The sequence below is a fragment of the Actinomadura madurae genome (assembly GCF_047130825.1).
GTDB classification, from domain to species: Bacteria; Actinomycetota; Actinomycetes; order Streptosporangiales; family Streptosporangiaceae; genus Spirillospora; species Spirillospora madurae.
Genome location: NZ_CP083237.1, coordinates 3913162 through 4026249, shown reverse-complemented (window position 1 = coordinate 4026249; position 113088 = coordinate 3913162). Strand labels below are relative to the sequence as shown.

Annotated in this window: 103 protein-coding genes and 1 pseudogene (1 of these 104 only partly in view); 41 read left to right on the top strand and 63 right to left on the bottom strand. The window is 70.5% G+C overall.

Going from position 1 to position 113088, the window contains the following annotated elements:
- Positions 1–37: 37 nt before the first annotated feature.
- From K8Z49_RS18160 to K8Z49_RS18145, 4 genes are all read right to left on the bottom strand, one after another.
- Entirely contained in the window at positions 38–1090 is a 1053-nt protein-coding gene (locus K8Z49_RS18160) for a glucose 1-dehydrogenase (protein ID WP_075023029.1), read from the bottom strand.
- An 18-nt stretch (positions 1091–1108) separates the two neighbouring features.
- Positions 1109–2911 carry a glycoside hydrolase family 15 protein gene (locus tag K8Z49_RS18155; RefSeq protein WP_412519907.1) on the bottom strand — a complete coding sequence of 601 codons (1803 nt, stop codon included), beginning with the start codon at positions 2909–2911 and terminating at the stop codon, positions 1109–1111.
- A gap of 152 nt (positions 2912–3063) precedes the next feature.
- Positions 3064–4119 (bottom strand): endo-1,4-beta-xylanase, encoded by a 1056-nt coding sequence (locus tag K8Z49_RS18150; protein WP_412519905.1) that lies wholly within the window; start codon positions 4117–4119, stop codon positions 3064–3066.
- The gene (locus K8Z49_RS18145; RefSeq protein WP_412519903.1) at positions 4116–7292 is read right to left on the bottom strand and encodes a glycosyl hydrolase 115 family protein; all 3177 of its coding nucleotides are present in this window, start codon (positions 7290–7292) and stop codon (positions 4116–4118) included. The genes K8Z49_RS18150 and K8Z49_RS18145 overlap by 4 nt, the downstream gene beginning before the upstream one ends.
- A gap of 350 nt (positions 7293–7642) precedes the next feature.
- Between K8Z49_RS18145 and K8Z49_RS18140 the strand changes: the two genes are divergently transcribed.
- The gene (locus K8Z49_RS18140; RefSeq protein WP_244938422.1) at positions 7643–8446 is read left to right on the top strand and encodes an SAM-dependent methyltransferase; all 804 of its coding nucleotides are present in this window, start codon (positions 7643–7645) and stop codon (positions 8444–8446) included.
- Positions 8447–8471: 25 nt separating this feature from the next.
- Positions 8472–9113: a nitroreductase family protein gene (locus K8Z49_RS18135; protein ID WP_250357456.1), complete on the top strand. Its 642-nt coding sequence runs from the start codon at positions 8472–8474 to the stop codon at positions 9111–9113.
- Positions 9114–9124: 11 nt separating this feature from the next.
- On the opposite strand, the gene K8Z49_RS18130 is transcribed toward K8Z49_RS18135, so the two are convergent.
- Positions 9125–9307, bottom strand: a complete 183-nt coding sequence (locus tag K8Z49_RS18130) for a hypothetical protein (RefSeq protein ID WP_021591854.1) — start codon at positions 9305–9307, stop codon at positions 9125–9127.
- Positions 9308–9451: 144 nt separating this feature from the next.
- Here K8Z49_RS18130 and K8Z49_RS18125 point away from each other — a divergent pair, with 144 nt between their 5' ends.
- Genes K8Z49_RS18125 through K8Z49_RS18115 form a run of 3 tightly spaced genes read left to right on the top strand, consistent with a single transcriptional unit; the run spans position 9452 to position 12331 of the window.
- Positions 9452–10945, top strand: coding sequence for a glycoside hydrolase family 53 protein (locus K8Z49_RS18125; RefSeq protein WP_083598110.1), 1494 nt, complete (start codon positions 9452–9454; stop codon positions 10943–10945).
- A gap of 31 nt (positions 10946–10976) precedes the next feature.
- Entirely contained in the window at positions 10977–11477 is a 501-nt protein-coding gene (locus K8Z49_RS18120; protein WP_412519900.1) for an ArsR/SmtB family transcription factor, read from the top strand.
- Between the two features lie 23 nt (positions 11478–11500).
- Positions 11501–12331 carry a M23 family metallopeptidase gene (locus tag K8Z49_RS18115; RefSeq protein ID WP_412519898.1) on the top strand — a complete coding sequence of 277 codons (831 nt, stop codon included), beginning with the start codon at positions 11501–11503 and terminating at the stop codon, positions 12329–12331.
- Between the two features lie 15 nt (positions 12332–12346).
- Here K8Z49_RS18115 and K8Z49_RS18110 read toward each other — a convergent pair whose 3' ends face one another.
- A complete protein-coding gene (locus K8Z49_RS18110) occupies positions 12347–13165 on the bottom strand; it encodes an SAM-dependent methyltransferase (RefSeq protein ID WP_021591858.1) in 819 nt (272 codons plus the stop codon).
- A 140-nt stretch (positions 13166–13305) separates the two neighbouring features.
- Here K8Z49_RS18110 and K8Z49_RS18105 point away from each other — a divergent pair, with 140 nt between their 5' ends.
- The 4 genes from K8Z49_RS18105 (at position 13306) to K8Z49_RS18090 (ending at position 16126) form a co-directional block, all read left to right on the top strand.
- Positions 13306–14187 (top strand): NAD(P)H-binding protein, encoded by an 882-nt coding sequence (locus K8Z49_RS18105; RefSeq protein ID WP_021591859.1) that lies wholly within the window; start codon positions 13306–13308, stop codon positions 14185–14187.
- A gap of 682 nt (positions 14188–14869) precedes the next feature.
- The gene (locus tag K8Z49_RS18100; protein WP_021591860.1) at positions 14870–15307 is read left to right on the top strand and encodes an Hsp20/alpha crystallin family protein; all 438 of its coding nucleotides are present in this window, start codon (positions 14870–14872) and stop codon (positions 15305–15307) included.
- A gap of 106 nt (positions 15308–15413) precedes the next feature.
- Entirely contained in the window at positions 15414–15767 is a 354-nt protein-coding gene (locus K8Z49_RS18095) for a MerR family transcriptional regulator (protein ID WP_021591861.1), read from the top strand.
- A 17-nt stretch (positions 15768–15784) separates the two neighbouring features.
- Positions 15785–16126, top strand: a complete 342-nt coding sequence (locus K8Z49_RS18090) for an STAS domain-containing protein (protein ID WP_083598116.1) — start codon at positions 15785–15787, stop codon at positions 16124–16126.
- A gap of 14 nt (positions 16127–16140) precedes the next feature.
- On the opposite strand, the gene K8Z49_RS18085 is transcribed toward K8Z49_RS18090, so the two are convergent.
- From K8Z49_RS18085 to K8Z49_RS18075, 3 genes are all read right to left on the bottom strand, one after another.
- Entirely contained in the window at positions 16141–16410 is a 270-nt protein-coding gene (locus tag K8Z49_RS18085) for a MerR family transcriptional regulator (RefSeq protein ID WP_081842208.1), read from the bottom strand.
- 666 nt (positions 16411–17076) lie between these two features.
- Entirely contained in the window at positions 17077–17928 is an 852-nt protein-coding gene (locus K8Z49_RS18080) for an alpha/beta fold hydrolase (RefSeq protein WP_412519894.1), read from the bottom strand.
- 135 nt (positions 17929–18063) lie between these two features.
- Entirely contained in the window at positions 18064–18189 is a 126-nt protein-coding gene (locus K8Z49_RS18075; protein WP_268746371.1) for a hypothetical protein, read from the bottom strand.
- A 126-nt stretch (positions 18190–18315) separates the two neighbouring features.
- Between K8Z49_RS18075 and K8Z49_RS18070 the strand changes: the two genes are divergently transcribed.
- Entirely contained in the window at positions 18316–19764 is a 1449-nt protein-coding gene (locus K8Z49_RS18070; protein WP_412519892.1) for a hypothetical protein, read from the top strand.
- A 68-nt stretch (positions 19765–19832) separates the two neighbouring features.
- Complete coding sequence (locus K8Z49_RS18065) at positions 19833–20072, top strand: EF-hand domain-containing protein (RefSeq protein WP_021591866.1); 240 nt, start codon at positions 19833–19835, stop codon at positions 20070–20072.
- Positions 20073–20084: 12 nt separating this feature from the next.
- Here the strand turns inward: K8Z49_RS18065 and K8Z49_RS18060 are convergent, their stop codons facing one another.
- From K8Z49_RS18060 to K8Z49_RS17985, 16 genes are all read right to left on the bottom strand, one after another.
- Entirely contained in the window at positions 20085–22064 is a 1980-nt protein-coding gene (locus K8Z49_RS18060) for an FtsX-like permease family protein (RefSeq protein WP_412519890.1), read from the bottom strand.
- Positions 22064–22774: an ABC transporter ATP-binding protein gene (locus K8Z49_RS18055; RefSeq protein WP_412519888.1), complete on the bottom strand. Its 711-nt coding sequence runs from the start codon at positions 22772–22774 to the stop codon at positions 22064–22066. Before K8Z49_RS18055 ends, K8Z49_RS18060 begins: the two co-directional genes overlap by 1 nt.
- Positions 22775–22835: 61 nt before the next feature.
- Entirely contained in the window at positions 22836–23486 is a 651-nt protein-coding gene (locus K8Z49_RS18050; protein ID WP_024934076.1) for a TetR/AcrR family transcriptional regulator, read from the bottom strand.
- A gap of 63 nt (positions 23487–23549) precedes the next feature.
- On the bottom strand, positions 23550–24377 hold the full coding sequence (locus K8Z49_RS18045; RefSeq protein WP_412519886.1) for an ABC transporter permease: 828 nt from the start codon (positions 24375–24377) through the stop codon (positions 23550–23552).
- A complete protein-coding gene (locus K8Z49_RS18040) occupies positions 24374–25354 on the bottom strand; it encodes an ABC transporter substrate-binding protein (protein WP_021591871.1) in 981 nt (326 codons plus the stop codon). Before K8Z49_RS18040 ends, K8Z49_RS18045 begins: the two co-directional genes overlap by 4 nt.
- A 43-nt stretch (positions 25355–25397) precedes the next feature.
- The gene (locus tag K8Z49_RS18035) at positions 25398–26177 is read right to left on the bottom strand and encodes an ABC transporter ATP-binding protein (RefSeq protein ID WP_235206261.1); all 780 of its coding nucleotides are present in this window, start codon (positions 26175–26177) and stop codon (positions 25398–25400) included.
- A 32-nt stretch (positions 26178–26209) separates the two neighbouring features.
- The gene (locus K8Z49_RS18030; RefSeq protein ID WP_412519883.1) at positions 26210–27010 is read right to left on the bottom strand and encodes an ABC transporter permease; all 801 of its coding nucleotides are present in this window, start codon (positions 27008–27010) and stop codon (positions 26210–26212) included.
- Positions 27011–27260: 250 nt separating this feature from the next.
- Positions 27261–28493: a PucR family transcriptional regulator gene (locus K8Z49_RS18025; protein WP_412521095.1), complete on the bottom strand. Its 1233-nt coding sequence runs from the start codon at positions 28491–28493 to the stop codon at positions 27261–27263.
- 23 nt (positions 28494–28516) lie between these two features.
- Positions 28517–29356, bottom strand: a complete 840-nt coding sequence (locus K8Z49_RS18020; RefSeq protein WP_021591875.1) for a carboxymuconolactone decarboxylase family protein — start codon at positions 29354–29356, stop codon at positions 28517–28519.
- Entirely contained in the window at positions 29353–30456 is a 1104-nt protein-coding gene (locus K8Z49_RS18015) for an LLM class flavin-dependent oxidoreductase (RefSeq protein ID WP_021591876.1), read from the bottom strand. Before K8Z49_RS18015 ends, K8Z49_RS18020 begins: the two co-directional genes overlap by 4 nt.
- Positions 30457–30615: 159 nt before the next feature.
- The gene (locus tag K8Z49_RS18010) at positions 30616–32100 is read right to left on the bottom strand and encodes an amidohydrolase family protein (RefSeq protein WP_412519880.1); all 1485 of its coding nucleotides are present in this window, start codon (positions 32098–32100) and stop codon (positions 30616–30618) included.
- Entirely contained in the window at positions 32025–33461 is a 1437-nt protein-coding gene (locus K8Z49_RS18005; protein ID WP_412519879.1) for an amidohydrolase family protein, read from the bottom strand. Before K8Z49_RS18005 ends, K8Z49_RS18010 begins: the two co-directional genes overlap by 76 nt.
- Positions 33458–34213, bottom strand: a complete 756-nt coding sequence (locus K8Z49_RS18000) for an alpha/beta fold hydrolase (RefSeq protein ID WP_075023043.1) — start codon at positions 34211–34213, stop codon at positions 33458–33460. The genes K8Z49_RS18005 and K8Z49_RS18000 overlap by 4 nt, the downstream gene beginning before the upstream one ends.
- Positions 34214–34278: 65 nt before the next feature.
- Positions 34279–36273 carry an acetoacetate--CoA ligase gene (locus tag K8Z49_RS17995; protein ID WP_412519877.1) on the bottom strand — a complete coding sequence of 665 codons (1995 nt, stop codon included), beginning with the start codon at positions 36271–36273 and terminating at the stop codon, positions 34279–34281.
- The gene (locus tag K8Z49_RS17990; protein ID WP_081842207.1) at positions 36270–36710 is read right to left on the bottom strand and encodes a cupin domain-containing protein; all 441 of its coding nucleotides are present in this window, start codon (positions 36708–36710) and stop codon (positions 36270–36272) included. The genes K8Z49_RS17995 and K8Z49_RS17990 overlap by 4 nt, the downstream gene beginning before the upstream one ends.
- Positions 36697–37284 (bottom strand): flavin reductase family protein, encoded by a 588-nt coding sequence (locus K8Z49_RS17985; RefSeq protein ID WP_021591882.1) that lies wholly within the window; start codon positions 37282–37284, stop codon positions 36697–36699. The genes K8Z49_RS17990 and K8Z49_RS17985 overlap by 14 nt, the downstream gene beginning before the upstream one ends.
- A gap of 161 nt (positions 37285–37445) precedes the next feature.
- Between K8Z49_RS17985 and K8Z49_RS17980 the strand changes: the two genes are divergently transcribed.
- From K8Z49_RS17980 to K8Z49_RS17970, 3 genes are all read left to right on the top strand, one after another.
- The gene (locus K8Z49_RS17980) at positions 37446–38099 is read left to right on the top strand and encodes a PadR family transcriptional regulator (protein ID WP_412519872.1); all 654 of its coding nucleotides are present in this window, start codon (positions 37446–37448) and stop codon (positions 38097–38099) included.
- Between the two features lie 158 nt (positions 38100–38257).
- Positions 38258–40360: an MMPL family transporter gene (locus tag K8Z49_RS17975; protein ID WP_412519869.1), complete on the top strand. Its 2103-nt coding sequence runs from the start codon at positions 38258–38260 to the stop codon at positions 40358–40360.
- A gap of 181 nt (positions 40361–40541) precedes the next feature.
- On the top strand, positions 40542–44000 hold the full coding sequence (locus K8Z49_RS17970; RefSeq protein ID WP_412519867.1) for a hypothetical protein: 3459 nt from the start codon (positions 40542–40544) through the stop codon (positions 43998–44000).
- A gap of 7 nt (positions 44001–44007) precedes the next feature.
- On the opposite strand, the gene K8Z49_RS17965 is transcribed toward K8Z49_RS17970, so the two are convergent.
- Together K8Z49_RS17965 and K8Z49_RS17960 are read right to left on the bottom strand one after the other, a co-directional pair.
- Positions 44008–45573: an OmpA family protein gene (locus K8Z49_RS17965; protein ID WP_412519865.1), complete on the bottom strand. Its 1566-nt coding sequence runs from the start codon at positions 45571–45573 to the stop codon at positions 44008–44010.
- Positions 45574–45709: 136 nt separating this feature from the next.
- Entirely contained in the window at positions 45710–47080 is a 1371-nt protein-coding gene (locus tag K8Z49_RS17960) for an erythromycin esterase family protein (protein ID WP_412519863.1), read from the bottom strand.
- 233 nt (positions 47081–47313) lie between these two features.
- Between K8Z49_RS17960 and K8Z49_RS17955 the strand changes: the two are divergent.
- Positions 47314–47571 (top strand): annotated as a pseudogene (locus K8Z49_RS17955) (hypothetical protein); the annotation flags it as partial.
- Positions 47572–47598: 27 nt separating this feature from the next.
- Here K8Z49_RS17955 and K8Z49_RS17950 read toward each other — a convergent pair.
- The 4 genes from K8Z49_RS17950 to K8Z49_RS17935 form a co-directional block, all read right to left on the bottom strand.
- Positions 47599–48564, bottom strand: coding sequence for an alpha/beta fold hydrolase (locus tag K8Z49_RS17950; protein ID WP_412519861.1), 966 nt, complete (start codon positions 48562–48564; stop codon positions 47599–47601).
- A 105-nt stretch (positions 48565–48669) separates the two neighbouring features.
- Positions 48670–50031 carry an ATP-binding protein gene (locus K8Z49_RS17945; RefSeq protein WP_412519859.1) on the bottom strand — a complete coding sequence of 454 codons (1362 nt, stop codon included), beginning with the start codon at positions 50029–50031 and terminating at the stop codon, positions 48670–48672.
- Positions 50007–50471, bottom strand: a complete 465-nt coding sequence (locus tag K8Z49_RS17940) for a hypothetical protein (RefSeq protein ID WP_412519857.1) — start codon at positions 50469–50471, stop codon at positions 50007–50009. The genes K8Z49_RS17945 and K8Z49_RS17940 overlap by 25 nt, the downstream gene beginning before the upstream one ends.
- Positions 50472–50881: 410 nt before the next feature.
- Positions 50882–51517 carry a DUF305 domain-containing protein gene (locus K8Z49_RS17935; protein ID WP_075023052.1) on the bottom strand — a complete coding sequence of 212 codons (636 nt, stop codon included), beginning with the start codon at positions 51515–51517 and terminating at the stop codon, positions 50882–50884.
- A 240-nt stretch (positions 51518–51757) separates the two neighbouring features.
- Between K8Z49_RS17935 and K8Z49_RS17930 the strand changes: the two genes are divergently transcribed.
- Complete coding sequence (locus K8Z49_RS17930) at positions 51758–53116, top strand: LVIVD repeat-containing protein (RefSeq protein WP_021591896.1); 1359 nt, start codon at positions 51758–51760, stop codon at positions 53114–53116.
- Positions 53117–53300: 184 nt separating this feature from the next.
- Here K8Z49_RS17930 and K8Z49_RS17925 read toward each other — a convergent pair whose 3' ends face one another.
- Positions 53301–54710 carry an amidohydrolase family protein gene (locus K8Z49_RS17925; RefSeq protein ID WP_412519855.1) on the bottom strand — a complete coding sequence of 470 codons (1410 nt, stop codon included), beginning with the start codon at positions 54708–54710 and terminating at the stop codon, positions 53301–53303.
- Positions 54707–55945: a CoA transferase gene (locus tag K8Z49_RS17920; protein ID WP_412519853.1), complete on the bottom strand. Its 1239-nt coding sequence runs from the start codon at positions 55943–55945 to the stop codon at positions 54707–54709. Before K8Z49_RS17920 ends, K8Z49_RS17925 begins: the two co-directional genes overlap by 4 nt.
- 99 nt (positions 55946–56044) lie before the next feature.
- Between K8Z49_RS17920 and K8Z49_RS17915 the strand changes: the two genes are divergently transcribed.
- Complete coding sequence (locus tag K8Z49_RS17915) at positions 56045–57094, top strand: enoyl-CoA hydratase-related protein (protein ID WP_412519851.1); 1050 nt, start codon at positions 56045–56047, stop codon at positions 57092–57094.
- A 20-nt stretch (positions 57095–57114) separates the two neighbouring features.
- Here the strand turns inward: K8Z49_RS17915 and K8Z49_RS17910 are convergent, their stop codons facing one another.
- The gene (locus tag K8Z49_RS17910; protein ID WP_033329904.1) at positions 57115–57996 is read right to left on the bottom strand and encodes a formylglycine-generating enzyme family protein; all 882 of its coding nucleotides are present in this window, start codon (positions 57994–57996) and stop codon (positions 57115–57117) included.
- A gap of 367 nt (positions 57997–58363) precedes the next feature.
- Between K8Z49_RS17910 and K8Z49_RS17905 the strand changes: the two genes are divergently transcribed.
- The 5 genes from K8Z49_RS17905 to K8Z49_RS17885 all read left to right on the top strand — a co-directional run bounded on the left by K8Z49_RS17905 (position 58364) and on the right by K8Z49_RS17885 (position 66248).
- Positions 58364–59758 carry an NtaA/DmoA family FMN-dependent monooxygenase gene (locus K8Z49_RS17905; RefSeq protein WP_075023056.1) on the top strand — a complete coding sequence of 465 codons (1395 nt, stop codon included), beginning with the start codon at positions 58364–58366 and terminating at the stop codon, positions 59756–59758.
- Positions 59755–61215 carry an aldehyde dehydrogenase family protein gene (locus K8Z49_RS17900; protein ID WP_021594005.1) on the top strand — a complete coding sequence of 487 codons (1461 nt, stop codon included), beginning with the start codon at positions 59755–59757 and terminating at the stop codon, positions 61213–61215. Before K8Z49_RS17905 ends, K8Z49_RS17900 begins: the two co-directional genes overlap by 4 nt.
- Positions 61216–61290: 75 nt before the next feature.
- Complete coding sequence (locus tag K8Z49_RS17895; protein ID WP_075023057.1) at positions 61291–63513, top strand: arylsulfatase; 2223 nt, start codon at positions 61291–61293, stop codon at positions 63511–63513.
- A 75-nt stretch (positions 63514–63588) separates the two neighbouring features.
- Complete coding sequence (locus K8Z49_RS17890; protein ID WP_412519848.1) at positions 63589–65205, top strand: thiamine pyrophosphate-binding protein; 1617 nt, start codon at positions 63589–63591, stop codon at positions 65203–65205.
- A 23-nt stretch (positions 65206–65228) separates the two neighbouring features.
- Positions 65229–66248 (top strand): NADP-dependent oxidoreductase, encoded by a 1020-nt coding sequence (locus tag K8Z49_RS17885; protein WP_024934068.1) that lies wholly within the window; start codon positions 65229–65231, stop codon positions 66246–66248.
- Between the two features lie 10 nt (positions 66249–66258).
- On the opposite strand, the gene K8Z49_RS17880 is transcribed toward K8Z49_RS17885, so the two are convergent.
- From K8Z49_RS17880 to K8Z49_RS17845, 8 genes are all read right to left on the bottom strand, one after another.
- The gene (locus K8Z49_RS17880) at positions 66259–66990 is read right to left on the bottom strand and encodes a FadR/GntR family transcriptional regulator (RefSeq protein WP_412519846.1); all 732 of its coding nucleotides are present in this window, start codon (positions 66988–66990) and stop codon (positions 66259–66261) included.
- 93 nt (positions 66991–67083) lie between these two features.
- Positions 67084–67479, bottom strand: coding sequence for a nuclear transport factor 2 family protein (locus tag K8Z49_RS17875; protein ID WP_021594000.1), 396 nt, complete (start codon positions 67477–67479; stop codon positions 67084–67086).
- A 111-nt stretch (positions 67480–67590) separates the two neighbouring features.
- Positions 67591–68499 (bottom strand): acyl-CoA thioesterase, encoded by a 909-nt coding sequence (locus tag K8Z49_RS17870; RefSeq protein ID WP_412519844.1) that lies wholly within the window; start codon positions 68497–68499, stop codon positions 67591–67593.
- Between the two features lie 14 nt (positions 68500–68513).
- Complete coding sequence (locus K8Z49_RS17865) at positions 68514–68945, bottom strand: Zn-ribbon domain-containing OB-fold protein (RefSeq protein ID WP_021593998.1); 432 nt, start codon at positions 68943–68945, stop codon at positions 68514–68516.
- The gene (locus K8Z49_RS17860) at positions 68942–70129 is read right to left on the bottom strand and encodes a thiolase C-terminal domain-containing protein (protein WP_075023059.1); all 1188 of its coding nucleotides are present in this window, start codon (positions 70127–70129) and stop codon (positions 68942–68944) included. Before K8Z49_RS17860 ends, K8Z49_RS17865 begins: the two co-directional genes overlap by 4 nt.
- Before the next feature lie 128 nt (positions 70130–70257).
- A complete protein-coding gene (locus K8Z49_RS17855) occupies positions 70258–71136 on the bottom strand; it encodes a DUF2889 domain-containing protein (RefSeq protein ID WP_412519841.1) in 879 nt (292 codons plus the stop codon).
- A 289-nt stretch (positions 71137–71425) separates the two neighbouring features.
- A complete protein-coding gene (locus K8Z49_RS17850) occupies positions 71426–72964 on the bottom strand; it encodes an AMP-binding protein (RefSeq protein WP_412519839.1) in 1539 nt (512 codons plus the stop codon).
- A gap of 274 nt (positions 72965–73238) precedes the next feature.
- Positions 73239–74039, bottom strand: a complete 801-nt coding sequence (locus K8Z49_RS17845; protein WP_412519837.1) for a FadR/GntR family transcriptional regulator — start codon at positions 74037–74039, stop codon at positions 73239–73241.
- 239 nt (positions 74040–74278) lie between these two features.
- On the opposite strand from K8Z49_RS17845, the gene K8Z49_RS17840 reads away from it, so the two are divergent.
- Together K8Z49_RS17840 and K8Z49_RS17835 are read left to right on the top strand one after the other, a co-directional pair.
- Complete coding sequence (locus K8Z49_RS17840) at positions 74279–75082, top strand: SDR family NAD(P)-dependent oxidoreductase (RefSeq protein ID WP_021593992.1); 804 nt, start codon at positions 74279–74281, stop codon at positions 75080–75082.
- Between the two features lie 341 nt (positions 75083–75423).
- Positions 75424–76155, top strand: a complete 732-nt coding sequence (locus K8Z49_RS17835) for an SDR family NAD(P)-dependent oxidoreductase (RefSeq protein ID WP_033329963.1) — start codon at positions 75424–75426, stop codon at positions 76153–76155.
- A 24-nt stretch (positions 76156–76179) separates the two neighbouring features.
- On the opposite strand, the gene K8Z49_RS17830 is transcribed toward K8Z49_RS17835, so the two are convergent.
- Positions 76180–77748: a class I adenylate-forming enzyme family protein gene (locus K8Z49_RS17830; protein WP_412519834.1), complete on the bottom strand. Its 1569-nt coding sequence runs from the start codon at positions 77746–77748 to the stop codon at positions 76180–76182.
- A gap of 282 nt (positions 77749–78030) precedes the next feature.
- On the opposite strand from K8Z49_RS17830, the gene K8Z49_RS17825 reads away from it, so the two are divergent.
- From K8Z49_RS17825 to K8Z49_RS17810, 4 genes are read left to right on the top strand one after another with little or no spacing between them, the layout of a single operon-like run.
- A complete protein-coding gene (locus tag K8Z49_RS17825; protein ID WP_075023064.1) occupies positions 78031–78504 on the top strand; it encodes a 2,4'-dihydroxyacetophenone dioxygenase family protein in 474 nt (157 codons plus the stop codon).
- The gene (locus K8Z49_RS17820; RefSeq protein WP_412519831.1) at positions 78504–79529 is read left to right on the top strand and encodes a zinc-dependent alcohol dehydrogenase; all 1026 of its coding nucleotides are present in this window, start codon (positions 78504–78506) and stop codon (positions 79527–79529) included. The genes K8Z49_RS17825 and K8Z49_RS17820 overlap by 1 nt, the downstream gene beginning before the upstream one ends.
- A complete protein-coding gene (locus K8Z49_RS17815; RefSeq protein WP_083598134.1) occupies positions 79520–79957 on the top strand; it encodes an FAS1-like dehydratase domain-containing protein in 438 nt (145 codons plus the stop codon). The genes K8Z49_RS17820 and K8Z49_RS17815 overlap by 10 nt, the downstream gene beginning before the upstream one ends.
- Positions 79954–80367: a MaoC/PaaZ C-terminal domain-containing protein gene (locus tag K8Z49_RS17810; protein ID WP_024934062.1), complete on the top strand. Its 414-nt coding sequence runs from the start codon at positions 79954–79956 to the stop codon at positions 80365–80367. Before K8Z49_RS17815 ends, K8Z49_RS17810 begins: the two co-directional genes overlap by 4 nt.
- A 30-nt stretch (positions 80368–80397) precedes the next feature.
- Here K8Z49_RS17810 and K8Z49_RS17805 read toward each other — a convergent pair whose 3' ends face one another.
- The 6 genes from K8Z49_RS17805 to K8Z49_RS17780 are packed head-to-tail and all read right to left on the bottom strand — an operon-like array spanning position 80398 to position 86149.
- A complete protein-coding gene (locus tag K8Z49_RS17805) occupies positions 80398–81429 on the bottom strand; it encodes an acyl-CoA dehydrogenase family protein (protein WP_412519829.1) in 1032 nt (343 codons plus the stop codon).
- Positions 81426–82568: an acyl-CoA dehydrogenase family protein gene (locus K8Z49_RS17800; RefSeq protein ID WP_021593984.1), complete on the bottom strand. Its 1143-nt coding sequence runs from the start codon at positions 82566–82568 to the stop codon at positions 81426–81428. The genes K8Z49_RS17805 and K8Z49_RS17800 overlap by 4 nt, the downstream gene beginning before the upstream one ends.
- 5 nt (positions 82569–82573) lie before the next feature.
- Positions 82574–83374, bottom strand: coding sequence for a crotonase/enoyl-CoA hydratase family protein (locus K8Z49_RS17795; RefSeq protein ID WP_021593983.1), 801 nt, complete (start codon positions 83372–83374; stop codon positions 82574–82576).
- Positions 83371–84501: a thiolase family protein gene (locus K8Z49_RS17790; RefSeq protein WP_412519826.1), complete on the bottom strand. Its 1131-nt coding sequence runs from the start codon at positions 84499–84501 to the stop codon at positions 83371–83373. Before K8Z49_RS17790 ends, K8Z49_RS17795 begins: the two co-directional genes overlap by 4 nt.
- Entirely contained in the window at positions 84501–85355 is an 855-nt protein-coding gene (locus K8Z49_RS17785) for an enoyl-CoA hydratase-related protein (RefSeq protein WP_412519824.1), read from the bottom strand. Before K8Z49_RS17785 ends, K8Z49_RS17790 begins: the two co-directional genes overlap by 1 nt.
- Positions 85352–86149: an enoyl-CoA hydratase/isomerase family protein gene (locus tag K8Z49_RS17780; protein WP_412519822.1), complete on the bottom strand. Its 798-nt coding sequence runs from the start codon at positions 86147–86149 to the stop codon at positions 85352–85354. Before K8Z49_RS17780 ends, K8Z49_RS17785 begins: the two co-directional genes overlap by 4 nt.
- Before the next feature lie 459 nt (positions 86150–86608).
- Between K8Z49_RS17780 and K8Z49_RS17775 the strand changes: the two genes are divergently transcribed.
- The 7 genes from K8Z49_RS17775 to K8Z49_RS17745 are packed head-to-tail and all read left to right on the top strand — an operon-like array spanning position 86609 to position 93225.
- Positions 86609–87742: an acyl-CoA dehydrogenase family protein gene (locus tag K8Z49_RS17775; protein WP_412519821.1), complete on the top strand. Its 1134-nt coding sequence runs from the start codon at positions 86609–86611 to the stop codon at positions 87740–87742.
- Positions 87739–88707, top strand: a complete 969-nt coding sequence (locus K8Z49_RS17770; protein ID WP_412519819.1) for an acyl-CoA dehydrogenase family protein — start codon at positions 87739–87741, stop codon at positions 88705–88707. The genes K8Z49_RS17775 and K8Z49_RS17770 overlap by 4 nt, the downstream gene beginning before the upstream one ends.
- Positions 88704–89474, top strand: a complete 771-nt coding sequence (locus K8Z49_RS17765; RefSeq protein WP_412519817.1) for an enoyl-CoA hydratase-related protein — start codon at positions 88704–88706, stop codon at positions 89472–89474. The genes K8Z49_RS17770 and K8Z49_RS17765 overlap by 4 nt, the downstream gene beginning before the upstream one ends.
- Complete coding sequence (locus tag K8Z49_RS17760) at positions 89471–90592, top strand: acyl-CoA dehydrogenase family protein (protein WP_412519815.1); 1122 nt, start codon at positions 89471–89473, stop codon at positions 90590–90592. The genes K8Z49_RS17765 and K8Z49_RS17760 overlap by 4 nt, the downstream gene beginning before the upstream one ends.
- A 1-nt stretch (position 90593) precedes the next feature.
- Entirely contained in the window at positions 90594–91628 is a 1035-nt protein-coding gene (locus K8Z49_RS17755; protein WP_412519813.1) for an acyl-CoA dehydrogenase family protein, read from the top strand.
- A 14-nt stretch (positions 91629–91642) separates the two neighbouring features.
- Positions 91643–92548, top strand: coding sequence for a 3-hydroxyacyl-CoA dehydrogenase family protein (locus tag K8Z49_RS17750; RefSeq protein ID WP_412519811.1), 906 nt, complete (start codon positions 91643–91645; stop codon positions 92546–92548).
- Positions 92545–93225 carry an NAD(P)H-binding protein gene (locus K8Z49_RS17745; RefSeq protein ID WP_412519809.1) on the top strand — a complete coding sequence of 227 codons (681 nt, stop codon included), beginning with the start codon at positions 92545–92547 and terminating at the stop codon, positions 93223–93225. The genes K8Z49_RS17750 and K8Z49_RS17745 overlap by 4 nt, the downstream gene beginning before the upstream one ends.
- Before the next feature lie 87 nt (positions 93226–93312).
- On the opposite strand, the gene K8Z49_RS17740 is transcribed toward K8Z49_RS17745, so the two are convergent.
- The 4 genes from K8Z49_RS17740 to K8Z49_RS17725 form a co-directional block, all read right to left on the bottom strand.
- Positions 93313–94464 carry an alpha-hydroxy acid oxidase gene (locus tag K8Z49_RS17740; protein WP_075023074.1) on the bottom strand — a complete coding sequence of 384 codons (1152 nt, stop codon included), beginning with the start codon at positions 94462–94464 and terminating at the stop codon, positions 93313–93315.
- 80 nt (positions 94465–94544) lie between these two features.
- A complete protein-coding gene (locus tag K8Z49_RS17735) occupies positions 94545–95342 on the bottom strand; it encodes an enoyl-CoA hydratase/isomerase family protein (RefSeq protein ID WP_021591973.1) in 798 nt (265 codons plus the stop codon).
- A 187-nt stretch (positions 95343–95529) separates the two neighbouring features.
- On the bottom strand, positions 95530–97065 hold the full coding sequence (locus K8Z49_RS17730) for a class I adenylate-forming enzyme family protein (protein WP_177287820.1): 1536 nt from the start codon (positions 97063–97065) through the stop codon (positions 95530–95532).
- A gap of 126 nt (positions 97066–97191) precedes the next feature.
- Complete coding sequence (locus K8Z49_RS17725) at positions 97192–97491, bottom strand: hypothetical protein (protein ID WP_024934056.1); 300 nt, start codon at positions 97489–97491, stop codon at positions 97192–97194.
- 191 nt (positions 97492–97682) lie between these two features.
- Here K8Z49_RS17725 and K8Z49_RS17720 point away from each other — a divergent pair, with 191 nt between their 5' ends.
- Positions 97683–98552 (top strand): alpha/beta fold hydrolase, encoded by an 870-nt coding sequence (locus K8Z49_RS17720; RefSeq protein WP_021591970.1) that lies wholly within the window; start codon positions 97683–97685, stop codon positions 98550–98552.
- A gap of 15 nt (positions 98553–98567) precedes the next feature.
- On the opposite strand, the gene K8Z49_RS17715 is transcribed toward K8Z49_RS17720, so the two are convergent.
- The 6 genes from K8Z49_RS17715 to K8Z49_RS17690 form a co-directional block, all read right to left on the bottom strand.
- Complete coding sequence (locus K8Z49_RS17715; protein WP_021591969.1) at positions 98568–99335, bottom strand: enoyl-CoA hydratase/isomerase family protein; 768 nt, start codon at positions 99333–99335, stop codon at positions 98568–98570.
- Between the two features lie 38 nt (positions 99336–99373).
- A complete protein-coding gene (locus tag K8Z49_RS17710) occupies positions 99374–99904 on the bottom strand; it encodes a DoxX family protein (protein ID WP_075023075.1) in 531 nt (176 codons plus the stop codon).
- 96 nt (positions 99905–100000) lie between these two features.
- Positions 100001–100984: an NADPH:quinone oxidoreductase family protein gene (locus K8Z49_RS17705; RefSeq protein ID WP_412519805.1), complete on the bottom strand. Its 984-nt coding sequence runs from the start codon at positions 100982–100984 to the stop codon at positions 100001–100003.
- 10 nt (positions 100985–100994) lie between these two features.
- Positions 100995–101765: an SDR family NAD(P)-dependent oxidoreductase gene (locus K8Z49_RS17700; RefSeq protein WP_412519803.1), complete on the bottom strand. Its 771-nt coding sequence runs from the start codon at positions 101763–101765 to the stop codon at positions 100995–100997.
- Positions 101762–102799: a phosphotransferase family protein gene (locus K8Z49_RS17695; protein WP_412519801.1), complete on the bottom strand. Its 1038-nt coding sequence runs from the start codon at positions 102797–102799 to the stop codon at positions 101762–101764. The genes K8Z49_RS17700 and K8Z49_RS17695 overlap by 4 nt, the downstream gene beginning before the upstream one ends.
- Positions 102796–104085, bottom strand: a complete 1290-nt coding sequence (locus K8Z49_RS17690; protein ID WP_412519799.1) for an acyl-CoA dehydrogenase family protein — start codon at positions 104083–104085, stop codon at positions 102796–102798. The genes K8Z49_RS17695 and K8Z49_RS17690 overlap by 4 nt, the downstream gene beginning before the upstream one ends.
- A 112-nt stretch (positions 104086–104197) precedes the next feature.
- On the opposite strand from K8Z49_RS17690, the gene K8Z49_RS17685 reads away from it, so the two are divergent.
- Together K8Z49_RS17685 and K8Z49_RS17680 are read left to right on the top strand one after the other, a co-directional pair.
- Positions 104198–104845, top strand: a complete 648-nt coding sequence (locus K8Z49_RS17685) for a TetR/AcrR family transcriptional regulator (RefSeq protein WP_021591963.1) — start codon at positions 104198–104200, stop codon at positions 104843–104845.
- Between the two features lie 307 nt (positions 104846–105152).
- Positions 105153–106046, top strand: a complete 894-nt coding sequence (locus K8Z49_RS17680) for an enoyl-CoA hydratase (RefSeq protein ID WP_021591962.1) — start codon at positions 105153–105155, stop codon at positions 106044–106046.
- A 54-nt stretch (positions 106047–106100) separates the two neighbouring features.
- Here the strand turns inward: K8Z49_RS17680 and K8Z49_RS17675 are convergent, their stop codons facing one another.
- Genes K8Z49_RS17675 through K8Z49_RS17665 form a run of 3 tightly spaced genes read right to left on the bottom strand, consistent with a single transcriptional unit; the run spans position 106101 to position 109217 of the window.
- On the bottom strand, positions 106101–106952 hold the full coding sequence (locus K8Z49_RS17675; protein ID WP_412519797.1) for an acyl-CoA thioesterase: 852 nt from the start codon (positions 106950–106952) through the stop codon (positions 106101–106103).
- Between the two features lie 19 nt (positions 106953–106971).
- Positions 106972–108132, bottom strand: coding sequence for an acyl-CoA dehydrogenase family protein (locus tag K8Z49_RS17670; RefSeq protein ID WP_021591960.1), 1161 nt, complete (start codon positions 108130–108132; stop codon positions 106972–106974).
- Positions 108132–109217, bottom strand: a complete 1086-nt coding sequence (locus K8Z49_RS17665) for an acyl-CoA dehydrogenase family protein (RefSeq protein WP_412519794.1) — start codon at positions 109215–109217, stop codon at positions 108132–108134. Before K8Z49_RS17665 ends, K8Z49_RS17670 begins: the two co-directional genes overlap by 1 nt.
- A 172-nt stretch (positions 109218–109389) precedes the next feature.
- Here K8Z49_RS17665 and K8Z49_RS17660 point away from each other — a divergent pair, with 172 nt between their 5' ends.
- On the top strand, positions 109390–110619 hold the full coding sequence (locus K8Z49_RS17660) for an amidohydrolase family protein (RefSeq protein WP_021591958.1): 1230 nt from the start codon (positions 109390–109392) through the stop codon (positions 110617–110619).
- A gap of 158 nt (positions 110620–110777) precedes the next feature.
- Here K8Z49_RS17660 and K8Z49_RS17655 read toward each other — a convergent pair whose 3' ends face one another.
- The gene (locus K8Z49_RS17655; RefSeq protein ID WP_412519792.1) at positions 110778–111545 is read right to left on the bottom strand and encodes an SDR family NAD(P)-dependent oxidoreductase; all 768 of its coding nucleotides are present in this window, start codon (positions 111543–111545) and stop codon (positions 110778–110780) included.
- A gap of 158 nt (positions 111546–111703) precedes the next feature.
- Between K8Z49_RS17655 and K8Z49_RS17650 the strand changes: the two genes are divergently transcribed.
- Positions 111704–112876 carry a thiolase family protein gene (locus tag K8Z49_RS17650; RefSeq protein WP_412519790.1) on the top strand — a complete coding sequence of 391 codons (1173 nt, stop codon included), beginning with the start codon at positions 111704–111706 and terminating at the stop codon, positions 112874–112876.
- 62 nt (positions 112877–112938) lie between these two features.
- On the top strand, positions 112939–113088 hold the 5' portion of the coding sequence (locus tag K8Z49_RS17645) for an acyl-CoA dehydrogenase (protein WP_021591955.1). It continues 1998 nt past the right edge of the window; only the first 150 of its 2148 coding nucleotides appear in the window; it begins with the start codon at positions 112939–112941; its stop codon lies beyond the right edge, outside the window.

Sequence of the window (113088 nt, the reverse complement as noted above, 5' to 3'; positions counted from 1 at the left end):
TGATGCGAATCGCGGCAAATATTCGTCCGCGGTCCGGTCACCCGTCCAGGGTGATGACGACCTTCACGTCGTCCGGGTGCGGGGTGAACGCGTCCTCGTAGCGCTCCAGCGGGACGCGGCGCGAGATCAGCCGGCCGAGCCAGTCCAGGTCCGCCTTCGCCAGGGCCCGCGCGGCGTCGGCGTAGTGCCCGAGGCCGGCGTTGACCGACCCGATGATCGCGTCGTTCCCCAGCACGATGTCGCGGTTGAGGCCGCCCGCGTCCACCCGCAGCGGGCGCCCGGACGGCGACACCCCGGTCAGGCACACGACCCCGAACGCCGCGTTGTGCGCCATCGCGCCGAAGACGAGCGAGGACACCCCCGTCGCCTCGATCACCACGTCGGGCTCCGCCCCGGCGACCGCCCGCTCGATGCCCTCGTGGTGGTAGGTCGCGCCGAGGCCGGCGACGAGGCGCGGCTTCGGCCCGTCCGCCACCCGGTCGAGGACGTGCACGTCCAGCCCCCGCTGGACGCCCAGCAGCGCGGCGAGCAGCCCGATCGGGCCCGCGCCCGTCACCAGGACCCGGCGCGGCTCGAACCAGGCCCGCCCGCCGACCTTCTCGATCTGGTCCCACGCCTTGGCGACGACCGTGGCCGGCTCCATCAGCACGCCGACCTCGGCCAGCCTCGGGTCCAGCGCGACGGCGTAGCCCGCCTCGACCCGCCAGACCCCGCTCGCGTACCCGTCGAGTTCCTTGATGCCGCGCTCGGTGTACCGGCCGTTCCGGCACATGTCGAACTCGCCGTGCGCGCACGCCCCGCACGGTTCCGGGTCGGGACGCCGCACCACGCCCACGACGAGGTCGCCGGGGGAGAAGCCGCTGCCGGACGGGGCGTGCCGCACCCGGCCGAGCGACTCGTGCCCGATGACCAGGCGGTCGCGGCCGGGCGGCGCCCACCCGTAGTCCCCGGCGGCGATCTCCCGGTCGGTGCCGCACACCCCCACGGCGAGCCCGTCCACCAGCAGGTCGCCCTCCCCGGGCTCCGGGTCGGGGACGTCGGTGACGGCCAGCGACCCGCGCTGTCCGGGCTGGACGGTCAAGGCGCGCATGACGCTCTCCTTTCTGCTTCAGGCCGGGTCTGCCTCAGCCGGGCGGTTCGCGGCGCGGGTGCCGCTCAGATGCCGGGCCGTGTTGACGAGCCCGACGTGCGAGTACGCCTGCGGCGTGTTCCCGATCTGCCGCCGCGCGGCGGTGTCGTACTCCTCGCTCAGCAGCCCGAGGTCGCTGCGCAGGCCGAGCAGCCGCTCGAACACCTCGGTGGCCTGCTTCGTCCGGCCGATGCCGTGCAGGGCGTCCGCCAGCCAGAACGTGCAGGCCAGGAACGAGCCCTCCTCGCCGGGGAGGCCGTCCACGCCGCCGTCGGCGCCCGTGTCGTAGCGCAGCATGAACCCGTCCCGGCACAGGTCCCGCTGCACCGCGTCCACGGTGCCGACCACGCGCGGGTCGTTCCACGGCAGGAACTCCACCTGCGGGATGAGCAGGAGCGCCGCGTCGAGCCCGCGGGAGCCGTAGAACTGGGTGAACGTGCCGCGTTCCGCGTCGTAACCGTTCTCGCACACGTCCGCGTGGATCCGCTCCCGCAGCGCCTTCCACCTGTCCGCGGGGCCCTCCAGACCGTGCTTCTCGACGCCTTGGACGGCGCGGTCCACGCCCGCCCACGCGAGCACCTTGGAGTGGACGAAGTGGCGCCGGTCCCCGCGCACCTCCCACAGGCTGTTGTCGGGGTCGCTCCAGTGGCCTTCGAGGAAGTCCATCAGGGCGAGTTGCATGTCCCAGGCGCTCTGCTCCGCCTCGATGCGGGCCTCACGCGCCAGGTGCAGTCCGTCCAGGACCTCGCCCCACGTGTCCAGCTGGAACTGGTCGGACGCCGCGTTGCCGATCCGGACGGGGGACGAGCCCTCGTACCCGGCGAGCCAGTCGACGGTGAACTCGGTGAGCCGCCGGGTGCCGTCGATCCCGTACATGATCTGGAGGTCGGCGGGGTCCCCGGCGACGGCGCGCAGCAGCCACTCGCGCCACGCCCTGGCCTCCGTGGCGAACCCGGTGCCGAGCAGGGCCTGGAGGGTGAACGTCGCGTCCCGCAGCCAGCAGAACCGGTAGTCCCAGTTGCGCGGGCCGCCGAGCTGCTCCGGCAGGGACGTGGTCGCCGCGGCGACGATGCCGCCGGTCGGGGCGTACGTCAGCGCCTTCAGCGTGATCAGCGACCGGCGGACCGCGTCGTCCCACCGCCCGTCGTAGTCGTAGTGGCGCATCCAGTCCGACCAGAACGCCTCGGTGTCGGACAGCGCGCGCTCGGCCTCGACCGCCTTCGGGCGCGGCAGGTGCGACGGCTTGTACGTCAGGACGAACGGGACCCGGTCCCCGGCCGCGACGGTGAAGTCGGCGCACGTCGTCAGGTCGCGTCCCACGAGTTCGACGGGCGTCTTCAGCCACGTCGCGTCCGGTCCCGCGATCGCGTTGATCTCCCCCTCGCGGTGCCGCACCCAGGGCACGATCCGGCCGTAGTCGAACCGCAGCCGCAGCGCCATGTGCATCGGGACGCGGCCGCTGACGCCCTCCACGATCCGGACGACGTCGGCGGCCTCGCCGCGCGGGGGCATGAAGTCGATGAGCCGGACGGTCCCCTCCGGGGTGTCCCACTCGGTCTCCAGGATCAGCGTGTCGTCCCGGTAGCGGCGCCGCGTGCAGAGCCCGCCCGCCGCGGGCGCGACCCGCCAGAACCCGGCGTCCTCGTCGCCGAGCAGGGCGGCGAAGCAGGCCGGGGAGTCGAACCGGGGCAGGCACAGCCAGTCGACGGACCCGTCCCTGCCGACCAGCGCGGCGGTCTGTGTGTCACCGAGCAGCCCATAGTCCTCGATCCGCAGCGCCATGACGCGTACTCCCGCCCTCTGTTCGCCGGCTTCCTCCGAGCTACCCGTGATAGTGGATGTATTCCTCGACCGCCGCCGTTTCCGGAGAAGGAGTCCGGAAACGGCTCCGGCACGGCGGCATGGGAGCTGCCGCCGTGCCGGACATTCAGAGGTCAGGACGGTCTGCCGGGGTGCTTTCCTCTCAGGGCCGCGACGACCGCGCGGTAGGCGGGCTTCTTGGCGTAGTTCTCGTCGAAGAGGAGCGCGGCGCCCTCACCCGGGAACACGTCGGGGATCCAGGAGTACTTGTCGGTCACGCCCCACACGGTGAGGACCTTGCAGCGCGGCACGGCCACGCACGCGGAGACGACCTTCCGGTAGTCGTCCGCCTGGGTGGCGAGCTTCGCGCTGTCGGGCGGCGTCTGCATGCGGATGTCCAGCTCGGTGACGTGCACGTCCACGCCGAGCTTCGCGAACCGCCGCATGTTCTCCCGTATGTCGGACGGGACGTTCCCGAGCGTCAGGTGCGCCTGGAGCCCGACGCAGTCGATCGGGACGCCGCGGCGCTTGAAGTCCCGGACCATCGCGTAGACGGCATCGCTCTTCGCGTTCCGCCCGTCGATGTTGTAGTCGTTGTAGCAGAGCTTGGCCTTGCGGTCGGCAGCGCGCGCGGCCCGGAACGCCTTCTCGATGTAGCCGTCGCCGATGACGCGCTGGAAGACCGTGTCGCGCCTCGCCCCGGTCCCGTCCTCGAATGCCTCGTTCACGACGTCCCAGTAGTGGAGCTTCCCGGAGAAGTGCCCGGCGACGTTCCAGATGTGGTTCCGCATGACGCCCAGCAGCTCGCGCCGCGAGGAGATGTCGCTCACCCAGGTCGGCAGTTGGCTGTGCCAGACGAGGGTGTGCCCGCGGATCTTCATGCCGCGCGACTGGGCATGCCCGACGAGCTGGTCGGCCGGGGCGTAGTTGAACGAGCCCCTGGTCGGCTCGGTCGTCTCCCACTTCATCTCGTTCTCGGGCGTGAGCTGATTGAACTCACGGTCGAGCGTGGAGACGTAGGCCCGCTCGTCCATATGGACCTGCGTAATGGCGGCGCCGAAGACCCGTCCGGTGGCCGCGGCGGCCTTGCCCAGCGTGCCGTGGGCGGCGGGCGCGGGGGACGCCACGGCCGCCTGCGGCGCGAGGAGCAGCGCACCCGCCCCGAGCATCGCGGTGAATGCCTTCCTCATGGTTTCGTTCCTCCTTGCAGGGTGGGGGTTGAGCGAAACCCGGCCCGCCGGCTTTCCGGGGGCCCGAGATAAGAGGCCCTGAGTCCTCCGGTGTCGACCACGATCTTCTGCAGGACGACGGTCGGGTCGACCATCCAGAACTTCAGGGTGTGCGTCCCCGATCCGGTGATGGTGTGGGTGGTGGCGGTGCGGTTCACGTTGTCGGAGGTGTTCCGCTCCCACTGCTTGTTCATGGTGGTGTCGTTGGCGCCCGTCGCCGTGGTGGCATTCACGACCTGTGGCTGTTCGCCGTCGATCGAGACGGCGTATGTCAGCCCCTCGGTCGAAAGGACGCTGTTCCGCGGCGAGAGGTAGGCCCAGACCTTCACCGGGCCCGTGGTGGTCAGCGTCATGTCGTATTCGAGACGCGGCCCCTCACCGGGCTCCTGGATCGGCGCGGTGACCGGGGACGGCGCCATTCCCGCGTCGGTGCGCCCGATTCCCGGAAGGCGGTTCCAGCGCGCTTGGGCGGTGCCGGTCGCGCGGCTGTAATGGCCGGCGTCCATGGAGACATAGCCGCCGGCCTCAACGAAACCGCGTGCCTTGAACGACGCCGGTTTCTTCACGACGGCCTGCACGGTGACCGTGCGGCCGTTCGGCCCGGAAATCTCGATGGGAACGCGGCTGGTGCCCTTCGGGGCGCGGGACCAGTCGACGCGCACGGTCGTCCGGATCTGCTTGCCGACGCGGCCATGGGCGCGGTCGACCTTCACCCACGGTTCGGCCGGGGTGATCCGGTAGGCGAAGGGGTCGGAACCGCGGTTGAAGACCTCGATGTACTGTGCGGGCGCGCTCTGGTAAGGGCTGAATTCCGGGAGGACGGCCTCGGACTTCGACCCCGGCCACCATTCGTCGGAGCCGTCGATCGCCACGCCCATGTCGGCGCCGTCCGGGACGGTGATGCGCTTGAGCTTGGGGAAGATCTCGTCCGGCAGGGCCTCGTTGTTCAGCTCCGGTTGCTGCCAGGGTGCGTTGGGGCCGTACCGTTCGACGTCGCCGTAGCCGATGTGCGGCTGGGTCTGGAAACCGTCCCATTTCCCGCCGGCGAGCCGGGTGTTGTAGTAGGTCGACATGGCCTGGTCGTCGGCGAACCGCGCCTCGGCGAGATCGGCGTAGTCGTTGGTCGCCGCGCGTCCCTGCTCGGCGTAGAGGATGTTGGTGAATTCGGCGTCACGCAGCTCGTACAGGTTCGCCGTCGCCTTCACCTGGTAGTAGACGAGCTGGTAGAAGGCGTCCTGGTACGCCTTCGGCAGCCGCTTGCGGACCCGCTCGGCTCTGGCGGCCAGCTCCCGCCACCGCGCGGTCACGCCGTCCATCTCCCGGTACTGGTTCAAGTAGAAGGGCGTCTGCTGGTCGTCGTAGACGACCGCGCTGGAATCGGTGGGCAGGTCCTTTTCGGGGTCGACGGTGATGCGGCGGTTGAGTAGTTCCGGCTTGCGGAGGGCCTGGAGGTTCCCGTAACCGTCGAGGATCTCGGCGATCTCAGCCGCGTGTTCCGGGCCGAAGTTCTGAGCCGCGTACCGTTCCTGCCATTCCTGGAGCCTGTGCAGCGGCCAGCGGCCGGGATCCCACGCGTAGTCGAGGAAGAACTGGAGCGGCAGCTCGTTGTTCTTCATGTCGCCGACGTTCGCCACCCACAGGTTGCGGATGCCGTACTGGTAGGACTGGTTCAGCTGCTCCCACGTGTTGCCGAGCTGCGCCGTGTCGACCCACTTGTAATTGCGGCCGCCGCCCACGTAGTCGAAGTGGTAGTAGAGCCCGTATCCGCCGGCCCGGTCCGGCAGGCTCCGGTCGGGCATCTTGCGCATGTTCCCCCAGTTGTCGTCGGTGAAGACGACCGTCACGTCGTCGGGAACGCGCAGGCCCCGGTCCCAGTACCGCTGCACCTCCTTGTAGAGCGTCCATACCTGCGGGGTGGCGGACGGGTCCTTCCCGGTGACGTTCTGGAGAATGCTCCGTTCGCTGGAGATGATGTCCTGCATCAGTTCGATGCCGTCGCCGTCCGGCAGGCTGGTGTCGCCGTTGCCGCGCATGCCGAGCGTGACGACGCCTTCGAAGTCCTCGTCGACCATCCGCTCGATGCCGTCCGTCCAGTACTTCTTGATGGCGTCCGAGTTCCGGCGGAAGCTCCATTCGCCCGTCCCGCCGTACGGGTCGTGGCCGGGCTTGGTGATGTTTCCGTCCTCGTCGCGCTCCGCGGGAACGGCGTGCCGGTTCCATTCCTCGATGCCTCGCATCATCGGCGCCTCATGGGACGTCCCCATGACGACGCCGTACTTCTTCGCGGTGGCGTGGTTCAGCGGGTCGTCCTCGGCGAACGCGCGCCCCCACACCGCCGGCCACAGGTAGTTGGCCTTCAGCCGCAGCATCGTCTCGAAGACCTTGGCGTAGAACGCGCTGTTGAATCCGCCGGGATGCCCGGGGGCCTTTCCAGGGCCGAACTGCTTCGGCGCCCACCGGCCGAGCGCCGGGTTCTCGTCGTTGATGAAGAAGCCTCGGTACTTCACCGCGGGAGTGCCCTGCGTGTGCCGGCCCGGCTTCACGTAGAGCGCGCTCCGGTGCCTGGAGGGGACGTCGTCCCACCAGTACCAGGGGGAGACCCCGATGTTCTTCGAGACGTCGTAGGCGCCGTAGATCGTGCCGCGCTGGTCGCTCCCGGCGATCACGAATGCGCGGCGGACGCCCGGCAGCGGCTTGTCCACGACCTGTTCGAGGGTCGTCTCCCACTTCCCGGCGATGCCCCGCACGTCCAGCTTCCCGGACGCGACGAGTGCGTCGACGAGAGGGCTCTTGCCGATCGTGCCGATGATGACGACGTCCCGCCCGGACGGCGCGGTGTCCCGCGCGACCGCCGGTTCCACGCCGGTCACGCGCTCGATGTCGGCCTGGAGGTCCCCGGCGACGCGGACGACGCCGGGGTGGTCGGACCCGCTGACCATGAGCGGGGCGGCCCTCCCGTCCTCGACGAGCGGGAAGTGCCCGCGCCCGTCCCGGAACGAGATGTAGGAGTCGGGGCCGGGCCTCCCAGGGGCGCCATGGCCTTCGGGGGCCGCGGCGGCGGGCGTCGCCGTGAACGCGACGGCGACGGGGACCAGGGCCAGGAGAACCTTCCACGTCCGCGGGGATCTGCCCATCGGCTGTCTCCTCAGTGGGGGAGCGGGCTTCGAAATGTTTCGCTAGCTTTTCGATGGCCGACAGGAAAATATCCCCGGAGGTCCCTTTCGTCAACCACTTGCGTGAGCTTTCGAAGGCCAGGCCGCCGGACGTGGCCACAGCCGCCCTGCTCAGCTTCCGAAATGTTTCGAACCCCGGGACGGCGCCCTCGGCCCCCGCATCCGAGGGGCGTCCCGGGGGACCGGAACATGACTTTCGGTCTCTCCGGGCCATTCCGCCCCCGGCCCCGGGGGCGCCTAAATAAGATCTTTCCAGTGGCCGCAGGACCTTCGCGGTGATGGTCTGCGTGCCGAAAAGAGAGGCCTGACAGGTGACGGACGAGGAAAATCCCCCCGCCGACCTCAATGTGCAGGTGGCGCATCCCGCCCGGATGTACGACTACTACCTGGGCGGGAAGGACAATTACGAGGCCGACCGGAAGGCCGCCGAGGCGTCCCTTGAGGCCGCGCCCGAGCTGCGCGCCATCGCCCGGGAGAACCGCGCGTTCCTGCGCCGCGCCGTCCGCCATCTGGTGGAGTCCGGCGTCCGGCAGTTCCTGGACATCGGCGCCGGGCTGCCCACCCAGCGCAACGTGCACGAGGTTGCCCAGGAGATCGCCCCCGAGACCCGCGTCGTCTATGTCGACAACGACCCGATCGTCCTGGTGCACGCGCGGGCGCTGCTCTCGACGCACCCGCTGGGCAGGACGGCGGTCGTGCAGGCCGACGTCCGCGAGCCCGAGCGCATCCTCGCCGACGACCGGGTCCGCTCGCTGATCGACTTCGAGCGGCCGCTGGCGGTGATGCTGGTGTCGGTGCTCCAGTTCGTCCCCGAGAGGGAGCCGCAGGACCTCGTCGCGCCGCTGCGCGACGCGATGCCGCGCGGCGGGTACCTCGCGGTGTCCCACCCCACCCAGGACTTCCGCGCCAGCCAGGTCGACCAGGTCGCCAGCACCTACACCCGCGCCAAGGCCCCCGCCGTGGCGCGCCGCAAGGCCGAGATCGAGCGCGTCTTCGACGGCTTCGAGCTGCTGGAGCCCGGCATCGTCCAGACCCCGCTGTGGCGGCCGGACGGCCCGGTCACCCCCGACCTCGACCTGATCTGGATGTACGGGGCCGTCGGCCGGAAACTCTGACCCTCCTCCCTCCCTGGAAGGTGACATGGACGTCATCGAGGCCATGAAGACCACGGGCACCTGCCGCCACTTCCGCGCCGACCCGGTGCCGGACGAGGTGCTGATGCAGGCCTTCGAGGCCGCCAGGTTCGCCCCGCAGGGCGGCAACCGGCAGCCCGTCCGCTGGGTCGTCGTGCGCGACAAGGACCGCAAGCGGCGGCTCGCCGAGTGGTACCTGACGCCGTGGAAGGCGTACCTGGCCGGCATCGGGGCCGGGGAGGTCAGCGTCGGCGCGCTGCCGAAGGCCGTCACCGACGCCGACCACTTCGCCGAGCACCTGGACGAGGTGCCGGCCATCGTCGTGCTGTGCGCCGAGCTGGACGGGCTGCACCCCACCGACACCGAACTCGGCCGCCTCAGCGTGGTCGGCGGCGGCTCCATCTACCCCACCGCGCAGAACTTCTGCCTCGCGCTGCGCGCCCAGGGCGTCGCCAGCGCCCTGACCACCCTGCTCGTCCACTACGAGCCGCAGGTCAAGGAACTGCTCGGCATCCCGGACGGCGTGATCACCGCCGCGCACATCGCGGTCGGCTATCCCGACCGCGGATTCCCGACCCGGCTCACCCGCACCCCCGTCGAGGAGATCGTCTTCGACGAGACGTACGGCACCCCGCTCGCCCCCGGCTGACCGTCACGCGGTCAGTTCGCCAGCGCGCCGAGGACGGTGTGCACCGCGGAGGCCACCCCGAGGACCGCGGCGGCGAAGAGGAATACGGTGACCATGAGGAGAAGCTTCGCCAGCAGTTTCACGACGGCTCGGAGAAGGTAGGCGGCCACGGCGAAGAATGCCAGGAGCTGGATCGCTGTTTCAGGCCATGACATCGGGCCCACCCCCCTTGCAAGGCCGCTTCCGTCCGGCTTGAAGGTAACCGGGGAATTCGCCGGGATCTGCGTCCCATGCCGCAGGTGACGTGGGGATTCCCGGCCGGGTGTTGACAGGATCGCGGGGGCGATCATCGTGGAGGCGTGAAGCGCTTTCTGGTGATCGGTGCGCTGGCGGCGGCCGGGCTCGCCGTTCCGGCGACGGCGGGGCAGGCCGACGTGCGGCGCGCGCCCGAGGTGAACCTGGCCCTGGCGGGATCGGCCGCGGCCGCCGGTGGGGGAGACGCCGGGGCCGCGGTGGACGGGAACGCGGCGACGTCCTGGTGCCCCGCCGGGCCGTCCGGGACGGTCACCGTCGACCTGGTCAGGTCCCGCCGGTTGAGCGGGTTCGGTGTCACGCTGCTCGGCTCCGTCCGGGCGGACGTGGCGATCGCGACCGCGACGGCTCCCGGGCGCTTCCACACGGTGCGGCGCGCGTCCGTCGCGGCCGGATCGCCGGTCTGGTTCGCCGCGCGCACCCGTGCCAGGTGGGTGCGGCTGTCGCTCGCCGGAAAGGGCGGCGGGACGCCCTGCCTGGGCGAGCTGCGGGCCATGGGCCGCGGCCCGTCCATGATCATCGGGCACGACCTCTCGTTCGCCGTCCAGGAGAAGGCGGCCGGCGCCCGCTACACGGACCGCGGCCGGACGGCCCCGCCGGAGAGGATCCTCGCCTCCCATGGGGCGAACTACGTGCGGCTCCGCCTGTGGGTGAACCCGCCGGCGGGTTACAGCGACCTGGAGTCCGTCCTCACCATGGCGCGCCGCGCCAAGGCCGCCGGCATGAAGCTGCTGCTCGACCCCCACTACAGCGACTTCTGGGCGGACCCGCAGAAGCAACCCATCCCGGAGGTGTGGGCCGGGCAGGACCTCCCGGCCCTGGCCGCGACCGTGCGCGCCTACACCCGTGACGTGCTGGACCGGCTCCGGGCCCAGGGCACGCCGGCGGACATGCTGCAACTCGGCAACGAGATCCGCAACGGGATGCTCTGGCCGGCCGGGCAGATCGACTGGTCCGCGGGCACCGGCTGGGACGGCCTCGGAACCCTCCTGCGCGCGGCGGCCGCCGGAGCGCGCGACGCCGCCGGCCCGACGCCGACGCTCGTCGTCCATTTCGACCAGGGCGGCGACAACGCCTGGAGCAGGTCGTTCTTCGACCACATCGTCGCGCAGCGCGTGCCGTTCGACGTCATCGGGCTCTCGTACTACCCGTTCTGGCACGGCACCCTGTCCGACCTGCGCGCGAACCTCGACGATCTCGCGAGCCGCTACCGCCGGGACGTCGCGGTCGTCGAGACCCAGTACGGCTGGACGCTCGCCAACGGCGACGACCTCGGCAACTTCCTCTGGCAGGAGTCGCAGCTCGTCCCCGGATACCCGGCCAGCCCGGACGGTCAGCGGGCCTTCCTGTCCGATCTGCTGTCCGCCGTCGCGGCCGTCCCGGGCGGACGCGGCGCGGGCGTCTTCTACTGGCAACCGGAGTGGATCCCCGGTGTCGGCTGGGCGCCCGGCGAAGGCACCCCCAACGACAACCTGACCCTCTTCGACTTCCAGGGCCGCGCCCTCCCGTCCCAGAACTTCGCCGACCCGGCCTCGTTTTGAAAGAACTACGTAGTTACGTAATATTGGGGTCGTGAGTGAGGAGAAGCTTGCGGACAGGGTCGCGCGGCTGGAGGAGCGCGTGGCCGCACTGGACCGTGCACGTCCCGCGGCCGAGCCTCGGGACGGCGACGACACGTTCTGGGCCCTCGACGCCCTGAAGGACCGCGCCGCCGACCCCGGCGCCGTCCTGTTCACCGGATCGGTGACGCTTCCTGGAGGCGAGCACTACGAGTGGCAGCAGGGCCACCCGGTGGACGACCTGCTGTCGGACGACTGGTCCCAGACCGCGGACACGCTGTCGGCGCTCGCGCATCCCGTCCGGCTGCTCCTGCTGCGCGAGATCCTGCACGGCGCCCGCACCACCGCCGAGCTGGCCGCCCACGAGCGCCTCGGCACCACCGGCCAGCTCTACCACCACCTGCGCCAGCTGGTCGCGGTCGGCTGGCTGCGGACCACGGCGCGCGGGCGCTACAGCGTCCCGGGCGAGCGGGTGGTGCCGCTACTCACGGTCCTCGCGGCCGCGCGCCGCTGACCCGACCCGCCGGGAGGAAAGAGATGTACCGGACGATCGCCCGCTTCAGGATGCTGTTCATCCTGCTCGGACTGGCCCTGTGCCTGACGACGCCCCTGCACGGCCTCGGCGCCCTCTCGGTGGCCGGGCTCGTGCTCATCGTGGGCGGTATCGCCCTGGCCTTCGTGCCGGGCGGCGCCCCCGGCCGGGAGCCGGTGGTGCTGCAGAGCCCCGTCCGGGGCCGCTGGATCCCGGTCAACAGCCCCGCCGACAAGGTCCCCAGCCACGGGACGCACGAGCTCGGCCAGACCTACGCGATCGACCTCGTCCACGTGCCGAGCGGTGACTGGCGCCCCATCGGCCGGTGGCCGCTCGCCGCGCCCCCGCACACGTTCCCGGCCTTCGGCCAGGACGTCCTCGCCCCCGCCGACGGCGTCGTCGTCCAGGCGGGCGGCCGGCAGCGCGACCACTGGAGCCGCAACTCCTGGCCCGGCGTCCTCTACCTGCTGCTGGAGGGCATGGTGTTCCGCCAGTTGCTGTCCCTGCTGACCTTCTCGGCGGGCCGCTTCATCGTCGGCAACTCCGTGGTCCTCGACCTCGGCGACGGCGTCTACGCGGTCTTCGCGCACCTGCGCCGCGGCTCCATCCGCGTCAGGAAGGGCGACCGCGTGCGCGCCGGCGACGTGCTCGGCGAGGTCGGCAACTCCGGCAACTCCTCCGAGCCCCACCTGCACTTCCACCTGATGGACCGCCCCCGCCCCCTGACCGCGGCGGGCATCCCCTTCGCCTTCCCCTACGACAGCGACGGCAGCACACGCACCGGCGCCCCTGGCGCTCGCCGTGCTTTCACCGCGTCCACCCAGCCCGTCCACTGACCCTGGCGAAGGCACTCAGTTGCGGACGGCCAGGGCGCCGTAGGCGGAGACCTCGGCGGGAGTGGGGGCGGGCGGCTCGTCGGCGCCGCGCCGCCATCGCGACACCAGGACCACGCCGGGCGAGACGAGGTCGAGCCCCTGATCGGTGAAGACGAGCCGCTCGAACTCGGCCGCCGTCCGGGCCTGGGTGCGCACGCCGTCATCGCGATATCCGGCGGATGCGGGCCGCAGCCGCGGGTCGTGCTCGGGCGTCACATGGGTGGCGAGAACGTAGCTGCCCGGGGGCAGGGCCGCCACGAAGGCCCGCACGATGCCGCCGGGGTCCTGCTCGTCCGGAATGAAATGCAGAATGGCGCTCAGGACGAGTGCGATCGGCTCGTCGAAATCCAGGATGTCGCGCACGAGCCGGCTGCCGATGATGGACCCGGGGTCGCGGAGGTCGGCGTCCAGATACCCCACTCTGCCCCGGGGGTCGGAGACCATCAGCGCGCGGGCGTGCACCAGCACGATCGGGTCGTTGTCGACGTAGGCGATCCGCGCCTCGGGCGTGATCGCCTGGACGACCTCGTGCACGTTCGGCGAGGTCGGGATGCCGGTGCCGACGTCCAGGAACTGGCGGATCCCGGCCTCGGCCGCGAGATACCGGACGCCGCGGAGCAGGAAACGGCGGTTCTCCTGCGCGCCGACGCGAATGGCGGGAAAGGACTCCGCGATCCGGTCCGCCGCGACGCGGTCGGCGGCGAAGTTGTCCTTGCCGCCGAGCAGATAGTCGTACACCCGCGCGGACGAGGGATGGGCGGCGTCGACGAGCGGGCTCAACGGTTCCGGGTCCACCGGGCGTTCCGAGTCCGGCGTTCCCTCTTCTCGTGGGGACGGCACCTTTGGGCCTCCACGCTGCTGGCGGTGAAAGAGGCCGGTAGTTTAACGTGACGCTCGCCGGCCCGGCGATGCCAACGACCGATCGAGGAACGCCAATGAGGATCGTCATCGCGAGCGCGTCCGGGCAGCTCGCCCGCGCCACCACGAAATACGTGCTGGAAAAGGCGTCACCCGACGACGTCATCCTGGTCAGCAGGAATGTGGACGCGCTCGCGGATTTAGCCCGGCGGGGGGTGACCGTCCGGTACGGCGACTACGACCGGCCGGAGTCGCTGCCCGCGGCGTTCGAGGGGGCCGACCGGCTCTACCTGATCAGCCTGCACGAGCTCGGCCACCGCGTGACCCAGCACCGCAACGCCGTCGACGCGGCCGTCGCGGCGGGGGTTCGGCACATCGTCTACACGTCCTACATCATGGTCGACCCCGCCTGCCCGTCCACGGTCGTGCCCGACCACCTGCGCACCCACGAGCTGCTGGACGCCTCCGGGCTGGACATCACCTACCTGCGCAACGGCCTGTACGCCGAGACCCCGGTCACGCAGATCCTCCCGCCCGCGGTCGCCCGCGGCGTGCTGGTCGACAACACCGCCCACGCCCGGGGCGCGTTCGTCCACCGCGACGACTGCGCCGCCGTCGCGGCCGAGGTCCTGACCTCTTCCGGCCATGAGGGGCGCACCTACGACGTCACCGGTCCGGAAGCGCTCGGTTTCGCCGACCTCACCGCGCTCGCCGCCAAGGTCACCGGCCGCCCCGTCGCCTACCAGAGCGTGGACGACGAGACCTTCGACGCCCAGCTGCGCGCCGCCGGCGTCCCCGACGACGTCCGCGGCATGATCGTCTCGTTCGGGACGTCCCTGCGCGCCGGCTTCGGCGAACCCGTGACCGACACGGTCCGGCGCCTCACCGGCCGTCCCGCCCGCCCGATCGTCGACCTGATGGAGCGGCACCGCGCCCTCCTCGCCGGCGCCTCCGCCTGAGCACGAGCGCACTTCGCCTGAGCAAGCGCACGAAGACCGGTGGGCGCCTACTGGGCGTGCCCACCGGTCCCTGACAGATGCTGAGGGTGTAGCGAGACCTTTGTTCGTTCGGCCTGCTGTGCGCTCTCCCTTCCTGTCGGTACGCGTCTTGACCTTCGCCGAGTGGCTACAGGGCCGGAGGGGAGCGCTGGCGCCGCAGGATGCCGCGCCGCCTCCCGGGGCTGGACGGCGGCGCCGTCCGTAGGCCGCGAGTGCCGGAGAGATATCTCGACGGTCGTCCGGCCGGTGGCGTCCGGGGAGGAGCGGGCGGCCCAGGCCGCGCGGGCGGTGCGCCATAGCTCGCCGCGATCAGCGCGTCGAACTCCCGACGCAGCCACTGGTCGTCGTTGCAGATCAGGTCTGCGAACCCCGCGCCCGGCCGCGTCGTGCCCAGGCCGTCCATGTCGATCACCCCCCGGAAACCTCTGCCAGCGCCACCAGGTCATCGACCGCAATAGTCTTTCTATATCCACTACTACAGGTTTCTGTCAACCGGGGGGCGAGCAAATCTCTGCGCCGCAGATGACTTGACATCCGGCTAGAAGTTACCTACAACTGTGATTGAAGGTTTCCTCTTGTGCGAGGAACAGGGACCTGGCGTCCGGTGGGGGACGCCGGGAAGGGTCTTCGGAGGTGAAGCACGATGCTGCTGACGTCGATCGATCCGTTCGTGCAGGAGTTCGAGCGCCAGTTCGACCGGGCGGTCCGCCAGGCCGGCCTGGGCAGCGGAGCGGGGATGCCGATGGACGGGATCCGCCGCGCCGACGACGTCGTCCTGCGGTTCGACCTCCCCGGGGTGGACCCCGGCTCCGTCGAGGTCACGGTCGATCGCGGCGTCCTGTCGGTGACCGCGCGCCGCGAGGAGGAGTTCGGCGAGGACGAGCGGGTCTTCGTCCGCGAGCGTCCGATGGGCTCCTTCACCCGCAGGGTGTACCTGTCGGAGCACCTGGACGCCGAGGCGGTCGAGGCCGCGTACAACAACGGCGTCCTGGCCGTCCGGATCCCGGTGCTGGAGCGGGCCAGGCCCCGCAAGGTCGCCGTCCAGCAGTCCGGCGACGGGCCGCAGGCGATCAAGAGCTGACCGGCGGCGCGGCAGATGGATCAGTGCCTCGGGCCGGCGGGCCGCCACGGCGCCCGCCGCCCCGAGGCCGCTCTGTGCGGAAGGACGGCATGGGAAAGGAGCGGCGATGAGACTTCCGGCCGATGACGAGCACGCGGCGCTGTTCACCGTCGGGCAGGTCGCGGACATGCTGCACGTGCGGCAGGCGTTCCTGCGCCGCATCGACGAGCACCAGGTCGTCTCGCCGCAGCGCTCGGCCGGCGGGCAGCGCCGCTACAGCCGCCACGAGATCGGCCGCGTCCAGGAGGTCGCGGCGATGATGGACGAGGGCATGACGCTCCCGGCCATCCGCCGCATCATCGAGCTGCGGGCCGCGCTGGCGGAGATCACCGCCGAGCGCGACGAGCTGGCCGCGCGGCTGGCCGCCCTCGGCGAGCGGCGCGGCGACCGGGCGCCCGGCGGCGATCCGGGCGCCGCCTGATGTGACGGGGCGGTGACGTGGGATCGTCGGCGCGGCACCCGCTGGGCATCACCACCAGCCGGCGGGGCGACACGACCGTGATGATGCTGGCGGGCGAGCTGGACATGGCCGGCGATGCCCGGCTCCGCGCCCGCGTCGCCGCGGCGCTGGCCGACCGTCCCCGGACCCTGGTGCTGGAGCTGTCCGGGCTGGAGTTCATCGACTGCACCGGCCTGTCGATCATGATCTGGGCCCGGAACCGGCTGGACCGCGACGGCGCGACCCTGCGGATCCGCAACGCGCGGCCGATGGTCGCGCGGGTCCTCGATTTCGGTGGCCTGACCCGCAACATGGCCGGGCCGCCCGCCGCGGGCGGCTGAGACCGCGCGGCCCGCTAGGAGGACCCGGGCGGACGCTCCTCGCGAAGCCGCGCGTTGATGCGCTGGGCCTCGGCGAGCTGGTCCTCCAGGATGATGATGCGGCAGGCCGCCTCAAGGGCGGTGCCCTCGTCGACCAGGTCCCGGGCGCGCTGGGCCAGCCGGAGCTGGTACCGCGAGTAGCGCCGGTGCCCGCCGGACGAGCGCTGCGGGACGATCAGCCTGGCGGCGTCCAGGCTGCGGAGGAACGCCGGGGTCACGCCCAGCATCTCCGCGGCACGCCCCATGCTGTAGGCGGGGTAGTCCTCGTCGTCGAACTTGTCGTCGAGCCGGTCGCCGGAGTCGTCCTGCGCGGTGATCCGGTCGCCGTTCTGGGCTGATGAGTCGCCGGCCCGAGCCGACTGGGGTGCTTTCACGAAACCTTCCGTACTGCCGTTCGGTAGTGCCGCCTCCGGCCCGCCGGAGCCTCCGGCCGGAAAGCACAACAGGGGCCCCGGCGCCAACCGCGGCGCCGGGGCCCAGAGGTGCAACACCACCTAACCGGCCCTCCGGCCGGTGTTCCGTGCCGTCCGCCCGGAAAGGCGGAGGCGCGGGGATCGCGGATGCGTGACCGCCGCCCGCTGTTCGATCGTCGGGGCCGCGGTACCCGCACGGCGTGACTGGAGCCGTTGACGGGCGATCCTGATGGCGCCGGTGCCTCCCTTCCTCATCACTACCTGTACTGCGTGTTCCTTGCGTTCCTGCACTTCCGGCGGTCCGTTGACCGCCGAACCGCGGACCGGCTGCCGGAACCCCTTCCGTTGCGTTGGCCCCGGCACGCCCGGCCCGCGTCATCCATCTGCTCGGGCGGCTCGTCCGCCGCCCCATCTCGTGGACTCTTCTCGCTTCGATGCAAGGAACGCTACCCGACTCCGCCGCGAATATCTACCTCACTCACTACAGAGTTTCGTAGATCACAGGTTTTCGTTATCTCCGCCGAGGGAGCGGGCGATCCGCGCCAGCACGCCGGCGACCAGGTCGGGACGGCTCCATTGCGGGCAGTGGCCGGTCGGCAGGGTGACGACCTCGTGCGGGCGCCCGGCCGCGGCGTCGCAGAGCAGCTCCGGCAGCCGGTCGTCCGCCGCCCGGACCCGGGTGAACGGCAGGCTCCGCCACGCCGCGCCCCGCACCGGCTGCGTGTTCACCAGCGGGTTCTCCGGACGCAGCAGCGCGACCGCCTCCGCCGCCCGCTCGGCGGGGCAGTCGTGGAAGAGCGCCTCCAGCGCGCTCTCCCGCGTGAGGACGACGCGGCCGTCCGCGAGCGCCTCGGCCTCCTCGCCGCCCGGACCGCCGTCGCCGTGCCGCTTGGCCAGCCCGGCTAGGCTGTCGCCGCCGTCGGGGATCGCGGCGGCCAGATAGACCAGGTGCCGGACGGCGCGGTGCGGACCGGCGGCGGCCTCGCTGATCACCATTCCCGCGTACGAATGGCCGCACAGCACGACCTCGTCCAGACCGTCCAGGAAGTCCCGGACGGCGCGGGCGTCGTCGCGCAGGTCGGCGTCCGGGCCGCGCATGCTCGGCAGGTCGACCGACAGCGCCCGCACGCCCTGCTTCTCCAACTCCCCGATGGTCTCCGTCCAGATCCACGGGCCGAGGAAGCCGCCGTGGACCAGCACCACGATGGGCGCGGAACGGGGGAGGGGCTCGGTGCCCCGCTCCCGGCGTCGCGGGAGTTTCCTGGTCTGGCCGAGGTCGACCGGCTCCTCTCGCCCGCCGCCGTGCGGCCTGCGCGCCGCGCCTCCGACCTGGCCACCGCGTTCGGACATCGCCATCACCTCGGTCCGCCGGACGCCGCCGAAGCAGGACATACCCGGCCAACCGCCCCGCCACCCGCGGCACCGGCACGCCGATCCGGGTGACCACCGCCGTCCACGCCGGTGCAACGCCGACCCGCGGCGCCTCTACGCCTCGGCCATGAGCAACGGCGGGTTCTTTACCAGCAAGATTGCCTGCGGGAACAGACGGTTCGCGGCGTTCGCTCCGGTCGCCGGGCAACCGGGCGACCAGGTCGCGGCCAGCACCGTCATCTGGGCATTCGTCTCCCGGTTCCGGCTGGTCGAGCGCGCGTGGACACGCCCTTCGCCATCACCGGCCCTGAGCAGCCGATGATCTAGCCTGACCTGGGAAGACGGGGACGGCTGCCGGGGGGGCGCATGTCGGCCAGGGGCGCGCTCGCCTGCGTCGCGCTGGGGTACGCGGTGCTCCAGGCGGCGACGGGCGGGCTGCGGGTTCCGCTGGATCTGGACGAGGCCGTGTACGCGAGCCAGTTCTCCGGGGACACCCCGCGGATCCCGTTCGCGGCGCACCGGTCGCTCGGCGAAGGGCTGCTCGCCGCACCGGTCACCCCCTGGACCTCGGACCCGGCGCTGATCCGCGTGTACTTCGCCGTGCTCTCGGCCGTCCTGCTCTACCTCGCCTTCCGGCCCTGGCTGCGGGTCCTGGACGGGGCGGCCGTCCCCGTCGCGGCGGCCCTGTTCGCCGTGCCGTGGGTGTCCCTGCGGTTCGGCGCCACCGTCCTGCCGAACATGCCGGTCGCGCTGGGGGCGGTCGCCGCGGCGGGCGCCCTCACCGCGGGAAGCCGCCGCGCCTGGGCGGCGCTGCTGCTGATCGTCACCGGGATCGGGCTCCTGCGCCCGACGGACGCCGTGTGGATCGCGGCGCCCCTGCTCGCGGCGGCGCTCGTGGTGCCCGGATGGCGGTGGCGGGCGGCGGGCATCGCGGGCGGGCTGGCCGGGGGATGGGGCGCCTGGCTGGTGGAGTCGTTCGTCCGGTTCGACGGCCCGGCCGCGCGGCTGCGGGCGATCCAGTGGGTGAGCGGCGAGGGCGGGCTGCACTTCGTCCTGCCGCGCTACCTGGCGACCTTGGACGGACGGGAGTCATGCCCTCCCGCCACGGTGGACTGCGGCCCGATCGGCGTCGCCACCGCCCTCTGGTGCGCCGGAGGCCTGGCCCTGGCCGTCGCCGGGCTGTGGACGGCCCGCGGAGCGGCCCGCCGCGCCCTCCTCGTCGCCACCGCGACCGCCACCGCCGTCGGAGGCGCCTACCTGGTGCTGTCGGAACTCGCCGTCCCCCGCTACCTGCTCCCGGCGCTCGCCCTGCTGTCCCTGCCGGCCGGCGCGGGCCTCACCGCGATCGTGCGCGCCGCGCGACGGCACGGCGCGAACCTGGTCCTCGCCGGCGCCGTCATCGCGGCGGCGCTCGTCCACGCCGGCCTGCAGATCGCGGAGGCGAGCCGCGTCTCACGCCGGGCCGACGTGGCCCTGTCCTGGCCCGTGGAGGCCTCCGGCGCCCTGGCCGCCCGCGGCGTGGACGGTCACTGCGCCGTCCTCGGACGGTTCGCGCCCCAGATCGCCTACCTGCGCCGATGCCGGGCGGCGGACATGCGGGACGGCCTGGGCGCCCGCGACGCGTCCGCGCGACTCACCCCCGCGAACATCGAGAGGCTGCGAACCCGGGGACTCCGAATAGCCCTGGTCACCGCAAGCCGCCCCACCGTCCCCGGCCCATGGCACGCCGTCCCCGTCCCCGGCACGGGACCCCGCCTTTACCTCTCAGGACCACCCGCACGCCCGACCCCGACCCACCCCCGTGCCCGCCCGTAACGCGGTGGCCATCGCGGTCACGGGAGTGGCTACGATCAAGGGCCACGATCGCTCAGGGGAAGGGAATCATGTCCGATCAGTACGAGGCGGTGTTCGCCCGGTACGACACCGACGGGGATGGGCAGCTCACCGAGGACGAGGTCACCGCGGCGATCGCCAGCCTGTTCCCGGCGGCCGAGGTGGACGACCTGTCGGGGATCGTCGGGGCTCTGTTCGCCGAGTACGACACCGATGACGACGGCAAGCTGTCGGTGACCGAGTTCGTGCCCCTGGCCGAAAACCTTCCAGAACTGGGCTCCCAGCCCTAACGCCGGGGAGACCTACTCTCGCTCCGAGAGGTCGGTGCTGGTCCGGTCGAGGACGGGGCGAGTCGTCCGGTCTGCGAGCAGGAGCGCGAGCCCGCCGAGCGCCAATAGGGCGAGGAAGATGCCCGAGCTGTAGGGGTTGACCAGGCTCGTCACGCCCAGGGTCGAGCCGCCGAGAAGTCCCGCGGCGGCGGCGATGCCGCCGAGGATGACGGTCGGCAGCGTCATCTCGCGGCGCCGGGCGGCGTGGAGCACCGCTCGCGGTGTTCCGGCGAGGGTGAGGGCTATCAGGCTTTCCCGCTGGTCGTAGATGCGTGCGATCGCCCCGATCACCATCGACGTGAGAGCGACCAGCGCGGCGACGGGAAGGACCAGGAGACTCACGACCACGCCGTCTCGGAGGAGCCACACGACCGGGGTGTCGTCGGACAGTCGCAGTTCCGGACCCCGCAGACCGCCATCGGCGAGCGTGGTGCGGACGCGGTTCCTGTTCGCGTCGCCGGAGGTGGCCACGGTGAGCGTGCCCCAGTCGCGCTCGGCCAGCCAGGACGGGGGCGCGGTCGCGGAGACTTCGGCAGGGACGCCGGCGGCCCGCAGGGCGTCCGCTGCCCCGGAAACGGCGTGGTCGAGATCGCGGGCGGGGAGCACGAACTCCAACCGATCGGCGCGCGCGGCGTAGTCGCCTTCGTTGCCGAGGCCGACGGGGAGGCAGACCGCGACGAACCCGGCGATGAAGGACGCCATGGCCATGCCGCCGACCGCGCGCCACGCGCCGCGCGGATCGTCGGCCAGACGGCGGCCGGCGATGAAGGTGGGGACACCCCTGGAGGTCCTGGCGAGCAGCCGGCCGAGGCCGCTGACGATCCATGGCCCGGTGGAGAGCAGGCCCCAGCCGAGGATCAGCAGGACGGTGAAGGCCACGGTCACGAAGGGGTTGCTGCTGCGCGTCCAGAAAAGTGCGACGGCGGCGCCGATGAAGAGCACGCTCCACCACCGCATGCGGGCGTCGCCGCGCTGGGCACCGCGATAGGTGCTCAGGGGATCGCGGACGGCGGACACAAGCCCGGACAGTGCTCCCAGCGTCAGCACAAGGACCACCGCCACCGCGGTCAGGAACGTGAGAGCGAGGCCGGGTTGGACATCGGCGCGGAACCAGCCTCCGCCCTTGATGGGGACCTGGGCGGCCAGGGGCAGCAGGAGCCGATGCGCCACGACCCCGGCGAGCGCGCCGATGCCGGCGAAGCAGATCAGCTCGGTGATGGCGAGCCGGACCACCTGGGACGTGCCGGCGCCGAGCAGCCGAAGGACGGCGATGCGGCGCCGTCGGCGTCCGGCCATCAGCCGGGAGGCCAGACCGCCGAGGCTCGCGAGCGGCAGGACGATCAGCACGGCGACCAGCAGGGCGATGTCGCGGTAGGTGGTCTGGTAGAGGTCCGCCTCCGTGGACCAGTGGTCGATCTTGGTCGGCGACAGGGACGCGGCGGCGTTCCACTGATGCTCGGGCCGCTCATCCGTCATCGACGGGTCGTCCGGGCTCCGGCCGACCACCGCGACCAGCTCGTCGGGGCTCTCCAGCAGGCCGGGACCCAGCACGGCCGAGACCGGGCCGCCGAAGCGGTCGCTGAGCTGGTCGTCGGGGAGATCGGTCATCAGCTCGGCGAGGGCAGGCGAGGCCCACAGCTCGCCCGGCCTCGGGAACCTGCCCATCCCCGGAACATCCGGCGGGTCCTCGACCAGGCCGGCGAGCTCGACCACCGCGATCGGGCGCTCGCCCGCGTAGTCGATGACGCCGGCCTGGATCACCGTGGGCCGACCGGCCGCCGCCTCCGGCGTCCGCCACGCGGTCCGCTCCGCCCGCTCGTCGAGGCCCTGTTGCAGCCCGAGCAGCAACAGCAGCACGAGGGTGATGACGGCACCGGCGGCGAACGGGAGCCCGGCTTCGAGACGAGCCGAGCGGCCGCTGCCGCGCAGCAACCGCAGCCACAGGCCGCGCATCAGCCGACGCCCTCGGTCGCGTGCCGGGTGCGCCCGTCGATGACGTGGACGGTCCGGTCGCACCGCCGCGCGATCCGCTCGTCGTGCGTGACCACGACGAGCGATGCCCGCCGATCGCGGACCGTCGAGACCAGCAGCGACATCACCTCATCACCGGTTTTGGTGTCCAGCGCGCCGGTCGGCTCGTCCGCGAACACCACGGCCGGCTCAAGAGCCAGAGCGCGAGCGATCCCGACCCGCTGGGCCTGCCCGCCCGAGAGCTGACCCGGCCGCCGGTCCTGGAGCCCCTCCAGCCCGAGCACCGGAAACAGCGCGGTCGCTCTGGCCATCGCGGCGCGCCGCTCGACGCCGACCAGCATCAGCGGCAGGGCCACGTTCTCCACCGCGGCCAGTTCCGGCAGCAGACCCGGAAACTGGAAGACGAACCCGAACTCGGTACGCCGCAACCTGGCGCGCCGCGTATCCGACAGCCCGCTCACGGAGGTGCCCGCGAAGACGACCTCGCCATGGTCGGGAGTCACGACACCGGACAGGCAGTAAAGGAGCGTGGACTTGCCCGAGCCGCTGGGGCCCATCACGGCGACCGACTCACCGTGGGCGACCTCAAGCGAGGCCTCGTGCAGCACGGTGTTGGACCCGTAGCTCTTGACCACCCTGTCCGCGGTCAGAACCGGCTCGGCGGCAGCGGTGCCGTGGGCGGCGTCAGTCACCGGCTCATCCTTTCATCCGTTTGGGTGACAGTAGCATCCAAGTGGATGAAAGGTGGCCGGCTCACTCGGGCGGAGCGGCCGCGAGCCGTCGCGCGATCTGACGGAGCACCTCGGCGTATCGGCGCGCGAACTCGGGGTCGGACGGGTCCAGGCCCGTGGAACGCCGGACGACCTGCGGGATCGCGACGGGTGCCAGTGCCGCGCCCATCAAGGCGACCAGCACCATGGCCGGCTCCAGGTCACCGGCCAGTTCCCCCTCGCGCTGCCGGCGCCGCAGGTCCGTGACCGCCGGATCTTCGGGAGACCTGGCGGAGCCCTGATCGGGTCGGCTGCTTCCGGTCAGGCCGTCCCACAGGAGCAACCGGCTGTGCCTCGGATCGGCGAGGACCGCGTGGAGGTGCGAAGCGACGAGCTCGTCAAGGGAGCCTTCCGGTGGGACGAGCTCAGCCTCGTCGGCCAGCCATTGCTCCTCTACAGCCCGGTACAGACCCTCCTTGCCGCCGAAGTAGTAGGTGATGAGCTGCTTGTTCAGCCCGGCTCGCTTCGCGATGTCACCGACCCTGGCCCCCGCGTAGCCCTTCGCGGAGAACTCGTCGAGTGCCGCCGCCAGCAACTGGGCGCGGGAACGCTCAGCGTCGCGGTGACGCTCACCCGGCGCGGGGCTTCGCCGCGACTTTGCGCGCCCACCCTCGGTGCGCGGTGTCGACGCCATGGCAGTCCATGCTCCCTCATTCGTCCAGAAGGACGACTATGCCACTGCCGCGGAAGCCGGGTGTCAGGAGCCGCGCCGGTCGGGTCGCCAGCGGGTGAGCCGCCGCTCGGCGAGGGTGAAGACTCCGGTGACCACGACGCCCAGCAGCCCGGCCATGGCGACGCATGTCCACACTCCCGCGTGGTCGCTGGACGTCTGCGCGCGGTAGAGCTCAAGGCCGAGACCGTCGGCTCCGGCGAGGAGCTCCGCGCCGATCGACACCAGCAGGGCCATGACGGCCGCGATGCGGATCCCGGTGCCGATGTACGGCAGCGTGCTCGGCAGCACGATCCAGCGCATCGCCTGCGTCCGCGACATCCGCAGGGTGCGGCCGACCTCCTTCGCCTGCGGCTCCACGTCGTGGACGCCGGCCATGGTCTGCAGGAGGACCGGCCACACGCACACCCAGACGATGAGCAGGATCTTCATGGAGAACCCGGTGCCCAGGGTAAGGACCGCCAAGGGGATCAGCGCGACCGGTGGTACCGACCGGCAGAAGTCGAAGAATCCCCGGGCGCTCCTATGGACGAAGTCGCTGCTTCCGAGCAGGCCGCCCAGCAGCACCCCCGCGGCGACCGACAGGAGCAGGCCCGCGGCCCAGGATTGCAGGGTCACACCGACGGAGCGCATGAGGTCCTCGTCGGCGGGGGAGGACCACAGCCGCGATCCGATCTCCATGGGACCGGGCACGGTCCCGTGACCGCCCAGATCGAACGCCGACGCGAGACTGAGCGCGGCGAGCAGGACCGCCACCAGCGCCGCACGTCCCGCCCAGATCACGGCGCGAGCGCCGCCTCGCGGGGACCGGAGCCGTGCGCTTTCCGGCGGGGCCGTGGTCGTCGTGGAGGTCATTTCGCATCCGGCTCGACGACCCACTCGGCGACCGGGCGGGGCTTCGCCGCCAGACCGGCTCCGTTCAGGAGGCGCGCGAGCTCCGCGAAGCGGTCCGGAGCGAGCTCGCCCTTCTCGGCGAAGACCCCGACCCCCTGGATCTTCGACGCGAGAGCCTTGTCGATCGCCGCGTACTTGACCAGGGCGGCCCTGATCAGCTCGGTGTCCTTGTTCGCGGCAACGGCCGCCTTGTTCATCGCCCGGACGAACGCCGCGAGCTCGTCCGGGTTGTCCTTGGCCCACTGGGTCCTGGAGAAGTAGGTCAGCTCCGGATTTCCGACCGCCACGTTGCCCAGCGAGAACAGCGGACGCTGGCCCAGGTCGCGGGCCTGGCTCAGGACCGGCTCCAAGGCCTGCCCGGCGTCCACCTCGCCGCTCGCGATGGCGTTCGGGATGTTCTGCAGCGGGAGTTTGACGAACGTGATGTCATCCGGCTCGCCTCCGTCCTGCTTGACGGCGAGCCGGGTCATCGACTCCTGCGCGCCGCCCAGCGTGAGCAGCGCGACCTTCTTGCCCGAGAGGTCCTTCGCCGACCGGATGGCCGGATCCTTGACGACGAGGGCATTGGACGATCTCTCGGCGTTCTCCGTGTAGACCGATCCGACGCCGGCGACGACGCTGAACTTGGCGCCCTTCATGATGGCCGGCAGGATGTCGGCTCCCGCGGCGGCACCGATGTCCATCCGGTTGCTCGACACCAGGGGGACCATCGCCGTCGTGCCGCCGCTCACGCTCTTGAACTCGACCTTCAGCCCCTCGTCCTCGAAGTAGTGCGCGTCCTTCGCCACCCACGGCAGGGCGAACACGGCGAAGGGCGACACCGCGACGGTGACCGTGGTGTCCTTCCCCGATCCTTCCCCCGATCCGCAGGCGGTCAGGGCCACCGCCGAGGCGAGGACGCATGCCGACCGCCGGGCTCGACGCGACAGCTTGTTCATGGCTTCTCCTTGGAATCGCCCCGAGTCACTTGCCTGTGTTCGGTCATTCGTGATGAGTCGACCTGATGGTGCGGAGAACGGTGCTGCGGAGTTCCGCGAACTCCGGCATCGCCCGTGTCGTGATCTGGTCGCGGGTGCCGAGGTCGATGGCGATGTCATCGGTGATGGACGCCGGCTCCCCGCGAAGCACCAGCACCCGGTCGCCCAGGTACACCGACTCGTCGATGTCGTGGGTGACGAGCAGGACCGAGACCCCGGTCTCCCGGCTGATGCGGAGCGTGAGGTCTTCGAGGTCGAACCTGGTCTGGGCGTCGACGGACGCGAACGGCTCGTCCATGAGCAGGATCCGCGGTTCGTCCACCAGGGCGCGGGCGATCGCGACGCGCTGCTGCATCCCCCCGGACAGCTGCCATGGGTAATGGTCGCCGAACCCGGCCAGCCCGACCTCCGCAAGCCGCTGCTCGGCCACGGCCCGGCGCGCCGACCGGCGCTTGCCCGCCACGCGGAGCGGCAGGGCGACGTTCTCGACGACGCGCATCCACGGCATGAGGGAGCGGCTGTAGTCCTGGAAGACGACGGACATCCCGACGGGCGGCCCGGTGATGACGGCCCCGGACATCCGGATGGCTCCGGCCGTCGGCTTCTCCAGTCCACCGAGGCAGCGCAGCAGCGTCGTCTTCCCGACGCCGGACGGGCCCACCAGGCAGGCGACCTCGTTCGCGTTGACCTCGAAGCCGATGTCGGCGAAGATCCGCCGTTCGCCCTGGGCGGTCGCGAAGGACTTCGCGAGCCCTTCCACGGCCAGCACGCTGTCGGCCGACACTGCGGCTTCCCCTCCGACCTGCACCGTCGTCATCACGAACCTCGATTCCGCATGTTGTAGTGCCACTTCAGCGCGACGCGTCGTTCGAACCGCCGGACGGCGAACGCGACGGCGTAGCCGACGATGCCCGCGGCGATCGCGCCCGCGTACAGGCCCGCGATCTCGAACCGGGTCTGGGCGTCGGCCAGATAACGTCCCACCCCCTGGGTGGACGAGTAGAGCTCGATGGCGACCATCGCCGTGATGGCGACGGACATCGCGGTGTCGACGCCGGCCATGATGCGCGGCGCCGCCGCGGGCAGCCTGACCAGCATCGTCTCCCGCCGGACCGACATCCGCAGCGCCCGGGCGGTGTCGCGGTAGCCCTGGTCGACGGACCTGACGCCGTCCATGGTCGACAGGAGGATCGGCCAGACGGCCGCCCAGGCGATGAGCAGGACCTCGCTGACCGACCCGATGCCGAGGACCGCGATGAAGAGCGGGACGAGCGCGATCACCGGCGTGGCCCGGAACATGTCCATGACCGGACCGCAGATGCCCGCCGTGATCCGCGACAGGCCGCAGGCGTACCCGACGACGAGGCCGACGACCAGGGCCAGGGCGATGCCGAGCACGAGAGCGCGCAGGCTCGGCAGCATGGTGTCGGTGACCCGCGACGAGAGGAAGTCCGAGACGAGGGCGTCGAGGCTGTCGGTGAGCGGCGGATAGTAGAGCGACGAGCTGCCGCGCGACGTGATGAACCACAGCCCCACGACGGCCACCGGCAGCCACAGTGCCGTCGCGCCGCGCAGGCACCGAGTCACGATCCTGCGGCGGCGTGATAGCATGATCATCTGTGGAGGTGTGCCCTGGGTGTCCGGCGGGTCCGTGCCCGGAACCGGCTTTTCGGCTTGAGCGTGTGTGCTCACCTGCGGTTACTCCATCGTGTGTCGCATCAACGCCGATCTCATCCAAGCACGAACGAATTGGCCCGCATCTGTCGGATCCGTACACTTTCGCTCGCAAAAGTGACGCATTCCTCGAAGCTGAGCAGCGCGTTCACGTGAAACGGCACACGTCGGGCGCGACTACCGCGTCACACCTTCAGGTCCGGACGAGGCGGCGGAGTCTCAGCGCCGCCTGGAGCTCCACCCGGCGGGACGCGAGGGGGCGGCCGAGCAGCGCCTCGGCCCTCTGCAGCCGGTTGCGCACCGTGTGCTCATGCAGGCCGAGGTGTTCGGCGGTCGCGACATGCGTGCCGAAGGTGAACGACGCCAGCATCGTCTCGCACAGCGTCCGGGCGCTGGCGGTGCCCGCGGCGAGGGGGCCCAGCTCCTCGCGCACGAACCTGGCGACCTCGACGATGTTCGAGGTCAGCATCGCCTCCAGCCGGACGTCCTCGTATCTGAGGACCGGGGGCGCGTCCGTCCAGAGCTGGCGGACGGCGGCCACGCGCGTGACGTCGTCATATCCGGACCGGAACCCCTCCACGCCCACCGCGGGAGTTCCCACGGACGCGGTCGTCCCCGCCGCGATGAGCGCTTCGACGACACGATCTCCGTGCTCCGGACGCCACGGGTGGGGACGCGACAGCCACACCACGACGTCGGACGGCGTCAACCGGACTTCGAGCGAGTCGGCCGCCCCGGACGCGATCCGCAGCCGCTTGGTGATCTCCTGGGTCGAGATGTCCGACACTTCCGTCAGCTGGATGGTGAGGTGCTCGGCGGAGAGGTCGTACCTCAGCGCCGGATAGAGATCCCGGGGCGGAGCCGGCAGGTCGCCGGCGAGGATCTGCCGGACGGTGTCGACACGGAACTGGAAGCCCGAGCGCCGGAGCATGTACTCGCGCTCGGTGTAGCCCGCGTCGACGCTCGTGACGACATGGTCGTACCAGGCCAGGAACATCGCGGTGCTCCAGCGGAGGCCGGCGGCGGACTCGCTGCTCGGCACCGGCTCCTCGTCCGCCGCCTCGGCGAGATGCTCCGCCCACATCGCCCACGTGACCCGCGCTCCCGTCCGGTAGGAGTGCTGCAACGCGGAGTGGGAGATGCCGAGCTGGGCCTGCATGCTGGCGAACTCGATCGGCGATTCGAGCTTCATGTCGTCGAGCGTGATCTCGCCGATGAGGAACCGCCGGAACTGGCCGAGGTTCGCGGTGATGCTCTTCTCGAGCATGGCGACGAAGGACGCGTCCTCCCGCCGGTCGGGGAACGCGGCCTCCACGTCGGCGTCGACGATCGCCTGGATGACCGGGCCGATGTCCCACGCGCGCGCCGCCCGCCCCACCCATTCCGGACGAAGGTCAGGATCGAAGGACTGGGACAGCACGGCCATGAGCACCAAGCCTCCTCACGCGTTCAGCCCTCACCGCCGAGGTCCACGTGCTCGATCGCCTCCAGGAACTCGTCCATCGTGGCCGCGCCCGTCATGGGAAGTGCGCAGGCCACGGCCTCGACCAGCTCACGAGTCCCGACACCATAACCGATCAGACGTTCCACCTGGACCGCCACGAGCGTGCGGCTCCCGCGCGCGGCCAGCGCCGGCACCAGGATGAGGCCGCGGGGAACCGGGCCCAGCACCGGCTCCCGCCATTCCGGGGAGCCGAGGCAATGATCGAGGAACTCCCGGTAGCGCAGCACCAGCTCGGGGTCGATGCCGGCCAGCCGCGGCCAGAGCGTCGCCTGCGGTGATGCCGGCGCGGGTACCGGCCACCGGTTCATCTCGGGGAACGGCGTCGATCGTTTCGGCCGGCCGCCTTCCGGCATCGCGCCGAACGGATAGGAGTCGGAGTTCGCCTGCTCGATCGCGTGCGCGACCCCGAGAACGGTGGAGTGGCCCACGGCGGGCGCGATGGCCTCGGCGGCCTCGATGATCACCTCATCGGCGACTCCCAGCCGGTACAGGCGGCGGACATGGTTCGGAGCGAACCGGTCGTCCCGCATCGCGCACAGGTGCGTGAGCGCGATCAGTTCCCGCATCTGTTCCGAGAGCACCTGGTCGTGGGTCGTCTGACCCGCATAGCCGTGGACGTAGCCGGCGCACCGATGGATGCGCCGCAGTGTCTCAGGTGCCACCTCGGCGATGATGCCGACCTCGGAGAAGGAGTCGCCGCGTTCCCGCAGCACCTGTTCCAGGGCGTCCTCTTCCAGGGCGCCCTCCCGGCCGGTGGCACCGCTCGCCTCGCTGGAGCCGGTCATGAGGTCTCACCGATGGCCGCGTTCACTTTGGGCATGACCTCTTCCGCCATCAACTGCATCGACCTCCGCCCCAGGTCGGGATCGACCCAGTCCATACCCGCGTACACGATCTCACCCATGGGGCCCGCCTCGTCACGCAGTGCCACGATCTGCTCGGCCACGTCTTCCGGGGTGCCGCATATGACGAGGCTGTCGAGAATCCCCTCCAGCGTGACGGCGCTGTCCGGCTGGTTCTGGTCGCTCTTGAAGAGGTTCAGGCGGCCGCCCAGCGCCATCTTCTTGAGCATCTGAGAGTAATAGAACCTGTACGGGCTGCCGGCGGAGTCCCGTCCGTAGGCGCGGGCGGTCGCGGCGTCGTCCGCGACGAAGATCGTGCGGGCCACCCGCCAGTCCGACGGCTTCGGCTCGGCGCCGGCGGCCTGCTTGCCCGTGACGTAGTTGTCCCAGTGGCTCCGCAGCCATTGGGAAAGTAGGAAGTTCGCCGAAAGCGGATGGAAGTCGCGCCGGCCCATCGCGATCACGCCCTTGGAGAAGGGCGCGACGACCGTGCCGACGATCTCGGGCCGCGGATCCTGCAGTGGGCCGCGGACCGCGCCCAGGCCCAGCTCAGGATTCATGGTCCGCTCGGTGGTCACGTACCACCGATCCCCGGGCTCTCCGATGTTGTACGGCGGCGTTCCGGACCAGATGCGCAGGATCGCGTCAATGGACTTCGCGAACATCGCGTTCCGGTCCTCATCGAGGATGCCGAGAATCTCCGCGTCCGAGGGCAGCGCTCCCGGGCTCACCCCCAGAATGAAACGTCCGTCGCTCAGGTGGTCGAACATGGCCGCGTTGGCGGCCACCAGGCTGGGATGCACGTGGGAGAGATTCGTCGTGCCGGTCCCAAGGAGGATCCGCTTCGTGGATTGGATGAGCGTCGCCATGAACAGCATGCTGTTCGTGACGTTCTCATAGAGATCGGTGAGATGCTCGCCCATGAAGGCGTCGTGGAAACCGAGTTCATCGGCGAGCATGATCGCCTGTCGGTCCTCTTCGAGGGTCGCGGTCCAGCCGCGGCCGGCCGGGTGCATAGGCATCGCGAAGTATCCGAGTCGCATCGGCTGAGGTCTCTCTCGTGAGTCGGTTCTGATGTTCAGTGAACCGACCGACACGAGCCGGAACAGTGGCGCGTTCCGCCATGTTCTGGCCCAGACTTCGACATTTCCGTAATGAGGACCCCCGAGGCGTCCCGCGGCGGCCCGGGAGCCGGCCAGGCGTCAGAACTTCCAGTCGCCGCCTCGTCGAGCCTCGGCTCGGGGGTGAGCCGAGGTGGCGAGAGCCGCTGCCAGCGTCTCGAGTCGGGCCAGGTGGCTGTGCACGTTGGAGCCGGTCAACGCATACTCTCGCTTGCGGATCTTTCCTGCGATCAATACGTCGCGAACATTCCCGGGGTGAGCGAAGAGGACGACCGCCGCGGTCGCGTCGTTCACCGCCGCCATGTTGATCGCGGTGCGGTCGATCAGGACGACGTCAGCTTGCTTTCCCGGGGTCAGACTCCCGATCCGGTCTCCCAAGCCGATGGCCTTCGCCCCGCCGATGGTCGCGGCTCTTAGCACGTCAGCGACTCCCAGTGGTGGAACGCCTGCTGTGGCTCGTTCGCGGTACGCCTGCGACGCCACCGCGCCGCGAGTGGCGCTTGTCGCTGCTCGCATCAGCGAGAACGGATTCGGTGCCGAGTACGTGGCGACATCGGTGGACAGTCCGATGGTCGTCCCGAAGCCGAGCGCGCGGCTGAAGGCCGGTAGTCCGTAGCCGCAGAGCATCTCGGCCTCCGCTGCGACACTCAGGCCGGCCCCGTGTTCTGCGAGCAGGGCGAGTTCATCGTCTGGAATCTCGTTGCAGTGGACGAAGCACATGTCGGGTCCGAGGAGGCCGCGTGCTGCTAATTGAGAGATGGTTCTGTGCTGCTCTCCCGACCACCGTCTGGGGGCCGCGTTACCGAGTGCTGCTCCGATACCGTCGTAGATCAGTGGAACATCGAGTTCCCTGGCCAGAGCGACATCCTTTTCCAGGACGCCATCGCTGAGGCAGTGTCTCGGGCGGGCCCCCATCGCAAGCGACAGGAGTGTTCCCGGGCCGAAATGGTCCGAGGACTTCAGTCTGCGGATCTCCGGTGGATGTGTCGACGCGGAACCGCTGTACCAGTTGCCGCCGTCGCCGTTCGGTGGTGTGTGGGCGAGGACGGCCCGGAGAAGTGAGGCCTGGTGTCCCTCGACCACCGCGTCAGTGTGCTCTGGCGTCCTGCCGATGTGGGCCAGGTCCGTCACGGTGGTGAAGCCGGACGCGATCGCCTCAAGGTCGCTGACGAGAACGGCGGTACGGACGGCTTCCGGAGTCACGTCGGCCGCGAGAACGGACTTCGTGAATCGACGATATTCGTCTACCCAGAGGTCAGCCGTCGTGCCGCGGCAGACGGAGAGCCAGGAGTGGCGGTGGGTGTCGACGAATCCGGGAACCGCGATCGTCCCGTGGCCGTCGATGACGGGGCCGGGATGAGGGCTGCACGGATCCCGGGCTCCCACGGATTCGATGGTCCCGTCGTCGCCGACGACGATCTCGCAGTCGTGGATCTCGCCGAGCGCCGGGTCCATGGTCAACGCGTGGGTGCCGCGAATTCTGAGGGCCATCAGTCGCTTGACGGGGTGTTCTGCGCCGCGGCGGGACCGTCGGTCGAGGCGAAGCCGGTGACGGGCGGCGTCCACGAGCCGTCGAGAGCCACCTTCTGACCGGTGCTCGCCTCGATCCGCTTGCAGATGGCGTCGCGGGAGGCGACCAGGTCGTCCACCATCCGCTCCGCGTCGACTCCCACCAGCCGGCCGTTCGACTTCACGACCTGCCCGCCGACCAGGACGTCCCGCACGAGGCCGGGATGCCCGCTACCGACCACGGCGCCGACGGGGTGGTTCAGCGGCGCGACGGCCAGGTCGCGGACGTCCAAGATCACGAGATCGGCGTGGTGGCCGGGACGGATCGATCCGGCGGGGTGCTTCAGGACGCAGGCCTCGGCGCCGCGCGCGGTGGCGAACTCGAAGACGTCGGCCGAGTCGAGTGGAAGCGACCGGCGATCGGCGGTGTTCGGATCGCGGGCTCCGGTCACGCCGCGCTCGGCCAGGAGCGTGGCGCTCATCGCGCGGAACATGTCCCCGCCGATCGCGGCGCAGTCGTCGATCGAGAGGCTCGGCCGGACCCCGGCCGCGAGGAACCTGCCGGTGGCGGGCCACCCGAACCCCATCTGGATCTCCGCGCCGGCGCTCACGGAGGCCGAGGCGCCCACGTCGGCGATCATGGCGATCTCGTCATCGGTGAGCGTGTTGCCGTGAACGACCGTCGTCGTGCCGTCGAGCAGACCCGCCTCGTGCATCTGCCCGATGGGACGGTTCGTGCCCCATGCGGCCGAGCCGGCGTGCACCGTCACAGGGATCCCGAGGGACCGGGCCGTTCGCACGTCGGTCGTGGTCGTCTCCATCGAGCTGTACTGGGGGCCTCGGAGTCCGAGGGCCATGGTCAGCAGGTCGTCGTCGAGGTCGTGGACGGCGGCCGCCATGCGCGTGACCTCCTCGGTGATGGGAACGTCACTCGAAAGTCCCCATCCGCCCGCGTAGGCGAAGACCGAACGCGCCTTGGAATCCTGGAGCGCCCGGAGCACCGCATCCGCGTGCGCAGGTGACGAGATGCCGTGTGCCCAGTCCACCATGGTGGTGACGCCGCTCGCCAACGCCTCCAGGCGGCCTGCCAACACCGCGATGTACATGTCATCGGGGGTCATGTGGTGCTTGACGATGCCGTGAAGCGCATGGGCGTACTGGCCCAGGGTCCAATCGGAGGCGATCGAGCGGAACGCGGCCTGCCAGTTGTGCCGATGCGTGTCGACGAAGCCGGGGATGACCAACGTCCCCGTCGCGTCCAGGACCTCGCATCCGTCCGCCTGTATACCTGCGGCCACCTCGACGATGAGGCCGTCCTCGATCATGATGTCCAGGTGATCGGCCCGGTAGGGCGGCACCTGTCCCTGCCCGGGGCCGATGAGAACGTGCCCGCCGCTGAGGAGCATCCGGGCGGTCATGGAGCCACCTGACAGGCGCGCGCCGAGAGTGCCTGTATCTCGGCGGTGAACGCGTCGGGACGGTCGATCGTCATGAAGTGCCCGCAATCCGGCACGGTGACCACCCTGGAACCGGCGGGCAGCTCCGTGGCCTCCGCGACCGGTCGCCCGGAGAGGACCGGGCCGGCGTCGCCGAAGGCGATCAGGGTCGGTCGTCGTTGAGCGGCGAGGGCCGATTGGACGTCGTAGCCGCGAATGGCCCACATCACGCCGAGCATGGCACGGGTGCCGGCCTTGAGCCGGTCGGTGGTCCAGCGCGCCGCCATCGCTTCGTCCGCCGGCCGCTGGAGACGCTCGTTCAGGTCGTCGACGGTCTGCTGCGGAACCGTGAACAGCGCCTCCGGCCCCGGCCACACCGAGTCCCACCACGACGGACCCGCGAGCTGCGCCTCCACGATCCCGATCGCGAGGACGCGGTCCGGGTACCGCGCGCCCACGTCGGCCGCGATGAGGCCTCCGACCGAGACTCCGGCCACGACCGCGGCATCGATGCCCAGCGCGTCCAGCACCTCGATCAGCACGTCCGCGAACCCCGCGATCGACGTGCGCGGGTGGACCGGATCCGAATCGCCGTGTCCGGGCATGTCCCAGGCCACGACGTCGTGATCCGCGCTGAGGTCGTCGAAGACGTCCTCGAACTCGTGCATCGAATGACCGTTGCTGTGCAGCAGGACCACCGAAGGACCGGCTCCCGCACGTCGCACGCGGACCATCCCGGCGGATGTCGCCACCGATCGGACCTGGCCGGCCGGCCGAGGGACGAACAAGGACTGTTCGCTCACTTCACAGACCGCCTCGTGAGTCGCCGCTTCGCCATCTCCGCGAACTCGCGCAGGGCGGTGGCGTCGTCGATGCTGCCGATGTTCACGGCGTCCTCCATCGCGACTCCCTGGAACATGCGTTTGAGCGGAACCTCGATCTTCTTTCCCGTGCGCGTATGCGGCAGCGCGCGCACGACGATGATGTCGTCGGGAACGTGCCGCCGGCTGACCTTCTCGGCGACGGCCGCGGACACCTCTGCCCGCAGGCCGTCATCGAGCTGCCGTCCTTCCTCCAGGACGACGAACAGCGGCATCCAGTAGTCGCCGTCGCCCTCCTCAACGCCGAGCACGAGGGATTCCCGGATCGCGGCGATGTGACCGATCGCCGCGTATATTTCGGCGGTGCCCGTCCTTACGCCGCCGCGGTTGAGCGTGGCGTCGGACCTTCCCGACACGATCGCCGCCCTCTCGGACGTCAAGAGAACCCGATCCCCGTGTCTCCAGACATTGGGAAACTGGTCGAAGTATGCGGCGCGGTACCTCTGCCCGTCCGGGTCGTTCCAGAAGTAGAGAGGCATTGATGGCATCGGCTCGGTGATGACGAGTTCGCCTTCCGCGCCGATGAGCGGGCGTCCTTGAGCGTCCCAGCAGTCGATCGCCGCACCCAGCATCGGCCCGGACAGCGCGCCGGCGTAGACGGGCAGGAGCGGTGCGCCGCCGATGAACCCGGTGGCCACATCGGTGCCACCGGTGGTCGAGCTGAGGTACACGTCGCTCGAAACGGATCGATAGACCCACCGTGCCGCGTCGGCGGGCAACGGCGACCCGGTCGACCCCACTGAACGGAGGCGCGAAAGGTCGAACTTCGAGCCGGGGCGTAGATCTTTCTGGGTGCAGGCCGTCAAGTACCCCGCACCGGTGCCCAGGTAGGTCAACGACAGCTTCTCCGCAAGCGCCCACTGCGCGTCGAGTTCTGGGTGGTGGGGGCTTCCGTCGTAGAGAACGGCGGTCGCGCCGGAAAGGAGGGAGGACGCCACGACGTTCCATACCATCCATGCGGTGGAGGTGTACCAGAAGAACCGGTCGCCTTTCCCGAGATCCATGTGCAGGGCCGCGGTCTTCAGTTGCTCCAGCGCGACGCCGCCGTGCCCGTGGACGATGCCTTTCGGTATGCCGGTCGTCCCGGAGGAGAAAAGAACCCACAGCGGATGATCGAACGGTAGAGGCCGAGGGCTCAGCGGCTCCTTGGCGACAGCCTCCCACCACCTGACGGCATCGTCCGGGACGGAGCCTGGACGATGAGCATCGACCCAGATCAACTGCGTGCGCGCGGGAAGCCCGCCGTGGACGGCCAGTGCCTCATCGGTGCGGTCGTGGACCCGGCCTCCGTACACATATCCGTCCGCGGCGATCAGCACTGCCGGTTCGAGCTGGCCCAGGCGATCCAGCACGCTCTCCGGTCCGAAGTCGGGAGCGCATACCGCCCAGACGGCCCCGATGGAAGCGCTGGCGAGCAGGCCGACCAGGGCCGGCAGGGTGTTGGGCAGGTAGGCCGCCACCCGGTCCCCGGGCCGCACCCCGAGGTCCACGAGAGTCCGTGCCAGCGCGCCGGCCTGGCGCCTGAGTTCCCCGGCCGTGACCTCGACAGGCTCACCGCCCTCGACCAGTGTCACGACGGCGATGTCGCGGTCCTCGAAGCCGCGTAGCGCGAGCTCGGCGAAGTTCAGCTCGGCATCGGGAAACCAGCGGGCACCGGGCATCTGACCGGAGACAAGGGCGGCGCCCGGGGCGAGGCTTGTCGTCACATCGAAGTAGAGAGCGAGATCAGCCCAGAACCGCCCGATGTCCGCGACTGAGGCGTTCCACAGCTCTTGATAGGTCTCCAACGGACGGCCCAGTCGCTCGGACCACCACGCGGCGAAGTCCACCATGCGGCTCTTGGCCACTCGCTCTTGCGGCGGCGTCCACAGAACGCGGGGCTCGGCGCTCGTCCCGATCGAGGTCGTGCTCATGACAGCGGCGGTTCGGTGTAGAACTTGCCGACGGGACGGCCGTTCCCGTCGTAGAGCCCGTCGTTGTAGATGCCGAGCACCCCGAATCGCTCGGTGTCGCTGGCGTTGACGAACTGGTGAATCACGCCGCGAGGGACATAGAGGTAATCGCCAGCGGACACCTCCTGCTCCAGCCGTTCGTAATCCTCATTCCACGTGACGAGCCGTAGGCGGCCTTCGAGCACGTAACCAGCGGCGTCCGAGTGGAGGTGGTAGTGGGCGCGGGTACGCGCTCCCGGCGGGAGATAAGCAGCGTGCACGTTCAGCCGTGCGGAACCGGTGTGCGGTCCGATGCCGAACTCGTGAGGCATCGTCGCCTCGTAGTCTGTCTCCCTGGCCACGTCGGCCGATCGAACGACCACCACACCGGCGGCATCTGGGTTCTCAGTCATCTGCATCTCGCTCGTCGCGGCTTGCTTGGGTGAACTCTCCGAACGTGCGGTTGAAGTTGAGGAGCGGCCGTCCCGATGTGCGGGCGGAGTGCACCACCCGGCCGATCAGGATGATGTGGTCGCCGCCCGGTAGCGACTGGTGACGCTCGCACTCGATGTGCGCGAGCGCGCCATGGATCAGGGGCACACCCGAAGCGGCGCCGACGAAATGGTCCTCGTCGGTGAACTTCAGCGCCCCGGCCGTCGCGTACCGCAGAGCGACGTCGGCCTGGCCCTCGGCAAGGATCGAGATGCCGAAGGTGGCGCAGTCGTTGAAGAACGGAAAGCTGAGTGCCGAACGCGCGACGCAGACGAGCACGAGCGCTGGTTCGAGGGACAGGGCCGAGAACGAACTGGCCGTGATGCCGATGGGCTCGCCGCCGACGCGACGCGTGGTCGTGATGGTCACGCCGCTCGCGAAGCGTGCGAGGACGTCGCGCAGCCCGTGGTGATCTGCCGGCGGGGCCGCCGGCGTCACCGGTGCACGGGTCGCCTGGCGGGTGTCCCCGGGTGGGATCGCGGATCCGAGTTCGGTGCCCAAGCCAACCTCCTTACGTCGCTCCACTCATCCTGCGACGGCGCTCACCTCGACTCGATGTCGTCGACCGTGAGGTCTGCCGGCGGAACTGCCGCAGTCCGTGAAGGGCGTTGTGGCGCCTAACTCCGATGCGTATACTCGCATCGGAGTATTGGTGGTGGGTCATGGTCAAGCGTCGCAAGGTGTCCAACCTGCTCGGGCTGGCCGTCCTGTCGACCCTCATGACCAGGCCCATGTACCCCTACGAGGTCGCGTCGTTGCTGCGCGCCCGGGGCAAGGACGACGACATGGCGATCAAGTGGGGATCGCTGTACCGGGTCGTCCAGAACCTGGAGAAGTACGGCTTCGTGGAGGCCGTCCACAGCGAGCGGCAGGGCGCCCGCCCCGAACGGACCGTCTACCGCATCACCGAGGCGGGACGGGCGGAGCTGGTGGACTGGGTCCGCGAGCTGGTCGGCGAGACCCAGCGGGAGGAGAGCAGGTTCAAGGCCGGGCTGTCCGTGCTCTCGGTGCTGTCGCCCGACGAGGCCGTCGGCCTGCTGCGGGCGCGCGCCGGCACGCTGGAGGAGCGGATCGCCACGACCGAGGCGGAGCTGGCGGAGCAGGCGGGGCAGATTCCCCGGCTGTTCCTCATCGAGACCGAGTACGAGCTGGCCGTGCGCACGGCCGAACTGCGGTGGGCGCGCGGGCTGGCGGACGAGATCGCCGAGGGCTCGTTCCCGGGCCTGGAGATCTGGCGGGAGTTCCACCGGACCGGTGACGTGCCGTCCGACCTGGCCGAGCTGGCGGAGAGGGGGGCCGGCCCCGAAACGACGTAGCCCCGAAAGATCCCCGGCGCGGTGCGGCAACACCGCGCCGGGGAGTACCTCGAACCGAACCGTGAAACGGATTCCGGCTGCAAGGTGGCGTCTTCCAGGATAGTCCGCGGTCCCTCCGGTTCGGTTCGCGACCTGTGCGATCCGAATTGCGAGGAGACATGCGTAATCGCAGAGAGAACCCGGCGAAGGGAGGCGGCCGGCGTTACCGCCGGTGGCCGGTGCCCGTACTGCTCATCGCCGGATGGCTGGTGTTCCTGGGCGCGGGCGGAAGCTACGCGGGCATGCTGGGTGACGTCGTCAAGAACGACAACGCCTCGTTCCTGCCCGCGGGCGCGGAGGCGACCCAGGTCGCGCAGATCGAGCCGGACTTCTTCGGCGAGGAGCAGACGCCGGCCGTGGTGGTGTACGTCCGCGACTCCGGCATCACCGCCGGCGACCGGGCGGCGGTGGCCGGGGACCAGCGCGCCCTGGCGTCCGTGGAGGGCGTCGCCGGCCGGATATCCGGGCCGATCCCGTCGGCCGACGGGCGCGCGCTGCAGATCGTGGTGCCCCTGTCGACGACGGGGGACGCGTCCCAGCTGCCCGGTGCCGTGCAGGAGATCCGGGAGCGGGCGCGGAGCCATCCCGGCCTCACCGCCCATGTCACCGGGCCGGGCGGCATGGAAGGCGACTTGGCCGGCATCTTCGAGGGCGCCGACGTGCGGCTGCTGGTCATCGCCACCGTCGTCGTGTTCGTCATCCTGGTGCTGGTCTACCGCAGCGTCATCCTCCCGGTCGTGGTGCTGACCTCGGCGCAGCTGGCGCAGACCCTGGCGTCGGTGGTGGTGTACTTCCTCGCCCGCGAGGACCTCATCGACCTCAACGGGCAGAGCCAGGGGGCGCTGCTGCTGATCTGCATCGGCGCGGCGACCGACTACGCGCTGCTGATCGTCGGCCGGTACCGGGAGGAGCTGCGCGACCGGGAGTCCGCGTACGAGGCGATCATGGTGTCGGTGCGCCGCTCGGCTCCGGCGATCATCGCCTCCGGCATCACGGTGATCATCGCGATGATGTGCCTGCTGCTGTCCGAGCTGAGCTCCAACCGCGGATACGGGCCCGTCCTCGCGCTGGGCATCCTCGCCTCGCTGGTCGCGACGTTCACCTTCCTTCCGGCGGTGCTCGCCCTGCTCGGCCGGGTCGCCTTCTGGCCGCTGCGTCCCCGGTACGGCTCCGAACACAGGCTGGAGCGCGGCATCTGGGGCCGGGCGGCGGGCGCCATCTCCCGGCGTCCCCGGACGATCTGGGCGGGCACGGCGGCGGTCCTGGTCGTGCCGGCCCTTTTCCTGCCGGGCTTCAAGGCGTCCGGCTCCCCGATGAGCGAGCAGTTCCTCGGCGACAAGCCGGACTCGGTCGTCGGCCTGGACGTCCTGGCCCGGCACTATCCGGCCGGTTCGGGCGTCCCGGCGCTCATCGTGGGACCGGCCGCGGCTCAGGGCGAGCTGGCCCGGGTGTCGCGGGCGGTGCCCGGGGTGCAGAGCGTCACGGCCCTGTCCGACCGGCCCGGCGGGCCGCCGAAGGTCGTCGACGGCCGGGTGCTGCTGCAGGCGACCCTGGTGGACGCCCCCGACAGCTCCGCGGCGGGGGACACCGTCGAACGCCTGCGGACGGCCGCCCACGCGGTCGACGCCGACGCCCGCGTGGGCGGCAGCACCGCGATCGCCATCGACACCGTCGACGCGGGCTGGGCGGACCTGCGAACGGTCATCCCGCTCGTGCTGGTGACGGTGCTGCTGCTGATCATGGCGCTGCTGCGGGCGCTGGTGGCCCCGCTGCTGCTCATGGCCACGGTCGTGCTGAGCGCCGCCGCCGCCCTCGGGCTCTCGGCGATCTTCTTCAACCGGGTCTTCGACTTCCCCGCCACGGACGCGTCGCTGCCGCTGTTCTGCGTCGTGTTCCTCATCGCCGTGGGGGTGGACTACACCATCTTCCTGATGGCCCGGGTGAGGGAGGAGGCCGTGCGCCTCGGTGACACCCGGCAGGCCCTCGTCCGGGGGCTGACCACGACCGGCGGTGTGATCACCTCGGCGGGCGTGGTCCTCGGCGTGGTGTTCTCGCTGTTCGGGGTGCTGCCGTTCGTCCCGCTGGCGCAGATCGGGTTCATCATCGTCGTCGGCATCCTGATCGACACGTTCGTCGTCCGGGCGCTGCTCGTCCCCGCCGCCTCCTACGACCTGGGCCGGGTCATCTGGTGGCCCTCGCGGCCGGCCCGCAGGCGAACCTGACCTCGCGGCCGGGCCGGGTCGCGACAGCCGGATGCGTTCAAGTGGGTCCTTCCATATGAGGGCGGACGCCGTAAAGTATGGCGTCGGTGACATCTGGTGACCATTGGCCCTGTGTGGACCGTGGCCGCGTGGCAACGGGGGCACGGCCCGCGCGACGCTCCGGTGGAAAGGAATCCCGGCCGTGCCCCGTCCCGAGCGCGCGCTCGACCCGGACGCCGGCCCCCTCCAGCGGTTCGCCCACGAGCTGCGCGAGCTGCGGCGGCAGGCGGGTGAGCCCGGCTACCGGCAACTGGCCGAGGCGACCCGGTTCTCCGCGTCGGCGCTGGCCGCGGCGGCACGGGGGGAGCGGCTCCCCAGCCTCCAGGTCACCCTCGCCTACGTCGAGGCCTGCGACGGCGACCGGGAGCGATGGCGGCGCGCCTGGCACGACGTGCGCCGCGAGCTCGCCGGGGAGACGGAGGAGCACGCGGCCGAGCCGCCGTACCTGGGGCTGTCCCGGTACGAGGCGGAGGACGCCGGGAGGTTCTTCGGCCGCGCGGAGCTGGTGGACGAGATCCTGGCCCGCCTCGACCGGAACCGGTTCGTCGCCGTGTTCGGGCCGTCGGGGAGCGGGAAGTCGTCGCTGCTGCGGGCGGGGGTCGTCCCGCGCCTCGGCCCGGGGGCGGCGGTCGTCACGCCCGGGGCGCCCGAGCCGCTTCCGGAGGCCGAGGCGCTGATCGTCGACCAGTTCGAGGAGGTCTTCACGCTCCACCCGGACGCGTCCGAGCGCCACGCGCTCGTCGACGCCCTGCTCGACCGTCCGGGACGGGTGGTCATCGCGGTGCGGGCCGACTTCTACGGGCACTGCGCCGAGCATCCGGGGCTGACCGCGGCCCTGCGGAACGCGAGCGTGCTGGTCGGCTCGATGCGCGGCGAGGACCTGCGCGAGGCGATCGTCAAACCCGCCGCGAACGCCGGGCTGATGGTCGAGCCCGCGCTGGTGGCGCGGGTGATCCAGGACGCCGGCACCGAGCCGGGCGCACTGCCGCTGATCTCCCATGCCCTCCTGGAGACGTGGAAGCGGCGCAAGGGCAAGAACCTCACGCTCGCGGGCTACGACGCCGCGGGCGGCGTCCACGGCGCGATCGCGGACACCGCCGAGAGCGTCTACCGGACGCTCCCGGAGGCGGAACGGCAGGCCGCCCGGCGATTACTGCTCCGGATGGTCAACGTCACCGAGACGGGACCCGGCCACGGCACGCGGCGGCCCGCCCACCGGTCGGAGGGGGACGGCGCCCTCATCGAGCGGCTGGCCGGGGCGCGGCTGGTCGCCATCGACGGGGACACCGTCGAGATCGCGCACGAGGCGCTGATCCGGACCTGGCCGCGGCTGCGGGACTGGATCTCCGCGGACCAGGAGGGACTGCGCCTGCACCGCAGGCTCGGCGTCGCCGCCGCCGAGTGGGAGGCGATGGGACGCGACGAGGGGGACCTCCACCAGGGCGCGCGGCTGGACGCGACGACCGAGTGGGCGGACGCCCACCCGGACGACCTCACCGTGCGCGAGCGCGCCTTCCTGGACGCGTCCATCGCCGCGGAGCAGGCCAGGAGGGCCGCCGCCGAACACCGCACGCGCACCCTCCAGGGCTTGGTGGCGGCGCTGTCGGTGCTGCTGCTCGTCGCGACGGGAGCCGGGACGGTGGCGGTCACCGAACGGGTCGAGGCCGACGACCAGCGCCGGCGCGCCCGGTCCCGCCAGCTGGCCGCCGAGGCCATGGCGCGGCTGCCCGCGGACGTCCCCGGCGCCGCCGACCGCGCGGTGCGAGCCCACCGGACGGCGCCCACGCTGGACGCCCGCAGCGCCCTGCTGAGCATCGCGGGACGGCAGCCGTACCAGTACCGGTTGGCCGGGCACGCGGGCATGGTCAAGTCGGTGGCGTTCAGCCCGGACGGCCGGGAGCTCGCGACCGGCGGCCAGGACGGCGCCGTGATCACATGGGATCCGGAGCGGCGCGTCCCGCGCGCCCGGTTCGCGTCGTCCGGGGGCGCGGTCCGCATCGTGGAGTACAGCCCGGACGGGCGCCTGCTCGCGACCGCGGACCTCGGCGGCGTGATCACGCTGTGGCGGACGTCGGACCACGCCCCGGTGCGCCGGATGAGGATGGCGGGCGTTCTGGACGGCCTGGCCTTCAGCCCCGACGGCCGCCGGCTCGCCGCGGCGGGCGCGGCCCGCACGGCCGCCGTCTGGGACGTCGCCACCGGCCGCGAGGTCGACGCGATCGACGGCCACGGCGGCCTGACGACGGAGGTGGCCTACGCCCCCGACGGCCGCACGGTGGCGATCGCGGGCGACGACGGCCGCGTCGCGCTCTGGCGTCCGGACGACGACCGGGTCCGGACGGTGAAGGTCGGCGACGCCCTGCTCACCGCCGTCGCCTTCAGCCCGGACGGCCGGTCGCTGGCCGCCGCGGGCGACGACGACGAGGTCCACCTGCTGGACCTGGAGAGCGGTGAGGAGCGAGGCCCGGCACGGCGGATGCAGCATACCGACACGATCTCGGCGCTGGCCTTCACCGACGGCGGGCGGACGCTCGTCTCCAGTGGATACGACCGGACCGTCAAGCTCTGGGAGACCGCCTCCCGAACGAACATCACCACGCTCACCGGGCACAGCGGCGGGATCTACGACATCGCCGTGAGCCCCGACGGGAACCGGATCGCCTCGGCCGCGCTCGACCAGACCACCCTCGTCTGGGACCTGCGGCGCACGCCGTACATCGGCCACACCGACTGGGTCAACGACATCGCCCTCGATCCCGGCGCGAAGGGGTTCGTCTCCGTGGGCCAGGACGGCGGCCTGCGCTGGTGGGACACGGCGTCGCGGCGCCCGGCCGCCACCGTCTCCGCGCATCCTCGCGGTGCCGCCGTGGTGGACCACGGTTCCGGGCTGGTCGTCACGGGCGGCGACGACGCCCTGATCCACATCTGGCGGGACCGCCGGCGCGTCGGCACGCTGCGCGGCCACACCGACAAGATCTACGCCCTCGACCTCGCCCCGGACGGGAGGACGCTCGCCGCGGCGGACCAGAGCGGCGCCCTCATCCTCTGGGACGTGCCCACCCGCCGGCGGACCGCCGTGCTGAAACGGGGCCGGCCGCTGGTGAAGGGCCTCGCGTTCGGCCCGCACGGGCGGATGCTCGCCACCGGCGACGACGACCGCGCGGTGACGCTCTGGGACGTGCAACGCCGGCAGCGGACGGCCGTCCTGCCCGGACACCCCGGCAGGGTGGCGAGCATCGCGATCAGCCCGGACGGGCGGCTCCTCGCCGCGGGCGGGGGCGGCGGCGAGGTCCTGCTGTGGGACCTGCGCCACCGCCGCCGGGCAGGCCGGCTGCGCGGCCACGCGGCCGAGATACGGGCGATCGCGTTCAGCCCGTCCGGCCGCCGGCTCGCCACCGCCGGGCTCGACCGCACGGTGGTCGTCTGGGACGTTTCCCGGCGCTCGAAATGGGCCGTCCTCACGGGCCATTCCGACGTGGTCCTCGGCCTGGACTTCAGCCGGGACGACCGGACCCTGCTGTCCTCCGGCGGAGACCAGACGATCACCACGTGGGACCTCGACCTCCGCCGCGCCGCCGCCACCGTCTCCGCACTCCGCTGAACCGCCCCTATCCGCCGAAGACGGGGATGTTCGGGATCTTGCCGAAGCTCACGGCGTCGAGCGTGACGGTCTTGGTCCCGGCGGGCGGCGCCGTCAGGTAGACGTACGAGCGGTACGGCGTCTTCGGCCGCCAGTACATGGTGGCCGAGCCGACGTACGTCCCTTCCTCCTCGCTTCCCTGGGGAGCGGTGCGCACCGGCAGGTAGGTCTTCCCCGAGCCGTCGGTGACGCTGAACCCGTTCACCCCCTGACCGCCGAAGATCCCTTCGCCGCCGAAGGCGGCCGGCTCGACCCCCTCGGCCTCGCTGGTCGCCTCCACCACCCCGACCAGGAAGGCGCCGTCCCGGTAGAAGGGGTGGACGCGCAGCCGGAACGGCACCGGCTCGCCGATGCTGTTGCGGCCGTCGGCCCGGCGCTCGGCGACGACCCCGCCCGGGGCCGCCCGGAACTCCGCGGGACGTCCCGCGCCCGCCGCGCCGCCCGTCCCTCCGGCGGCTCCGGGGTCCCCGGCCTTGAGGCCGTAGGAGATCTCGACCCGCCGGTTGCGGGCTCGGGCCTGGGGATCGTCGGCGCCGTTCTTCTCCTCCTCGACCAGCGGCTCGTCCGCCCCCTTGCCCGAGACCGCGAACCGCACCTGCCCGAGCTTGGGCGCGATCGCCGCCTGCACCGCCCTCGCGCGGCGCTCCGAGAGGCTCTGGTTGTAGCTCCGGGTGCCCTTGCCGTCGGTGTGGCCCTCGATCGTCACCGGCTTGGAGGGGTCGGCACGCTGGGCCATCTCCTGCGCGATCTTGTCGAGGATGCCCTGGGCCTTGGCGGAGAGCCTGTCCGAGTTGAAAGCGAACAGGACGTCGCTGCGCAGGCCCTCGATCTGCGTCCCGGCACCGGTCGTCGACGTTCCGCTCTCCCCGTCGATCTGGTCGTAGAGGTCCTTGACGACGGGCTCGGTGCCCGGGGCCGGCGGCTCGACGGCGTACACCTTGGTCTGGCCCGGCTCCGGACCGGCGGTCCCGGAGACGGTGGGGCCCGGCGGCGTCGCTCCCGGCGGCGGCGCGGCCGGGCCGTCGGTCACCGTGACGCCGGGCAGCTCCGAGGTGCTGCCCGGCGTCAACACCGAGACCTGCTTGACCGTGGACGGAAGGGCGGGGAACCAGATGTCCGACTCGTACCGGACGCCCCTGGTGAAGAACAGCTCGCGGGGGCTCAGCTCGTAGTGGGCCATCGCCTTGTACAGCTTGCGGCCCACCGGATCGAGCAGCTCATAGCCGCCGAAGCCGAGGTTGCTTCCCCTGCCGCCTTCGTCCAGGTAGTTGACCGCCACCCGCAGCTTCGTGAACTCGCCCCGCCGCTCAAGGCCGAGCACCTCCAAGCGGTACTTGCTGGCCCGGGTGTCGGTGATGGACAGCCCGCCGAAGAGCCCTTCGCGGGCGATGACGGCATCTCTCCGGCCGAGGGTCGCCTCGGACGAGGCGCCTGACCCGCCGCCCCCTTTCTCCTTTTCTCCGTCTCCTCCGGGACAGGCGGTGAGCGCCAACCCGAGCCCCACGGACAGGGTCGCGAGACGCATTGACTTCATGGACGTGGTGCTGATGACGCGCACGGGAGTCCTCGAATGGTGGGGGCCTGCTAGTGACCGCAGGGAAGCTACCTCCGAGGATGTTGTGCACCAAGGGGCCTCTTGCCTGCACAACCCCCGCCCCGCGCCCCGACTTTTAGAGCGGTCGTGCGGGGGTGACCGCCTGGCGGTGGACGACCAGGTCGAACCACTGCCGCACGGTGCCGCCGGTGGCGTAGGAGTCGTAGGGAAGTTCAGGGGTCTCGGTGGCGATACCGCGCGTGGCGATCGGAGACCGCAGCCACTCGCGCACCGGCGCGGGCGCGTCCACGCGCAGGTCCATGAGCAGCTGGTCGAAGCGGGTGGCCTGACCGAACGGGCGCTCGACCCACCCCTCGCGCGGCGGCGGCATCTCGACCGTCCCGCTTTCCCCGGCGATCGTCCCGTGGTCGAAGGTGAACCCGATCGACCGGTAGCCGTCCCCGAACCAACGGCGCAGGTACGACCCGACGCTCGCGAAGGCCATCTCGCCCTGCTCCGGGCTGAACAGGCGCATGCCCGGAGCGACGGCGGTGTGCGGGGTGGCCGCCCAGTACACGACCTTGCCGTGGTGACGGCCGCGCCACCAGCGCAGGTTCTCCGCCGCGCGGGCGTCCCGGAAGGCATAGGACGTCTCACGCGGAATGTAGTAGTTGAGATAGAAGGAACGAATCTGCTTGGCGGCGTGCACCGCCAGCGAGTACGCCCGGTCGCCGGGCCGGTGCGGCAGCCGCTCGACCATGTCGTACAGGTCGCGGGCGTGCTCGACGTACGGCTTCTTGTCCTTCACCTCGTTCATGTACCAGCCGGCGTGGGCCCAGGCGTCCGGCTTCGTCGGCCGGAGCCACTCCATGTGCCTTCGCAGTTCGGGGACGAGCGACGGCGCGGCCTTCGCGACGTGCGCGTCGACGATGTCGTAGGCCGGGAGCCAGGTCGTGTAGTACTCCACGCCCACGAACCTGACCTGGTCGCTCTTCTTGCGTCCCTTGTTGAAGTCGCGCAGCCAGTTGAGCGCGTCCGCCGTGTCGCGGTTGGCCCAGGCGCCGCTCGTCCGCCGCAGGAGCGCGTCGATGTCCCCCTCGCCGGTGCGGACGTACCGGTCGATCTCCAGGCCGAGCGTCCAGTCGTCCTCCCAGGCGATGGACCGGAACCCCATCCGCTCCACCAGGTAGCGCAAGGTGCGGTGCTTGAGGGCGGTCACCTCCCGCAGCCCGTGCTGCGGCTCGCCCAGGCCGACGATCGAGGCGTTCCCCACCGAACGCCGCAGGGGCTCCAGGTCGTCCAGCGGCGCAACCGGATCGACCGTCCCGAGCCGATGCGCGTTCCTCTCGATCCAAGCGGTCACCGCCCGCGTCTCCAGGACGGTGGACGCGGCTGCGGGACGCGCGGCCGTCTCGGCGGACGCCTGCGCGGTGAGGCCGACACCCGAGAACAGAACGACCGTCCCGGCGGCGGATGCGACGAACCGCAACGCTGTGCGCTGTTTCATGGCGGATTCCTTCCAGCTGGCTGTGCTGCGATGCCGCACACGTTGGCCGCAAGGTCCGTCCCACCACATCCGCCCACGGGAGACTCCGCAAATACCCCCAACGCCGTACACACCGCCCGCCGGGCGTCGGCCGGGGTGGACGAGGGTGTTCGTGGCGGCGCTGATCGTGTTTCACAGCCACAGGTGGCCGGGGTCGTGGAGGTGGATGAGGGGGCAGATACGAGGTCCACGCCGCGACCGGCAAGCAGAAGGAGCACGCCTACCTGAAGGAGGTCGGGGCCGCCGCGGTCGTGGAGCGCGAGTCGCTCACCGGCGAGCCGAAACCCCTGGCCAAGCAGCGGTGGGCCGCCGGAATCGACAGCGTCGGCGGGCCCACCCTGGCCAACGTGCTCTCCCAGGTCCGCTACGGCGGGGCGGTCGCGGCCTGCGGCCTGGCCGGCGGCCCGGTGATTCGGCGAACGAGAATTGGCTCCACCCCGCTGGGGGATTGAGTCAGCAGACCGGCCGAACACAAATGATCAGGGCGAGTCTTCCCCAGCGGCCAGCCACTGGCCGACCGCCTTGACGTAGCCGCCTGGCGCTTCCAGCGGCAGGAGATGCCCGACTGTTGCGAAGACGCGCCGTTCCCAGTCGGGTCGGCGTCTGGCCAGATCGTCGATCGTGCTTTGGGGGATGAGGGCGTCCTGGTCACCCCAGAGCAGCAGCACGGGCGCGTTCACGGCGGCGATCGCCCGGTGGATGGGCCGCTGGTCGATGAACAAGGCCGACATCACCGAGGCGAAGGCCGTGACGGCATCCCCGAGCTGCTGCGGTTGCGCGCTGCGCACTTCGGCGCTCAGTAGCGCTGTCATGTCCGGTGACAACCACGACAGGTCGCCGCCGACTGCCTTGCCGCCCGACCGGTTGGCCGAGTCGGTGACCATTTTCAGCTTGAGGTCGAGCAGGCGTCGACCGGTCAGGCGCAGCACGGCCCGCGCGGCCGGTGGCCCGACCGCCAGGCCCAGCCTGCCCAGGGTGCGCCAGAACAGCACCTCGCCGGCGGGCAGCGGACCGGGCAGTGCGGGAGCCGCGAGCACGACCCGTCCGACTCGCTCGGGGGCCGAACCGGCGAACAGCACCGCCACCAGCCCACCCATGGACCAACCATGGACGACCGCGTCCTGGACGCCCAGCCGGGCGGCGAAGGCGCTCATGAAGCGTGCGTTCGGCTCGGCCTTGGCCGCCCGAGGGTGCGGCGAGCCGGTGTGGCCGAACAACGTTCCCGGCAGATCGGGGGCGATGACCGGCCCGAGCGTGCTCAGCGGCGCGATGAGGTCCAGCAACATCGACGCGCTGCCCGCCATCGGATGGATCAGCAGATGGGTGGGCCCCGCCTGGCCGGCATCGGCGCTCAGATAGTGCACGCTGGTTCCGCAGACGTCGATCTCCTGGCTGCCGATCCCGGCCCACCGCGGGGACAGCACCCCCCAGTCGGCGTGACGCATCCTTCCTCCTCCACCTCGTCGCTGAGCACGAGCCGCTGCTCCCGGCTGGTGACTGGTCCCGCCGAACCGGTTCGTCCTGATCGGAATGGGACCGCGGAACTGCGGTCAGGCGGGTTCGGTGGCCTGCCGGGCTCGGGTGTGGGCCCTGCGGTGGGAATCGCTGCCGGTGTCGATGATGGTGGCGTTGAAGGTGAGCCGGTCGACGATGGCGCCGCAGAGGCGGGGGTCGGTGAAGGTGTTGGTCCAGGCGCCGAAACTCTCGTTGGAGGCGATGGCGACGCTGGCCTTCTCCTCGTGTTCGGTGAGGACCTGGAAGAGCAGGTCGGCGCCGCGTTTGTCGAGTTCCATGTAGCCCAGTTCATCGATGCAGAGCAGGTCGAGGGGGCCGTAGCGGGTGATGGTCTTGTTGAGCACCAGCTCGTCGGCGGCCTCGACCAGTTCGTTGACCAACTTGGCGGCCAGCACGTACTTGACCCGGAAGCCGGCCATGGCCGGAGTCAGGGCGCCGACCCGCAACGCGGTCGCGATACCGGCGACCACGTGCTCGTGGGCCATGCTGCGGTGCAGCAGCAACACCTCGATCAGCGCCCGGGTGCCCTCGGCGTCGCCGTGGGCCCGGCGGACCGCGGCCCACCAGGCGTCATGCACCGGGGTGAACTTGCCGGCCTGGCGGGCCTGTTCCAGCGCGGTCGACCCGGGCAACGCGCCGGGCTTGCGCATCAGAATCTCCAGATAGTGGTCCAGGTCCAGCCGACACTGGTGCTTGGCGACCAGCCGCTCGTGCCGGGCGACCTGGGTGCGGCCGTCGAACACCACCAGTTCCGAGGCGTGCAACAGCACCCTGACCTGCCGCCCGATGAGGCGGACCGGCACCGAGTAGTAGTTCATCCGGACGCAGATCTGCGAGCGGCGGTTCACCCGGGGATGAAACACCCGGCCGGTCTCGAACGGCTCGTCCGGCAGCGGCGCCGGCAGCGGCTGCTCAACGGCGAAGTCGGCGGCGACGGTCCGGGCCCGCGACCCGATCCGCCGCTGGTCATCCTCCGCCTCCCACTCGGCGATCATCGCGTTCAGTTCCGCCAACGACTCAACGACGGGAACGGGCACCAGGTGGTTGCGGCGAAACCGGCCGACCTCACCCTCCACCCCGCCCTTCTCGTGCGCCCCGTCCTTGCCGGGACGGCAGTAGAACGCCTCCAGATGGTGGTGCGAGCGAAACGCCACCCAGCGCTGATTTTCCACCCGGGCCCACGACAGTCCGACCACCTTGGTGACCGCGGCCCGCAGATTGTCGTAGCGGACCTTGCCGGTCGGGACGCCGCCCAGCACCCTGAAGGCGTGCACGTGTCCTTCGAAGTAGGCCTCCTGCCCGGCCGAGGCCGTGACGCGATGCACCGCCTTGCCCGAATACGACAGCCGCAAGACGAACAGGAAGCACTTGGTCATCGTCCCGGCCAGATGATCCACACGTCCCCGAAGTCGACCTCGGCCTCGGCACCGGGCCGATGAACCTGGTCGATGGGCACCTCGGGCGGCGAGCCCCGGCCCGCCTCGGCCATGACTGCGGTTTGCGCCAGGCCACGTAGTTGGCGACGGTGGAGTAGGAGACCCCCTCCATCTCCCGCTCGGCGACCAGGCGGTTGAAGATGCGCCGCACCAGTATGCCGCTGCTTGCGCGGGGCATCCAGGTCCGTCCACAGGATCTGGTCGATCACCGGCTTGAACGGATCCAACCGCGAGGACCGCGGCGGCGGCTTCTTGCGCGGAGCCGGAAACGCCGAGGCCAGCGCTTCACGCACCGTCCGCCGATGCACCCGGTACTTCTTGGCCAGCGCCCGCACCGACAAGCCCTCACGCCGCGAATCCCTGCGGATGGCCGCGAACATCTCCAGCTTGTGGTCACGCACCACGCCCACCCCCAGGTGCTCCCGGGCAGCCGCAGCGTCTCACCCCACCACCCCAGGTGGGGCCAAAACCCACTGAACAGGTATCGCCCAGCCACAGGGTGGGGCCAGACCTAACTCACCGGGTGGGGCCAGGAACCGCGCGTAGAACCAGGCCCGGGGCTGCCGGCGACGGTGATGCCCTTCATCCTGCGCAACGTCTCGCTGCTGGGCGTCGGTTCGGTGAACGCCCCGATCGCCTTGCGCCACGAAGCCTGGTCACGCTGAACGACCTTTTCACGGCCGACGAACTGCGCACCGTGGTCAACGACGCCGCCCTCAAGGACGTCCCCGCACTCGCCGCAAAACTCCTCAAAGGCGAAATCCGCGGCCGCATCGTGATCAACGTCTGACCGATAGTGGGTTGATCGCGGTCAGCTCGCCAGCAGGTCGTTCATGCGGTCGATCTCGGCCAGCTGGGTGGACTGGACGTCGCGTGCCATCTGCTGGACGGTGACGTCGGTGCCTTTGTCCAGGACGTCCTTGGCCATGGTGAGCGCGCCCTGGTGATGGGTGATCATCAGCTTGAGGTAGAGCTCGTCGAACGTCCCGCCACGCGCGTCCCGCAGCTGCTTCAACTGCTCCGGCGTGGCCATTCCCGCCATGCCGGTGTGCGCGCCGTGATTGCGGCCGTGCGCCTTCAGGACGGCCTCGGCGTTCTGCTTCAGCCACGACCGCATCGTCTCGATCTCAACCTTCTGCGCCGCGTCGATGCGGGAGGCCAGCGACCGAACCCGCTGGTCAGAGGCCCGGGACGGGGCCAGCGCGGACATCTCCAGCGCCTGCGCGTGGTGGGGGATCATCATCTGCACGAACCCGACCTCGGCCGCGGTGGGCGGCGCGGCCTTGCGCGGACCCGCGACCTGCGTCTTGTTGGGCTCGCCCGGCCGGCCCGGGACCAGCACGGACCTCGACGGGGCCGCCTCGGGTTCGGCGTCGCCGCTGCAAGCCGTCAGGGTGCCGGCGGCCATCGCGACCGCCACGCCCACCACCGCGATCCGGTGCCGCATCGAACCTCCCACGTCCAGCCGGCCACCCGGACCGTACCCGCAGAACGGACCAGAGCAAAAGGGTCCTTTGATCAAAAAATGCCGATATACAAGCTCAAACCTGTACAGACATCTCGAAACCCTCGATACTCCAGAATCGAGCCTGTTCTCGGGGGTCATGGAGACAAAGGAGTCAGGGTGCCGCCAGTTATCAAGCGACGTACCAGACGCAGAAGCCTCTTGGGGACCCTCTCGGGCCTTGTGCTGGTGATCTCGGCCGCGTTCGTCCCGGCGGCCTCGGCCGGCCCGGCCGGGGACGAGATCAGCAAGACGCCCAACATGCATCATCTGGCGAACATCCCCAAGCAGGGGCCGCTCGCCGCACCCGCCGCGTACGGCTCGGACTGGGCCTTCAAGGGCCGGTACGCCTTCGGCGGGAACTACGAGGGCTTCACGGTCTACGACATCAGCCGACCCCAGAAGCCGCGGGTCGTCACGGTCGTGCACTGCCCCGGATCCCAGAACGACGTGTCCATCGCCGGGAACCTGCTGTTCCTGTCGACGGACAGCTCGCGGAGCGACGACTCGTGCCAGTCCGTGGCCAAGCCCGCGACCGACAAGACGGCGTGGGAGGGCATCAAGATCTTCGACATCAGCGACGTGCGCAACCCGCGCTACGTCAAGGCCGTCGAGACCAAGTGCGGCTCCCACACCAACACCCTCGTCCCGGGCAAGCGCACGGCCTACATCTACGTGTCGTCGTACAACCCGAGCGACACCTACCCGGACTGCCGGCCTCCGCACGACCTCATCTCGATCGTGAAGGTCCCGTTGCGGAACCCGACCGCGGCGAGCGTGGCGGCCGAGCCGGTGCTGTTCCCGGACGGCGGCAACCCGGGTGACCCCCCGGACACGCCGTGGCCCGGCCAGACCAGGGCCACCTCGGGCTGCCACGACCTCACCGCCTACCCCGACAAGGACCTGATGGCCGGGGCGTGCATGGGCGACGGCGTGCTGTTCGACATCTCCGACCCGCTCAAGCCGCGCACCATCACCAGCGTGCGCGACGACGAGAACTTCGCGTTCTGGCACTCGGCGACGTTCAACAACCGCGCCAACAAGATCGTCTTCACCGACGAGCTGGGCGGCGGCTCCGCGGCCACCTGCAACCCGACGATCGGTCAGGAGAAGGGCGCCAACGCCATCTACGACATCGTCGGCAAGGGCAAGCACCGCAAGCTGAAGTTCCGCAGCTACTACAAGATCCCGCGGCACAACACCGACAACGAGAACTGCGTGGCCCACAACGGCTCGCTGATCCCGGTGAAGGGCAAGGACATCATGGTGCAGTCCTGGTACCAGGGCGGCATCTCGGTCATGGACTTCACCGACTCCCGGAACCCCAAGGAGATCGCCTGGCTCGACCGCGGTCCGTGGGCGGACAACCTGCAGTACCTGGCCGGCACGTGGTCCACGTACTACTACAACGGCTACATCTACTCCAACGAGATCCAGCGGGGCCTGGACGTCATCGACCTCCGTGACCCGCGCACCGACCGGGCCAAGCGCGTCAGGCTGGACGTGCTCAACGCCCAGTCCCAGCCCAACTACTACGACTGACCTGACCGGACGGGTCCTCGCCCCCGCCGAGCCGTGAGCCCGGCGGGGCCGAGGACCCGCCTGTCGCGCTTCCTCGCCGTACCGGACGGGCCCGGTCGAGCGGGACGGTGATCGCGTATCGAGATGCTCTGGACGCCGCTGAAGGCCCACCACGGGGCGGGCTTCAGGCTCCGCCTTCCAGGGTCTAGAGGACCAGGCGGCCTTCGATCGCCACCGTTCGCACGAGCGCCGCGCTGGGGCGGTGGAGTGCTTCGGTGAGCGGGACGTGCAGCAGAAGCAGGTCGGCGGGGGCACCGGCCTGGACCGTCCTGATCCGTCCGCCCGGTTCTTCGGGTGGGGTGAGGTAGGCGTGCAGGGCGGTGAGCGGGGCGATGCGTTCGGCCGGCCCGACGGTCGTTCCCGATCGGGCGCGGCGGTGGACGGCCGCGGTCATCACCTGCCAGGGGTCCAGTGGCCCGTACGGGGCGTCGCTGGAGAGGCCGACCGGCACCCCGGCCGCTCGTAGCGACGCGTACCGGTAGAGGTCGCGGTGGTCTTCGGCTGCGACGTCGCGCAGGTAGTCGTCACCCCGATCGGCGATGAAGCCGGGCTGGGTGACCACGCGCACGCCGCGCCGGGCGATGTCGTCGATCAGCTCGGCCGGGACGAGGGCGGCATGCTCGACGCGGTCGCCGCCGAAGGCCGGTCCTGCCTGGTCGAGTGCGGCCAGCAGGAGCACCAGCGCCTCGCGGGTGACGCAGTGCGCGGCGATGGGACGGCCCCGGTCGTGCGCGGCGCGGATGCGGTCGCCGAGGTCGTCGAGACCGGGCAGGGCGGAGTCGGCGATCACGATCTTGTAGGGGCCGGCGCTGATGCGGGGGTCGGTGGTGGGGGCGTCCAGGGGGGCGCCCAGGAGGTGGAGGCGCTGGGGGAGCGTCCCGCCGGCCACGGCGCGGTCGAAGGCGGCCAGCGCGGCGGGACCGAGGTCGGGGGTGGCGTCGGTGACCGCTGTGATGCCGAACCCGGCCAGCTCCCTCGCCACGTCGTCGAGCGGCAGCGGAGGTGAGGGCGGCAGGCGGGTGCGCAGCCAGGCGTCGGCCCGCCATAGCCGTCCGGTGGGTGTGCCGTGCGGGTCGCGTTCGATGCCGGGGTGGCCCGCGGTGGCGAGCCCGGTGGCCGTCAGGGCGGCGGTGTTGAGCATCCACAGGGCGCCGCTGCGGTGCTGGACGCGGAGGGGACGGTGCGGTTGGAGCCGGTCCAGGGCCGCGGCGTCCAGGTCACCGGCGACGGTCTCGATGTAGCCGGTGCCGCGGATCCAGCCGTGCTCGTCGGGGGCCGCGTCCCAGAGGGCGGCGGCCAGCCCGGCGTGGTCGCTGACCTCGGGAGGCCCGCAAGGGACGGAGTGGCGGCGGGCCGCGAGTGCGTGCAGGTGCAGGTGATGGTCGCACAGCCCGGGGATCAGGGCGCCGCCTCGGCACTCCACGACGCGCTCGCCGGGACGGCGCGGCAGGCTGTGGCCGATCTCGGCGATCCTGTCTCCGGCGATGCGGACGTCGGCGCGCCGCGGACCGCCGTCGAGCTCGGCGTCCCGCAGCAGCAACCCCGTCTCCTTCACGGGGCAGCGATCCCCAGCTCGCGCAGCACCTCGCGGGTGTGTTCGCCCATCGCTGCGGCGGGTCCGGCGGCTCGGCGGACGGCCGGGAGGGCGACGGGCACCGGCCCGTCCGCGGTGTCGACGGCCCAGCCGTCCCCGTCCCGGGTGGCGGCGGGCGAGGGGATGTCCGGATCATCGGTGCCAAGGGTGGCGGCCACGACGTCGGACATCGCCACGTCCCACAGCATGCCGCCACCGCCGGGCGGGGCCGTGGAGGCGAGCACGGCGGCGGTGAGCCCGGTCAGCGGGTCGGCCAGAGCGTCCCCGCAGAACAGCGGGGCCCCGTCCCGCTCGCGGCAGACCAGGCCGGCGGTGGCCGCGACATCGTCGCCGAAGCCGATCCCGTCGTCGTCGCGTCCGTGGGCGGTGATCGACACCCAGGTGGTGCCGGCGGCCACGGCCGCCCCGGCGTCCAAGCCGAACCGGGCCAGGGCACGCGGGCGGGACGCCTCGATGACGATGTCGGCCGCGTCCACCAGGGCGGACAGCGCGCGCCTTCCGGCGGGGGCGCCCGGGTCGAGGACGACCGAGCGGTGGCCGGCGTGCAGCAACCGGTAGAAGCCGGGATGGCCGTACCGCGCGCCGTCCGGGCGGGCCGGTGTCTCCACCTTCACCACCCGCGCCCCGGCCAGTCCCAGCAGGTGCGCGCACAGCGGCCCGGCCCACAGCGCGCTGAAATCGACCACCAGCGCCCCCTCCAGGGTGCACGGCTCCAGCGGTTCGGGAAGCGGCGCCGGGGAACGCCGCCGCGCCACCGCGCCGGCCGCCACCCCCAGCAGGCGGGCACGTTCGGTCAGGTCGGCTCCGGTGTGCTCGCGGAGCCACGCGCCGAGCGCGGGCCATGGGTCGTCCCCGACCTCGGTGCCGGCCAGCGCGCCCAGCAGCGCCGGATCGTCGGGACGCGCGCAGGAGACCGCCGCCCACCCGTCGGCCGTGGGCAGCAGCCTGCACGCACCGCCCGCCGACACGCCGCCGCGTCGCCGCAGGCCGAGGAGGGCTGCGCGCTCGGACAGCAGCCGGGGCCCGTCCACGCACACCGCACGTCCCGTCCGGCTGGTGTGGTCGGAGAACCGCTCGGCCAGCGCCCGCGCGGTGGCGGCGCCGTTCCCCGGCGGCACGAGCGGCGGCCCGTCCGGGCGTCCGGTCAGCGCCACCACCCCGGAGGCCGCCCACGCCTCCGCCCCCACCGCGTTCACCTGCGGTGATCTCCGGTCACCCGGCACGGATCGATCGGCATGAGCCGAAGATACACTTTCCGGCATTCACTCCCCGGAGTCTGTATTGCGAGGTGAGCGATGGGCGGACCACCGCGCCTGTCCCTGGCCGAGTTCGCCGACGGCGCCGCCGACGGCCCGCTGATGGACGGCCACGGATCCGTGCTCGCCCCGCTCATGGCCGTCGATCTGGGCGGCGCCGCCGACCCCGCGACCCTGCGGGCCGCGACGCGGCGGGCACGCGACGGCGACCGCGTGCTGATCGGCCTGCTGCCCGGCGGCGGGGCGTCCACCGGACTGTCGCGGGCGCTCGACCTCACCCTCGCCCCTCCAGGTGCCGCGACGGGCCGGGAAATCGTCGTCGTCGACGACCCCGAAGCGGCGCTCGGCGAACTGCACCGGGCGGTAACGGGCAATCCGCTGGCGTCACTGGTACTGCGCGATGTGCTGCGCACCACCGAGTCGATGCCCGTCCCCGCCGCTCTGGACGTCGAGTCCTTCGCCTACTCCACCCTGCTCGGCGGCCCGGAGTTCGTGCGCTGGCTCAAGCAGCGCGGCCCGCGTCCCCTGCCGCCCGTGGTGGAGGATCCGGTGCTGGTGGTCCGGGACGACCCGGAGCCCGGAACCCTGCGCATCACCCTCAACCGGCCCGAGCGCCGCAACGCCTACGGACGGCAAGTGCGTGACGCCCTGGTGGACGCCCTTCAGGTCGCGCTCCTCGACAGCGATATCGGGCACGTCGTCCTGGACGCGGAAGGGCCCGCGTTCTGCTCCGGCGGCGATCTCGATGAGTTCGGCACCGCACCCGACCTGGCCACCGCCCATCTCGTCCGGACCCGCGCGGGCGCCGGGCGGCTGGTCCACCGCCTCGCCGGGCGGACGTCGGCGCGGCTGCACGGCGCCTGCGTCGGCGCCGGCATCGAGATCCCCGCGTTCGCCGGGACGGTGACCGCCAGGCCCGGCACCACGTTCCGCCTGCCGGAGGTGTCCATGGGGCTGATCCCGGGGGCGGGCGGAACGGTCAGCATCCCGCGCCGCATCGGCCGCTGGCGCACCCTGCACCTAGCGCTCACCGGAGCGCCGATCGACGTCGACACCGCCCACTCCTGGGGCCTGGTCGACCATAACTAGGGACGAGACAGTTCGGGCTGTCAGACGTCGGCGGCGGTGCGGAAGCCCGTGTTGCCGCTGGAGCTGTCGGGGGTGTTGCCGGTGCGGGCGGCGACGCGGTAGCGGTTGCAGTAGGACTCGTGGCACAGGTACGACCCGCCGCGCATCGAGCGGTGGGTGGGGTTGAACCAGTCGGCGCACCACTCCCAGACGTTGCCGGACACGTTGTACAGGCCGAAACCGTTCGGCGCGAACGCATCGACGGGTGCGGTGCCGGCGTAGCCGTCTTCTTCGGTGTTGTGCACGGGAAAGCGGCCCTGCCAGATGTTGCACCGGTGTTCACCGCCGGGCGTGAGCTCGTCACCCCACGGGTAGCGCGCCTGGTCGAGCCCGCCGCGGGCGCTGTACTCCCATTCGGCTTCGGTGGGCAGGCGGCGCCCGGCCCAGCGGCTGTAGGCGACCGCGTCGTTCCAGGACACGTGCACGACCGGGTGGTCCTGACGCGTCTCGACATCGCTGCCCGGGCCCTCCGGTGCGCGCCAAGACGCGCCCCTGACGGCCAGCCACCATGGTGCCTGCTCCGGCCGCGGCGCACCTCGGCGCAGGGGGGCGGGCACGAACTTCGCGAACACGTAGGTCCAGCCGAACGCCTCGGCCTCCGTGCGGTACCCGGTCGCATCGACGAACTCGGCGAAGCGAGCGTTGGTCACGGCGTAGGCGTCGATGGCGAACGGCTCCACGGTCACCTCGCGCACCGGGCCTTCGCCGTCGTCGGGGAACCCGTCCGCAGCGTCGGTTCCCATCCGGAACGTGCCGCCCGGCAAGGTGATAAGCCCGTTGGTGTTGGTGGCGCCCGTGGTGGGAGCGTCGAGGGCCGCACGGGGCTCACGGGGTGATCGGGACGGTGGGCAGCAGTGGCGCACGGCGGTGGAACCTCCTGGCTGAGCATTGGCTGCGCGGTGACGAGTGCGGTCGTCGTCCGCCGGGGCCAAGGGCCGGCGACCGCGCTAGCTCCTGATTAAGAGGATACCTATTTTTGGCTGCGGAAGCAGCGAGCCTTGCCGGCGGTCGGCTGCGCTCCCGCCTTGCCGCCACTGGACAGCGATCACGCATGCACTCAATGCATGAAACCAGCCGTGAAGTGCATTGGACACCGCGAGCATTCGGCGGTGTCATGGAGTGACCAGGATGAGGACACTCTTATGAGTGACGGTGAGCGGACCTTCGGGACCACCGGCCTGAATCGTGCCCACGCCGCCTTCCAGCTTCCAGCGCATGAGGAGATGACCCATGGAACACCGCGAGGGTCAGTTGAGCTTGGTGTTGTTCTTCAATCCGGTCGGTCGTTTCACGCACAGCTGGCGGCGGCCGGGCAGTGGGGTCGAGGACCTGCTGGGTTTGGAGATGGCGACGTATTCCGCGCGGCGGGCGGAGGAGGCGAAGTTCGATGCGATCTTCATTTCGGACAAGGCCTCGTTCGATGATGACCCGGTGAATCCTGACCTGTGTCCTTATGAGCCTTTGACGACGCTGGGTGCGTTGAGTGCGGTGACCCGGAATGTGGGTCTCATCGCGACCGTGTCGACCACTTTCACCGAGCCGTATAACACCGCGCGGATGATGGCCCAGCTCGACTTTCTGTCGAAGGGGCGGGTCGGGTGGAACGTGGTGACGTCCTACAGCGGCGCGCAGAATTTCAATGCGACGATGCCGGCGAAAGCGGAGCGGTACGCGCGGGCGCAGGAATTCCTTGATGTCACCCGGCTGCTGTGGGATGCGTGGGAGGACGACGCGGTCGTCATGGACCGGGAGCGGGGGGTGTGGGCCGATCACAGCAAGATCCACCACCCGCGGTTCGAGGGCGCCCACTTCACGGTCCAGGACGCGCTGACGATGCCGCGCTCGCCGCAGGGCCATCCCGTCATCGTCCAGGCGGGGCAGTCGCAAGAGGGCATCGCTTTCGCCGCCCGTAATGCCGAGGTGGTCTTCGCCTCGCAGAGCGATATCGAGGGCGCGGTCTCCTTCTACGCCAAGCTCAAGGGCCGTGTCGCCGAGTTCGGGCGTCCGCCCGGCGCGGTCACGGTCCTGCCCGGGCTCATCCCGGTGGTCGGTGAGACCCAGGCGGAGGCCGATGAGATCGCCGAGATGCTCGCCGATCTCATCACCGTCGAGGTCGGCCTGGCCGATCTCAGCTTCCAGCTCATCGGTGCCGACCTGACCGGTCTGGATCTCGACGAACCGATCCCCGTGGAGCGGCTGCCCACTGTCGAGGACGCGGCGCGCAGCACGATGCTCAACGCCAGCCGGTATCGGAACATGTACCAGATCATCACCCAGGACAAGCCGACGCTGCGTCAGCTGATCCGGACCCGGACCAAGTCGGCCAGCCATCAGCTGCTGCGGGGCACCGCGAGCGGTATCGCCGACCAGATGCAGAAATGGTACGACCAGCGGGCATGCGATGGATTCACCATCACACCGCCGTACATGCCCGAAGGGCTGGACCGGATCTGCGACCTGCTGGTGCCCGAACTCCAGGACCGCGGCTGCTTCCGCACCGAATACCAAGGATCGACACTCCGCGACACGCTTGGCCTCGAACGCCCCGCCCCGCTTCGAGAGGTCGAGCCGTCGCCCGCATTGGCCGTCCCGCAAGCCGCGGGCGTACTGGCTCAGCAGTCATGACCGGGATCGACAGGACCCTGTTCACTCGGGACAAGCTCTTCATCGGCGGTGAGTGGGTCGAACCCTCGACAGAGGCGCGCATCGACATCGTCAATCCCTGCACCGAGGAGATCATCGGGTCCGTTCCCGAGGCGGGCATGGCCGACGCCGATCGTGCGATCGCGGCCGCGACCGACGCGTTCGCGGCCAGCCCCTGGCGCGGCCTCACCTATGTGGAGCGGGCGGAATACCTGGAGCGGCTCGCCCAGGAGCTCGAAAAGCGCGCTGAGGATATCGCGACCGTCCACATCAACGATTTTGGTGGTCTCGTCGGTCCGGGCAGAATGCTGGCGGCCCGCGGGGCGGCCATTGTGCGGAGCTACGTGCAGTTCGCTCAGCAGCTTCCCCCGGGTGTCGAGCGCCGCCGGGTCGGGGACGTCGAGGCGCTCGTCGTGCACGAGCCGGTGGGGCCGGTGCTCGGGATCGTCCCGTGGAACACGACCTTCGCGATCACCCTGGTCAAGCTCGCGCCGGCACTGCTCGCCGGCTGCCCGGTCGTCATCAAGATCGCGTTCGAAAGCCCGATGAACAGTTTCCTCATCGCGGACGCGATCGAGGCGGCCGGTATCCCGAAGGGGCTGGTGAGTTTCCTGCCGGCCGACCGCCCACCCCTGGAGGGCATCACCTCCCGGCCGGAGTTCCGGCACATCTCCTTCACCGGCAGTACGGCCGCCGGAATCGGGATCATGAAGGACGCGGCCGAGAACGTCACCGACGTGACCCTCGAACTCGGGGGCAAGTCCCCGGGAATCGTCCTCGACGACCTGGACCCCGCAAAGGACGCGCACGTCGTGTTCGCCGGGACGATGAGTCAGGCCGGGCAGGTCTGCACGACGTACTCCCGGCTTTTCGTGCCCAGGGCGATGGAGCAGGAGTGGCGCACCGCGCTCACCGAGTTCTACTCATCCCTTGTCATCGGCGACCCGAGCGACCGTGCCACCCAGGTCGGACCGCTCGTCTCGGCAGGCCATCGGAGCAAGGTCGAGAATTACATCCGCATCGCGCGCGACGAAGGCGCCACCATCCTCACCGGTGGGGGCCGGCCGGAGTCGATGCCGCACGGCTACTTCGTCGAGCCGACACTCGTCGCCGACGTCCACCCGGACATGCGGATCGTCCGGGAGGAGGTGTTCGGGCCGGTCATCACCCTGCAGGCCTACGACACCATCGATGAGGCGATCGTGATGGCCAACGACACCGAGTACGGCCTCGCCGCGGGCATCTTCACCCGCGATGAGGAACGTGGGCTGTCGATCGCGGGCCGCATCGAGGCGGGCACCATCACCCTCAACATGGGCGGGGCGTGCCTGCTGGTGCCCTTCGGGGGCTACAAGAAGTCCGGCCTCGGGCGGGAGGGCGGCCTGGAGTCCGTCCTGGCACTCCTGGAGATCAAGCAGATTCAGGTCGGTCAGGTCTGAGCCGAAACAACCGGCATAAAAAGAATACTTTCTAGCGCTTGCGTGCAGGATTATTCCTGGTGGGGAGTGAGAGATATGGCGAAAGAGGCAACTGATCACCGGCGTGGCTTTCAGGGCAAGATCGGCCGCTATGTGGCCGACTCGCAACCGTGGTGGCCGACGCCCCAGCTACCGCCGGACGGGAGTCCGGACATCGTGTACCTCGTTCTCGACGATGTGGGATTCTCCGACCTCGGGTGCTATGGATCGGAGATCCCGACACCCAACATCGACGCACTCGCGAGTGGAGGCCTGCGCTACACCAATTTCCACGTGACGCCGTTGTGCTCACCGACGCGCGCGTGCTTGCTGAGCGGCCGCAACCACCACTCGGTGGGGATGGGCAGCCTCACGGCATATGACACGGGATTCCCCGGCTACCGTGGTGGCATCAGCCGGGCCGCCACGCTCGCGCCGGAGTTGCTGCGTGACTACGGGTACAACACGTTCTGCGTCGGCAAATGGCATCTGACACCCGCCGACGAGGCCACCGTGATCGGTCCCTACGACCAGTGGCCACTGGGTCGCGGATTCGACCGATTCTACGGCTTTCAGGATGCCGAGACCGATCAGTTCGCGCCGACGCTGGTAGCCGACAACCACTCGGTCGAACCTCCGCGCGACGAGGGTTACCACCTCACGGCCGACCTCATCGACCGGTCGATCGGGATGATCCGCAGTCAGGTGTCCCTCGCACCGGAGAAGCCGTACTTCCTCTACTTGGCGCTTGGCGCCGCACACGCCCCGCACCAGGCTCCCGACGAGTACCTCCAGCGGTTCCGGGGGCTCTACGACGCAGGTTGGGACGAGATCCGGCGCGCGCGCTTCGAGCGTCAACGTGAGCTGGGCATCGTCGCGGAGGGTACCCAACTGGTCGACCGGAATGACGGGGTCGCGGCGTGGGCGGACCTCAGTCCGGACGAGAAACGCCTGATGGCCCGGTTCCAAGAGGCCTATGCCGCGATGCTGAGTTATACCGACGACCAGATCGGCAGGATCATCGCGGAGCTGAAACGGCTCGGGCGGTTCGAGAACACGCTCTTCCTGTTCATTTCCGACAATGGTGCCAGTCAGGAGGGCGGGCCGGGCGGCGTCGTTGACAACACTCACTTCGTCAACGGCATCACACCGACGCTGGAGGAGTCACTGGCGAGGATCGACGAGATCGGCACCCGCCGCTCCCGCAGCCTGTATCCGTGGGGCTGGGCGCAGGCCAGCAACACTCCGCTGAAGCGCTACAAGCAGAATGCCCACGCCGGCGGGGTCCGTGTTCCGTTCATCGTTTCGTGGCCCGGCCAGATCGCGGAGTCCGGTGGGATCCGCACTCAGTTCCATCATGCGATCGACGTCATGCCGACGACACTGGAAGCCTTGGGCCTGGAAGCTCCGGAGACCTATCGGGGCGTCGAGCAGATGCCCGTGCACGGCCATTCGATGCTGTACAGCTTCGCCGACGCCGCGGCTCCGACGAATCACCGGACGCAGTACTTCGAGATGATCGGGCACCGCGGGATCTGGCAGGACGGCTGGAAGGCGGTCGCTCATCACCCGCAGGGCGCTGACTTCGACCAGGACGAATGGGAGCTCTACCACGTCGACGAGGACCTTTCCGAGGCCGTCGATCTCGCGCGGGAGCACCCGGACAAGCTGAAAGAAATGGTAGAGCTGTGGTGGTCCGAGGCCGAGAAATACGGAGTGCTGCCACTCGACGACCGGTGGACCAAGCTGCTGGCCACCCAGCGGAACCGTAAGCCGGGCGCCTCCGCCGGCAAGACGTCCTTCCGGTTCCACAACGGAATCAGCCACGTGCATCACCGTGGAGCGCCGAGGCTCGTCCGACGGTCCTGGGACATCGACGTGACCATCGATGAATTCTCGCGTGGGCACGAAGGCGTGCTCGTGGCGCACGGCAACGTCGCTTCGGGCTACGTGGTTTACGTGCGCGACGGAAAGCTCGTTCTCGACTACAACTACTTCTCCCGGCACACGGTCGTGTCCACCGCCGAGCCGATCCCCGAGTCGGCCACCAAGCTGACCGTCCAATTCCGCAAGGAGGCCGAAGGAACCGGCGGCACCGTCACCTTGCTCGCGGACGGTGTCCCCCTGGGACAGGGAACGCTGGAGAGCACGATGCCGGTCATGATTTCCTGGACCGGACTCGAGATCGGCGGCGACAGGCTCGCGCCGGTCTCCGACGACTACGCCGCACCGTTCGAATACACCGGAGTGATCCACACGGTCGATTTCGCCCTTCTGTGAGCGGGTGAGCCGCGAGGACCCCTTGAGGCGCAGGTTCCCCCGACGAGGAGAGCGACATCAGATGAGCGACATCAGATGAAGGCATACCAGGCACTGGCCGCCGAGCTGGTCGAGCAAGGTGTCCACACCGCGTTCGGTCTGATGGGTGATGCGAACATGCAGTTCGTCGCCTATTACTCCGGAGCGCTGGGCCGGCGGTTCGTCGGTGCCACTCACGAGGCGGGCGGGGTCGCGGCCGCGGACGGCTACTTCCGCATGACCGGCGAGGTCGCCTTCGCCAGCGTGACGCACGGTCCGGGCATCACCAACACCGTGACCGCGCTGACGGAGGCGGCCCGCAACCGCAGCGAGATCGTGGTGCTGACCGGAGACACCCCGCCGGTGCGCACCTGGACCCAGATGATCGACATCGGGGCGGTGGTGGCGCCGACCGGCGCCGGCTACGAGCGGGTCTATTCCGCCGAGTCGGTCGTGTTCGACCTCCGGCGGGCGCTCCACCGGGCGCGGACCGAGCGCCGTCCGGTGGTCCTCAATCTGCCGTACGCGCTGATGCAGGGCGAGGCCGACGCGCCGCGGAACCGGGTGCCGACCGCGACCCGCGTGGTGGACGGCACGCTCGAGGAGGAGACGCTCGAGGGCGCGCTCGACCTGATCGCCGGGGCGAAGCGCCCTGTCATTCTCGCCGGCCGTGGGGCAGCGGCCTCGGGAGCGCGCGAGGACCTGCTGGCGCTGGCGGAGCTCCTCGGCTGCCCGGTCGCCACGACACTCCTCGGCCGCGACCTGTTCGCCGGGCACCCCCTCAATGTCGGGATCTGCGGCAGCCTGGCGTCCAGCGTCGGCACCGAGATCCTCATGCAGGCCGATTGCCTTCTCGCCTTCGGCGCCGGGCTCAACCGCTACACCACGTTCGTCGGAGAACTGACGCAGGGCAAACGGATCCTCCAGGTCGACACCGACCTGACCAACGTCGGTCTCTACACCCCGGTCGACCATGTGGTCCACGGGGACGCGGCGACCGTGGCCCGGCGTCTCACCGAGGTGCTGACCGAAGCCGAGTTCGAGGGCTCCGGGTGGGGGCGGAAGTTCAGCGAGCGGTTGACGGCGTACCGGCCCATCGACGAGTTCGAGGACAGGTCCGCCGACGGCTGCGTCGACGTGCGCTCGGCCGTGGTCCGGCTCGACAAGGTCCTCCCGGCGGACCGCAACGTCGTCACCGACGTGGGCCGGTTCATCATGGCCGCCTGGCGGTTCATGACCGTCACCGACCCGCTGCGCTTCACCCACACCAGCACCTTCGGCTCGATCGGGCTGGGGCTCGGGACCGCGATCGGCGCGGCCGTTGCGTCGCCGGAGCGGCTGACGGTCGCGATCATGGGCGACGGTGGCTTCATGATGACCGCGGGGGAGCTCAGCACCGCGGTCCGGCACAAGGTCCCGCTCCTGGTGATAGTGCTCAACGACGGTGCGTACGGTGCGGAGTACACCAAGCTCAAGAACCACGGCGACGACCCTGACTTCTCTCTCGTCGAGTGGCCCGACATAGCCGAGGTCGGTTCGGCGATGGGGGCCCAGGTGCTCAAGGTCACCCGGGTCGACGAGCTCGACCAGGTCGGGAAGCTGGCGCAGGACCTCCGCGGGCCCTTGCTCGTCGACGTCCGGCTCGACCCGAGGCTGGACGTCGGGCACTGGTGATCAGGGAAGGGGTTCGTGGTCCGGTGAGCGAAGGTGCGACGAAGCCGTACACGAGGTACGTGCTCGCCCGTCATCCCGTCGGCCTTCCGGTGGCCGAAGACTTCCGCCTGGAGCACGGGCCGGTGCCCGAGCCGGATGAGGGCCAGGTGGTCGTGGAGCACACGCACCTCGGGCTCGCTCCGGCCGCCCGGGTGCGGATGACGCCGGCGCTCCCGGGCGAGGCGGTGAAGCTGCGCATCGGCGAGACCGTCTACGGGGCGGCGTCGGGCAGGGTCGTCGCCTCGAAGAACCCCGCGTTCCCGGTCGGGACCCACGTCGCCTCGGTCGATGGTGGCTGGCAGACGCACGCGGTCTCCGACGGAGCCGATCTCACGGCCATCGACATCGATCTCGCGCCGGCGAGCGTCTGGATGGGGCTGCTGGGTGTCAGCGGGTTCACCGGCTATGTGGGGCTGGAGGAGATCGGGCGTCTCCGGCCGGGGGAGACGCTCGTGGTCTCCGCGGCGGCCGGCGCGGTCGGCTCGTTCGTCGTCCAGATGGCGAGGCTGCGCGGCGCGCGCGTCGTGGGTGTCGCCGGTGGGCCGGAAAAGTGTCGTCTCGTGGAGCGCAGGCTCGGCGCCGACGTGTGTGCCGACCACCGGTCCGCCTCCTTCGCCGAGCAATTGGCGGCCGCTTGTCCCGATGGGGTGGACGTCTACTTCGACAACGTCGGCGGCAGGGTCCGGGACGCCGTGTGGCAGCACATGAACGAGTTCGGACGGGTCGTGGTCTGCGGCCAGGTGTCGCAGTACAGCCTCACCGAGCCCGAGCCGGGACCGGGCTGGTACGAGATCATGCTCAGGCGACTGCTCGTCCAGGGGTTGTTCTGGCGAACCCACCTCGACCGGATGGCGGATTTCCGCCGCGAGGTCGGCGGCTGGGTGAGGAGCGGCGACGTCGTCGCCCTCGAGGATTTCGTGGACGGTCTCGAGTCGTGCCCCGCCGCGTTCAGCGCGATGCTCGCGGGCCGCTATACGGGGAAAGTCGTGGTCAGGCTCTCGTGAGGTTCCTAAGTCAGTGTTGCCGGTCCGCGTATTCGAGCGTCCATTTCGAGATGGCGTCGAGATGCCGGGCCATGACCGAGGTGGCTCGCTCCACGTCGCCGGAGATGAGGGCGTTGTAGATCGCCAGGTGCGCGCGATGGCTCGCGTGAGCGTCCGCCGTGACCACCTCTTCGCTCGCCGGCTGGCGCCTGGCCTCGTTCACGAACTCGGACTGGAGTTCCATGAGGATCTCGGCGAACAATCCGATGGCGGAGTTCCCGCTCAGGTCGGCCAGTTCGAGGTGGAAGCTGCGCAGGAAGCGGGTCGACCCCGACGCCTTGGTGACCTCGACCTCCGCGTCGAGGATCCGGCGCAGCCTGGCGGCGACCTGCGGGTCGCGTGCCTGCTGCGCGACCATTCGGACGCAGCTCAACTCGAGCGCCCGGCGGGCTTCTACGACGGTCTGGACGTCCGCACGGCGATAACGGAGGTACAGGGCCGCGGCACGGCGGACGGCGCGCGCAGGCGGAGCCTCCACGACCAGGCCACCGCCGGGGCCCCGCCTCATCCGCGCGGTCCCGTGGTGCTCCAGCAGCCGCACCGCCTCCCGCAGGACCCCTCGGCTCACGCCGAACTGCTCGATGAGGGAGGCTTCGGAGCCGATGATCTCGCCGATCGGCCAGCCCGCGTCGACGATGCGCTGTTCGATCTGCTCCGCGATCTGCTCGGCGAGCTTGACCCCGTCTCCGTTGTCCCCGGCCATGCGATTCCGTCCTGTCGCAGCACTGAGTCGTGAGCCCCTCTCGATTAGGGGATCCTCTGTGCTAAAGCATTAGTTCATTGTAAGAGGAACGGGTCACCCGGGCCGGTTCACGCGCTCGGTGATTCGCCAGCCGTTCTCGGTGCGACGGAGCTTGTCGCGGTATGTGGAGAACATTTTGATCTGTGGTGTGGCGTTGGTCGACGTGACGAACATGAAGTAGGAGACGGCTTCGGCCTGGTCGTGGTCGATGGTCACCGAGACCGGCATCGTGACGTGCCGGTTGTGCGATCCGGCGCCGGTCAGTCCCGAGTCCCGGCGGCCCTGCGACGCGGCGATGATCGCCTCGAGCCCGGTTTGCGTCGTGCCCCCGGCCGACCAGGTGGCGTCCCGGGTGTAGACGCGGTCGTAATCGGTGAGCTCTCCCTCATCGGCGAGAAAGGCGGCGAGCAGGAGCACCGCGCGGATCTCGGCGTCGTCGTCCGAGGGCATCGTGGGGGCTCCCTGTTGCGTGTGAGTGGCGCGACTGACGGAATTATATCAGTACTCTCTATGTGTCACGGCGGTCGCAAAGGAGGCTGGAGGCGCTCCGGGCCGGCGTACTCAGGACGACGGGCGGATCAGTGCTTCCTGCGTGACCGACGCGACGAGCTCGCCGTCGTGGTCGAAGACGAGGCCGCGGCAGAGGGCGCGACCGTTGCCCGCCCAGGGGCTTTCCTGCTCGTAGAGCAGCCATTCGTCGGCGCGGAAGGCGCGGTGGAACCAGACGGCATGATCCAGGCTGGCGAACACCAGCCCGGGGCCGCCGACGAAACGGGCGTGCGGAGCCAGCGCGACGCTGAGCAGCAGGACATCCGAGGCGAACGCGGTGGCGCCGAGGTGCACGAGCGGATCCGCCGGAAGCTCTTCCGGGGTGCGGAACCAGAAGCGCTGCCGTGGCTCGGAGGATTCGCCGCGGACGGCGGCCACCCGGCGCAGGGGGCCGTCGAAACGAAGGTCGAGCGGCACGGCCTTCGTCAACCCCCGGAACCACGCGAGGTCGTCCTCTCCCGCAGCGGCCATCGTCTCGTGTCCAGGCGGGAGCGTGTCCGGGTCGCGGCCGTGCGCGCGTGGTGTCTGATGCGACCAGCCGTCCTCACGGTCGTGGAACGAGGCGGTGAGGACGAAGATCTCCTTGCCCGCCTGCCGCGCCGTGACTCGCCTGGCCGAGAGGGCGCTGCCGTCCCGGATGCGGTCGACGTGGTAGTCGAGTGGCAGCGTGGCGTCCCCGCCGAGCAGGAAGTGGGCGTGCAAGGAGTGGGGCGGCCGGCGTTCGCCGACGGTGCGGCCCGCCGCGACGAGCGCCTGCCCGAGCAACTGCCCGCCGAAGACGCGTCGTGCGCCCGCACCACGGGCGCCGGCCCGGAACACGTCCGGGCCGGCAGCCTGCAAGGTCAGCAGCGTGGTGACGTCGGGTGCCGCGCCCTCCGGCCGCACCCGGTCCGCCGCGGGCGGAACCGCAGGGTGGTTCATTTCCGCGAGGTTCCTCAGCCCAGCGGGCGAAAGAGCGGGATCTTCCAGCCGTCGGAGATGGGGGAGAAGAACACCTCGACCCGGTCGCCGATGGCCACCTCCCCGGGATCGGCCCCGACGATGTTCGAGACGAGCCGGGCGCCGGGGGCGTCCGGCAGGTCGAGCACGGCGGCGATCATCGTGATGTCGGGGATGCCGGGAAACCCGTGCAGCACCGAGAAGCTGAACACCTCGGCGACGCCGGAGAGCTCCGTCCACTCGACCTCGCGGGACTGGCACTGCGGGCAGAACGGTGTGGGCGGCAGGCGGAAGTGGCCGCACTCACCGCATTTCGGAGCGACGAGCCGGTCCTCTTTCGCGGCCTGCCAGAACGGTTCGGTGTAGCCGTCGGTGGTGATGCTGACCTTGTCGGCGGGGAGGGCGGCGGAGGTCACGGGCGCGCTCATGTGGCCTTCCCGAGGATCAGGCCCGAGACGGGCAGGTGGGCGGGGCCGCCGGTGACGAGCGCGAGCTCGGCGCCGGCGACCTGGTTGATCGCGGTGCCGCGCATCTGCTCGACACCTTCCTTGATGTGGGTCATGCCGATGATGTAGGCCTCCGACAGCTGCCCGCCGTGCGTGTTGACCGGGAGGGAACCGCCCTTGTACCGCAGCGCGCCGGACTCGACGAACGGGCCGCCTTCGCCCTTCTTGCAGAAGCCGTAGTCCTCCAGCTGCATGAGGACCATCGGGGAGAAGTGATCGTAGATCAAGGCCACGTCGATGTCGTCCGGGGTCACGCCCGCGCGGCCGAACAGGTGCCTGGCCACCGGCGCGTGCCCGGAGGAGGCGAAATCCTCCCGCGGCATCCCGTACCAGCCGAAGGCGCGGCCCCAGTCGCGGTGCCCGCCGTGCGCGGCGGCGACGACCGGCACCGGCTTCTGCCTGAGATCCTTGGCGCGCTGCGCCGACGTGGTGATCACCGCGACGGCGCCCTCGGTTTCGAGGCAGAAGTCCAGCAGGCACAATGGGTCCGCGATCATCCGGGCGGCGAAGTAGTCGTCCTTGGTGAGCGGGTCCTTCATGATCGCCTTCGGCCGCGTCGCCGCGTTGAGCCGCTGGGAGATCGCGATCTCGGCGAACGCTTCGCGGCGGGTGCCGTAGTCGTGCATGTGCCGCCGCGTGAGGACCGACATCATGTGCCCGGGACCGGACAGGCCCGACGGCTGCACGAAGGAGCCGAGCGGGTTCGGCGGCTTGATCGCCATGACCTGGCCGAGCCGGGCCTTGGCCTGCTGCAGGGCCATCACCGTCACGACGACGTCGGCATCCCCGGCGACGATCGCCGCGCGGGCCAGTCCGATCGAGCCCGCGGCGCCGCCACCGCCGGCGGTGAGGCTCGCGGTGAACGTCACCTCGGGGATGCCGAGGGTCTCCATGAACTCGGCGGTGTCCATCGCCTGGCCGTAGCCCCCGCCGGCGCCGGAGTAGTAGGCGAATCCGTCGATGTCGGTGACCGGCAGCCCGGCGTCCTCGCACGCGGCGAGGATGGCGCTGCCGGCGAGCTCGGTGATCGTGCGGGGCTGCGACTGACCGCGGCGGTAGTACTCGGTGGCGCCCACGCCGACGATCGCGACGTCCCCGGCCGTCATGATCGGCCGCCGGGGTGGTGGGCGGTGTGCTGTAGCGTCATTCGTCGCCTCCACAGTGTTCTGCCGGATCCGGGTGCTCCCGGACCGGCTGTCCGGTCAGGACGGTCCGGCGCTGCCGCCGGCGACCGTCACGCGATCGCGTCGCGCAGGAAAGGGGCGTCCTCAAGGGCACGCAGGGTGTCGTTGAGGTGGGTGCAGGTCGAGGTTCCCGTGAAGGTGCGCCGGACGTGGCCGCGCAAACCGGCCAGCGGCAATCCCGCGAGACGGCCGGCGCTCGCCACGGCGGCCGGGCACTCGACCCAGGGCAGTGCCCGCGGGGTCGCCTCGCAGGAACGGATCCTGTCGCCGTCGAACTCGACGTCCACCGTGTACTCGTGGATCACGGTCTCCCGCCCGTCCGCACCCATGTAGGAGTCGCGGAACAGAACGTCCACTCCGGACTCCGTCACGTCCATGCGGCGGTGCCTGCGCATCCCGTGTGCGGGCAGCGGCGGCAGCTCGTGCCACGCCCAGGGGTCCGAGGTGGCCAGGGGAAGGGCTTCCGGTCCCGTGACGAGGGGGCCCCGTCCGGTGGCGTCGAAGCTGTTCATGATGGTTCCCCCGTCGGCGAATCCCGCGCACATGTCGCGCCCGAAGTCCGGGCGGCCGATGAGCTCCTGCGGTCCGTCCGGGTCGCTTGACCGCCCCGCCATGTGGGCGTGGCCGGACACCAGCGTCGTGACCGGGACGTCGTCCATGAGCTGGTGCAGCAGGCTTGGCAGGTCCGGATCGGCCGCGAGCACCCGTGCGCGGAATCCCGAACCGACACCCTCGCCGGTCAGGGACCGCAACGACGGGCGGGGTGGGGCGGTGGTCAGCTCCTGCAAGATCCAGCCGCCGGTGAAGTCGACCTGTGCGGTGTACGCCGCGCGGGCGAGCTCCACCGGAGTGCCGTCGGCGCCGGTGCGAAGGTCACGCCCGGAGCCGACGAGCAGGAGCGGTCCCTCGACTCCGTCCGGCCGCAGCATGTCCGTGGTGACCGTACGGCGCACGGAGCGCGGTGCGCGCTCCGGCGTGCCGCTGGTCGGTTCGTGGATGCCGTGGCGTGGGTGAAGCGGGCCAAGGAAAGCCGTTGTCCCCACAGTGCTTCATCTCCCGGGCGTGCCGATGAAAATGTCATTTTCAGTAGATCGCCCGGGTGGTCCGGTTGTCAATGTGCTGATCACAACAGGCGTGCCGGCGTGGCGGCCTGTCGCGGTCGCGTCAGCCTGGGCCGCCGGTGTGGCGCCGTGCCGGCGCAAAGCCGCCGGCTGACCGTCACCGCCGGGCGAAGAACTCACGGGACGGGCGTCCTGCGACGTCCTCGCGGACCCGGCGCCGCAGGAGCTTCCCCGTCGGAAGGCGGGGCAGCTCGCGGGTGAAGGTGATCTCGCGCGGGCATTTGAAACCCGCCAGCTGCTCCCGGCAGTGGGCGAACAGTTCGTCGGCGAGCGCGCGGCCGGCGTGCGCGGTGGGATCCGGCTGCACCACGGCCAGCACACGCTGTCCCATCTCCTCGTCCGGAGCGCCGATCACCGCTGCGTCGAAGACGTTCTTGTTGCGGCACAACGTGTCCTCGATCTCCTGCGGGTAGATGTTCACGCCGCCGGAGAGGATGAGGTCGACCCGGCGGTCGGACAGGTAGAGATAGCCGTTCGCGTCGAGATGGCCGACGTCGCCGAGGGTGCTCCAGCCGCGGTCGTTGAACGCGCCCGCCGTCTTCTCGGGATCGTTGTGGTAGCGGAACCGGGCGGTGCCCTCGAACCAGATGGTGCCGATCTCGCCGGGTGGGAGCTCGTTCCCGTCGTCGTCCAGCACGTGCGCGGTCCCATAGCTCGCCCGCCCCACGGAGCCGGGGTGGGCGAGCCACTCCTCGCTGCCGATGGTGAAGAAACCGTTGCCCTCGCTGCCCGCGTAGAACTCGTGCACGATCGGGCCGAGCCAGTCGATCATGCCGCGCTTGACCTCCGGCGGGCACGGCGCGGCCGCGTGCACGACGACCCGCAGGCTGCCGAGGTCGAACCGCCGCCGGTCGGCCGCGGGCAGCCGGAGCAGCCGCCGCATCATCGTCGGGACGAACTGCACGTGCGTGACGCGGTGGCGCTCGATCAGCTCAAGGGTCTCGAGCGCGTCGAAGCGCTCCATGGCGACCGCGGTGCCACCGGCGCGCTGCGTCGCCATGGACCAGGCGAGCGGCGCGGCGTGGTAGAGCGGCCCGGGGCAGAGGTAGACCATGTCGGCGCCGAAGTCGAACCCCTCGCGCATCAGGCCGTCGAACGTGCCCGGGGTGCCGACCGGAACGCGGACGGCCTCGCGGGCGATTCCTTTGGGATGTCCGGTCGTCCCCGACGAATAGAACATCGAGAACCCTTCCCAGGCTTGGGGAAGGCCCTCCGGTGCACCGGTGACGGGAGGTGGCTCGGCGTCGATCTCCAGCAGCGTCACCGAAGGCACGTCCCGGGCGATGCGCCGGGCGAGGCCGGCGTGGGCCCGCGACGCGACCAGCACGGCCGCGTCGCAGTCCGCGACGATGTACGCGGCCTCTTCAGGCGTCAGGTGCCAGTTGACCGGCGTGTAGTACAGGCCGGTGCGCTGTGCCGCCCACGCGAAAGGGAACAGCTGGGGCTCGTTGCCGAACAGCAGCGCGATGTGGTCGCCGAAGCGGAGGCCCTGCGCGGCCAGGAGCGCGGCGGCCCGGTCCGTCTGCGCGCGCAGCCGCCCGTACGAGAGGGCGCCGCCGCCCCCCATGACGAGCGCGGGTTTGCCGACGGGTGCGGCCGCACCGAGCGTCGCGGCCGCATGGTCGGTGCCGGTCATGTGAAGCTCACCTCGATCCGGACAAACATCTAACTAGTTTACAGATTTAGCCTTATTGAACAACCGTCGAGCCGACCAGGTCCGGAGTGACGAAGTGGGCACGGTCGTCGAATGCGCCGTGCACGACATCGGGCCGGTCGACCTCGTCGATCAGCAGGACAACGTCCTCGTCGGCGCGGATCGCATCGACCAGCGGGCAGGTGAGCAGGTACTGCTCACCGAAGACATCGTCCCGCGCCGAATCCCAGCCGCCCTCCCGGCTCGCCTGGATGAGTCAGGCGCCATCCGTCATCGCGTCGACGATCGTCTTGTCCTGGTGCATCCGGGCCACGCGCTCCTCCAGCAGGAACATCTGATCGCGCCAGAAGGTCGCCGCGTCGTCGGCCCTGCCCGCCGCGACGAGGCGCATGGCCTTCGTCACGGCCTTCCGCGTCGCCAGGTCGTTCTCGGTGGTGGTGCCGGTCATCGCATCCAGCAGCTCGTGCCGGATGACCTCCGTGAGCGTGCTGTGGAGCAGCTGAAGCGTCTTGTTGCCCGCGAGCTCGAACAGCAGCCGGAAGAAGTCGAGCCACGCCTCGGCGCGCCGGCGGAGGGCCTTGGCGAGGGCCACCTGGTCGAAAGCCGCCAGGAGCCGGTCCGCCGCGGCGGACCGGTCCTCACGCTGGGCGATGAGACGCAGGGCGACCGGCTCGATCAGCGCCCGCGCCTGGAACACGTCGCTCAGCAGGACGCCGTCGACCTGCATGAGGAGCCCGAGGTAGCGGGAGGCCACGGTGACGTTCGGCCGCGTCACCCGGGCGCCGCCCCGGGGACCGCGCCGGACGGCGATCAGCTGCTCGGACTCCAGGATCCGGAAGGCTTCGCGCAGTGAAGGCCGCGAGACTCCGAACCGCGCCATCAGCTCGGCCTCGCTGGGCAGGGCGGCGCCCTCGGGTATCTCGCGATGGACGATCTGCGAGCGGATGGTCCGCGCGATCACCTCGGCCGTCTTGGGGACGCGGACGCGATCGACGTCCACGGAACGCGGGCCCTTCGGCGTCTGCGGCAGGTCCTGCGGCTCGACGGCGGGCTCCATACCCGCGGCTCCCCTCGGCTCGGCGCGCTTGAAAGTTAAATGATACACCTCAAAGCCTCCTCTCGGCGCGCGCGGACGGAACCACCCGAGCTCGATGTCAAGGGACCATCGGTATCCCGAAGCTATCCGTTGTATTATCTATATGATAATTTCATTCGTCGGAGCACCCGGCTCGATGTGCCGCGATCGATCCGGCCTTCGCTGTGGGCGATGCATCGCGCGCAAAGGAGTACCAGTCGATGCTGGAAGAGTTCGACGCCGTCTGCCCGGATGGGATGCTGGCCGACCAGGTTCTGATCGTGACCGGTGCGAGCCAGGGGATCGGCGAGGCCGCCGCCTACGGCTTCGCCCGCGCCGGCGCTTCCGTGGTGCTGGCGGCCCGCCGTGGCGAGGTGGTCGAGAAGCACGCCGCAAAGATCAGGAATGCCGGCGGGAAGGCGATCGGCGTTGCTGTCGACGTGACTCGAGAAGCCGATGTCGAAGCCATGGTGGCGCTGGCCGTCAGTGAATTCGGGCGGTTGGACGGTGCATTCAACAACGCCGGCATCGAGCAGACCCCGCCAGGGCCGATGCACGAGGTGACGCTGGATCAGTGGCGCGACATTCACGCCGTCAAGATCGACGGCGTGTTCCTCTGCGTCAAGCACGAGGTGCAGGCGATGTTCGGCAGCGGCGGCGCGATCGTCAACCACGGCTCCGTTGTCAGCGAGCGGCCGCTTCCGCACTATCCGGCGCCCGCGTCGTCGCAGGGTGCCATCCCCGCGTTGACGCGGACCGCGGCGGTCACCTACGCCGAGCAGGACATCCGGGTGAACATGATCGCGACGGGCGCGATCCTGACGCCGGAGCGAGCGGCGCATCGCACGGCGGAGACCGAGATCTACCAGCCCGATGTCGCCAGGAAGATCTGTCCACTCGGCCGGTTCGGCACGCCTCGTGAGATCGCCTCGACCGCGGCATTCCTGCTCTCGCCGTGGTCGTCCTACCTGACCGGGGCCGTGGTTCCCGTCGACGGCGGCAACACGGCCGGCAACGTACGCTGACCGTGGTCCTCATGCGTCTGGTGGGCTGACAAGCCGCGGGCCGGCCACGGCCGGCCCGCCGTCGAGAAGGAAAAGACCAGCCCGAATACGAGCACGGCCGTCTGTGCGTAAGCGGGAAGTCGTGGAACTCGATGGCGACCCCGAGGAACGCGGAGATCACGGTGCGCACGGGCCGTCGGCCGCCGCCAGGTGAGGTGTCGCTGGCAGACAGGTTTTTCGCGACGATTCGCCGGACATCGCGACTGCTTCGCCCGGCCGGGTTCGGGCCAACGGGCGGTCGTCTCGCGCGCTAGACTCAACCTGGAAAATAGTATCCTGTATGTGTCGAGAGGGCCGATGTGGTGACCGAGCTACGTCAGGATGTGCGGACGGTCGTCGTGGTCGGCGGGTCCGGTGGCATAGGCGGCGCGATCGCGCAGGCGTTCGCCGGGGAACCGGACACGACTGTGATCGCCACGGCCGCGACCGAGGCGGAACTCGAGCAGGCCCGGGTCGATCCACGGCTGACGAACGTCGATCTCCGGCATCTCGACGTACGCAGCGACGACGGCGTCGGCGATGTGATGGCCGGCATCGGCAGGCTCGACGTTCTGGTGAACGCCGCCGGCGTCCCAGCCGGACCGAAAGACTTTGAGATCGACGGGTTCGTGCGCACGATCGAGGTGAATCTCGTCGGGACCGCCCGGGCCAGCTATGCCGCGTATCCGTTGCTCAGGGCTGCGCGCGGCTCGGTGATCAACCTTGCTTCGGTGATGAGTTTCCGTGGTAGCGCCACGGGGCCGGCGTACGCCGCGTCGAAGGGCGGCGTCGTCCAGCTGACCAAGAGCCTTGCCGCCGCCTGGGCTCCCGAGGTGCGGGTCAACGCCATCGCACCAGGATTCATCGACACGCCCATGACCGCGAACATCCGTGGCGATGCCGCCCGCAACAACCGGATAATCGAGCGCACCCCCGCCGGGCGGTGGGGCAGGCCGGACGAAATCGCCGATGCGGCGACGTTCCTCGCCTCCGCCGCGGCGAACTTCGTCAACGGGACCGTGCTGGCGGTTGACGGCGGCTATCTCGCACTCTGATCCGGTTCCAGATGAAACCGCCTTTCACCGTGTGAACTGCTGGCGAAGGCGCGCCTTGTCCACCTTGCTGAGACCGCGTCGAGGGAGTTCGGCGACGATCTCGAGCTGCTCGGGCAGCTTCTGCCGCATCACGTCGGCGCGAAGCAGATGGTCCGTCAGGTCCGGCAGGTCCAACGGGGCGGCGTCGTGGCGTGGCACGATCACGGCGCACACGCGTTCGCCGCGTTCGCGATCGGGTAGTCCCACGACGGCCACCTCCGCGACCGCCGGATGGGTCGCGATCAGTTGCTCGAGCTCCTGTGGCGCGATCTTTTCGCCCTTGCGGATGATCAGGTCCTTGATCCGCCCGGTCACCTCGACGTACCCGTCGGAATGCATCCGCGCACGGTCGCCGGTGCGGAACCAGCCGTCGGCGGTGAACGCGGTCGCGTCGTGCTCGCCATTCGCGTAGCCGAGACACGTCTGGGCCCCGCGTACCTGCACTTCGCCGTTCACCCCGGCCGGTGCGACCGCGCCATCGGCCCAGATGCGGACCTCGAGCCCCGGAACCGGCCGCCCTTCGGTGTTCGTCAGCTGCTCGTCGGAGTCCGAGGGCGACGCCACGCACACCATGGGGCATTCGGTCATCCCGTAGCTGTGCATGAGTTTCGCCCCCAGCTCGTCGCGGACCTCGCCGTAGAGGTTCGGCGGGCAAGGAGCGCCGCCGCCCGTGAGCTTGCGCAGCGCAGGCAGCAGGGTCTCCCCCGGCCTCCTGCGCTGTTCGGCGAGCAGTGCCTGGTAGAACGCGGGGCCGCCCCCGAACATCGTGACGGCGTGGGCCCGCAGCGCGTCGATGCTCCCGGGGAGTGCGAAGGCCTCGAACAGCACGATCTTGCGACCGTGCATCAGCACCGACATCAGCTGCAGCGGCCCACCGATGTGCGCGACGGGAAAGGGCATCGCGACCACCTCGTCGGCCTCCTCCCCGGCCCGGCCGCGAATCACCATGGCGCGCGCCGACATCAGCAGCGTCCGGTCGCTGTGCAGGACCCCCTTCGGTGTGCCGCTGGAGCCGGAAGTGAAGAACACCCAGGCCACCTCGGTGCCGTCCCCGCCGGCTACGGGCGGCTCGGCGAGGGCGGACGCGCTTTCGGTGAAGGCGTCATCGATCGTGATGACCTCGGGCGCGGTAGGGACTGCGCGACCCATCGCGACATGGTCGACACCGCGCCACACGCCTGGCACCAGCAGGAAAGTCGCCTGCGAGTCGGCGATGGCGGCGTCCAACTCGCGCTGGCGGTACTGCGCGATGATCGGCGCCTGGATCGCGCCCAGCCGCGACAGCGCGAGACACACCAGGACGGCGTCGAGCCGGGTGGGCAACTGCCACGCCACCCGGCTGCCTCTGCCGACACCGCGCGCGGCGAGCACGGCGGCCATGGCCGCCGTCCGTTCCCGCAGTTGCCCGAACGTCACCGGGCGGCCCTGCTCATCGATCAGGCCGACCTCGTCGGCGGATCGCTCCGCCCTCAGCAGGAGGAGCTCGCTGAGGGTGTCAGCCTGCAGGAGGCCGGCCGCGAAGATGTCCCCTTGATCGGTCGCTTCGATCGTCATCGCACCACCGGTTCACGACGCGTGGCCATAATAGGTACGCTGAATTATCCATCGGCTCGCGACGAAGTATACCCTCGCGTGGCGAACGTCGGCCTTGTCGCACGTCAGGGTCACGACACACCCATCGCCGTCATCCTGTGACCCACCCCTTGCGTCTCAGTATTTGAGAACGCGGTCAGCCCTGGCTGACGACCGGGCGATGTGCCGGGCGCATCTATTGACACCACCAGTGAAACAGATAAGAGTATCCCTTATAGTCACGCCTGGTGGGGAGTCCGTGTCATGCCGATGATGTTGCCGCCGGACCTTGGGGCGACCGAGCACACGTCGCTCGAAGACATTCCGTGGGCCGTCCTCGACCGCCCGTGGGGCGTCGTCCGCATGCAGCTGATCGCGGTTTCGCTGGCCACCAACACGTTCGTCAACATCATCGACTACCAGGCGGGCACCCAGCTGCAGAAACACCACCACACCGGCCCGGTGCACGCGTACACGATGAAGGGGAAGTGGCACTACCTCGAGTACGACTGGTTCGCCGAGGCCAACTCCTATGTGTACGAACCACCGGGCACCAACCACACCTTGCACGTCGACGAGGACATGCGGGCCTTGTTCATCACCCAGGGCGCGTTCATCTACTTCGACGACAACGATGTGATGACCGGGTACTCCGACGCCCAGACCATGCTGGAGGACGTCAAGGCGGCGCTGGCCAAGCAGGGCCTTGAGTTGCCCGCCTCCGTCGTGAAGAACTGATGCTCGCCGGAGTGTGGCGAGGCGGGGGAGTGCTCGCCGCGGAACCTGACTGGCCGGAGCCGGTGATCGGCGAGGACTCCGTCCTGGTCGACGTGGCCTACTGCGGGTTCTGCGGATCTGACGCGCATATCGTCAGCGGCAGGCTGACCGCCGGCGCCCCACCCCGTGTTCTGGGTCACGAGGTCTCCGGGGTGGTCGCCGCGGTCGGGGCGCGGGTCTCGGATCTCGCCGTGGGGGATCGGGTCGCGGCCAACTTGTTCGCCGAGTGCGGATCGTGCGACCACTGCAAGCTCGGCCAGCCGCAGTTCTGCCTTCGCCGCCATGTCGGCGCGGCCGGGTTCGCACGCCGTGCGAGCTACCGGCCCGGGCAACTGTTCCGGCTGCCCGAAACGGTGAGCCTGCGCCACGGTGCCCTGCTCGAGCCCGTGGCGACCGTGCTGCACGCCGTCGAACAGTCGGCCATCCGGGCCGGCGAAGCGGTCCTGGTGCTGGGAGCCGGGCCGCTCGGATTGCTGGCCGTACAGGTCGCGCGGCTGCTGGGAGCCGGGTTCGTGGCGGTCAGCGAACCGGTCCCCGGCAAGCAGGTCACGGCCGCCCGCTTCGCCGACCAGGTGCTGGACGTCAGCGGCGCGACGCTGCGCGAGGCGATGACCTCTGGCGGCGCTGCGCCGTTCGACGTGATCGTCGACTTCTCCGGCTCGGCTGCGGCGATAGGCGATGCCGTGGGCGCGCTGGCCCCGCGTGGCCGCCTCGTCGTCGCAGGCGTGCCCCGCGAGGACGCCACGATCCCGGTCCGGCCGTTCGACCTGTACAACCGGGAACTCACCCTGACCGGCTCCTACACGACGTCCCACACGGCCCGCCGCGCCCTGAACGTGCTGGGCCGCCTGGATCTGGACTCGCTCATCACGACGATCGTGCCGCTGGAGGACGTGGCGGCCGCTTTGCGGCTGCACGGCACCGGGGACGCCTTGAAGATCCTCGTCGCGCCCAACGGCACCGAAGGGCGATCGCCATGGCCGTGATGCCGGTCGAACGGGGAAAGATCCGCGAGTACGCGGTCGCCACGGCCAACGAGCGCGCCGAATACCTGGACGATCCGAAGGCGCCGATCCCGCCGACGTTCCTGGCCACCGTCGTCTTCTGGGAAACCTTGGGCGACGTGTTCGACCTGCCCGAGGCGGTGGCGGCGTGGGCGGACGCCGGCGTCGAACGCGATGTCCGTAATCTGCTTTCCCTGGAACAGGAGTACGTGTTCCACGGCGAGCTGCCCAGGGCGGGCGATGTGCTCACGACGTCGCTGCGCTTCGACGGGGTGGAGGAAAAACACGGGAGAAGCGGCCGGATGCTGCTGGTTCGATTCGCGGTCGAGTTCCGCGGCGACGATGACGTTCTGCGCGCGGAGTGCCGCTACACGTCGGCCTACCTGAACACGCCCGGGAAGGCGTCATGACCGGTACCGATCCGCGGGCCGGCACGCGGTTGCCGCCAAGGGACTTCGGACCCCTCACGATGACCGACATAGTCCGTTATCAGGGCGCGAGCGGTGACCTGAACCCCATGCATCATGACGACGAACTCGCCCGCGGCGCCGGGTATCCGGCGTCCTTCGGGGTGGGCATGCTCAACGCGGGCTACCTGGCCACCTACTGCACCGAGCATTTCGGCACGGATTCCGTCCGGCGGTTCCGTACCCGGTTCCGGAGAGTCGTTTTCCGGGGCGCCGTCGTCACCGCACGCGGCGTGATCACCCGCGTCTTCGACGTGGAGGGCGAATCGCGAGTCGAGGTCCGGTTGACCCTCACGGACACCGACGGCGCCACAGTAGTCGAGGGCATGGCCGAATTCGTGATCCGGCGCTGACCGATCTCACGCCGTGCTGGACGAGCCGAGCTAACGCAGGGGGACCCCCAGCTGCCAGGCGCTGCCCCCCGCGCCGATCAGCAGGTCGGTGAGGCGCCGGTCCCAGTGGTCCAGCGAGCCGAACTCCGACCGCCAGGCGAGGGCGGGCAACGTGACCTCGTGCAGCGGGTGTTCGAGCGTGGTGCCGATCGCGCCGTGTACCTGGTGCGCGTTGCGCACGACGACCGAGGTCGCGTGCCCGGTCACCGAGCGGGCGATCGCGACGCGCAGTTCGAGCTCGTCGAGCGTGGCGGTGCCGCGCATCAGCGCCGCCACCGCGGCGTCCGTCGCGGCCCGGGCGAGGGCCGACTCGCACGCCGCATCGGCGACGAGCTGCTGGACCGCCTGGAACTTCGCGATGGGCCGGCCGAACTGGTGGCGCTGTGAGGTGTGGGAGATCGACAGCTCGACCGCCTGCTCCAGCGCGCCGGTCGACTGAACCGCCCTGGCCAGGGCACCACGCAGCAGGTACTCGCGACGGACCGGCTCCGCGACCGGCACCCCGCTCAGTGCGGCGAGATCGACCTGGACGTCGTCGCGGGGCTGCCCGGCCAGATCGTGACCGGAAACGACGGTGACCGCGGCGGCCGGGACATCGGCCACGAACCAGCGGCCTTCGTCCTGCCAGAGGGCGACCACGCTGTCGGCGCAGCCGGCCCACGGCACCCCGCGAGCCCGGCCGGCCGGGTCGAGGGTCGCGACCGTCCGTATTCCGCCGGCGTCGCCGGCATCGCCGAGACCGGAGCGTGCCAAGAGCCACAGAGCGAGAAGGTCGTTCTCGGCGAGCGGCACCGGCGCCGCCGCCCGTGCCGCGGCGCGGAGCAGCTCCGCGGCTTCCGCCCAGGTCGCCCCCGTACCGTTCGTGGCGGTCAACCGCGTCAGGTCGCTCTCGCTCAGCGTGGCCCACAGTGCGCGGTCCAGGCTCAGCGACGCCGTCGGCTCCTTCCGGCCACGCCGCCAGTCGCCGAAGATGTCGGCCAGGAGCCGGACGAAATCGGTGTCCACAGTGGTCGACGGGGTCATCGCAGTCCCAATCCGCGCGCGATGACCCCGCGCAAGATCTCGTTGGTGCCACCGCGCAACGTGTAACCGGGGCGGGCGAGCAGGGAACGTTCGGCGGCCGCGCGAAGCCCGGGGGAGGCCGGGTTCCCCAGCAGACCCGCGGCATGCTCGGTGAGGTCGCCCTCGGTGACCGTGCCCAGGTGCTTGACCACACCGGCGGCCACGTCGGCGGCCTCGCCCCGTTGAAGCGCGCCGGCCACGGAGATCGACATCTGGTGCAACCCGATCATCCGGGCGAAGAACCGGCCCAGGTCGGCGCCCGCGGGCAGTTCACCGGCGCGCGTGGCGGCCACCAGTTCCTCCAGAAGGGGCTGGACCGACAGGAAACGCTCCGGACCGCTGCGCTCGAAGGCGAGCTCGGCCGTGACCTGCCGCCAGCCGTTCCCGACCTCGCCCAGCACCATCGAGTCCGGCACGTGGACCCCGCCGAAATGCACCTCGTTGAAGTGGTGCTCACCGTTGAGCGAGACGATCGGGCGGATCTCGACGCCCTCCGCGCGCAGGTCGACGATGAGCTGGCTGAGCCCGGAGTGCCGGTGCTCGGGGTCCAGGGGCGTGGTCCGAACCAGGCAGATCGCGTAGTCGGACCGGTGAGCGTTCGACGTCCAGAGCTTGGTCCCCTCGACCCGCCACCCACCGTCGGTGCGGGTCGCCCGGGTGCGCACGGCGGCGAGGTCGGAGCCGGAGTCCGGCTCACTCATGCCGATCGCGAACAGGGCGGTGCCCGCGGCGATGCGGGGGAGCAGCTCGCGCCGCTGCTCCTCGGTCCCGAAGCGCACCAGTGCCGGCGCCACCTGACGGTCGGCGAACCAGTGGGCGGTGACCGGGGCACCGGCCGCGAGGAGTTCCTCGGTGACGACGAAGCGCTCCAGGTACGACCGGCCATGCCCGCCGTACTCCACGGGGATGGTCATCCCGAGCCAGCCGCGTGCCGCGAGCCGGAGGGTGAACTCCCGGTCCCACCCGGTCATCCAGCTGTCGACCGCCGGGCGGAACGCACCGGATTCGATCTCCCGCGTGACGAACTCACGCACTTCCCGGCGCAGGCCGGTCAGCACCGCGTCCTCGAACATCGGCGGTGGAAACAGATTGACGGCCATCCGCGTCACTCCGCCGTGAAGACCGCGGGGCGTCCCTCGGCGGTCGCCGCGATGGCCTCTTTGTGGTCGCGTGTGTGATGGGCGATCGCCTGCAGGGCGGCCGAGAGCTCCAGGACGTCGTCCAGGCGATGGTGCTGTCCCTCGCGGATCAGGCGCTTGGCCATGCGCAGAGCGAGCGGCGGGTTCACCGTGATCCGGGCCGCCAGCGCACGTGCCGCGTCGAGCAGGTCCTCCGGTTCCACGACCTGGGAGACAAGTCCCCACGCGAGCGCGGTGGCCGCGTCGACCGGGTCGCCGGTGAAGGTCATCTCCATCGCACGGGCGTTGCCGACGACCCGGGGAAGCAGCCAGGCGCCACCATCACCCGGGATGAGGCCGAGTTTGACGAAGCTCTCCGCGAAGGTGGCGCGTGTGGAGGCGATCCGCAGATCGCACATCAGCGCGAGATCGCACCCGGCGCCGACCGCGGGGCCGTTGACGGCCGCGATCACCGGTACCTCGCAGGCGTGCAGCGCCCGGGGCACGCGCTGGATCCCCGCGCGGTACCCCTCGGCGGAGTGGAACGGTTCCGCACCGAAGTAGCCGCGCCCTTCGCGAATGTCCTTGATGTTTCCCCCGGAGGAGAAGGCTTTGCCCGCGCCGGTGAGGATGACGCACCGCACGTCGGTGTCGGCGTTGACGTCGGCGACGGCCGAGGTGAGGCACGAGACCGTGTGGTCGCCGGTGATCGGATTGCGCTGGTCGGGAAGGTCCAGTGTCCAGATTTCGGTGTGACCGTCCCGCTCCCGCGTCAGCGGGGCCTTCACGCGACCGTTTTCAGGATCGTCGCGGTGCCCAGACCGCCGCCGCAGCACATCGTGACCAGGGCGCGCTCGTGACCGCCTCGGCGGAGTTCGTGTGCGGCGGTGAGCAGCAGCCGGGTGCCGGTCGCGCCGACCGGGTGCCCGAGTGCGATGGCGCCGCCGTTGACGTTCGTCCGCTCGTGCGGGAAGCCGATCTCCTCCAGCCAGGCGCCGAGGACACTGGCGAACGCCTCGTTGACCTCGGCGGTCCCGATGTCGGACGGGCGCAGCCCGTTGCGCTCCAGGATCTTCTTGGTGGCCGGCATCGGTCCCGTCAGCTTCCACACCGGGTCGACGCCGACCAGGGTCTGGTGCTCGACCTGGGCGAGCGGGGTGAGACCGTGTTCGACGGCGAACGACTCGGAGACGAGCACGACGCAGGACGCGCCGTCGGTGATCTGGGACGAGTTGCCTGCCGTCAGTACGCCATCGGGCCGGAAGACGGTGCGCAGGGCGCCCAAGCCCTCCATGGTGCTCTCGCGTGGACCCGAGTCGGTCGCGAACGCGCCGACCGGGTCGATCTCGATCGCGAGGCGGCCGCTCGCGATGGCGTCGCGGGCTCGTTCCTGCGAAGCGAGCGCGAGTTCGTCGCACCGGACCCGGTCCTGCTTCCAGTGGTCGGCGATCCGCTCCGCCGACTCGCCCTGCGAGGTGACCTCGTACAGGTCGCGGTACTGCGGGGAGAGCGGATCTCCCATGCCTTCGCCGACGTCCTGCCCGAGTGGATGGCGCGTCATGTGCTCGACGCCGTTGGCGACCACCACGTCGACCGCGCCGGACGCGATGAGCCCGGCTCCGTAGTGCGCCGCCTGCTGGCTGGAGCCACAGCGCGCGTCGACCGTCGTACCGGGAACCTCGGACGGGAGGCCCGCGGTGAGCCACGCCGTGCGTCCGATGCTGTTGGCCTGGTCGCCGGTCTTGGTCACGCAGCCGGTGATGACCTGATCGACGTCTTCGGGTGCGACGCCGACCGAGGTCAGCGCGTTCTTGGTCAGGGTGCCGAGCAGTTCGGCGGGGTGCGTGTCGGCCAGGGCGCCCTTACGGCGCGCGAACGGCGTCCGCAGGCCACCGAGGAGATAGACGTTACCCACTACAGATCACCGGTCCCGGTCCAGAGCTTCTCGAGACGGTCGAGTTCCGCCTCACCGACAGGTGCGAAACGGGGCGGGCGACGCTCCTTGAAGCTTCGCACGCCTTCCTTGAAATCGTCGTGCTCACGCAAGGTTCGCCACAGCTTCAACGCTGTGAGCCGGGCCTGCTCGACCGGCGCCCGCAGTTCGCGGTACATCTGCATCTTGGTGACCGCGACGGCCTGTGGCGAGGTGTTGGCGGCCAGATCGCGCGCATAGGCCAGCGCGTCGTCGAGCACGTTCTCCGAAAGCCGGACCAGACCCATCTGCGCGGCCTCGCTGCCCCGGATGATGCGGCCGGACAGGAGGGTGTCCATGGCGTGGGCGGTGCCCACCAACGCCGGCAGCAGGACGGACAGGCCGTGTTCGGCCATGATGCCCCGCCGGACGAACGCGGCGGTGATCTTGGCGTCGGGCGCCGCGAAGCGGACGTCGGAGACGCAGGCCTGGATGAAACCGGTGCCGGCACAGGCGCCTTCGATCGCCGCGATGATCGGCTTTGGAATCGTCATCGGCAGGGTTTGCGGTTCCCGGTGCTCGGGGTTGCCGGCATTGGAGCCGTTCGCCGCGTCGAGCAGGACCGCCACGTCCATGCCCGGACAGAAGTCGCCTCCGGCTCCGGTGACCACGATGGCCCGGACGTCGCCGTCGGCCGCGGCGGCGCGGAGCAGGCCGAAGTACTCGGCCTCCATCGCGGGCGTCCAGGCGTTCCGCCGATGTGGACGGTTCCACGTGATCAGGGCGACGCCGTCGTTCACCTCGTACTTGACGAGCGGCTCGCCGGTGGTTTCGTCTGCCGTGGCGTGGCTGGTCATGCTTTCGCGGACCCCTTGTTCGAGCGGTCGAGGAAGGCCTGGACCCGACTCTGGTGCTCGTCGGTCAGGAACGATTCGCTCTCGGCCGTCATGGCGACGTCCAGTACCGCGTACGCGGCACGCTGGATGTGCAGGTTGAGCGCACGCTTGGTCTCCTGGACCGCCTGGGGAGGCTGCGCGGCGAGACGGTGGGCCATGGCGAGCGCGCTGGGCAACAGTTCTTCGGGCGGTACCACGTGGTTGACCAGGCCGAGGCGGTACGCCTCGTCAGCCGGGATGCGGTCTCCCGTCAGGATGTACTCCTTCGCCCGCGCCAGGCTCATCATCAGGGGCCACGTCGCCGCGCCCCCGTCACCGGCCACCAGCCCGATGGACACGTGCGGGTCGGCGAAGAAGGCGTCGGTCGAGGCGTAGATGACGTCACCGAGGGAGGCGATGCTGCAGCCGAGGCCCACGGCCGGGCCGTTGACGGCGACCACCAGCGGCAGCGGGAAGTTGGTCAGCGAGTCGATGATCTTGCGACCGTTCCGCAGCCGCACCCGGCGGCGGTAGTCGCCGTCGGCGGCGACGTTCGGGAAGTTGGCGATGTCCCCGCCGGCCGAGAACGCCGACCCTGCGCCGGTCAGCACGACCGCCCGGACGTCGAGGTCGTCGGCGAGGTCGTCCCAGATCCTCAGCAACGCGTCCTTGACGTCCTGCACGATCGCGTTCCGGGAGTCCGGCCGGTTCAGGGTCACGATGCGCACCGGCCCGTCGCTTTCGACGAGGATCGCATCGGTCGTTGGGTGCGACATCGCGGCTCTCCATATCAGCAGTGATCTCGATAAAAAGGATACCGAATGTTGTGGGGGGCGCGCAACGAGTCCGGCTCGCTCCGTGCATAGGGTGACAGTGGCGGATAATTCAGAATCCTGCATAGCCGGTGGCGCAGTGCGCGCCGACGGCCACGCCGCGCTCAGCCGTGTGGCTCGCGATGCCGTGCGGGCCGCCGCGCCCGGCATCCCGGCCGCTGCCCTGGCGCCCCGGCGTCGATGGTCCCCGCGAGCATCATGGGGCGACCGGTGGCTCGGCGGTTGAGGACCCTGGTATTTGCCGCATCGTCCGCTTGACGACGCCAAACGGAGCGATGATTGCGGTCTATGTTTCAATATGGGATACTGTTCTCACTCTTGCACGAAGGAGCGTCATGTCCGAAATCGTGCGCCGCCCGGCCGACGACGGTGATGCCGAGCGGGTCACCACGGTGGTCTTCCATGTCGGCTGACGTACTTGCCTCCGCCGAGTTGTCGGCGGAGTTCGCGCGCTGGCTCGCCGCCCACCGCACCCAGGCCACCGAGCTGAGCGAGGCCGCACTCCGGCCCGCTTCCGCGCAGGAGTACCTGGACGCCCAGAAGACACTCCAGTCCTGGTTGTACGACGAGGGCTGGCTGGCCCGGGGCTGGCCCAAGGAGTACGGCGGCACCGGCGACGACATCGGGCTGCGCGCGGCGGTCTACGACCTGCTCGGCGCAGCGGACATCGCCGTGCCGAGCACCGTCAACGTCGTCGAGATCCTCGCGCCGACACTGCAGCGGTTCGCCCCCGGGCTTGCCGAACGGATGCTGCCGCCCCTGGTGGCCGGCGCCGAGGCGTGGTGCCAGGGGTTCTCCGAGCCGGAGGCGGGCAGCGACCTTGCATCGCTGCGGACACGCGCCACCCGCACCGTGCAGGGGTGGTCCCTCTCGGGCCAGAAGACCTGGTCGACGCGCGCACCCGGTGCCGACCGGTGTGCGGTGCTGGCGCGAACCGGCTCGCCGGAATCGCGGCACCGTGGCCTGTCGCTGTTCCTGGTCGACATGGACTCGCCAGGGGTGGAGTGCCGGCCGATCGACGACATGTCCTTCACCCAGCACTTCGGCGAGATCTTCTTCGATGACGTCCAGGTTCCCGACGAGCGGCGCATCGGCGACGTCGACGGCGGCTGGGCGGTGGCGCAGTACCTGCTGCAGTGGGAGCGCGGCATGTTCTCCTGGCTGCGCCAGGCCGCGCTGCTGGGCCTGCTCCGCCAGTTGCCGCCGGGGGACGACCCCGGCCGTGGCGCGGCTTATCAGGACGTCATCGCGCTCCGGCTGCGTTCGCTGGGCACCCTGCGGGCCCTGGCGGCAGGCCGCAGCGACGGCCCGCAGGTGTCGATCGACAAGCTGCTGCTGTCCAGGGCCGAGCGATCCGTCCACGAGCTGGCGCACCGGATGCGGCCCGTCGGTGTCGACGACGGAACCCCCGGCTGGCGCGGCCGGCTGCACGAGTACTTGCACAGCAGGTCGGCGCCGATCTACGGGGGATCCGCGGAGATCCAGCGGACGATCATCGCCGACCAGATCCTCCAGCTCCGTGAGAAGGCGCGATGATCCGGCTCGAACACAGCATCCCCGACGACGGATACGCCGAGATTCGTGCCACCGTGGACCGGTTGTTCCAGGAGCGGCCACAGGGTGTCGGCGTCGCGGACCTCGCGGACTTCGGCTGGACCGAGATGCTCGACGATCCCGGCACGCGGAGCGCGGCGGCGCGGGCGATGTTCGAGGGGCAGGGGAGCGCGCTCGCACTCGCCGGGACGCCGGAGACATTCCTTGCCGCCACGCTGCCGGGGTACGAACTCGACGGCGCGGTGGCCATGCTGCCCGGCCCGGACGGCGGCTACCTCGGCCTCCCCGGCGGCGGGGCGGAGCCGGCCCGGCTCCTGCTGGTCGACGCGGCATCGGTCAGGTCATTGCCCGCTGATCGGGCCACCCGGGCGCGGACCGTGGATCCTGGAGTCAGCCTGTTGTCGGTGGCGGCGGAGGCCACCGCGGACGCCACACCGGTCCCTGGCGCGGCACCCGGCCTGGCCACGGCGCGCGTCCAGGTCGCGCTCTCGCTCCAGCTCGCCGGCATGTGCGCGCACCTGCTCGAACTCGGACGTGACCACGTGCGCACGCGGGAGCAGTTCGGCCGGCCGATCGGCCGGTTCCAGGCCGTTCAACACCTGCTCGCCGAGGTCGCCGTCTCCGTCGCGGCCGCGGACGCGGCCAACCGGAACGCGCTGCACCTGATCGACGATCCCGAGTCCGCGCCGCTGGCGGCGCTGGTCGCCGTCGGCCTCGGTACTCGCGCCTTCGACACCGCGGCTCGTGGCGCACAGCAGGTCCTCGGCGCGATCGGCTACACCCGGGAGCACGAATTCCACCGTTACCTGTACCGCGGCCTTGTGCTGCTGGACCTGCTGGGCAGCCACGACATCGACGGTCGCGTCGGAGCCGCGGCGCGGTCCACCGCGGTCACCCCACCGGTCGGCACGTGGCGCGACCGCTTCGAGGAGGGGCTTCATCTGTGAACGAGCCTGTGCTGGTCTCCGTCGACGGCGGGGTGCTGACCATCACCCTCAACCGCCCGGACAAGCGCAATGCGATCGACCAGGCGGCCAAAGCCCTGTTCCATGACGCGATCGTGGAGCTGGAGACCAACGACGACCTGCGGGTCGGCGTCCTCACCGGCGTCGGGCCGGTCTTCTGCGCCGGAATGGACCTGTCCGAGTCGCGTGCCGGGATCCAGAACCGGCTCGGCGGCGCCGACGGCGGCTTCGCCGGCTTCGTCCGCTACCCGCGCACCAAGCCGGTGGTCGCGGGGGTCAACGGGCCGGCGCTGGGCGGCGGTTTCGAGCTGGTGCTGGCCTGCGATCTCGTCGTCGCGGTGCCCACCGCGTGGTTCGCGCTGCCCGAGCCGCAGCGCGGGATCATCGCCGGGGGCGGTGGCGCGATCCGGCTGCCCCAGCTGCTGCCCGGGGCGGTCGCCCGCGAGATTCTGCTGGCGGACGGCAGGCTGACCGCCGAGCAGGCTGAACGATGGGGGTTGCTGAACCGGGTGGTGCCGCCGGAGGAGCTCGCCGGCACCGTTCGCGAGCTGGCGGACGCCGTCTGTTCCGGTGCCCCGCTCGCGATCGCCGGCACGCTGGCGATCAGCCGGACCATCGAGCGTGGTCTGGAGGCAACCGCCTGGGACGTCAACGACGCGCAGGTGCGGGGGATCCGGGCCACGGAGGACGCCAAGGAAGGTGCGACGGCTTTCGGCGAGAAGCGTCCTCCCCAGTGGAGCGGGCGGTGAGCGGGGTGGACGCCGGAGCACTCGCGCGGTTGCGCGGCGAGGTGCGTGCCTTCCTCGCCGAGCAGCTCGCCGCGGGCACGTTCGAGCCCGGCGTGGACAGCTGGCTGGCGGGCTTCTCCCAGGAGTTCACCCGCGAGCTCGGCCGCCGCGGCTGGATCGGCATGGTCTGGCCCACCGAGTACGGCGGGCACGGACGCACCGCCAGGGAACGCTTCACCGTGATGGAGGAACTGCTCGCGGCGGGTGCCCCGGTCTCGGCGTACTGGGCCGGGGACCGGCAGGTCGGCCCGTCCCTGCTGCGCCACGGTAGCGAGGAGCAGAAACGCCGGTTCCTGCCCGCGATGGCCGCGGGGGAGACGCTGTTCTGCCTGGGTCTGTCCGAGCCGGACAGCGGCTCGGACCTGGCCTCGGTGCGGACGACCGCGACCAAGCAGGCGGACGGGAGCTGGGTGGTCTCCGGTACGAAGCTGTGGACCAGCGGCGCCCACCACAAGGACTACATGCTGACGTTGTGCCGGAGCCTTCCGGGTTCCAGCCGCCACGACGGACTTTCCCAGCTCATCATCGACCTGCGCGCGCCGGGCGTCGTCGTCCGCCCGGTGCTGCTGCTGTCGGGCGAACACCACTTCAACGAGGTGTTCCTCGACGAGGTGCGGGTGCCGGCCGGCATGCTGCTCGGCACCGAGAACGGTGCCTGGGCGCAGGTGTCGACCGAACTGGCCGACGAGCGCAGCGGGCCGGAACGGTACATGAGCACGATGATGCTGATCCGGGCCTATGCCGAAGAACCGGTCGAGCACACCCGGAACCGAGAGGAGACGATCGGCTCACTGGTCAGCCAGTTGTGGAGCGTCCGGGCGCTCTCGCTCCAGGTCGTGGAGCGCGTGGCGCGCGGGGAGACCCCGTCGGTGCAGGCAGCGACGTCGAAGGACGTCGGTACCACTTTCGAGCAGGACTCGATCGACATCGTCCGCCGCGGACTGGCGCGGCCACCGGAGCCGGGATCGCGCCTCGATGTGCTGCTGGGCCAGGGCATCAGGCATTCGCCCGGGTTCACGCTGCGCGGCGGCACGACGCAGGTGCTCCGCTCGGTCATCGCGAAAAGGCTGGGGTTGTGACGTGAACGACGAGCTGAACGGGATGCTCACCGAGGTCCTGACGGACCGCTGCCCGCCGGCACTCGTGGAGGCGAGCGAGGGCGGCTGGTCCGAGGACCTCTGGAAAGTCCTGGAGAGTGTCGGCCTCACCGCCGTCGGCATTCCCGAGGAGCAGGGCGGCAGCGGCGGGGGCTTCGACGACGCCGTCGCCGTGGTGCGCGCGGCGGCGCGGTTCGCGGCGCCCGTGCCCCTGATGCAGACGTTGCTCGTCGCGCCGATGTTGCGCGACATGTTCGGACTGCCGCACCGGGCGGGCCCCACGGCTGTCGCGTGGACCCCGGTCCGGGCGGCCGCGCAGGGCGAGCGATGGCGGTTGACCGGCACCGTTTCGGACGTGTCGTACGCACCGGCCGCCTCCAGCGTGCTGCTGCTCGGCGTCGGCGACGCCGGGCGCATCGTGCTCGCCGAGGTCGACGCGTCGCTGGAGTGGGCTCTGCGGACCGACCTGGCCGGTGAACCCCGCGGGACGGCCGCGATCGACGTCGTCGTTCCCGCGGCGACGACGGACCTCGACTTGACGGGGGTTCTCGACCTCGCGCGTGACGCGGAGGCACTGGCACTCGTCTGGGGCATGGTCGGCGCGCTGGAGAAGATCGAAGAGCTGACCGTCGGCTACGTCACCGCCCGCGAGCAGTTCGGCCGGCCCATCGCCAAGTTCCAGGCCGTGAAGCAGCTCGCGGCGCAGATCGCCGGCGCGGTCGCGATCGCGCGGGCGGCGGCGATCGAGGCCACCGCCGCCCGTGGGCGTCCGGATGCCGCGTTCGCCGTCGCCGCCGCCCGCGCACGCACGGCCGGGGCCGGAACGGACGCCGCCCGCTACGCCCACCAGCTGCACGGGGCGATCGGCTTCACGCGGGAGTACCCGCTGCACCACTACACGCGACGGATCTGGGCGTGGCGCGACGAGGGCAGATCCGCGGTGGTGTGGACCGAACTGGCCGGCCGGCGCGCGCTGGCCGGCGGCGGCGCCAAGCTGTGGGAAACCATCGTCGGATAGCGAGGACGGCACTGATGAGTAACGGCACACCCCACCGCCTCCTGGTCGTCGGAGCCGGCACGATGGGCGCGCAGATCGCGTTGCAGGCGGCGCTGCACGGCGTCGGCGTCGACCTCGTCGACATCTCGCCCGACGCGCTGGACAGGGGGCGGAGCCAGATCGAGGGTCTGGTGCGACGCAACGTCGGCAAGGGACGCCAGACCGGTGAGGAGGCCGCGGCGACGCTCGGCCGGCTGACCTTCTCGTCCGATGTGGACACGGCGGCACCGCGCTGCGACTGGGCTGTCGAGGCGGTCGTCGAGCGGTTGGACGTCAAGCAGGCGGTGTTCAACCGGCTCGCGAAGCTGCTTCCCGCGCACGCCGGCATCGCCACGAACTCCAGCCACATCCGGGTGGCCACGATCGTCGGCGACGCCGACTACCGGCCACGGGCACTCAACATGCACTTCTTCCACCCCGTGGTGGTCATGGACCTCGTCGAGATCGTCGCCTCGCCGCACACCGACGAGGCGATCCTGCGGGAGGCGGCGGCCTGGGCGGAGCGGATCGGCCGTACCGCCGTCGTGCTGCGCAAGGACGTCGACGGGTTCCTCGTCAACCGGATACTGGGGGAGGCCTCGCGGGAGGCGTTCTCGCTGCTCGCCGACGGCGTCAGCACGTTCGACCAGATCGACCTGGCCGTCGAGCGCGGCCTGCGGTGGCCGATCGGCCCGTTCAAGCTCGCCGACTTCTCCGGCCTCGACGTCCTGCTCGACTCCCGGTCGTCCCGCTTCGCGGCCCACGGCGACGAGGGTGACCGCAAGACCATCGAGGTCATCAAACCCCTGGTCGAGGCCGGTCGGCTCGGGCGCAAGTCCGGCGCCGGGTTCTACGACTACTCGGTCGACCCGCCTGCCCCGCTCCCGCTCGACCCGCGGTGACCCGGACCTCCCGTCTCGTGGTGCTCGGCGCCACCGGTGACGTCGGCCGGGGGGTCGTCGAGGCGGCCCTTGCCCGAGGGTGGGTCGTGACCGCGGTGGCCCGCCGCGAGCAGGCGCTCGACGAGCTGGCAGCCGAGTTCGGCCCGATGGTCGAGCTGGTGGCCGGTAGCGTCAACGGAGACGAGGCCGCCGTCGCGCTGGCCGGCGCACTCGACCTCGGGCCCGGCACGTCCGTGGTGAACACGATCAGCGTGCCGTGGTCGCCCCAACGGCTGCTGTCGACCTCCTACGACGAGTTGGTGACGTATTTCGCCGGCTATGTCGGCGCCCACCTGTCGGCGGCCCGTGCGCTCCTTCCCAGGCTCGCGGACCGCGCGGTGTATCTGGGTGTGGGCGGGGGGATGGCCGATTTCGTGCCCCGAGGCCTGGCACCGGTCTCGATGGTGCAGGCGGCGCAGCGCAACCTCTACCGGGGGCTCCAGGCGGAGAACCGGGAAGCGGTGATCCGCGAGCTGATGATCGTTTCGAAGGTGAACGGTCGCAGCAACCGGCACGAGGCGTCCGCCGAGTGGCTGACGGCCGAACAGATCGGCGAGCGCGTCGTGGGGATCGTCGAGGATCCCGAGGCGGCCGGCAACAGCGGCCCGGTGGTGCGGATCACGCCGGAACGGCCGTAGGAGGCCGCCACCGGTATGCGCGGCAAGGTCAGCCTCGTGCTCGGCGACGCGGGGGCCGAGCCTTGTGAGTGGTACGCCTGAGCGGCGCTACCACTCGCGGGGAACCCGGACGCAGTCGCGGCTGAGTTCGTCGATCGAGCGGCAGCCGAGCAGGCCCATCGCGTTCTCGGTCTCGTCATGAAGGATCTGCAGCACCCGGCGTACGCCGGCCTCGCCGCCGATCGCCAGCCCGTAGACGTAGGGGCGTCCGACGAGCACCGCGCGCGCGCCGATCGCGAGCGCCTTGACCACGTCGGTCCCGCGCCGTACACCACCGTCGATGAACACCTCTCCGCGGTCTCCGACGGCGTCGACGATTTCGGGAAGCGCTTCGATGGTCGCGGGTACTCCGTCCAGTTGCCGCCCACCATGATTGGAGACGACGACACCGTCCGCGCCCATCTCGATCATCCTGGCCGCCTCGTCACCGCGGAGGATGCCCTTGATGACCAGCGGGCCGCTCCAGCGTTCGCGGACCAGCTTGAAGTCGGCCTCGGTCACCGGCCGCATCGTGCTGGAGAGGGCGCTGCCGGCGGCTTTGATCGACAACATCTTCTGCGAGAATCCGGCCGCCGTGCCGCGCCCCACGCTGCCGCGCAGGAAGTCCAGCGACCAGCGTGGCCGGACGGCGCCGGCCGCGAGCAGCCGGGGGGTCATCTTGAGCGGCAGTGAGAAGCGGTTGCGCACGTCCCGCTCGCGCAGCGCGCGCATCGTGGTGTCGACGGTGAGGCACAGCGCGTCGTATCCGGCGGCCGCTGCGCGGTCGACCAGTTCGGCGGTCTCGGAGGCGTCCCCGGGCGGCAGGTAGAGCTGGAACCATTTCGGGCCGGTGGCCAGCTGGGCGACCGTCTCAAGTGGATAGCTGGAGACGGTGCTCAACGCGAACCCGGTCCCCATCGCACCGGCCGCGCGGGCCACGGCGAGCTCCGCTTCGCTGCTGGCCATGCGCTGGTAGCCCGCCGGGTCGAGCAGCACCGGCATCGACACCGGCTTGCCGAGGACCGTTGTGGCGACGTCGCGCCGGCTCACGTCCACCAGCGCGCGTGGGCGCAGCCGGATTCGCTCGTAGGCGACCTGGTTGGCGCGCAACGAGACCTCGTCGCCGGCACCGCCGGCGATGATGTCGAAGATCGGCCGGGGGAGTCGCCGTCGTGCCGCTCGCTCGATGTCGGCCAGATTGATCAGCCGCTCCAAACCCATCTGCTGTGTCCCTTTCGCGATCGCGAGCCGGGCGTGTCCGGTGCCGTGTGCTCAGTCCAGCACCGTCGCCGCTTCGCCAGTCATCGATCCAAGAAGCGAGCCGTGCGGCGTTCTTGGACTGCCGCCATACCTTCGGCGTAGTCCTCGGTCGTTTTCAGCGCGGTCTGCTGCGCGAGTTCCGCCGCGAGTATCCGCTCGAGGTCGGCCAGGAGCGGGCGCCGCGTCGCGAGCTTCAGCAGCCGAGCGGGCTGTGGTGCCGCCTCGGCGAATGTCCGCGCCTGGGCCAGGGCGTCATCGAGGAGGCGCTGGGGGGCGGAGACGCCGTCGCAGAGCCCGATCGCGAGCGCCTCCTGCGCGGGCACGGCGCGGCCCGACATCATCAGCTCGGCCGCCCGGTGGCGGCCGACGACATCGGGCAGCGTGCGGGTCAGCGCGAAGCCGGGTGTGTATCCCAGTCGGGAGAAGTTCACCTGAGCCCTGGCGTCCGTGGCCATCTGCCGCCAGTCGGCGACCAGGGCGAGGCCCACTCCGCCGCCGACCGTCGCGCCGTTGAGCGCCGCGACGAGCGGTTTCGGGAACGCGAAGAGCCGTGGTACTTCGCGGTAGAGGTCGGATGTGGTCCACGCGGAACCACCCGGGGTGAACTTCGACGTGGCGCCGGCACAGAAGTGGCGGTCCGCGGACGAGAGCACCACGGCCCGGCAATCGGTGTCCTCGGCGGCGGTCTCCAGACTCTCGGCCAGCTCGCACACCAACCGCAGGTCGAGCGAATTGCGACCGTCACCGTGCATCTCGATGTGCTGAACATGCTCCAGCGCGCGGCGCGCCGTGACTCGTCCGGGGTGCGTTGCGCCGTTCGGCATGACGGCGTCAGTCATGCCGGTCGCCCGAGCGGAACAGAGAGAACAGGATCATATATAGAGACATTATCTTCCTGTCACCTCGGGGTGTCAATGCGGATCTGCCCCTAATGAGGATCCCAATTGCCCGCAGGTCGTCACCCACCTCGGCCGGGTGCTGGACGCCGAGGTGGGGGCCACGAGGGCGGCCGGATCGACGAGGCGGCTAGCGGGCTTGGGAGACCGCGACTTCCTTCCTCAACTCGCGGCGCAGGATCTTCCCCGACGCGGTGCGCGGAATGTCGGTGACCATGATCAGCCGGGAGGGCACCTTGTAGGTGCTCAGCTTGCCGGCCAGCCAAGTGCGGATCTCCTCCTCGGACGCCGGCTCCCGCAGCACGACGAAGGCGACCGGCGTCTCGCCGCGCCGCTCGTCCGGCGCCCCGACGACCGCACAGTCCGAGACGGCCGGATGCGCCAGGATCGCCGACTCCACTTCGACGGGCGCGACCTGAAGTCCCGACACCTTGATGAGATCCTTCAGCCGGTCGGTCAGGATCAGCCACCCGCCGGGTTCGACCCGTCCGATGTCGCCGGTCCGCAGCCAGCCGCCGTCGAGGAGAACGTCGGCATCGGCGTCCTCGGGCAGGTAGCCGATCATGCGCGCGGGACTCCGCGCGATGATCTCGCCCTCCGTGCCCGGCGGGACGTCCTGCAGGGTGGCCGGATCGACGATCCGGACCTCGCAGTCCGAGCGCGGGACGCCGACGGAGTCGACCCGGCACAGCTCCGGGCTCTCCGCCGGGTTGCAGTGCAGGCCGAGCAGCTCCGTCATGCCGTAGCCGATCACCCAGTGCAGGCCCGTCCGCTCGGTCACCGTCTTCGCGATCGACTCGTTCACCGCCGTCGCGCACCAGACGAGGACGCGGACCGACGACACGTCGAACGATTCCAGGCCGGGCAGTGCCGCGATCTTCTGGGCGACAGGCGCCACGAGCATGGAATGGGTGATCCGTTCCCGCTCCATCTCCGCCGCGATCGACTCGGCATCGTTGCCCGTCGTGAGGTGCAGCGTCGCCCCGGCCATCGCCGACCCGATGATGGTCGAGGCACCGAACCCGGTGAACAGGGGCAACGGGAACTGCTGGCGGTCTGCGAACCGCAGCCTGATCGCCGACTTCCAGTTGATGACCGAGGCGCCGAGCGAGTAATGGCTGTGCCGGACGGCCTTGGGCGCCCCCGTGGTGCCGGAGCTGAAGAAGAGCATGGCCTCGTCCTGCTCCCACCGCAGCTCCGCGGATTCGACGGGCTCGGCGCTCTGGCCGTGGATCGCGCTCCAGAAGGTCCCGCTCGTCTCGCGGTCGATGGTCCACAGTGGGCGGCCCGTCGCCTCGGCCGCGACGCGTGACACCTCATCGGTGATGATCAGCTTCGGGTTCGTGAGCGCGACGCTCTTGGCCAGCTCTTCCGCATTCCAGCGGGGGTTCACCACGACGATCGCACCGCCCGCGCGGAGGATGCCGAAGAGCGTGATCGGCCACTCGATCCCGTTCGCCGCCGCCATCATGACGCGGTCGCCGGGGCGGAACCCGGCCGCAAGGAACGCCCGCGCGAGCGCATTCGCCATGGCGTCGAGCTCGCGGAACGAGATCGACTGGTCACCGCTGACGACGGCGGTGCTCTCGGGATGCCGGTCGGCGGTGGCCACGAGGTGGTCCGCGAGATTGCGGCGCGGATAGTACAGAGATGGCCGGGGGATCAACGTTCTTCTCCTCTGCTGCGGAACAGGCGCCTGGAACGATGCACGTCCGCCGGGCCGCCCATGACAGGGTCCTCTAACGAAGAGGAGTCTGAACGGGTCTGCGCATCGGCGTCGTGCCGCAACCGTTCAGTCCGATGCCGGCAGGGCCTTCGCCGCCTTCTGGGTGAGTTCCCGGTCGTTGACGGTCAACGGGCCGGGCCCGGCCTTCGTGCACAGGACCTCGACGCCACTTTCGTCGTCGCTGTAGCGCTTGCCCAGCAGGATCGGGGGACCGTCGACAGGCTCCGGCGCGGCCGGCTCCGCACCGGGCGCGCGCATCTCCGCGCCGGCGCACATCAGCACCGCCGGGCCGTCGATTCCCTTGATGACGATGACCTCGCACGTCGAATTCCTGCCGCGCAACCGGGTACCGGGCCCCAAGCTCACATCGTCCTCCTCGACAACGAGTACCGTTGCTGGCGATGAGCCATACTGTAATGAATACAGTACTAGTATCCGAGAGATGGGCTACAGCCGTCAAGAGCGCCGATCCGCTCGTGACCGCGTGCCTGCCACCGTCGAACCAGAGGGGGCTTCGTGAGTATATGGACGAAATCGGCCGGCAAGGTTGGCCCGGCATGACCCTGATCGAGCCTGTGGTGACGCGGATTCCCGCGGCGGGCGTCGAGGTGGCCGGCGAGGACTACCAGGTCGACGACGCCAGGGGCACTGTGCTGTTCCTCCACGGCGGAGGCCAGACCCGCCATTCGTGGCGGGGTTCGGCCGGGAGACTGGCGCGGGCCGGGTGGCGCACCCTCGCGCTCGACACGCGCGGGCACGGCGACAGCGGCTGGGCACCCGACGGCGACTACTCGATGGACGCTCTCGTGGCCGATCTCGCGGCGGTGGTCGCCCAACTCGGCGAGGACGGCGGGCCTCCGCCGGTGTTCGTCGGTGCGTCCCTGGGCGGCCTGACCTCGCTGGTGGCCGTGGCCGAGGAGCGGGTGTCCGCACGCGCACTCGTGCTCGTCGACGTGGCGCCGCGGATCGAACCCGCCGGCGCCGAGCGGATCGGCGCGTTCATGCGCCGCCATTCCGCCGACGGTTTCGAGACGCTGGAGGACGTGGCCGCGGCCGTGTCCGACTACAACCCGCACCGGGCGCGCCCCGCCAGTTTCGACGGCCTGCGCAAGAACGTGCGCCAGGCCGAGAACGGCCGCTGGTACTGGCACTGGGATCCCGCCTTCATGCGGCCGCCGGCCGAACGTGACGGCCGGCCGGTCGGCGATGAGGAGCGCATGCGCGAGGCGGCCCGCCGGATCCGGGTCCCGACGCTCGTCGTCCGTGGCGTGCAGTCCGATGTGCTCAGCGAGGACGGGGTGCGTGACTTCCTGTCCCTGGCACCCCACGCTAGGGCCGTCGACGTCACCGGCACCGGTCATATGGTCGCCGGTGACGACAACGACGCGTTCACTGATCAGGTCAGGCGGTTCCTCGATACCGTGTGACCCGGAAGGGCCGGGTCACCGGCCCTTCCATCGCGGTTCGCGCTTCTCCGCGAAAGCGCGAGCGCCTTCGAGCGCGTCCTCGCTCTCGAACACCTTCGCACGCTCGCCCTCCTGCGCCGCGCGCGCCGCGGCGACGCCGTCGGTGAACGCCACACGCATCAGCTTCTTCGTCGCGAGGACGCCCAGCGGGCCGTTCTCGCCGATGCGCCTGGCGACGTCCAGCGCGGTGTCGAGCACGTCCTCGGCCGGGACGACACGGTTGACCAGGCCCAGCTCGTACGCCCGCGCGGCGTCGATGAGATCGCCGGTCAGGCCCAGTTCGAGTGCGATCCCGAGCGGGATCCGGCCGGGCAGCGTGGTCCCGCCGCCGGCGGCGAACAGGCCGCGCTTGACCTCGGGGAGCCCGAACTTCGCCTTGTCTGACGTGACCACGATGTCGCAGTTGAGGAGGAGTTCCCACCCGCCCGCGACCGCGGTCGCGTTGGCGGCGCCGATGATCGGCTTGGGGTACCGGCCCTGGCTGAACATCATGAAATGTGTGGTGTCGGCGGCCGGCCCGGACGCCTGGGAGCGCTCCGCGAAGGCCTTGAGGTCCATGCCGGCGCAGAACGCCCGGTCGCCCGCGCCGGTCAGCACGATCGCGCGCACCCCGGTGTCCTCGAGGCACTCGCGGAACGCGGTCGAGATGTCGGCCATCAGCTCCGGGCTCAGTGCGTTGCGCTGGTCCGGCCGGTTGAGCGTGAGGACCTCGACAGGGCCCTCACGACGGCGTAGCAGATCCATGGCGGTTGGTACCTTCCGGTAATGATTTCGGCGGAGGGTCAGGCTTCCGCGGGTTCGGGACGGCGCCAGAACCCGGCCAGCTGTCCGGCCGCACCGCCGGCGCCGACCAGCACCGTGACGAGTGCGCGGGTCAACGGCGTGCCGACCTTGTCGGCGCCCAGGGCGCGGTCAAGGCTGAACCGGCCGCTGCCCAGGGCCGACAGGGCGGTCGCGGCCGCACTGATGAAAGCGACGTACTCCCAGCCCTCGGAAACGATGAAGTAGCCGTTCGGGCGGTGCACCGTCTGGTAGGCCACGCCCATCGTGCCCACGATCGCGGCGGTGCTCAGGGGCGTCAGTGCGCCCACGGCGACGGCCGCGCCGGAGCCGATCTCGACGACCGAGCTCAGCTGGGCCTGCAGCCGTGGTTGCCGGAACCCGATCGAGGAGAACCAGCCCGCCGTGCCGTCGAGGGTGCGACCGTGTCGCACGCCGTGCGCGATCATCGTGCCGGCGATGGCGCCCCGGAGGATCAGTCTGGCGAGGTCCCCGTCGGACGACTTGCGGCGGGATTGCCTGCGGTTCTTCACTTCGTTCTCCCCATGCGGCCGGCTGTCTGATCTGCGGTAAGCCTTACGACAATAATTTCGGTAATTTATCACCGGAGTTCGATCGAGACAACGGCGTCAGTTCCCGCCGCCCATGGTGACGACCAGCTTGCCGATCGCCTGCCGGTCGCGCACCGCGGCGAGCGCGTCCGCGACGTCGTCCAGTGCGTAGCGCCCGCCGACGTGCGGCCGAAGCCGCCCGGTGCGGAAATGCTCGAACAGTTCGTCCTCGTCGCGCCGGGCGTCCTCGGGGCGGTGTTCGGCGAAGGTGCGGATCTCCATGCCGCACACGACGAGCCCCTTGAGCAGTACGAGATTGAGCGGGATGGCGGGGATTGCGGAACTGGCGAACCCGAGGCAGACGAAGCGGCCACCCCACGCCAGGGCGCGCAGCGCCGGTTCGCTGTACTGCCCGCCGACCGGGTCGATCACCACGTCGGCGCCGCCCCCGGTGAGCTCCTTGATCCGCTCCTTGAGGTTCTCCCGGCTGTAGTCGATCGTCTCGTGCGCGCCTCGTTCCCGGCAGATACCGGCCTTCGCCGGGGTGGAGACGGCGGCGACCACGCGGGCGCCCAGTGCGGCCGCGACCTCGACGGCGGCCAGGCCGACACCGCCGGCCGCGCCGAGCACCACGACCTGGGTGCCGGTGCGCACCGCGGCGACGCTGCGGACCGCGTGATAGGCGGTGAGGTAGGTGACCCGGAAGGCGGCCGCCTCGGCGAAACCGGCATCCGCGGGCACCGGCCACAGCGCGTCGGCGCGCACGGCGATCCGCTCGGCGAACGCGCCGATCGCCGCGGTGCCCGCGACCCGGTCGCCCGCCACCAGGCCGGTGACGCCGGGACCGACCGTGCGGACCGTCCCGGCGAACTCCGAGCCCGGCGTCAGCGGGAGCGGCCAGCGCACCTGGTAGCCGCCGTTCATGATGAGCAGGTCCGGGTAGTTCACCGCCGCGGCGGCGATGTCGACCACCACTTCGCCGGGCCCGGCCACCGGATCGTCGACCTCCTCCACCCGCAGGTTCTCGACCGGCCCGTAGGCGGTGACTCGGGCTGCTTTCATCGGCATCTCCTCACAGAGTCCGGAATGCCCCACCGTCGGCGAGGACCTGCGCGCCATTGAGGTAACCCGAGGCGTCGGACGCGAGGAACACGCACAGCCCGACGAGATCCTCGGGCCGGCCGATGCGCCCCATCGGGTTGGACTCCCCGCTCCGCCGCTTCTGCTCGGGCGGCCACGCCCTGGTGACGTCGGTGTCGAACGCGCCCGGGAGCACGAGGTTCGCCCGCACCTTCGGCGCCCATGCCCCGGCCAGCCCGAGCGTCATGGCGTTGAGCCCGGCCTTCGCCATCGCGTACGGCAGGTCGATCACATGCGGCCGCAACGAGCCGGCCGTCGAGATGTTGATGATCGACCCGCCGTCACCGGCGTGCATCCGCGACCCGAACAGCGTCGCCAGCCGGAACGGCCCCTTGGCGTTGACGGCGTGCGTCTTGTCATAGAGCGCCTCGGTGACCGACACCAGATCGGGGTAGAGCGGGGACATTCCGGCGTTGTTCACGAGCACGTGGCAGGCACCGAAGGCGTCGTAGACGGCATCGACGAAGCGGTCGCACTCGTCCCATCGGCTGACGTTGACCTCCAGCCCCACCGCCCGGCGCCCGGTGGCCCGCCTGATCTCGTCGGCCGCGGCCTGGCACGCGGTGAGCTTGCGGCTCGCGACGACGACGTCGGCACCCGCGGCGGCGAGGCCGCCGGCGACGGCCCGGCCGATGCCCCGGCTGCCGCCGGTGACGACCGCGACCCTGCCCGACAGGTCCAGCCACTCCGCGGGACCGCTCACCGGGCACCCCGGTAGTCGCTCGTGGCCGCGAGTTCGGCGGCACCGGCCATCAGGTCCAGCACCGTCTTGCCGAAGGACAGCAGCTTCGTGTCGTCGCCGGCGCGCTGGTAGCCCTGCTCCAGTACGATCGCGAGCTTCCATTTCGCGAGCACCTGGTAGTAGTCCATGTCGTCGACCTGGCGGCCGGAGCGCTCGGCGTAGTACTCGATGAGCGCGGTGCGGCCGGGCATCCCGGTGAGGGCGACGTAGCCGTCCGCGCCATGGGCCGCGGTGTCCTCGGGCCAGGAGTGCATGAGCCAGCCGAGGTCGAGCTTCGGATCGCCGACGGTGCCCATTTCCCAGTCGATGACCGCGGCGAGCCGGGCCGGCGCTCCGTGGTGGTACATGACGTTCGCGAACTGGTAGTCGCCGTGCATGATGCCGGGCACGAAGTCGAGGGGACGGTGTTCGGCGAGCCAGCGGGTCGCCTCGTCGTAGCCCGGCACCTCGCGGGCCCGGACTCGGTCGTAGAACCTGGTCCAGCGCGGCACCTGGCGGTCGTGGAATCCGTCGGGGCGACCCAGATCGCCGAGGCCGCGCGCCCGCCAGTCGACGGCGCCCATCAGCACGACGCCGTCCACCAGTTGCTCGGCCAGGCCGGGGCGGGTGGTGAGATCCTTGTCGAACGGCGCCGGCCAGTCGTCCCCGCCGACCGGTGACCAGCCGTCGACGAATCCCATGAGGTAGAACGGCCGACCCAGCACGGCGGGGTCGGAACACATTCCGATCGCCGCGGTGTGGGGCACGTCGGTGCCGTCGAGCGCTTCGATGATCCGCCACTCGCGCAGGATGCCTTCGTCGCGCGAAGCCGGCGCGGTGGCGGGCGGGATGCGCAGCGCCGCGTGCAGGTCCCCGCGGCGGATCTCGAAGATCTGGTTCTGGCTGCCGCCCGAGATGAAGCCCCATTCCAGCGGAGCGCCCTTTCCGGGCAGCCCGGCACTGTCCATCCAGGACACGAGTGCATTCGTGTCGAGCCCGGTTCCGGTGGCGGTCATCGGGTGGTTCCCTTTCCGAGCAGGTCGGCCTCGGCCTGGGCGCGGAGCGTCGGAATGTGTTCGGTCGGCCAGAGACCGGGGGCGGGGGAGTAGCCGCGCAGCAGTTGCCTGGCGACAGTGCCCTGGTGCACCTCGGTGGGCCCGTCGGCCAGCGCCAGCGACATACCCGCGAGGTAGAACCGGAGCAGGGGCAGGTCGTAGGTCGTGCCGAGCGCGCCGTGGACCTGGATGGCGCGGCGGGCGACCGCTTCGAGCACCCTCGGGGTCTGCACCTTGATCGCCGCGATGTCCTTGCGAACCCGGTTGTAGTCGTTGTACTTGTCGATCTGCCAGGCGGTGTACATGACGAGCAGCCGGAACTGCTGGATCTCCAGGTAGGAGTCGGCGAGCATCGCCTCCACGGCGCCCTTGCGGCCCAGCGGTTCGCCCTTGGTGGTGCGGGACAGGGCGCGCTCGGCCATCATGTCGAGGCATCGCTGCGCCCCGCCGACCGAGCGCATCGCGTGGTGGACGCGCCCTCCGCCGAGGCGCGTCTGGGCGACGCCGAACGCGTCACCCTCGGCGCCGAGCAGGGCCGACGACGGAACACGGACGTCGCGGTAATGGACGAGCGCTTCGGCGCCGTCGTCCGGTTGCTCCCCCGCATGCGCCAGGTTGCGCTCGATGTCGATTCCCGGAGTCTCCGCCGGGACGAGGAACATCGACATGCGCTTGTTCACCGGCGCGTCCGGGCTGGTGACCGCCATGACGATGAAGAAGCTCGCCCAGCGCGCGTTGGACGAGAGGAACTTGGTGCCGTTGATGACCCAGTCGTCCCCGTCCTGCTCCGCGCGGGTCACGAAGACACCGGGGTCGGCGCCGCCCTGGGGCTCGGTCATCGAGAAGCACGACACGATGTCGCCTTCGAGCAACGGTTCGAGGAAGCGCGCCTTCTGCTCCGGCGTGCCGTAGTGGGCGATGATCTCCGCGTTACCGGTGTCGGGCGCCTGTGTGCCGAAGATGCGCGGGGCCCAGATCGACTTGCCGAGGATCTCGTTGAGCATGGCCAGCTTCAGCTGACCGTAGCCCTGGCCGCCGAGTTCGGGCCCGAGGTGGCAGGCCCACAGTTTCTTGTCCCGCACCGCTTGCTTCAGCGGGTCGATCACCCGGCGCTGCTCGTCGGTCAGTGGCCGGTAGGTGTCGTGCGGCCACAACGCGTCCAGCCGGTACACCTTGCCGGTGACGAACGCCTCGGCCCAGGTCAACAGCTCTGCGAAGTCGGGTTCGACGGTGAAGTCCCAGGTCATGACGGCTCCTGTGCGGCACGGTGATAAGATCGGCAGAATAGGCATACTCTCGATCGAGAATCAACATTCTGCACGGCGAGGATGCCGACTCCGCACTCCTTGGAGGACTTCCATGTCGCTGCCCGCAGAGCCCGCCGAGAGCCCCGATCCGGCCGTCCGCGTCGCGGTCGAACGCGCGCTGTCCAAGCGGCGCGGGGATGCCGAGCGGGAGGTGGAGGACATTCTCGACGCCACCCTGCGGGTGGCCGCGCGCGCCGCACCCAACGCGCCGCGGGTGGCCGACATCGTCGCCGAGGCGGGCACGTCCAACCAGGCGTTCTACCGCTATTTCAGCGGCAAGGACGAGGTGCTGCGGGCGGCGCTCGAGCGCGGCACCGACCGGGTGTACGGCTTCCTCGCGCACAAGGTCGCGAAAGCGTCCGGTCCGGCCGAACAGATCGAGGCCTGGGTTCGCGGCGTGCTGGCCCAGGTCATCGACGACACCGCGGCTCGGCAGAGCCGGGCCATCGTCAGCAATCTGGGGGAACGGGCCGTCGCCGAAGCCGGTGCGGGAGGCCTCGGCAAGGTGCGCGACCTCCTGCGCGAGGCCGTGCGGGCGGCGGGAAGCAGGCAGGTCGACCTGGACACCGGCGCCGTCTTCGATCTCACCTTCGCCGTGCTCAGGCGGCACTCCCAGGACGGCACGGCGCCGACTCCCGCGGAGTGCGGCCACCTCGTACGGTTCTGCCTGGCCGCGATAGGTGTCGCCGCCACCGGCTGAGGTGCCGGCTGCGGCGACCTCGGCGCTTCGGCGCTTCGGCGCCGAGGTGATCGCGAGGTTCCGCCGCGCCCGGCCAGGGGATGGTCAACGCACCAACCGTATCCCATACGGTAGTATTCGCGAGACCGGCCCGAGGAGTTCGGACACCGAACCGCGCAGGCTGGGCGACACCGGTGTCCAGGTGGTCCCGGCCGGAGCGGTCCGACGTCCTCGATCATCGGGCCACGCGCGCCGGAGCAACTCGAGGGTCGGCTCGCGGCCGGGGAGCGCGGCGACGAACAACGACAACGCCGTCAGGAGACGCCTCATGAGTGAGTACACCTTCATCACCTACGAGACACTGGACGAGGGCACGATCGCCCGCATCACCCTCAATCGCCCGGAGGCGCGCAACGCGCAGAACCGCGGGATGCTCGTGGAGCTGAACGACGCGTTCTTGGCCGCCGAGGCCGATGACACCGTCCGGGTCGTGATCCTGCGCGGTGCGGGAAAGATGTTCACCGCCGGCCACGACATGGGTTCGGCCCTGTCGGTCGCCGAGCGCGAGCCCGGCCCGGACCAGCACCCGACGTACGCGATGAACGGCGGCACCCGCCCGAGGCCCGAGGCGCGGATGACCCAGGAGTGGCACTACTTCTTCCGGAACACGCTGCGGTGGCGGGACCTGCGCAAGATCACGATCGCCGAGGTGCACGGCAAGGTGTACGCGGCCGGCCTGATGCTGATGTGGGCCTGCGACCTGATCGTCGCGGCCGAGGGCACCGAGTTCGCGGACGTGGTCGGGACGCGGCTCGGGATGTGCGGTGTCGAGTACTTCGGCCACCCGTGGGAGTTCGGGCCCCGCAAGGCCAAGGAGCTGATGCTCACCGGCGACTCGATCGACGCCGAGGAGGCGCACCGCCTGGGCATGGTGGGCAAGATCTTCCCGGCGGACACCCTGTCCGACCGCACGGTCGACTTCGCCCGGCGGATCGCGCGGATCGACACGATGGCGGCGCTGCTCATCAAGGAGTCGGTGAACCAGACGGTCGACAACATGGGATTCACCAACGCGCTCAACGCCTGCTTCAGCATGCACCAGATCAATCACAGCGGGTGGGCCGAGCGGACCGGGGGATACCCCGCCGGAACGCCGGAGCTGGGGGTGCCGGCATGGAACGAGGCGCCGCCGGTCCGGCCCGCCGTCGTCAGCGAGCCGTAGCCCGGTAACGAGAACGGCCGGCACGCGCATCGTGTGCCGGCCGTTCTCGCGTGGCTACATGGCGCCGGACTGCGGCCCACGCGCACTGACGTGCCCGGGGAAGCGCCGGATCATCGAGTCCTGGCTGAAGGACGACACGAGTGTCCCGTCCTGCGTGAAGAGCCGGCCGGTTCCGTAGACGCGGCCCCTGCCGGCGTACGCGGCATCGTTGGCCAGCAGGTGCCAGTCCGCGGCGTCGGACGCTTCGTGGAACGTGAGCGTGTGCGTGACAACGCCCGTGGACAGCGAGGCGTGTGCCATGCTGCCGCCGACGCCCGCGTGCGGGCGCATCGCCGCCCCGATCAGCATGTTGTCGGTGTACCAGGCCGAGATCGCGTGGTTGCGGGCACGGTCCCCGCGCGGCGCGTCCGGCCACCGGACCCACACCGCGACCTCGGGCGGTCCGACCTGCTCCGGGTCGCCGAGGTCCACGTCGCCGACGATCCGCACCTCGGCCCCGTGGTGGCTCAGGTTCTCGGCGGGCTTGGCCTGCTCCGGGTCGCCGACCGCCGGCAGCGGCGGCGCATGCCGGATGACGTCCTCTTCCTCGGTGTCGAGCAGGACCGTGGCCCGGCTGATGTGCCGCTGCCCCTGCCGCACGGCCACCCCGACGGTGGCCATCGTGCGTCCCGAGTGCAGCGTGTCGACCGAGAATTCGAGCGGCTGAGCCACATCGCCGGCGCGCGGGAACATGATCTGCAGCGACCGCACGACCTTGTCGCCGTGCGAGGCGGCCGCCGCCATCAGCACCTGGCCCATCAGCTGTCCGCCGAAGACCGGCCGGCCGTCCCCGACCAGCACACTTTCGCCGCGGAACTCGCCCGCGGCCGGACTGGTCAGCTCCAGCGCCTGAATCGCCGTCAGCATCCTGTTTTCCTCGTCTCGCTCATCGGCTGCGGGGCAGGCCGAGCGAGCTCCGGCCCACGTTGTTCCGCCAGATGTCCGTGGTGCCGCCGTAGATCTGCGTGGCCGGGGCCATGGCCCGGGCCCACGCCGCGCTGCCCTGGGCGGCCGCTCCGTCGGCCCCCTCGGCCAGCACCCCGGCGGGTGCCATCAGGTCGACCAGCAGCTCCGCGTCGCGCAGCAACGTCTCCGATGCCGTGACCTTCCCGAACTCCGAAGGCGTGTTCCACTCCACCTCGATGTCGAGCAGGACACCGGCGAGAGCGTGCCGCACGAGCGGGTCGTCGATGGCGAGGACGCCGGGCTCCAGCTCGGTGGTCCGCGCCCATTCGACCGCCAGGTCGAGCATCTCCTCCAGGGTGCGGACGAACGCCGAGCCCATCGAGCCGTTCAGCTCGGCCAGCTCGCTTCCCTCGCCGGCACCGTGCTCGGTGGCGAGCGGTTCGGAGACGACCCGCCATCCCTCGCCGACCGGACCGAGCCTGTAGCTGTCGGGCACCCGGACGTCCCGATAGAAGGTCATATTGGTGCCCACGTGCCCCATGGCGCTGATGGGTTTCACCTCGATGCCGGGAGTGTCCATCGGGACCAGGAACATCGTGAGCGACCGGTGCTTCTCCTCCACCGGGCCGGTCCGCGCCAGCAGGAACACGTAGTCGGCGATCTCGGCGTAGGTGGTGAACATCTTCGCGCCGTTGATCACCCACTCGTCGCCGTCCCGCACGGCCCGGGTGCGCGCGGCGGCCATGTCCGAGCCGCTGTCGGGTTCGCTGTAGCCGAGGCAGAACGACGCCCGGCCGCTCTCCAGCGCCGGCAGCGCCGTCGCTCGCAGCTGGTCCGAGCCGTACTTGCGCACCGTGGGCAGGATCAGGCCGTTGCCGAACCTTGGCACGCGGTACTCGACCTGCAGCAGGTCGAGGATCCGGGCCCGGACCGCGTCGAGCTCCGCGCCGCCCCGCGACCGCGGGCTGCGGGGGTGCACCCACCCGCGCTCGGCCAGTTGCTCGATGAGCTCCTTGCTCGGGCGCTCGTGGTCCAGATTCAGCGCGTGCGGGTCGGGTGTCCAGTGGTTCTCGAAGACCTCGCGCACTTCCGCTTCGAAGGCCCGCTGCTCGTCGTCGAGCTCGATCCGGCTGAAGTCCATCACGCACCCCCGGTGGCGACGAGGGAACGGCCGGGCACCGGGCGCCGCTCGACGCGGTCCAGTGCGGTGGCGATCTCGGCGAGGTGGATGCGGCTGCCGCCGCCGAGCCGGCCCCAGAGCGCGGATCGGCGATGGTACAGACTGATGTCCGACTCGAGCATGAGGCCGAAGCCGCCGTGGACGTGCACGCAGTCGCCGGTGATCCGGGGCGCGACCCGGGCCGCGTTGGCGAGAGCCATCACCGGCAACTCCGGGCGTGTCAAGGGTTCCTCGGACTGGAACCAGGCCGCCTTCAGCGTGAGGTTTCGCGCCGCTTCGACGGCCTCGTGCGCATCGACCAGACGGTGGCCGACCGCCTGGAACGTCGCGATCGGGACGCCGAACTGGTGCCGTTCCAGCGCGTAGTCGCGGGCCAGCGCGACCGCCCCGTCGCCGAGGCCCACCAGCGCCGCGGCGGTGACGACCCGCCACTCGGAAAGCGCTTTCCGCCACGCTTCCTCGGCGACGTCGCCGGTAGCCAGAACGGTCTGTGAGACCTCCGGATCCGCCGGATCCCACAAGGCGACCGGCGCTGCGGCGTCGTTGGCCGTCTGAGGTGGCGGGGTGTCCCGGCGCAGCAGCACCAGCTCGGTGCCGCGGCGGGCGAGCACCCCGTGCGCCAGGGCGCCGCTGGGGACCAGGTGCCGCCCCGAACCACCGTGGGGCAGCGGTGCCAGGGAATAGATCGTCTCGCCGGAAACGGCCGCGTCCACGTCGATGCCGCCGCCGTCGAGGCGGCAGAGGGCGCGGGCCGCCACCGCGTGGTCGGCCAGTGGCACGGGGGCGAGGGTGCGGCCGGCGGCCTCCGCGGCGAACGCCAGCTCGACGAGCCCGGCTCCCTGGCCGCCGCGCGCCTCGGGCAACGCCAGCCCGACGATGCCGGCGTGCTCGGCGTTCTGCCAGAGCGCCGGGTCGAAGCCGAGTGGCTCGGCCGCGCGGACCACGTCGGCGGGTGAATGCCGGCCGAAGAAGCCGGCGAGCATCGCGCGGACCTCGGTCTGCTGCTCGTCGAAGGAATAGTCGTTCCGGCGCAGTTCGATGGTCATGTTCCTCTTCCGGTGAGTGCGGACCGGTCTCGTGGTCAAGCGGTCGCGGACGTCTCTGCGCACCGGACTGGACGTGGCCGCGGTGGTTGACGACGGGAACTTATAGAATGCTTAATAGTGTACCCTACAGTATGGGCTTTAGTAGAGGTTCGGACCGGGAAGGATCCAGCACATGACCGAGGCGTCACCTCAGTTCACCGATGCGCCGATCTTCGATGCCGACCAGCACATGTACGAGACCCCGGACGCGCTGACCCGGTACCTGCCGGAGAAGTACCGCTCCGCCGTGCAGTTCGTCCAGGTCGGCAGGCGAACGAGGATCGCGATCCTCAACAAGATCACGGACTACATCCCCAACCCGACCTTCGACCGCGTCGCCGCACCGGGTGCGTACGAGCCGTTCTATTCCGGCAACAACCCGGAGAGTAAGTCGCTGAAGGAGCTCGGCGGCCGGGGCGTCGACTCGATTCCCGCCTGGCGGGAGCCCGAGGCCCGGATGAAGGTCCTGGACGAGCAGGGGGTCGACAGCACGCTCGTGTACCCCACACTGGCCAACCTGGTCGAGCACTCGGCCGCGGAGGACCCCGAGCTCGTCGTGGCGGTCATGCACGCGCTGAACCGCTGGATGCTCGACCAGTGGCAGTACGTCTACCAGAACCGGTTGTTCATGACCCCGGTCATCAGCTGCGCTCTCGTCGACGACGCCCGGCGGGAGCTGGAGTACGTCATCGAGAACGGCGCCAAGGTGGTGCTCATGAAGCCGGCGCCGGTGAAGGGCCTGCGGGGCTGGCGTTCGCCGGCGCTGCCGGAGTTCGACCCGTTCTGGGCCGACGTCCAGGACGCGAACATCCCGGTCGTGCTGCACGCGAGCCAGCCGCCGCTGACCGACTACGTCAACAGGTGGGAGCCGCCGTCGACGAACAGCGCGTTCGCCGGCAGCGCGTTCCGCCGGGTGGTGCTGGGGCATCGCGAGATCGCGGACATGCTGGCGAGCCTGATCTGCCATGGCACGCTCACCCGGTTCCCGAAGCTGCGCATCGCGAGCATCGAGAACGGCAGCCACTGGATCCAGTCGCTGTTCACCGAACTTGAGGTCTCGTACTCCAAGGAGCCGACCTCGTTCCCCGAGCACCCGATTGAGGCGTTCCGCCGCAACATCTGGGTCAGCCCGTTCTGGGAGGGGTCGGTCGAGGACGTCGTCAACACCGTCGGCTGGGACAAGGTCCTTTTCGGGTCGGACTACCCGCACCCCGAGGGCCTGGCGGAGCCGAAGGGCTACTTCAAGTACGCCGAGGGCATGTCCGAGAAGCGCACCTACGACTTCATGGGTGACAACACGCGCCGTTTCATGGGCCTGCCGGTCGTCTACAAGGCCGAGGAGGAAGCGCCTGTGCCGGCCTGATGGGCAGGACGGTCGACCTCGGGGGGTTCGCGCGTGCGCGAACCCCCCGAATGCTTGTACTCAGCGGAACGAGCTGAACAGGGTGTCGGATCCGGCGCTCGACGCCGACTGGGTCAGGCCGCCGGCTGCACGCGAGGGGCGCCTGCGGGCATGGCCGTTCAGATGTTGAAGCGCAGCGCGCCGTCGATGCGGATGACCGTGCCGTTGAGGTAGTCGTTCTCGGCGATGTGCCGTGCCAGCCGGGCGTACTCGTCGGCGTGGCCCATGCGCTTGGGGTTCGGCACGCCCGGGCCCCACTTCGCCTGCGCCTCCTCCTCGCTCATCCGGTACGCGGGCGTGAAGAACGTGCCGGGGGCGATGCACATGACCCGGACCCCGGTCGGCGCGAGGTCGCGCGCCGCGGTCAGGGTCAGGCCGATCACCCCGCCCTTGGCGGCGGAGTAGTCGCTCTGGCCCACCTGACCCTCGAAGCCGGCGATGCTGGCGGTGGAGATCACGACGCCGCGCTGGTCGTCCTCGAGCGGATCGTTCTGGGCCATGGCCGCGGCGGCCTTGCTCATCACGCGGTAGGTGCCGGTGAGGTAGACGTCGACGGTCGTGGCGAAGATGTCGGCGGAGTAGGCCTCGCCCTTGCGGTTCACCATCCGCCGGGCGGCGACCGGTCCACCGTGGACGATGACGGTCGTGCGCAGTGGGGCCAGTCCGGCCGCGGCCGCGATCGCCTCGTCCACGGACTCGTCGCTGGTGACGTCGGTGGGCACGAAGGCCGCCGTGTCGCCGAGCTCGTCCGCGAGCGCCTTGCCCTTCTCCTCCGCGAGGTCCGCGATGACCACCTTCGCCCCCGCGGCGACGAGCCTGCGGGCGGTCGCCGCGCCGAAGCCGCCGGCGCCGCCGGTCACGAGTGCGGACGATCCGGAAAGGTCCATGTTCTCTCCTTGGGAAGGCGCTGCGTGCGTCACTGGTGTGCCCGGCCGCAGGGACCGGTTCCGGGCCCCTCATGACTACTGTACTGTTGTAGTTATCGTAATGACTACTATTGCGTGTTGCAGAGTCGGGTACGGTACACACCCCCAGAGAGGTGCACATGTCCGCTCCGGTCATCGTCAGCGCGGCTCGTACGGCCATCGGGACGGCAGGGAAGGGCACTCTCGCCGACACCAGCGGAGAGACGCTCGCCGCGGCGATCGTGGAGGAGACCGTGCGCCGCTCCGAACTCGAGCCCGCGAAATTCGACGACGTGATCATTGCCGAAAGCCTCTACGGAGGCGGTGCCCTGGCCCGCTATGCCGCCGTGGTCACCGGGATGCCTGATGTGCCCGGAGCGGCCGTGAACCGGCACTGCGCGGGCAGTCTCACCTCGATCGGCATGGCGGCCGCGTCGATCGCGTCGGGGATGGAGTCGGCGATCGTGGCGGGCGGTGTGCAGGCGACCTCGATGGGGCCGCGCCTGCGTCAGCGTGTCCCGGGCACCGCCGGCGAGTACGTCGACTGGTACCCGCCGACCCACCCGGACTCGCCCGACGCGCCGAACCGGGACATGTCCATCTCCGTAGGCTGGAACACCGCCAAAGAGGCGGGGATCACCCGCGAGGAGCAGGACGCCTGGGCGTACCGGTCCCACGTCCGCGCGATCGCGGCGATCGATGCCGGCAAGTTCACCGACGAGATCGTCCCCCTCAAACTGACCGGGCCTGGCGGCGCGGTGGTCGAGTTCGCCGTGGACGAGCACCCGCGGCGTACGACCTCACTCGAGAAGCTGGCCTCGCTCAAGGTCCTGCACCCGGAGATCCCCGGTTTCTCCATCACCGCGGGCAATGCCAGCGGGGTCAACGACGCGGCCGCCGCGGTGGCGGTGGCCGCCGCGGAACTGGCCACCGCGGAAGGGCTGACGCCGATGGCGAAGATCGTCGCCTGGGCCTCGGCCGGGGTTGCTCCCGCGCGCATGGGTTTCGGCGGGCTCGTCGCCGCCGAGAAGGTGCTGCGGCGGGCGGGCCGGACGCCCGCCGACGTGACCCTGTGGGAGATCAACGAGGCGTTCGCCTCCGTCCCGATCGCCGTCTGCGGGGAGTTCGGCCTCGACGAGGAGCGGGTGAACTTCAGCGGCAGCGGGTGCAGCCTCGGCCATCCGGTGGCCGCTTCGGGCGCACGCATGATCGTGACGCTCGTGCACGAGCTGCGCCGCCGCGGCGGTGGTCTCGGGATGGCGACGATGTGCGCGGGCGGCGGTCAGGGCGGTGCGGTCCTGATCGAGGTCTGACTCCGAAAAAACGAGCCGGAACCACTACAGCACGACGCCCGACCGAGCTGAGGAGCCGCCCGATGGGGCTTGCCATCACCGAGGAGCACCAGGAACTCGCGACCGTTGTCCGGGAGTTCGCCACCGAGCAGCGGGTCCGGGCCGCCGCGCGCGCCGTACTGGACCCGGACGCGCCCTCCGTGCCGGACGTGTGGAAGCGGATCGCCGACCTG

Coding starts and splice junctions, on each gene's coding strand:
- K8Z49_RS18160 (WP_075023029.1), bottom strand. CDS start 1,090: ATGCGCGCCTTGACCGTCCAGCCCGGACAGCGCGGGTCGCTGGCCGTC.
- K8Z49_RS18155 (WP_412519907.1), bottom strand. CDS start 2,911: ATGGCGCTGCGGATCGAGGACTATGGGCTGCTCGGTGACACACAGACC.
- K8Z49_RS18150 (WP_412519905.1), bottom strand. CDS start 4,119: ATGAGGAAGGCATTCACCGCGATGCTCGGGGCGGGTGCGCTGCTCCTC.
- K8Z49_RS18145 (WP_412519903.1), bottom strand. CDS start 7,292: ATGGGCAGATCCCCGCGGACGTGGAAGGTTCTCCTGGCCCTGGTCCCC.
- K8Z49_RS18135 (WP_250357456.1), top strand. CDS start 8,472: ATGGACGTCATCGAGGCCATGAAGACCACGGGCACCTGCCGCCACTTC.
- K8Z49_RS18130 (WP_021591854.1), bottom strand. CDS start 9,307: ATGTCATGGCCTGAAACAGCGATCCAGCTCCTGGCATTCTTCGCCGTG.
- K8Z49_RS18115 (WP_412519898.1), top strand. CDS start 11,501: ATGTACCGGACGATCGCCCGCTTCAGGATGCTGTTCATCCTGCTCGGA.
- K8Z49_RS18105 (WP_021591859.1), top strand. CDS start 13,306: ATGAGGATCGTCATCGCGAGCGCGTCCGGGCAGCTCGCCCGCGCCACC.
- K8Z49_RS18100 (WP_021591860.1), top strand. CDS start 14,870: ATGCTGCTGACGTCGATCGATCCGTTCGTGCAGGAGTTCGAGCGCCAG.
- K8Z49_RS18095 (WP_021591861.1), top strand. CDS start 15,414: ATGAGACTTCCGGCCGATGACGAGCACGCGGCGCTGTTCACCGTCGGG.
- K8Z49_RS18085 (WP_081842208.1), bottom strand. CDS start 16,410: ATGGGGCGTGCCGCGGAGATGCTGGGCGTGACCCCGGCGTTCCTCCGC.
- K8Z49_RS18080 (WP_412519894.1), bottom strand. CDS start 17,928: ATGTCCGAACGCGGTGGCCAGGTCGGAGGCGCGGCGCGCAGGCCGCAC.
- K8Z49_RS18075 (WP_268746371.1), bottom strand. CDS start 18,189: ATGACGGTGCTGGCCGCGACCTGGTCGCCCGGTTGCCCGGCGACCGGA.
- K8Z49_RS18070 (WP_412519892.1), top strand. CDS start 18,316: ATGTCGGCCAGGGGCGCGCTCGCCTGCGTCGCGCTGGGGTACGCGGTG.
- K8Z49_RS18065 (WP_021591866.1), top strand. CDS start 19,833: ATGTCCGATCAGTACGAGGCGGTGTTCGCCCGGTACGACACCGACGGG.
- K8Z49_RS18060 (WP_412519890.1), bottom strand. CDS start 22,064: ATGCGCGGCCTGTGGCTGCGGTTGCTGCGCGGCAGCGGCCGCTCGGCT.
- K8Z49_RS18050 (WP_024934076.1), bottom strand. CDS start 23,486: ATGGCGTCGACACCGCGCACCGAGGGTGGGCGCGCAAAGTCGCGGCGA.
- K8Z49_RS18045 (WP_412519886.1), bottom strand. CDS start 24,377: ATGACCTCCACGACGACCACGGCCCCGCCGGAAAGCGCACGGCTCCGG.
- K8Z49_RS18040 (WP_021591871.1), bottom strand. CDS start 25,354: ATGAACAAGCTGTCGCGTCGAGCCCGGCGGTCGGCATGCGTCCTCGCC.
- K8Z49_RS18030 (WP_412519883.1), bottom strand. CDS start 27,010: ATGATCATGCTATCACGCCGCCGCAGGATCGTGACTCGGTGCCTGCGC.
- K8Z49_RS18025 (WP_412521095.1), bottom strand. CDS start 28,493: ATGGCCGTGCTGTCCCAGTCCTTCGATCCTGACCTTCGTCCGGAATGG.
- K8Z49_RS18020 (WP_021591875.1), bottom strand. CDS start 29,356: ATGACCGGCTCCAGCGAGGCGAGCGGTGCCACCGGCCGGGAGGGCGCC.
- K8Z49_RS18015 (WP_021591876.1), bottom strand. CDS start 30,456: ATGCGACTCGGATACTTCGCGATGCCTATGCACCCGGCCGGCCGCGGC.
- K8Z49_RS18005 (WP_412519879.1), bottom strand. CDS start 33,461: ATGACCGCCCGGATGCTCCTCAGCGGCGGGCACGTTCTCATCGGCCCC.
- K8Z49_RS18000 (WP_075023043.1), bottom strand. CDS start 34,213: ATGGTCCGCGTGCGACGTGCGGGAGCCGGTCCTTCGGTGGTCCTGCTG.
- K8Z49_RS17995 (WP_412519877.1), bottom strand. CDS start 36,273: ATGAGCACGACCTCGATCGGGACGAGCGCCGAGCCCCGCGTTCTGTGG.
- K8Z49_RS17990 (WP_081842207.1), bottom strand. CDS start 36,710: ATGCAGATGACTGAGAACCCAGATGCCGCCGGTGTGGTGGTCGTTCGA.
- K8Z49_RS17980 (WP_412519872.1), top strand. CDS start 37,446: ATGGTCAAGCGTCGCAAGGTGTCCAACCTGCTCGGGCTGGCCGTCCTG.
- K8Z49_RS17975 (WP_412519869.1), top strand. CDS start 38,258: ATGCGTAATCGCAGAGAGAACCCGGCGAAGGGAGGCGGCCGGCGTTAC.
- K8Z49_RS17965 (WP_412519865.1), bottom strand. CDS start 45,573: ATGAAGTCAATGCGTCTCGCGACCCTGTCCGTGGGGCTCGGGTTGGCG.
- K8Z49_RS17960 (WP_412519863.1), bottom strand. CDS start 47,080: ATGAAACAGCGCACAGCGTTGCGGTTCGTCGCATCCGCCGCCGGGACG.
- K8Z49_RS17950 (WP_412519861.1), bottom strand. CDS start 48,564: ATGCGTCACGCCGACTGGGGGGTGCTGTCCCCGCGGTGGGCCGGGATC.
- K8Z49_RS17935 (WP_075023052.1), bottom strand. CDS start 51,517: ATGCGGCACCGGATCGCGGTGGTGGGCGTGGCGGTCGCGATGGCCGCC.
- K8Z49_RS17915 (WP_412519851.1), top strand. CDS start 56,045: ATGGGCGGACCACCGCGCCTGTCCCTGGCCGAGTTCGCCGACGGCGCC.
- K8Z49_RS17905 (WP_075023056.1), top strand. CDS start 58,364: ATGGAACACCGCGAGGGTCAGTTGAGCTTGGTGTTGTTCTTCAATCCG.
- K8Z49_RS17900 (WP_021594005.1), top strand. CDS start 59,755: ATGACCGGGATCGACAGGACCCTGTTCACTCGGGACAAGCTCTTCATC.
- K8Z49_RS17895 (WP_075023057.1), top strand. CDS start 61,291: ATGGCGAAAGAGGCAACTGATCACCGGCGTGGCTTTCAGGGCAAGATC.
- K8Z49_RS17890 (WP_412519848.1), top strand. CDS start 63,589: ATGAAGGCATACCAGGCACTGGCCGCCGAGCTGGTCGAGCAAGGTGTC.
- K8Z49_RS17880 (WP_412519846.1), bottom strand. CDS start 66,990: ATGGCCGGGGACAACGGAGACGGGGTCAAGCTCGCCGAGCAGATCGCG.
- K8Z49_RS17875 (WP_021594000.1), bottom strand. CDS start 67,479: ATGCCCTCGGACGACGACGCCGAGATCCGCGCGGTGCTCCTGCTCGCC.
- K8Z49_RS17870 (WP_412519844.1), bottom strand. CDS start 68,499: ATGAACCACCCTGCGGTTCCGCCCGCGGCGGACCGGGTGCGGCCGGAG.
- K8Z49_RS17865 (WP_021593998.1), bottom strand. CDS start 68,945: ATGAGCGCGCCCGTGACCTCCGCCGCCCTCCCCGCCGACAAGGTCAGC.
- K8Z49_RS17860 (WP_075023059.1), bottom strand. CDS start 70,129: ATGACGGCCGGGGACGTCGCGATCGTCGGCGTGGGCGCCACCGAGTAC.
- K8Z49_RS17855 (WP_412519841.1), bottom strand. CDS start 71,136: ATGCTGCGGCCGGACGGAGTCGAGGGACCGCTCCTGCTCGTCGGCTCC.
- K8Z49_RS17850 (WP_412519839.1), bottom strand. CDS start 72,964: ATGACCGGCACCGACCATGCGGCCGCGACGCTCGGTGCGGCCGCACCC.
- K8Z49_RS17845 (WP_412519837.1), bottom strand. CDS start 74,039: ATGGAGCCCGCCGTCGAGCCGCAGGACCTGCCGCAGACGCCGAAGGGC.
- K8Z49_RS17840 (WP_021593992.1), top strand. CDS start 74,279: ATGCTGGAAGAGTTCGACGCCGTCTGCCCGGATGGGATGCTGGCCGAC.
- K8Z49_RS17830 (WP_412519834.1), bottom strand. CDS start 77,748: ATGACGATCGAAGCGACCGATCAAGGGGACATCTTCGCGGCCGGCCTC.
- K8Z49_RS17825 (WP_075023064.1), top strand. CDS start 78,031: ATGCCGATGATGTTGCCGCCGGACCTTGGGGCGACCGAGCACACGTCG.
- K8Z49_RS17820 (WP_412519831.1), top strand. CDS start 78,504: ATGCTCGCCGGAGTGTGGCGAGGCGGGGGAGTGCTCGCCGCGGAACCT.
- K8Z49_RS17815 (WP_083598134.1), top strand. CDS start 79,520: ATGGCCGTGATGCCGGTCGAACGGGGAAAGATCCGCGAGTACGCGGTC.
- K8Z49_RS17810 (WP_024934062.1), top strand. CDS start 79,954: ATGACCGGTACCGATCCGCGGGCCGGCACGCGGTTGCCGCCAAGGGAC.
- K8Z49_RS17805 (WP_412519829.1), bottom strand. CDS start 81,429: ATGACCCCGTCGACCACTGTGGACACCGATTTCGTCCGGCTCCTGGCC.
- K8Z49_RS17800 (WP_021593984.1), bottom strand. CDS start 82,568: ATGGCCGTCAATCTGTTTCCACCGCCGATGTTCGAGGACGCGGTGCTG.
- K8Z49_RS17785 (WP_412519824.1), bottom strand. CDS start 85,355: ATGACCAGCCACGCCACGGCAGACGAAACCACCGGCGAGCCGCTCGTC.
- K8Z49_RS17780 (WP_412519822.1), bottom strand. CDS start 86,149: ATGTCGCACCCAACGACCGATGCGATCCTCGTCGAAAGCGACGGGCCG.
- K8Z49_RS17775 (WP_412519821.1), top strand. CDS start 86,609: ATGTCGGCTGACGTACTTGCCTCCGCCGAGTTGTCGGCGGAGTTCGCG.
- K8Z49_RS17770 (WP_412519819.1), top strand. CDS start 87,739: ATGATCCGGCTCGAACACAGCATCCCCGACGACGGATACGCCGAGATT.
- K8Z49_RS17750 (WP_412519811.1), top strand. CDS start 91,643: ATGAGTAACGGCACACCCCACCGCCTCCTGGTCGTCGGAGCCGGCACG.
- K8Z49_RS17740 (WP_075023074.1), bottom strand. CDS start 94,464: ATGGGTTTGGAGCGGCTGATCAATCTGGCCGACATCGAGCGAGCGGCA.
- K8Z49_RS17735 (WP_021591973.1), bottom strand. CDS start 95,342: ATGACTGACGCCGTCATGCCGAACGGCGCAACGCACCCCGGACGAGTC.
- K8Z49_RS17720 (WP_021591970.1), top strand. CDS start 97,683: ATGACCCTGATCGAGCCTGTGGTGACGCGGATTCCCGCGGCGGGCGTC.
- K8Z49_RS17715 (WP_021591969.1), bottom strand. CDS start 99,335: ATGGATCTGCTACGCCGTCGTGAGGGCCCTGTCGAGGTCCTCACGCTC.
- K8Z49_RS17705 (WP_412519805.1), bottom strand. CDS start 100,984: ATGAAAGCAGCCCGAGTCACCGCCTACGGGCCGGTCGAGAACCTGCGG.
- K8Z49_RS17695 (WP_412519801.1), bottom strand. CDS start 102,799: ATGACCGCCACCGGAACCGGGCTCGACACGAATGCACTCGTGTCCTGG.
- K8Z49_RS17690 (WP_412519799.1), bottom strand. CDS start 104,085: ATGACCTGGGACTTCACCGTCGAACCCGACTTCGCAGAGCTGTTGACC.
- K8Z49_RS17685 (WP_021591963.1), top strand. CDS start 104,198: ATGTCGCTGCCCGCAGAGCCCGCCGAGAGCCCCGATCCGGCCGTCCGC.
- K8Z49_RS17680 (WP_021591962.1), top strand. CDS start 105,153: ATGAGTGAGTACACCTTCATCACCTACGAGACACTGGACGAGGGCACG.
- K8Z49_RS17675 (WP_412519797.1), bottom strand. CDS start 106,952: ATGCTGACGGCGATTCAGGCGCTGGAGCTGACCAGTCCGGCCGCGGGC.
- K8Z49_RS17670 (WP_021591960.1), bottom strand. CDS start 108,132: ATGGACTTCAGCCGGATCGAGCTCGACGACGAGCAGCGGGCCTTCGAA.
- K8Z49_RS17665 (WP_412519794.1), bottom strand. CDS start 109,217: ATGACCATCGAACTGCGCCGGAACGACTATTCCTTCGACGAGCAGCAG.
- K8Z49_RS17660 (WP_021591958.1), top strand. CDS start 109,390: ATGACCGAGGCGTCACCTCAGTTCACCGATGCGCCGATCTTCGATGCC.
- K8Z49_RS17655 (WP_412519792.1), bottom strand. CDS start 111,545: ATGGACCTTTCCGGATCGTCCGCACTCGTGACCGGCGGCGCCGGCGGC.
- K8Z49_RS17650 (WP_412519790.1), top strand. CDS start 111,704: ATGTCCGCTCCGGTCATCGTCAGCGCGGCTCGTACGGCCATCGGGACG.